Source organism: Agrobacterium sp. Ap1, assembly GCF_017313375.1.
GTDB lineage: Bacteria > Pseudomonadota > Alphaproteobacteria > Rhizobiales > Rhizobiaceae > Neorhizobium > Neorhizobium cellulosilyticum.
In genome coordinates this window covers 168,424-280,992 of sequence record NZ_JAFLMY010000003.1, presented here as the reverse complement: position 1 = coordinate 280,992, position 112,569 = coordinate 168,424, and the positions used below count along the sequence as shown (strand labels likewise).

Annotated in this window: 110 protein-coding genes, 2 tRNA genes and 3 pseudogenes (2 of these 115 cut by a window edge); 62 read left to right on the top strand and 53 right to left on the bottom strand. The window is 58.9% G+C overall.

The window, feature by feature from the left end:
- From JZX87_RS07590 to JZX87_RS07565, 6 genes are all read left to right on the top strand, one after another.
- Positions 1 to 468, top strand: partial view of a DUF1513 domain-containing protein gene (locus JZX87_RS07590; protein ID WP_286194215.1) — the 3' end only. 618 nt of this gene lie to the left of the window's left edge; only the last 468 of its 1,086 coding nucleotides appear in the window; its start codon lies beyond the left edge, outside the window; it ends in the stop codon at positions 466 to 468.
- A gap of 37 nt (positions 469 to 505) precedes the next feature.
- Positions 506 to 958, top strand: a complete 453-nt coding sequence (locus JZX87_RS07585; protein ID WP_206824959.1) for a TspO/MBR family protein — start codon at positions 506 to 508, stop codon at positions 956 to 958.
- A gap of 72 nt (positions 959 to 1,030) precedes the next feature.
- Positions 1,031 to 1,480, top strand: a complete 450-nt coding sequence (locus JZX87_RS07580) for a PaaI family thioesterase (protein WP_183684927.1) — start codon at positions 1,031 to 1,033, stop codon at positions 1,478 to 1,480.
- Positions 1,477 to 2,115, top strand: coding sequence for a 5'-methylthioadenosine/S-adenosylhomocysteine nucleosidase (locus JZX87_RS07575; protein ID WP_206824958.1), 639 nt, complete (start codon positions 1,477 to 1,479; stop codon positions 2,113 to 2,115). The genes JZX87_RS07580 and JZX87_RS07575 overlap by 4 nt, the downstream gene beginning before the upstream one ends.
- Positions 2,116 to 2,154: 39 nt before the next feature.
- The gene (gene guaA, locus JZX87_RS07570) at positions 2,155 to 3,732 is read left to right on the top strand and encodes a glutamine-hydrolyzing GMP synthase (protein ID WP_148146054.1); all 1,578 of its coding nucleotides are present in this window, start codon (positions 2,155 to 2,157) and stop codon (positions 3,730 to 3,732) included.
- Positions 3,733 to 4,022: 290 nt separating this feature from the next.
- A complete protein-coding gene (locus JZX87_RS07565; protein WP_206824957.1) occupies positions 4,023 to 4,616 on the top strand; it encodes a YqaA family protein in 594 nt (197 codons plus the stop codon).
- Between the two features lie 14 nt (positions 4,617 to 4,630).
- Here JZX87_RS07565 and JZX87_RS07560 read toward each other — a convergent pair whose 3' ends face one another.
- On the bottom strand, positions 4,631 to 5,185 hold the full coding sequence (locus JZX87_RS07560; RefSeq protein WP_206824956.1) for a methylated-DNA--[protein]-cysteine S-methyltransferase: 555 nt from the start codon (positions 5,183 to 5,185) through the stop codon (positions 4,631 to 4,633).
- Positions 5,186 to 5,385: 200 nt separating this feature from the next.
- Between JZX87_RS07560 and JZX87_RS07555 the strand changes: the two genes are divergently transcribed.
- A complete protein-coding gene (locus tag JZX87_RS07555) occupies positions 5,386 to 6,129 on the top strand; it encodes a 2'-5' RNA ligase family protein (protein WP_206824955.1) in 744 nt (247 codons plus the stop codon).
- A 10-nt stretch (positions 6,130 to 6,139) separates the two neighbouring features.
- On the opposite strand, the gene JZX87_RS07550 is transcribed toward JZX87_RS07555, so the two are convergent.
- On the bottom strand, positions 6,140 to 6,304 hold the full coding sequence (locus JZX87_RS07550; RefSeq protein ID WP_183684924.1) for a hypothetical protein: 165 nt from the start codon (positions 6,302 to 6,304) through the stop codon (positions 6,140 to 6,142).
- 206 nt (positions 6,305 to 6,510) lie between these two features.
- Here JZX87_RS07550 and JZX87_RS07545 point away from each other — a divergent pair, with 206 nt between their 5' ends.
- The 5 genes from JZX87_RS07545 (at position 6,511) to JZX87_RS07525 (ending at position 10,711) form a co-directional block, all read left to right on the top strand.
- Positions 6,511 to 6,864 carry an ArsC family reductase gene (locus JZX87_RS07545; RefSeq protein WP_206824954.1) on the top strand — a complete coding sequence of 118 codons (354 nt, stop codon included), beginning with the start codon at positions 6,511 to 6,513 and terminating at the stop codon, positions 6,862 to 6,864.
- Between the two features lie 2 nt (positions 6,865 to 6,866).
- A complete protein-coding gene (gene ybaK, locus JZX87_RS07540) occupies positions 6,867 to 7,340 on the top strand; it encodes a Cys-tRNA(Pro) deacylase (protein ID WP_206824953.1) in 474 nt (157 codons plus the stop codon).
- 79 nt (positions 7,341 to 7,419) lie between these two features.
- A complete protein-coding gene (locus JZX87_RS07535) occupies positions 7,420 to 8,673 on the top strand; it encodes an aminopeptidase (RefSeq protein WP_206824952.1) in 1,254 nt (417 codons plus the stop codon).
- Between the two features lie 198 nt (positions 8,674 to 8,871).
- A complete protein-coding gene (locus JZX87_RS07530; protein ID WP_206824951.1) occupies positions 8,872 to 9,804 on the top strand; it encodes a cyclase family protein in 933 nt (310 codons plus the stop codon).
- 151 nt (positions 9,805 to 9,955) lie between these two features.
- A complete protein-coding gene (locus JZX87_RS07525; RefSeq protein WP_206824950.1) occupies positions 9,956 to 10,711 on the top strand; it encodes an AAA family ATPase in 756 nt (251 codons plus the stop codon).
- Positions 10,712 to 10,754: 43 nt separating this feature from the next.
- Here the strand turns inward: JZX87_RS07525 and xseA are convergent, their stop codons facing one another.
- Positions 10,755 to 12,371 carry an exodeoxyribonuclease VII large subunit gene (xseA, locus tag JZX87_RS07520; protein ID WP_206824949.1) on the bottom strand — a complete coding sequence of 539 codons (1,617 nt, stop codon included), beginning with the start codon at positions 12,369 to 12,371 and terminating at the stop codon, positions 10,755 to 10,757.
- 159 nt (positions 12,372 to 12,530) lie between these two features.
- On the opposite strand from xseA, the gene JZX87_RS07515 reads away from it, so the two are divergent.
- Together JZX87_RS07515 and JZX87_RS07510 are read left to right on the top strand one after the other, a co-directional pair.
- On the top strand, positions 12,531 to 12,794 hold the full coding sequence (locus JZX87_RS07515; RefSeq protein ID WP_206824948.1) for a spike base protein, RCAP_Rcc01079 family: 264 nt from the start codon (positions 12,531 to 12,533) through the stop codon (positions 12,792 to 12,794).
- A 213-nt stretch (positions 12,795 to 13,007) separates the two neighbouring features.
- Positions 13,008 to 13,232: a hypothetical protein gene (locus JZX87_RS07510; protein WP_183823684.1), complete on the top strand. Its 225-nt coding sequence runs from the start codon at positions 13,008 to 13,010 to the stop codon at positions 13,230 to 13,232.
- Position 13,233: 1 nt separating this feature from the next.
- Here JZX87_RS07510 and JZX87_RS07505 read toward each other — a convergent pair whose 3' ends face one another.
- Positions 13,234 to 15,084 (bottom strand): hypothetical protein, encoded by a 1,851-nt coding sequence (locus JZX87_RS07505; protein ID WP_286194214.1) that lies wholly within the window; start codon positions 15,082 to 15,084, stop codon positions 13,234 to 13,236.
- A 125-nt stretch (positions 15,085 to 15,209) separates the two neighbouring features.
- Here JZX87_RS07505 and JZX87_RS07500 point away from each other — a divergent pair, with 125 nt between their 5' ends.
- Together JZX87_RS07500 and JZX87_RS07495 are read left to right on the top strand one after the other, a co-directional pair.
- The gene (locus JZX87_RS07500) at positions 15,210 to 16,268 is read left to right on the top strand and encodes a glycosyltransferase (RefSeq protein WP_404945341.1); all 1,059 of its coding nucleotides are present in this window, start codon (positions 15,210 to 15,212) and stop codon (positions 16,266 to 16,268) included.
- Positions 16,265 to 16,642 carry a GtrA family protein gene (locus JZX87_RS07495; protein ID WP_206824947.1) on the top strand — a complete coding sequence of 126 codons (378 nt, stop codon included), beginning with the start codon at positions 16,265 to 16,267 and terminating at the stop codon, positions 16,640 to 16,642. The genes JZX87_RS07500 and JZX87_RS07495 overlap by 4 nt, the downstream gene beginning before the upstream one ends.
- Before the next feature lie 3 nt (positions 16,643 to 16,645).
- Here the strand turns inward: JZX87_RS07495 and JZX87_RS07490 are convergent, their stop codons facing one another.
- Positions 16,646 to 17,632 (bottom strand): Gfo/Idh/MocA family protein, encoded by a 987-nt coding sequence (locus tag JZX87_RS07490; RefSeq protein ID WP_206824946.1) that lies wholly within the window; start codon positions 17,630 to 17,632, stop codon positions 16,646 to 16,648.
- A 191-nt stretch (positions 17,633 to 17,823) separates the two neighbouring features.
- Here JZX87_RS07490 and JZX87_RS07485 point away from each other — a divergent pair, with 191 nt between their 5' ends.
- From JZX87_RS07485 to JZX87_RS07470, 4 genes are all read left to right on the top strand, one after another.
- The gene (locus JZX87_RS07485) at positions 17,824 to 18,768 is read left to right on the top strand and encodes an aldo/keto reductase (protein WP_206824945.1); all 945 of its coding nucleotides are present in this window, start codon (positions 17,824 to 17,826) and stop codon (positions 18,766 to 18,768) included.
- 119 nt (positions 18,769 to 18,887) lie between these two features.
- The gene (locus tag JZX87_RS07480) at positions 18,888 to 19,847 is read left to right on the top strand and encodes an aldo/keto reductase (RefSeq protein WP_206824944.1); all 960 of its coding nucleotides are present in this window, start codon (positions 18,888 to 18,890) and stop codon (positions 19,845 to 19,847) included.
- A 59-nt stretch (positions 19,848 to 19,906) separates the two neighbouring features.
- A complete protein-coding gene (locus tag JZX87_RS07475; protein WP_206824943.1) occupies positions 19,907 to 20,902 on the top strand; it encodes an aldo/keto reductase in 996 nt (331 codons plus the stop codon).
- A gap of 67 nt (positions 20,903 to 20,969) precedes the next feature.
- Entirely contained in the window at positions 20,970 to 21,329 is a 360-nt protein-coding gene (locus JZX87_RS07470) for a nuclear transport factor 2 family protein (RefSeq protein WP_206824942.1), read from the top strand.
- 6 nt (positions 21,330 to 21,335) lie between these two features.
- On the opposite strand, the pseudogene JZX87_RS07465 reads toward JZX87_RS07470, so the two are convergent.
- The 7 genes and pseudogenes from JZX87_RS07465 to infC form a co-directional block, all read right to left on the bottom strand.
- A pseudogene (locus JZX87_RS07465) lies at positions 21,336 to 21,952 on the bottom strand (hypothetical protein).
- 225 nt (positions 21,953 to 22,177) lie between these two features.
- Entirely contained in the window at positions 22,178 to 24,613 is a 2,436-nt protein-coding gene (pheT, locus tag JZX87_RS07460; protein WP_206824940.1) for a phenylalanine--tRNA ligase subunit beta, read from the bottom strand.
- Between the two features lie 16 nt (positions 24,614 to 24,629).
- Positions 24,630 to 25,712, bottom strand: coding sequence for a phenylalanine--tRNA ligase subunit alpha (gene pheS / locus JZX87_RS07455; protein WP_206824938.1), 1,083 nt, complete (start codon positions 25,710 to 25,712; stop codon positions 24,630 to 24,632).
- 22 nt (positions 25,713 to 25,734) lie between these two features.
- The gene (locus tag JZX87_RS07450) at positions 25,735 to 26,559 is read right to left on the bottom strand and encodes a BUD32 family EKC/KEOPS complex subunit (RefSeq protein WP_206824936.1); all 825 of its coding nucleotides are present in this window, start codon (positions 26,557 to 26,559) and stop codon (positions 25,735 to 25,737) included.
- 120 nt (positions 26,560 to 26,679) lie between these two features.
- Positions 26,680 to 27,084 (bottom strand): 50S ribosomal protein L20, encoded by a 405-nt coding sequence (gene rplT, locus JZX87_RS07445; RefSeq protein ID WP_148146077.1) that lies wholly within the window; start codon positions 27,082 to 27,084, stop codon positions 26,680 to 26,682.
- A 40-nt stretch (positions 27,085 to 27,124) separates the two neighbouring features.
- Positions 27,125 to 27,328 (bottom strand): 50S ribosomal protein L35, encoded by a 204-nt coding sequence (gene rpmI / locus JZX87_RS07440; protein ID WP_112454548.1) that lies wholly within the window; start codon positions 27,326 to 27,328, stop codon positions 27,125 to 27,127.
- Between the two features lie 209 nt (positions 27,329 to 27,537).
- Complete coding sequence (gene infC, locus JZX87_RS07435; RefSeq protein ID WP_148146078.1) at positions 27,538 to 28,074, bottom strand: translation initiation factor IF-3; 537 nt, start codon at positions 28,072 to 28,074, stop codon at positions 27,538 to 27,540.
- 182 nt (positions 28,075 to 28,256) lie between these two features.
- Between infC and JZX87_RS07430 the strand changes: the two genes are divergently transcribed.
- From JZX87_RS07430 to JZX87_RS07420, 3 genes are all read left to right on the top strand, one after another.
- Positions 28,257 to 29,072, top strand: a complete 816-nt coding sequence (locus JZX87_RS07430) for an alpha/beta hydrolase (protein WP_206824933.1) — start codon at positions 28,257 to 28,259, stop codon at positions 29,070 to 29,072.
- Between the two features lie 120 nt (positions 29,073 to 29,192).
- On the top strand, positions 29,193 to 29,807 hold the full coding sequence (locus JZX87_RS07425) for a transglutaminase-like cysteine peptidase (RefSeq protein WP_206824932.1): 615 nt from the start codon (positions 29,193 to 29,195) through the stop codon (positions 29,805 to 29,807).
- Positions 29,808 to 29,948: 141 nt separating this feature from the next.
- The gene (locus tag JZX87_RS07420) at positions 29,949 to 31,517 is read left to right on the top strand and encodes a sensor histidine kinase (protein ID WP_206824931.1); all 1,569 of its coding nucleotides are present in this window, start codon (positions 29,949 to 29,951) and stop codon (positions 31,515 to 31,517) included.
- 6 nt (positions 31,518 to 31,523) lie between these two features.
- On the opposite strand, the gene mbfA is transcribed toward JZX87_RS07420, so the two are convergent.
- Positions 31,524 to 32,510, bottom strand: a complete 987-nt coding sequence (gene mbfA / locus JZX87_RS07415) for an iron exporter MbfA (protein ID WP_206824930.1) — start codon at positions 32,508 to 32,510, stop codon at positions 31,524 to 31,526.
- 251 nt (positions 32,511 to 32,761) lie between these two features.
- Here mbfA and JZX87_RS07410 point away from each other — a divergent pair, with 251 nt between their 5' ends.
- The 4 genes from JZX87_RS07410 to JZX87_RS07395 all read left to right on the top strand — a co-directional run bounded on the left by JZX87_RS07410 (position 32,762) and on the right by JZX87_RS07395 (position 35,991).
- On the top strand, positions 32,762 to 33,868 hold the full coding sequence (locus tag JZX87_RS07410; RefSeq protein ID WP_148146083.1) for a TRAP transporter substrate-binding protein: 1,107 nt from the start codon (positions 32,762 to 32,764) through the stop codon (positions 33,866 to 33,868).
- Between the two features lie 172 nt (positions 33,869 to 34,040).
- The gene (locus JZX87_RS07405; RefSeq protein ID WP_148146084.1) at positions 34,041 to 35,144 is read left to right on the top strand and encodes a TRAP transporter substrate-binding protein; all 1,104 of its coding nucleotides are present in this window, start codon (positions 34,041 to 34,043) and stop codon (positions 35,142 to 35,144) included.
- Between the two features lie 346 nt (positions 35,145 to 35,490).
- Complete coding sequence (rpsU, locus tag JZX87_RS07400) at positions 35,491 to 35,727, top strand: 30S ribosomal protein S21 (protein ID WP_148146085.1); 237 nt, start codon at positions 35,491 to 35,493, stop codon at positions 35,725 to 35,727.
- A gap of 45 nt (positions 35,728 to 35,772) precedes the next feature.
- The gene (locus JZX87_RS07395) at positions 35,773 to 35,991 is read left to right on the top strand and encodes a hypothetical protein (RefSeq protein WP_206824929.1); all 219 of its coding nucleotides are present in this window, start codon (positions 35,773 to 35,775) and stop codon (positions 35,989 to 35,991) included.
- A 45-nt stretch (positions 35,992 to 36,036) separates the two neighbouring features.
- On the opposite strand, the gene JZX87_RS07390 is transcribed toward JZX87_RS07395, so the two are convergent.
- Entirely contained in the window at positions 36,037 to 37,248 is a 1,212-nt protein-coding gene (locus JZX87_RS07390; protein ID WP_206824927.1) for an MFS transporter, read from the bottom strand.
- Between the two features lie 168 nt (positions 37,249 to 37,416).
- Positions 37,417 to 37,584 (bottom strand): hypothetical protein, encoded by a 168-nt coding sequence (locus JZX87_RS07385; protein ID WP_183684920.1) that lies wholly within the window; start codon positions 37,582 to 37,584, stop codon positions 37,417 to 37,419.
- A gap of 152 nt (positions 37,585 to 37,736) precedes the next feature.
- Here JZX87_RS07385 and JZX87_RS07380 point away from each other — a divergent pair, with 152 nt between their 5' ends.
- The 3 genes from JZX87_RS07380 (at position 37,737) to JZX87_RS07370 (ending at position 40,930) form a co-directional block, all read left to right on the top strand.
- A complete protein-coding gene (locus JZX87_RS07380; protein WP_206824925.1) occupies positions 37,737 to 38,354 on the top strand; it encodes a TetR/AcrR family transcriptional regulator in 618 nt (205 codons plus the stop codon).
- A 31-nt stretch (positions 38,355 to 38,385) separates the two neighbouring features.
- Positions 38,386 to 39,621, top strand: a complete 1,236-nt coding sequence (locus tag JZX87_RS07375; protein ID WP_206824923.1) for an MFS transporter — start codon at positions 38,386 to 38,388, stop codon at positions 39,619 to 39,621.
- Between the two features lie 136 nt (positions 39,622 to 39,757).
- Complete coding sequence (locus JZX87_RS07370; RefSeq protein ID WP_286194213.1) at positions 39,758 to 40,930, top strand: alpha/beta hydrolase family protein; 1,173 nt, start codon at positions 39,758 to 39,760, stop codon at positions 40,928 to 40,930.
- Here the strand turns inward: JZX87_RS07370 and JZX87_RS07365 are convergent.
- Together JZX87_RS07365 and JZX87_RS07360 are read right to left on the bottom strand one after the other, a co-directional pair.
- Complete coding sequence (locus tag JZX87_RS07365) at positions 40,857 to 41,378, bottom strand: GNAT family N-acetyltransferase (RefSeq protein ID WP_206824921.1); 522 nt, start codon at positions 41,376 to 41,378, stop codon at positions 40,857 to 40,859. The two genes, JZX87_RS07370 and JZX87_RS07365, sit on opposite strands and share 74 nt — an antisense overlap.
- Before the next feature lie 18 nt (positions 41,379 to 41,396).
- The gene (locus tag JZX87_RS07360) at positions 41,397 to 41,975 is read right to left on the bottom strand and encodes a helix-turn-helix domain-containing protein (RefSeq protein ID WP_206825119.1); all 579 of its coding nucleotides are present in this window, start codon (positions 41,973 to 41,975) and stop codon (positions 41,397 to 41,399) included.
- A 155-nt stretch (positions 41,976 to 42,130) separates the two neighbouring features.
- On the opposite strand from JZX87_RS07360, the gene JZX87_RS07355 reads away from it, so the two are divergent.
- Positions 42,131 to 43,411: an MFS transporter gene (locus tag JZX87_RS07355; protein WP_206824919.1), complete on the top strand. Its 1,281-nt coding sequence runs from the start codon at positions 42,131 to 42,133 to the stop codon at positions 43,409 to 43,411.
- A 63-nt stretch (positions 43,412 to 43,474) separates the two neighbouring features.
- Positions 43,475 to 45,298: a translation elongation factor 4 gene (lepA, locus tag JZX87_RS07350; protein WP_183823725.1), complete on the top strand. Its 1,824-nt coding sequence runs from the start codon at positions 43,475 to 43,477 to the stop codon at positions 45,296 to 45,298.
- Positions 45,299 to 45,364: 66 nt separating this feature from the next.
- On the opposite strand, the gene JZX87_RS07345 is transcribed toward lepA, so the two are convergent.
- Positions 45,365 to 45,928: a hypothetical protein gene (locus JZX87_RS07345; protein WP_206824917.1), complete on the bottom strand. Its 564-nt coding sequence runs from the start codon at positions 45,926 to 45,928 to the stop codon at positions 45,365 to 45,367.
- 343 nt (positions 45,929 to 46,271) lie between these two features.
- Here JZX87_RS07345 and JZX87_RS07340 point away from each other — a divergent pair, with 343 nt between their 5' ends.
- Positions 46,272 to 47,618, top strand: coding sequence for an NAD(P)/FAD-dependent oxidoreductase (locus JZX87_RS07340; RefSeq protein ID WP_206824915.1), 1,347 nt, complete (start codon positions 46,272 to 46,274; stop codon positions 47,616 to 47,618).
- Here JZX87_RS07340 and JZX87_RS07335 read toward each other — a convergent pair.
- Positions 47,615 to 48,493: a LysR family transcriptional regulator gene (locus tag JZX87_RS07335; protein WP_206824913.1), complete on the bottom strand. Its 879-nt coding sequence runs from the start codon at positions 48,491 to 48,493 to the stop codon at positions 47,615 to 47,617. The genes JZX87_RS07340 and JZX87_RS07335 overlap by 4 nt on opposite strands.
- A gap of 98 nt (positions 48,494 to 48,591) precedes the next feature.
- Here JZX87_RS07335 and JZX87_RS07330 point away from each other — a divergent pair, with 98 nt between their 5' ends.
- Together JZX87_RS07330 and JZX87_RS07325 are read left to right on the top strand one after the other, a co-directional pair.
- Positions 48,592 to 49,527 carry an AEC family transporter gene (locus JZX87_RS07330; protein WP_206824912.1) on the top strand — a complete coding sequence of 312 codons (936 nt, stop codon included), beginning with the start codon at positions 48,592 to 48,594 and terminating at the stop codon, positions 49,525 to 49,527.
- A 151-nt stretch (positions 49,528 to 49,678) separates the two neighbouring features.
- The gene (locus JZX87_RS07325) at positions 49,679 to 52,615 is read left to right on the top strand and encodes a hybrid sensor histidine kinase/response regulator (protein ID WP_206824911.1); all 2,937 of its coding nucleotides are present in this window, start codon (positions 49,679 to 49,681) and stop codon (positions 52,613 to 52,615) included.
- A gap of 91 nt (positions 52,616 to 52,706) precedes the next feature.
- Here JZX87_RS07325 and JZX87_RS07320 read toward each other — a convergent pair whose 3' ends face one another.
- Positions 52,707 to 52,946 carry a hypothetical protein gene (locus JZX87_RS07320; protein ID WP_206824906.1) on the bottom strand — a complete coding sequence of 80 codons (240 nt, stop codon included), beginning with the start codon at positions 52,944 to 52,946 and terminating at the stop codon, positions 52,707 to 52,709.
- A 248-nt stretch (positions 52,947 to 53,194) separates the two neighbouring features.
- On the opposite strand from JZX87_RS07320, the gene JZX87_RS07315 reads away from it, so the two are divergent.
- On the top strand, positions 53,195 to 54,967 hold the full coding sequence (locus JZX87_RS07315) for a methyl-accepting chemotaxis protein (RefSeq protein WP_206824905.1): 1,773 nt from the start codon (positions 53,195 to 53,197) through the stop codon (positions 54,965 to 54,967).
- Between the two features lie 108 nt (positions 54,968 to 55,075).
- Here the strand turns inward: JZX87_RS07315 and JZX87_RS07310 are convergent, their stop codons facing one another.
- Positions 55,076 to 55,375: a hypothetical protein gene (locus JZX87_RS07310; protein ID WP_206824902.1), complete on the bottom strand. Its 300-nt coding sequence runs from the start codon at positions 55,373 to 55,375 to the stop codon at positions 55,076 to 55,078.
- 148 nt (positions 55,376 to 55,523) lie between these two features.
- On the opposite strand from JZX87_RS07310, the pseudogene JZX87_RS07305 reads away from it, so the two are divergent.
- The 3 genes and pseudogenes from JZX87_RS07305 to JZX87_RS07295 form a co-directional block, all read left to right on the top strand.
- A pseudogene (locus tag JZX87_RS07305) lies at positions 55,524 to 56,354 on the top strand (NAD(P)-dependent oxidoreductase); the annotation flags it as partial.
- A 51-nt stretch (positions 56,355 to 56,405) separates the two neighbouring features.
- Positions 56,406 to 56,738 (top strand): Rdx family protein, encoded by a 333-nt coding sequence (locus JZX87_RS07300; protein ID WP_353654171.1) that lies wholly within the window; start codon positions 56,406 to 56,408, stop codon positions 56,736 to 56,738.
- 92 nt (positions 56,739 to 56,830) lie between these two features.
- Positions 56,831 to 56,917 (top strand) — tRNA-Leu (locus JZX87_RS07295).
- Between the two features lie 139 nt (positions 56,918 to 57,056).
- On the opposite strand, the gene JZX87_RS07290 is transcribed toward JZX87_RS07295, so the two are convergent.
- The 4 genes from JZX87_RS07290 to JZX87_RS07275 all read right to left on the bottom strand — a co-directional run bounded on the left by JZX87_RS07290 (position 57,057) and on the right by JZX87_RS07275 (position 60,219).
- The gene (locus JZX87_RS07290; protein ID WP_206824900.1) at positions 57,057 to 57,425 is read right to left on the bottom strand and encodes a hypothetical protein; all 369 of its coding nucleotides are present in this window, start codon (positions 57,423 to 57,425) and stop codon (positions 57,057 to 57,059) included.
- A 131-nt stretch (positions 57,426 to 57,556) separates the two neighbouring features.
- Positions 57,557 to 58,402, bottom strand: a complete 846-nt coding sequence (locus JZX87_RS07285; protein WP_206824893.1) for a C40 family peptidase — start codon at positions 58,400 to 58,402, stop codon at positions 57,557 to 57,559.
- 11 nt (positions 58,403 to 58,413) lie between these two features.
- Positions 58,414 to 58,764 carry a MarR family transcriptional regulator gene (locus JZX87_RS07280; protein WP_183992867.1) on the bottom strand — a complete coding sequence of 117 codons (351 nt, stop codon included), beginning with the start codon at positions 58,762 to 58,764 and terminating at the stop codon, positions 58,414 to 58,416.
- A gap of 54 nt (positions 58,765 to 58,818) precedes the next feature.
- Positions 58,819 to 60,219: a leucyl aminopeptidase family protein gene (locus JZX87_RS07275; RefSeq protein WP_206824890.1), complete on the bottom strand. Its 1,401-nt coding sequence runs from the start codon at positions 60,217 to 60,219 to the stop codon at positions 58,819 to 58,821.
- A gap of 131 nt (positions 60,220 to 60,350) precedes the next feature.
- Here JZX87_RS07275 and JZX87_RS07270 point away from each other — a divergent pair, with 131 nt between their 5' ends.
- Positions 60,351 to 61,196, top strand: a complete 846-nt coding sequence (locus tag JZX87_RS07270; RefSeq protein WP_183992869.1) for a tetratricopeptide repeat protein — start codon at positions 60,351 to 60,353, stop codon at positions 61,194 to 61,196.
- A 3-nt stretch (positions 61,197 to 61,199) separates the two neighbouring features.
- On the opposite strand, the gene JZX87_RS07265 is transcribed toward JZX87_RS07270, so the two are convergent.
- From JZX87_RS07265 to JZX87_RS07220, 10 genes are all read right to left on the bottom strand, one after another.
- Complete coding sequence (locus tag JZX87_RS07265; protein ID WP_206825117.1) at positions 61,200 to 61,628, bottom strand: GFA family protein; 429 nt, start codon at positions 61,626 to 61,628, stop codon at positions 61,200 to 61,202.
- 53 nt (positions 61,629 to 61,681) lie between these two features.
- The gene (locus tag JZX87_RS07260; RefSeq protein WP_183993146.1) at positions 61,682 to 62,620 is read right to left on the bottom strand and encodes a type II secretion system F family protein; all 939 of its coding nucleotides are present in this window, start codon (positions 62,618 to 62,620) and stop codon (positions 61,682 to 61,684) included.
- Between the two features lie 46 nt (positions 62,621 to 62,666).
- On the bottom strand, positions 62,667 to 63,680 hold the full coding sequence (locus JZX87_RS07255; protein WP_206824889.1) for a type II secretion system F family protein: 1,014 nt from the start codon (positions 63,678 to 63,680) through the stop codon (positions 62,667 to 62,669).
- Between the two features lie 21 nt (positions 63,681 to 63,701).
- Complete coding sequence (locus JZX87_RS07250; protein ID WP_206824888.1) at positions 63,702 to 65,195, bottom strand: TadA family conjugal transfer-associated ATPase; 1,494 nt, start codon at positions 65,193 to 65,195, stop codon at positions 63,702 to 63,704.
- Between the two features lie 33 nt (positions 65,196 to 65,228).
- Entirely contained in the window at positions 65,229 to 66,521 is a 1,293-nt protein-coding gene (locus JZX87_RS07245; protein ID WP_210349003.1) for a CpaE/TadZ family protein, read from the bottom strand.
- A 27-nt stretch (positions 66,522 to 66,548) separates the two neighbouring features.
- A complete protein-coding gene (locus JZX87_RS07240) occupies positions 66,549 to 67,235 on the bottom strand; it encodes a CpaD family pilus assembly protein (protein WP_148146111.1) in 687 nt (228 codons plus the stop codon).
- A 59-nt stretch (positions 67,236 to 67,294) separates the two neighbouring features.
- On the bottom strand, positions 67,295 to 68,776 hold the full coding sequence (locus JZX87_RS07235) for a type II and III secretion system protein family protein (RefSeq protein WP_183823754.1): 1,482 nt from the start codon (positions 68,774 to 68,776) through the stop codon (positions 67,295 to 67,297).
- 15 nt (positions 68,777 to 68,791) lie between these two features.
- The gene (gene cpaB, locus JZX87_RS07230) at positions 68,792 to 69,592 is read right to left on the bottom strand and encodes a Flp pilus assembly protein CpaB (RefSeq protein WP_206825115.1); all 801 of its coding nucleotides are present in this window, start codon (positions 69,590 to 69,592) and stop codon (positions 68,792 to 68,794) included.
- 119 nt (positions 69,593 to 69,711) lie between these two features.
- The gene (locus tag JZX87_RS07225; RefSeq protein WP_183823756.1) at positions 69,712 to 70,233 is read right to left on the bottom strand and encodes an A24 family peptidase; all 522 of its coding nucleotides are present in this window, start codon (positions 70,231 to 70,233) and stop codon (positions 69,712 to 69,714) included.
- Positions 70,234 to 70,331: 98 nt separating this feature from the next.
- A complete protein-coding gene (locus JZX87_RS07220; RefSeq protein ID WP_148146114.1) occupies positions 70,332 to 70,508 on the bottom strand; it encodes a Flp family type IVb pilin in 177 nt (58 codons plus the stop codon).
- 394 nt (positions 70,509 to 70,902) lie between these two features.
- Here JZX87_RS07220 and JZX87_RS07215 point away from each other — a divergent pair, with 394 nt between their 5' ends.
- From JZX87_RS07215 to JZX87_RS07185, 7 genes and pseudogenes are all read left to right on the top strand, one after another.
- Complete coding sequence (locus JZX87_RS07215) at positions 70,903 to 71,310, top strand: pilus assembly protein N-terminal domain-containing protein (protein ID WP_206824887.1); 408 nt, start codon at positions 70,903 to 70,905, stop codon at positions 71,308 to 71,310.
- 122 nt (positions 71,311 to 71,432) lie between these two features.
- Complete coding sequence (locus JZX87_RS07210; protein WP_206824886.1) at positions 71,433 to 72,029, top strand: TadE/TadG family type IV pilus assembly protein; 597 nt, start codon at positions 71,433 to 71,435, stop codon at positions 72,027 to 72,029.
- Entirely contained in the window at positions 72,029 to 72,619 is a 591-nt protein-coding gene (locus JZX87_RS07205; protein ID WP_206824884.1) for a TadE/TadG family type IV pilus assembly protein, read from the top strand. Before JZX87_RS07210 ends, JZX87_RS07205 begins: the two co-directional genes overlap by 1 nt.
- 140 nt (positions 72,620 to 72,759) lie before the next feature.
- The gene (locus tag JZX87_RS07200; protein WP_206824883.1) at positions 72,760 to 73,980 is read left to right on the top strand and encodes a phosphopentomutase; all 1,221 of its coding nucleotides are present in this window, start codon (positions 72,760 to 72,762) and stop codon (positions 73,978 to 73,980) included.
- Positions 73,977 to 74,958: pseudogene (locus JZX87_RS07195) on the top strand (adenosine deaminase). The gene JZX87_RS07200 and the pseudogene JZX87_RS07195 overlap by 4 nt, the downstream one beginning before the upstream one ends.
- A gap of 100 nt (positions 74,959 to 75,058) precedes the next feature.
- Positions 75,059 to 75,688: a uracil phosphoribosyltransferase gene (gene upp, locus JZX87_RS07190; protein WP_148146120.1), complete on the top strand. Its 630-nt coding sequence runs from the start codon at positions 75,059 to 75,061 to the stop codon at positions 75,686 to 75,688.
- 116 nt (positions 75,689 to 75,804) lie between these two features.
- Complete coding sequence (locus JZX87_RS07185; protein WP_206824881.1) at positions 75,805 to 76,338, top strand: TIGR02281 family clan AA aspartic protease; 534 nt, start codon at positions 75,805 to 75,807, stop codon at positions 76,336 to 76,338.
- An 8-nt stretch (positions 76,339 to 76,346) separates the two neighbouring features.
- Here the strand turns inward: JZX87_RS07185 and deoA are convergent, their stop codons facing one another.
- The 12 genes from deoA to JZX87_RS07125 all read right to left on the bottom strand — a co-directional run bounded on the left by deoA (position 76,347) and on the right by JZX87_RS07125 (position 87,567).
- A complete protein-coding gene (deoA, locus tag JZX87_RS07180; protein ID WP_206824873.1) occupies positions 76,347 to 77,657 on the bottom strand; it encodes a thymidine phosphorylase in 1,311 nt (436 codons plus the stop codon).
- A gap of 9 nt (positions 77,658 to 77,666) precedes the next feature.
- On the bottom strand, positions 77,667 to 78,437 hold the full coding sequence (gene deoC, locus JZX87_RS07175) for a deoxyribose-phosphate aldolase (protein WP_206824867.1): 771 nt from the start codon (positions 78,435 to 78,437) through the stop codon (positions 77,667 to 77,669).
- A 106-nt stretch (positions 78,438 to 78,543) separates the two neighbouring features.
- On the bottom strand, positions 78,544 to 79,341 hold the full coding sequence (locus JZX87_RS07170) for a purine-nucleoside phosphorylase (RefSeq protein WP_148146124.1): 798 nt from the start codon (positions 79,339 to 79,341) through the stop codon (positions 78,544 to 78,546).
- Positions 79,338 to 79,730 carry a cytidine deaminase gene (locus JZX87_RS07165; protein ID WP_148146125.1) on the bottom strand — a complete coding sequence of 131 codons (393 nt, stop codon included), beginning with the start codon at positions 79,728 to 79,730 and terminating at the stop codon, positions 79,338 to 79,340. Before JZX87_RS07165 ends, JZX87_RS07170 begins: the two co-directional genes overlap by 4 nt.
- 4 nt (positions 79,731 to 79,734) lie before the next feature.
- A complete protein-coding gene (locus JZX87_RS07160) occupies positions 79,735 to 80,706 on the bottom strand; it encodes an ABC transporter permease (RefSeq protein WP_206824866.1) in 972 nt (323 codons plus the stop codon).
- Between the two features lie 2 nt (positions 80,707 to 80,708).
- The gene (locus JZX87_RS07155; protein ID WP_206824865.1) at positions 80,709 to 81,812 is read right to left on the bottom strand and encodes an ABC transporter permease; all 1,104 of its coding nucleotides are present in this window, start codon (positions 81,810 to 81,812) and stop codon (positions 80,709 to 80,711) included.
- 79 nt (positions 81,813 to 81,891) lie between these two features.
- Complete coding sequence (locus tag JZX87_RS07150) at positions 81,892 to 83,418, bottom strand: ABC transporter ATP-binding protein (protein ID WP_206824864.1); 1,527 nt, start codon at positions 83,416 to 83,418, stop codon at positions 81,892 to 81,894.
- 75 nt (positions 83,419 to 83,493) lie between these two features.
- Positions 83,494 to 84,486 (bottom strand): BMP family lipoprotein, encoded by a 993-nt coding sequence (locus JZX87_RS07145; protein ID WP_206824862.1) that lies wholly within the window; start codon positions 84,484 to 84,486, stop codon positions 83,494 to 83,496.
- A 231-nt stretch (positions 84,487 to 84,717) separates the two neighbouring features.
- Entirely contained in the window at positions 84,718 to 85,377 is a 660-nt protein-coding gene (gene msrA / locus JZX87_RS07140) for a peptide-methionine (S)-S-oxide reductase MsrA (protein ID WP_148146293.1), read from the bottom strand.
- Positions 85,378 to 85,449: 72 nt separating this feature from the next.
- Positions 85,450 to 85,776, bottom strand: coding sequence for a hypothetical protein (locus tag JZX87_RS07135; protein ID WP_148146130.1), 327 nt, complete (start codon positions 85,774 to 85,776; stop codon positions 85,450 to 85,452).
- A 131-nt stretch (positions 85,777 to 85,907) separates the two neighbouring features.
- Positions 85,908 to 85,982: transfer RNA gene (locus JZX87_RS07130), tRNA-Thr, on the bottom strand.
- A 232-nt stretch (positions 85,983 to 86,214) separates the two neighbouring features.
- Positions 86,215 to 87,567 (bottom strand): MFS transporter, encoded by a 1,353-nt coding sequence (locus JZX87_RS07125; protein WP_206824861.1) that lies wholly within the window; start codon positions 87,565 to 87,567, stop codon positions 86,215 to 86,217.
- A gap of 317 nt (positions 87,568 to 87,884) precedes the next feature.
- Here JZX87_RS07125 and cyoA point away from each other — a divergent pair, with 317 nt between their 5' ends.
- The 7 genes from cyoA to JZX87_RS07090 all read left to right on the top strand — a co-directional run bounded on the left by cyoA (position 87,885) and on the right by JZX87_RS07090 (position 96,359).
- A complete protein-coding gene (gene cyoA, locus JZX87_RS07120) occupies positions 87,885 to 89,024 on the top strand; it encodes a ubiquinol oxidase subunit II (RefSeq protein WP_206824859.1) in 1,140 nt (379 codons plus the stop codon).
- 43 nt (positions 89,025 to 89,067) lie between these two features.
- Positions 89,068 to 91,071, top strand: a complete 2,004-nt coding sequence (gene cyoB, locus JZX87_RS07115; RefSeq protein ID WP_148146133.1) for a cytochrome o ubiquinol oxidase subunit I — start codon at positions 89,068 to 89,070, stop codon at positions 91,069 to 91,071.
- A 2-nt stretch (positions 91,072 to 91,073) separates the two neighbouring features.
- Positions 91,074 to 91,694, top strand: a complete 621-nt coding sequence (gene cyoC / locus JZX87_RS07110; RefSeq protein ID WP_183823783.1) for a cytochrome o ubiquinol oxidase subunit III — start codon at positions 91,074 to 91,076, stop codon at positions 91,692 to 91,694.
- Positions 91,691 to 92,092, top strand: coding sequence for a cytochrome o ubiquinol oxidase subunit IV (gene cyoD, locus JZX87_RS07105; protein WP_148146135.1), 402 nt, complete (start codon positions 91,691 to 91,693; stop codon positions 92,090 to 92,092). Before cyoC ends, cyoD begins: the two co-directional genes overlap by 4 nt.
- A 68-nt stretch (positions 92,093 to 92,160) precedes the next feature.
- A complete protein-coding gene (locus JZX87_RS07100; protein ID WP_206824856.1) occupies positions 92,161 to 92,880 on the top strand; it encodes an SURF1 family protein in 720 nt (239 codons plus the stop codon).
- Between the two features lie 268 nt (positions 92,881 to 93,148).
- On the top strand, positions 93,149 to 95,872 hold the full coding sequence (locus JZX87_RS07095) for an ABC transporter transmembrane domain-containing protein (RefSeq protein ID WP_206824854.1): 2,724 nt from the start codon (positions 93,149 to 93,151) through the stop codon (positions 95,870 to 95,872).
- A 31-nt stretch (positions 95,873 to 95,903) separates the two neighbouring features.
- A complete protein-coding gene (locus tag JZX87_RS07090; protein ID WP_148146138.1) occupies positions 95,904 to 96,359 on the top strand; it encodes a cyclic nucleotide-binding domain-containing protein in 456 nt (151 codons plus the stop codon).
- Between the two features lie 14 nt (positions 96,360 to 96,373).
- Here the strand turns inward: JZX87_RS07090 and JZX87_RS07085 are convergent, their stop codons facing one another.
- Both JZX87_RS07085 and JZX87_RS07080 read right to left on the bottom strand, forming a co-directional pair.
- Positions 96,374 to 96,856 (bottom strand): class I SAM-dependent methyltransferase, encoded by a 483-nt coding sequence (locus JZX87_RS07085; RefSeq protein WP_183992897.1) that lies wholly within the window; start codon positions 96,854 to 96,856, stop codon positions 96,374 to 96,376.
- A 15-nt stretch (positions 96,857 to 96,871) separates the two neighbouring features.
- Positions 96,872 to 98,212: a nucleotide sugar dehydrogenase gene (locus JZX87_RS07080; protein WP_206824846.1), complete on the bottom strand. Its 1,341-nt coding sequence runs from the start codon at positions 98,210 to 98,212 to the stop codon at positions 96,872 to 96,874.
- Positions 98,213 to 98,320: 108 nt separating this feature from the next.
- On the opposite strand from JZX87_RS07080, the gene JZX87_RS07075 reads away from it, so the two are divergent.
- Complete coding sequence (locus JZX87_RS07075; protein WP_206824844.1) at positions 98,321 to 99,409, top strand: glycosyltransferase family 4 protein; 1,089 nt, start codon at positions 98,321 to 98,323, stop codon at positions 99,407 to 99,409.
- A 4-nt stretch (positions 99,410 to 99,413) separates the two neighbouring features.
- Positions 99,414 to 100,154, top strand: coding sequence for a polysaccharide deacetylase family protein (locus tag JZX87_RS07070; protein ID WP_206824843.1), 741 nt, complete (start codon positions 99,414 to 99,416; stop codon positions 100,152 to 100,154).
- Between the two features lie 3 nt (positions 100,155 to 100,157).
- Here the strand turns inward: JZX87_RS07070 and JZX87_RS07065 are convergent, their stop codons facing one another.
- On the bottom strand, positions 100,158 to 101,105 hold the full coding sequence (locus JZX87_RS07065) for a glycosyltransferase family 32 protein (RefSeq protein WP_206824842.1): 948 nt from the start codon (positions 101,103 to 101,105) through the stop codon (positions 100,158 to 100,160).
- A gap of 179 nt (positions 101,106 to 101,284) precedes the next feature.
- On the opposite strand from JZX87_RS07065, the gene JZX87_RS07060 reads away from it, so the two are divergent.
- The 6 genes from JZX87_RS07060 (at position 101,285) to JZX87_RS07035 (ending at position 109,731) form a co-directional block, all read left to right on the top strand.
- Positions 101,285 to 103,168, top strand: coding sequence for an ABC transporter ATP-binding protein (locus JZX87_RS07060; RefSeq protein ID WP_206824840.1), 1,884 nt, complete (start codon positions 101,285 to 101,287; stop codon positions 103,166 to 103,168).
- The gene (locus JZX87_RS07055; RefSeq protein ID WP_206824838.1) at positions 103,165 to 105,069 is read left to right on the top strand and encodes an ABC transporter substrate-binding protein; all 1,905 of its coding nucleotides are present in this window, start codon (positions 103,165 to 103,167) and stop codon (positions 105,067 to 105,069) included. Before JZX87_RS07060 ends, JZX87_RS07055 begins: the two co-directional genes overlap by 4 nt.
- Entirely contained in the window at positions 105,066 to 106,064 is a 999-nt protein-coding gene (locus JZX87_RS07050; RefSeq protein WP_183992903.1) for an ABC transporter permease, read from the top strand. The genes JZX87_RS07055 and JZX87_RS07050 overlap by 4 nt, the downstream gene beginning before the upstream one ends.
- Positions 106,061 to 107,236 carry an ABC transporter permease gene (locus tag JZX87_RS07045; RefSeq protein WP_206824836.1) on the top strand — a complete coding sequence of 392 codons (1,176 nt, stop codon included), beginning with the start codon at positions 106,061 to 106,063 and terminating at the stop codon, positions 107,234 to 107,236. Before JZX87_RS07050 ends, JZX87_RS07045 begins: the two co-directional genes overlap by 4 nt.
- A 105-nt stretch (positions 107,237 to 107,341) precedes the next feature.
- The gene (locus JZX87_RS07040) at positions 107,342 to 108,592 is read left to right on the top strand and encodes a glycosyltransferase family 4 protein (RefSeq protein WP_210349012.1); all 1,251 of its coding nucleotides are present in this window, start codon (positions 107,342 to 107,344) and stop codon (positions 108,590 to 108,592) included.
- The gene (locus JZX87_RS07035) at positions 108,589 to 109,731 is read left to right on the top strand and encodes a glycosyltransferase family protein (RefSeq protein ID WP_206824834.1); all 1,143 of its coding nucleotides are present in this window, start codon (positions 108,589 to 108,591) and stop codon (positions 109,729 to 109,731) included. Before JZX87_RS07040 ends, JZX87_RS07035 begins: the two co-directional genes overlap by 4 nt.
- 2 nt (positions 109,732 to 109,733) lie before the next feature.
- On the opposite strand, the gene JZX87_RS07030 is transcribed toward JZX87_RS07035, so the two are convergent.
- The 3 genes from JZX87_RS07030 to JZX87_RS07020 form a co-directional block, all read right to left on the bottom strand.
- Complete coding sequence (locus JZX87_RS07030; protein WP_206825113.1) at positions 109,734 to 110,945, bottom strand: glycosyltransferase family protein; 1,212 nt, start codon at positions 110,943 to 110,945, stop codon at positions 109,734 to 109,736.
- A 215-nt stretch (positions 110,946 to 111,160) separates the two neighbouring features.
- Positions 111,161 to 112,168, bottom strand: coding sequence for an NAD-dependent epimerase/dehydratase family protein (locus JZX87_RS07025; RefSeq protein WP_206824832.1), 1,008 nt, complete (start codon positions 112,166 to 112,168; stop codon positions 111,161 to 111,163).
- Positions 112,169 to 112,229: 61 nt separating this feature from the next.
- Positions 112,230 to 112,569, bottom strand: the 3' portion of a protein-coding gene (locus JZX87_RS07020; RefSeq protein ID WP_246435986.1) for a response regulator. The gene runs 62 nt beyond the window's last position; the window shows 340 of its 402 coding nt (coding positions 63–402); the start codon falls outside the window, past its right edge; the stop codon is at positions 112,230 to 112,232.

Below are 112,569 nucleotides of genomic sequence, written 5' to 3'. Positions count from 1 at the left end.
ATGCTCGATGCCAAAAGCGGTGCGCTGATCCAGAAACACCCGATGCCCTCCTCGCTCAGCCAACTGTCCAGCCGGCATCTGGACATAGCCGACAATGGCCGCATCTGGTTTGCCTGCCAGTGGGAAGGCGCACGCAACGAAACACCGCCGCTTGCCGGCTGGTTCTCGAAGGGCGAGGATATTGCGCTTCTCTCTCTGCCGGACGAGACGACGGCGCGGCTTGCCAACTATGTCGGCGCAATCGCCGTCAATCGCCATGAAAACATCGTCGGCCTGACGTCTCCGATCGGTGGGGCATCGGTCATGCTCGATGCCAAAACCGGTCTTGTGCTGGCGGAAGAAGATGTTCGCGAGGCAGCCGGCGTGGCACCCGCTGCCCACGGCATTGCCGTGTCATCCTATGATGGCAATTTCAACGGCACACTTAGCGACGTCGCCTGGGACCAGCACATTATCCGGATAAAATGATCTTTACTCAGGTTGCAGCGACCCTAGATCACTCGCCATGGGTAAAATACTGACCTTTGCTTTCTTCATTGTCACCTGCGTTGCCATCGGTGCACTCAGCAGTTACGCCAACACACCGGGCGAGTGGTACCAGTCGCTGAACAAACCGTTCTTCAATCCACCCGACTGGGTTTTCGCACCGGTCTGGGCGGGTCTCTACGTGATGATCGGCGTTGCGCTGTCTACGACATGGTTCGATGAGAACAATACCGGCCGGCTGATCGTCTTCGCCATACAGGGTTTTCTCAACATCTTCTGGTCGCCAGCCTTTTTCGGCCTGCAAAGCCCGCTTCTCGGCCTCGTCATCATCGTGCCGATGCTGGCCTTCATCCTGCTGTTCATCGTGATGAGCTGGAGACCCAACCGGCAGGCCGCGTGGCTTTTCGTGCCTTACGCATTCTGGGTTGCATTTGCCGCAGTATTGAACCTTTCGATCGTTCTGTTGAATTGATAATAGTCATTTTGTCGCGCTTGCCGATCCGCCTGCAGCATGCCAGTTTCGCCGCGACACCAAGGGCAGACCATGAAGATTACCGATCCAGGCGACTTTCACGAACGCATACGGCGCAGTTTCGCCAAGCAGAACGCCATGGAGATGCTTGGCGCGGAACTGACGCGCATCCAGCAGGGCATGGTGGAGATCGAGCTTCCTTTCGATGAGAAGCTTACTCAGCAGCACGGTTTCCTGCATGGCGGGGTGATTTCCGCACCACTCGAGACTGCCTGTACCTATGCCGCCTATACGGTGATTGCGCCGGAAGTTTCGCTTCTGACGATCGAGTTCAAGGTCAACCTTCTTTCGCCCGGTCGCGGCGAGCGTTTCCTTTTCCGTGGCGAGGTCACCAAGCCCGGATCGACGATCATTGTGGCCGATGGCCGTGCCTATGCGATCGGCGACGGGCCGGCAAAACTGATCGCCTCCATGACCACGTCGATGATGGTCATCCGCGATCGTCAGGACGTGGTGGAATGAGTTTCGAACTGACACGGCTCGGCCGGCATGTGGTGCTATTCGTCATGGCCGTCGACGCCGAATATGGGCCGCACCTCAAGTCTCGCATCAAACCGCTGATGACCGGCGTCGGTCCGATCGAGGCCGCGATCGTGCTGTCGCACGCGCTGACGAAGCTGCAGGCGAAAAACGAAATGCCGGATCTGATCGTGTCGCTCGGTTCGGCCGGCTCCCGGACGCTGGAACAAACGGAAGTCTATCAGGCCTCCTCCGTTGCCTATCGCGACATGGACGCCTCGCCGCTCGGTTTCGAGAAAGGTCGCACGCCCTTTCTCGACCATCCGGCGATCATTCCGCTGCCACTTCGCATTCCAGGCGTGCCCGAGGCTGCGCTTTCCACCGGCGGCAACATCGTCTCTGGCGCTGCCTACGATCTGATCGCTGCAGACATGGTGGACATGGAAACCTTCGCCATCATGCGCTGCTGCCAGTTGTTCGGTATTCCGCTGATCGGTTTGCGCGGGATTTCCGACGGGAAGGCGGAGCTGAAGCATGTCGATAACTGGACTGAATATCTGCATGTCATCGACGAGAAGCTGGCTGGCGTCATCGACAGATTAGGAAACGCCCTAGAAAGCGGCAATTTGGCTTTCTGAGCAGTTGCAAAAATCGGGGTTCTTCATTAAAGGCTCGCCATGACCCAGATAGCTCATCCCGACAGCATCCTCATCATCGATTTCGGCAGCCAGGTGACGCAACTGATTGCGCGCCGCATCCGCGAAGCGGGTGTCTATTGCGAAATCCATCCCTTCCAGAACGCCGCCGAAGCTTTCGACAGGCTCGCGCCCAAGGGCGTCATCTTCTCCGGTGGCCCGGCTTCGGTGACCACCGAAGGCAGCCCGCGCGCACCCCAGGCCGTGTTTGACAGCGGCGTGCCGATCCTCGGCATCTGCTATGGCCAGCAGACGCTCTGCACCCAGCTCGGCGGCGTCGTCGAAGGTGGTCATGCCGCCGAATTCGGCCGCGCCGATGTGGAAGTCAAGAAATCGAGCCCGCTGTTCGACGGTTTCTGGGAAAAGGGCGGACGTTACCCGGTGTGGATGAGCCACGGCGACCGCGTGACACAGCTGCCCGACGGTTTCGAGGTTATCGCGACCTCCGAGAACGCCCCGTTCGCCATCGCTGCCGACGAGAGCCGCCACTACTACACGACCATGTTCCACCCGGAAGTGGTGCACACGCCGGATGGCGCAAAGCTTCTTTCCAACTTCGTGCATAAGATCGTCGGCCTGAAATCCGACTGGACCATGGCCGCTTACCGCGCCGAGATGATCCGCAAGATCAAGGACCAGGTCGGCAACGAACGCGTCATCTGCGGCCTGTCCGGCGGCGTGGACTCGTCCGTTGCAGCGATCCTCATACATGAGGCGATCGGTGATCAGCTGACCTGCATTTATGTCGATCACGGCCTAATGCGTCAGGGCGAGACCGAACAGGTTGTCGGCATGTTCCGCGACGCCTACAATATACCACTCGTGGCTGTTGACGCGTCCGACCTGTTTCTCGGTCAGCTCGAAGGCGTAACCGACCCGGAAGTGAAGCGCAAGACGATCGGCCGGCTGTTCATAGAAGTGTTCGAGGCGGAAGCCGCCAAGATCGCTGCCGATGGTAAGGGTGCTCCGAAGTTCCTGGCACAGGGCACGCTCTATCCGGACGTGATCGAAAGCGTCTCCTTCTCCGGCGGCCCTTCGGTTACGATCAAGAGCCACCACAATGTCGGCGGCCTGCCCGAACGCATGAACATGCAGCTCGTCGAGCCGCTGCGCGAACTCTTCAAGGACGAAGTCCGCGCGCTTGGCCGCGAACTCGGCCTGCCGGAGAGCTTCATTGGCCGCCACCCCTTCCCGGGTCCAGGCCTCGCGATCCGCTGCCCCGGTGGAATCACTCGCGAAAAGCTCGATATCCTGCGCAAGGCGGATGCGATCTATCTCGACGAAATCCGCAAGGCCGGTCTCTACGACACGATCTGGCAGGCTTTTGCCGTGCTGCTACCGGTCCAGACCGTTGGCGTCATGGGCGATTATCGTACCTATGATTTTGTCTGCGCACTGCGCGCTGTCACCTCGGTCGACGGCATGACGGCAGATTTCTATCCCTATGACATGAACTTCCTCGGCCGCGCGGCGACCCGCATCATCAACGAAGTCCGCGGCATCAACCGCGTGGTCTACGATGTGACGAGCAAGCCGCCCGGCACGATCGAGTGGGAATAACAGACTGACAAATCTATCGGCGCGCTTTCACCGTGAGGCGCGCCGATAGCGTATTTTACTGTGCCTGTTTCCGTCATGGGAAGGCATTTTCGGGAAATTTGGATACCGAGACAAGCGTGGCTTGTTCAAAATTCCAAAAGAGAAAGACCGTTCAGATAACTATCAGCTTCAAGGTCTAAGGTTGCGGTTCAACCGCATCTGTGGATGGATAGGGCAGACAGACAATAGCGCTCCCTCCACGGCATCTTTCATCACCTTCGAGTTTTCCCCCAAGCTCTGGATATCTTCCCATGCTCCAACGCCTTTACAACTGGACGATGGCGCTCAGCGCCCGCAAGTCTGCGGAAGTCTGGCTCGCCGTCATCGCCTTTGTCGAAAGCTCAATCTTTCTCGTGCCCGCCGACGTGCTTTTCCTGCCCATGGCGCTGGCGAGGCCCGAACGTGCCTGGCGTTATGCGCTGGTCGCGACGGTGTTTTCGGTTCTCGGCGGCATTGCAGGCTGGTGGATCGGCTCATTTGCCTTCGATGCGATCGCCGCTCCGATCCTGGAATTCTGGGGCAAGCTCGACACGTTCAACGAGCTTAAAGCCGGGATCACCTTCGAGACGATCTTGCTGATGCTGGTGACCTCCGGTTTCGCGCATCTGCCGCCTATCAAGGTGGTGACGATCCTTTCCGGTGCGGTGCATGTAAACATCTGGCTATTCATCATGTCGGCGCTCGTCACGCGCGGAGCACGCTTCTTCCTCCTGGCTTGGCTGTTGCGCCGCTACGGCGAAGGCATTCGGCACTTCATCGAGAAGCGTCTTGGCAAGATTGCGATGATCGGTGCTTCTGTGCTGATCGTCGCCTTCACGGGGTACAAGTTTCTGCTGGCGCACTGAGCGTCGGCAAAAGTTCAAAAGAGGGATTGCTGTGCCGGCTCCGGCGGCGTGAAACGCACACCCTCAAGCTCGAGCATACGCTGTTTCGAGGTCGATCCACCAGAGGCTGAAAAACCGCCGAGCTTGCCGCCGGCGGCCAGTACCCGGTGGCAAGGTATGATCAGCGCCACCGGATTTTTCGCCATGGCCTGGCCAACATCACGCGCAGCCTCCGGCCCAAGGCCGAGTTCCTTGGCGATCGTGCCATAGGTGCTCGTATGACCCCAGCCGATGCGGCGGGCTGCGGCATAGATATTCCTGAAGACCTCATCCTGGCCTTCAAGATCGAGGCGGATCTCGGAGAAATCAATCCGCTCGCCAGCGAAATACCGTTTCACCAGCGCGATCGTCTCTCCAATCTCCACGGGCGGTGGCGATTTTTGACCGTCACCGATCCGGCGCAGGAGAAGGTTCTCGGTCGACAACTCGCTGCTTGTCGGTAGCTGAAAACGGGTGATACCGGCAACATTCCACGCAATGCCGCAGAAGCCGCCAGCGGTTTCGAAGATCGCATATCGATGTCCGGACATGAGCTCACTCCGTTCGTGTGATTTCCCCTGTCAGAATCCTATGTCATGAACAGGCAATCAACCCGTTTCTTGCACCAGAAGATTTGCGATCGCCTAGATCGCTTGCCTATGTTCTCTTTTTGTTCTTTATTGTCAATTGAATTCTCTTATACTGCGTCATCCGCATGATCCCGCGTTGATGAATAATGGGAGGTGCAGAGTTGCCGTACCACCAGCCATGCCTGCCGCTGACAGGCAATGTTCCTGAGAAAAACCGATCCGGACAACCGCACTTCGCGCCTCGGCGGAGAAGTGAACTCTTTTTCGTACTGAAACCGCCGCCCTCCTTGGCCGAGGAGATATACAAGGCGGCTTGCGAGCATGCGCATGGTCGCACCAACTGCCAACCTCACCCGGCGCATTTGCTGCATGTGAGCCTGCTGTTGATGGACGAATTTGACAAGCCGCCCTACGATCTCATTCCCCGGATCGAAACTGCAATCGGATCGATCAGGGCATGCCCGCTTACAGTGACTTTGGACGCATGTGCTATCTACGGAGGCGGACGGCATCTGGCGCTGACAAGTGCGGCGAGGAATACCGATATTCAGGCATTCGTGCGGATGCTTCACGGCGCGCTCAGCCAGCATAACCTGCCACGGCAGGCATTTCGCACACCTTCACCTCACGTCACCATCATCTATGGCTACGGGCGCAGGCAAATTCTGAATATTGGGAAACCATTTACATGGCAGGCGCGCGAATTTGCGCTTGTCTACAGCCACAAGGGCGAAACACGCCATGAGCCATTTGGATGCTGGCGTTTTAACGCCGACGCTCCACCATATTCCAGGTCGGCAAGCCAGTTATCGCTTTTGGATGAACCAATCACCGGCGGCGACCGAAACCCCGCTCTCACAACAAAGGCCGCCATGCGAAATGACGGCCCGCGAGAAACGAGGTGATATTCGGCAATTAGCCGATGCGGTCGAAAGCCTTGGGATCGATACCGAGAATGGTCAGATCGCTGTTCTTCGGACGACGATGGTTTTCAACGGCAGCCGAAGCAGAAACTGCAGCGCCGAAAATTGCGAAGGCGCGGCTGATACGGCTACCACGGTTTTTGTTCTGGGCGTACATGACATCAACTCCTTTTCTGTCGGCTAATATATGCGCCCAAGACCTCATCTTCACAACGCATACGCGCACAGATCAGCCATGCGAACTTGGCATGCCACTATTTGATCTGCCTCATTGGCTTGCATTCTGCGATGTGGTGTTGTTATCGCTTCGCTGACCAGTCCGGCATCGCGTGATGCGGGCAAAGGGGACAAAAGGACGGCGAAATGGCGATCACCATCTACGGCATCAAGAACTGCGACACGATGAAGAAGGCGCGGACATGGCTGGACCAGAACGGTGTGAGCTATGCATTCCACGACTACAAGGCCTCGGGTATCGATCGCGACCATTTGCAAGCATGGGTCGATAAAGCCGGATGGGAAACTGTGCTGAACCGCGCCGGCACGACCTTCAAGAAACTCGATGAGGCCGATCGCCAGAATATCGATCAGGCAAAGGCGATCGAGTTGATGCTGGCGCAGCCGTTGATGATCAAGCGGCCGGTGCTGGAAGCGGATGGAAAGCTGCTGATCGGCTTCAAGCCCGAGATTTACGAAAACGCTTTCCCGGACGCCTGAGAATGTCGAAGACCACGCGCGCAACCCAGACCCTCGACAGGCTGAAAATCGCCTATACGACCGTCTCCTACGACTATGATCCCAATGCCGACCGGATCGGATTGCAGGCGGCGGAGGCGATCGGGGAAGAGCCGAAACGCGTGTTGAAGACACTGATGGCCGAACTTGATGGCAAGCCTATCTGTGTCGTGGTGCCGTCCGATCATGAAGTGTCGATGAAAAAGCTCGCCTCGGCCTTTGGCGGAAAATCCGCCCATATGATGAAGCCGGCCGATGCGGAACGCTTGACGGGTTACCATGTCGGCGGCATCAGCCCGCTTGGCCAGAAGAAGCTCGTACCGACGGCGATCGAAATCACCGCACTGGACGAGCCCTACATCTTCATCAACGGTGGGCAGCGCGGGCTGCAGATACGCCTAGTGCCCGCCGATGCGAAAGAGGCGTTGAAGGCGATCGCCGCTCCGCTGATTGCCTGACGACCGCATGTCCAAGACTTCAATTTTGCCCCAAAGCTCTCTAAGTCTAGCCTCACACGAATAATCGAGAGGCTGAGCCATGACCATCGTCCCGAACATCCAGACATCCATCGATCCGATCAAGCTTGAGAAGCTTGGCGAAGTCGCAGTGAGGGTGGGGCTTGGGTTGGAAAAGGGGCAGGACCTCGTCATCACCGCCCCGATCGCCGCGCTGCCGCTAGTTCGGTTCATCACCAAACACGCCTATATGGCAGGTGCGGGCATCGTTTCGGCCTTCTATTCCGACGAGGAAACGACGCTGGCTCGTTATCAGCACGCACCTGATGCCAGCTTCGACAAGGCCTCCGACTGGCTCTACGAGGGCATGGCCAAGGCTTATGAGAACGGTGCCGCGCGGCTTGCAATCGCCGGCGACAATCCGATGCTGCTTTCCGGGCAAGATCCGGCCAAAGTTGCCCGCGCCAACAAGGCCAATTCCATCGCCTACAAGCCGGCACTCGAAAAGATCGCCAATTTCGACATCAACTGGAACATCGTTTCCTATCCCAATCCCTCTTGGGCACGTCAGGTTTTTCCGGATCTGCCGGAAGATGCTGCCGTTGCCAAGCTGGCTGAAGCGATCTTCGCCGCCTCGCGCGTCAACGTCGCAGATCCGGTAGCAGCCTGGGCGGAGCATAATGCAAACCTTAGGAAGCGTTCGACCTGGCTGAATGGTGAGCGTTTTGCGGCGCTGCATTTCACCGGTCCCGGCACCGACCTGACCGTTGGCCTGGCAGATGGCCATGAATGGCATGGCGGCGCGTCCACGGCGAAGAACGGGATTACCTGCAACCCGAATATCCCGACCGAAGAAGTCTTCACCACGCCGCATGCGCTTAAGGTTGAGGGCCATGTATCGAGCACCAAGCCGCTCTCGCATCAAGGTACGCTGATCGACAATATCCGGGTGCGGTTCGAAGGCGGCCGCATTGTCGAGGCGAAAGCTTCGAAGGGCGAGGAAGTGTTGAACAAGGTGCTGGATACGGATAAAGGTGCACGCCGGCTCGGCGAAGTGGCACTGGTGCCGCATTCGTCGCCGATCTCGGCAAGCGGCATCCTTTTCTACAACACGCTGTTCGACGAAAATGCCTCGTGCCACATCGCGCTCGGCCAGTGCTACTCGAAATGTTTCCTCAACGGCGCTTCGTTGACGCCTGATGAGATCAACGCGCAGGGCGGCAATTCCTCGCTCATCCATATCGACTGGATGATCGGCTCCGACAAGGTCGATATCGACGGCATCAAGCCAGACGGTTCCAAGGTTCCGGTTATGCGCAAGGGTGAATGGGCCTAATCGGTCCCTTGCCAGTCAAAACAGCGGCGCAGCACATCTGTGCGGCGCCGTCATCATGTTGGGTAGGATTTTTTCGGCTCCCGTCGTCCCTTCGGCATAACATCTGTTGCCGGCTCACATTCTTTGCGGTGAAATCCCGGCGGGTGCTTTCTGCGACCCGCCAAAAGCTGGCTGATCTCTTTCACGAAGGAATACAGCATGCCGATTTTTCCGCATAAGACGATCCTCCCGATATTGCTTGCCGCCCTGTCCTTTTCACCCGCCTTGGCGCAGGAGCAAGGCTTATGGAAAGTTTATAATGACAGCCTGAAAGGCGCCAAATACGTCGACCTAACCCATACGATCACGCCGAGCATTCCGGTCTGGGCAGGTTTCGGCAAACCGAGCTTCGGCCAAGCTGCCGCCGGCACCGATCTTGAGGGTTATGCCAAGAAAGGCGAAACTTTTACCTTCGAAAAACACGGCTTTGCCGCTTCGACATACAATCTGACGACCGACCAGCTCGGCACACAGCTCGACCCTCCGGCACATTGGGCACCAGAATATGCGGCGATCGATGAGCTGCCTGCGACCTATGCCATACGGCCCCTGGTGGTCATCAACATCGAGGACAAGGTGAAGACGGATGCCGGTTATCATCTGCAGGTATCCGATATTAGCGATTTCGAGGCGAAACATGGCCGAATACCGGAAGGTTCTGTGGTCTTCGTCCGCTCTGGCTGGTCGAAGACATGGCCCGATCCGGCTCTTTCGACAGCTCGTCCATTCCCGGGCGTCGGGCTGGAGGCACTGAAATTCCTGCATAACGAGCGCAAGATCCTGTTTCACGGGCATGAACCGCTCGACACCGACACGACGCCCAACCTTGAAGGCGAATACTGGCTGATGCACAACGGATATGCCCAGGCGGAGGGCGTCGCCAATCTGGACAAGGTGCCGGAAACGGGCGCACTCGTCGCGATCGGGTATCCGAAATTCGGCGGCGGCGTGGGCGGCTATGCGCGCTACATCGCCATTTGCCCACCCGATTGGCCCCATGGCGTGACGATCGGTTCGATCCCCGAAGCGCCGCTGCAGAAGTTCGACAAGCCGCTGCATTTCGACGAACAGGCCGGCATGCGCGTGCGCTGATGTACCTGATCTCTAGCGCCGCGCTTCCTTCACCAGCGCGGCGCAAGCTTATTCGTCAAGCATCCGCAAATCATCACGACGGAAGCGGATAAGAACAGGCCAAGAAACATGGCTTTCCTCTGTGGTGTTCATATGAACCGGAGGGTTGTGAATGCCAGTGATTACATTTGCGAATACGAAAGGCGGCGCCGGCAAGACCACGATGGCGCTTGTTGTGGCCGGGGAGTTGGCAAAGCGAGGTTTTCGCGTTGCCATGCTGGACGCTGATCCGCAGCAGTGGGTTTCCCGCTGGATGGTGCGGATGGCGAAGATGCCGAAATTCTCGATCATCGCCGATATCGACGCCGACAATATCGAAAAGACGATCAAGGACCTGAAGAAGCGCAACGATTATGTGGTGGTGGACCTGCCCGGCGGCGTCACACCGCTGCTTGCCAAGGGCCTGGGGCTTTCCGACCACGTTTTCGTACCGGTCCAGGGTTGCGCGCTCGATGCCGCGGGCGGCGCGCAGGTGCTCGACATCCTGAAGAAGCTCAAAAGCGAATGCGACATCCATATCGCGCATTCGGTGGCGCTTACCCGTGTCAGTTCCATCATCACCACACGGGCGCTTCTTGCCGTGAAAGGCATGCTGGCGCAACAGGGCGTCCATGTGCTGGCAACTCCGCTGATCGAACGCGCTGCCTATCGTGACATGTTCGATGCCGGTACCCTGATCGATGCGCTCGATCCGGAAGCCGTCAGCAATCTTGCCAAGGCTCAGGACAATGCACGCTTGCTGGTCGACGAGATCGCGAAGTTTGCTCCCGTCCCCGTCAAGGTTCCGAAGACTGCCAAATCGACAGCGACTGCCAAGGCAAAGGCGGAGACACCCCGCAAGACAGCGGCTGCCAAGAAAGCCGCCTGATCCTATCTAGATCGGCTGGAACGTCCCCTTCCAGCCAATCAATTCAGAAGAGACTGCCCTGCTTCGGCGGCCCGGATGCGACATCGGGCTTCGGCGCTTTCTGCTTCGGCAGAACTGCAGCCGGAGCCGCTTGTCCGGGATCGCCCGAACCCGATGCTTCACCGGCAACCGCAAGGACACGGCCATCGGCAAACTCGATCGAAATCGCGCTGCCTTCCGCAACATTTGCGGCGCGCGTCAGGGCTCGATCCGCGCCATCCCGCACCACCGCATAACCGCGCTTGAGCACGTTCTTGTAGGAGAGTGACTGCAGCACGCGATCCTGCCCCGTCAGCACCGAGCGGCTGCGCGACAAGGTATGGGCAAGCGCCGTATCCGCCTGACGGATCAGGGCAGCCAGATGCTGACTCTCGCGCTGCAGATGGCCGGCCAGACGGGCAGGCAATGATTTCAACGAGGCGTCTATACGCGCCAGTCGCCCTTTTTCAGCGAGGATCTGCCGCTCCACGCAGCGATCTGCCCGCAAGAGCCGGTCGGCCAGAGCCTGCCGCTGCAGTGCCAGCCGGTTCGTCAGCAGGTCAAGCCGCAGCCCGGAAGAGGCACGCTCATACGTGCGGCGCTTGGCGATCGTCGTGCGTTCCAGCGAACGGCCCAAGCCGGCTGCCACCTCATCGAAACGCCGGCGGGGAAGCGCCAGCAACTGGTCGAGCGAGGGAAGTGCCCGCACAAGCGCGCGTAAGGATTGGCTGCGATGATCCATCTGCCGCGATGCGCTGCCGCGCAAACGCGCCGAAAGGTTTGCAAGCTGGGCATCAAGATCGGCCTTTACCGGCACCGCCATTTCGGCGGCCCCCGTCGGTGTCGGCGCGCGCACGTCAGCAGCATGATCGATCAGTGTCCAGTCGGTCTCATGGCCGACGGCTGAAATCAGCGGGATCGCACTCTCGGCTGCAGCCCGTACGACGATCTCGTCGTTGAAGCTCCAGAGGTCCTCAAGACTGCCACCGCCGCGGGCGACGATCAGCACATCCGGCCGCGGCATCGGATCACCGGGACGGACGGCATTGAAGCCACGGATGGCGGCTGCGACCTCCTCGCCCGAACCCTCACCCTGTACCTTGACCGGCCAGACGACGACATGGACGGGAAAACGGTCGGTAATGCGATGCAGGATGTCACGGATGACAGCGCCTGTCGGAGAGGTCACGACGCCAATGACACGCGGCAGATAGGGCAAGGGCCGCTTGCGTTCCTTGTCGAAAAGCCCTTCTGCTGCCAGCTTGCGGCGGCGTTCCTCCAGGAGCGCCATCAGCGCGCCGGCACCGGCGGGCTCCAGGTTTTCGATGACGATCTGGTATTTCGACGAGCCGGGGAAGGTCGTGACCTTGCCGGTGGCGATGACTTCCATGCCTTCTTCGGGGCGGAATTTCAGGCGGGAAAACGTGCCCTTCCAGACCACGGCGTCGATGCGCGACCTGTCATCCTTGAGGCTGAAATAGGCATGGCCGGACGAATGTGGCCCACGATAACCGGAGATCTCACCCCTGACGCGCACGTGATCGAAGGCGTTCTCGACGGTTCGCTTGATCGAACCGGAAAGCTCCGAGACCGAAAATTCAGTCAGATTGCTTTGTGCTTCGGGTGCGAACGTGCTGCTCATCTTTTTGTTCTAACCGATCGTCAGAAGGATTTCATCCGCCGGCATGCGGATTGATGTGGACGAGATGGAGAGCGGCACCGATCCTTTTTCCGTGCGTGCGTGCGTCCCCGGCCCGCGTGGCCGTGAGATAATCCGGGCAGTTCAACCGGAGAAACTGCGATGACCGATCCTTTTGCCAATACCCAGCCTTCTCTTTCAAGCCCCGCCTCCGCAGGAGGTGCCGTCACACCGAGCGAATCGACCACGTTTTCGGTTCCCAGCCGTGCGCTTTACGTCGGCAGTGGCGGCGATCTTGCGGTGCGGATGCTCTCCGGCGACGATCTCTCGTTCACCGGCGTATCGTCCGGCAGCTTCCTGCCGATCCGCGTGGTCCAGGTGCATTCCACGGGCACGACAGCGGGCGCAATCGTCGCATTGTTCTAATATGCGAACCAGACAATAATGGAACCCGACCAATGCTGCCGCGTTGCGTCCATATGGAGGAACGGACTTAGGTCGGAGGACAAGCGACCTAAGTCTTAACAGTGATCGGTCAATCGTAGCTAAAAAAATGACCCGCCGTTAGGCATGATGCGAAAGCATTCTTTAGAGGGTCGTAAGATATACGATCTCCGACACACAGGAAGGAGATCCGCCGTGTTATTTCTAACGGCAACAACCATTGGCCTCTTGGCCGGCATGACACGCAGTCTCGCGTCGATAATCGCGGCTGCATTGCTTATTCCCGTTGTCTTTTTTGTTGCTGCCCTCTTCGGCGCCACAAGCATGCTTGGCTTGCTTATCGCTATACTTGGTTTCAACTTCGGACTGATCAATCTGGTCGTCGCGGCTGCGTTCATCCAGTCATTCCGTCACGCCTGACTTATTTCGGATCAGCTTCGTTAACGACAAAAAGCTGGAATCTGCCATCCGATCGGACCGGCGAGAGATAGGTCGGCAACTCGCCTCGCGCCAATGATGCGTAGAGGCCATCACGGTAAAGCTCGATAAGATTTTCGGTTTGCGGATCGTTTCTGCAGAATGCAAGTGTGGTTACGCCCGCATTTTTGAGCAGTGCGAGTGCATCATCCGGCTTTGCCATGCCAATTTGAAGTTCGGCCAGCATGCCACCCTGGTTGCGATGATAGGGCGCGGCCAGAACCCGATGCTGCGTAAACCTCAAGATACCCGCACCACGATTTGAAGGCGCGGCAATCATTCCCGGCGGAAGACCGCGAAGCGCCGCCATATCTTGGGCATCGCCGCATGTATTGTCTTCATCGGCGTTCTCCATAGCCAGGACGTCCATGCTGGCAGAACCGATACCCTGTTTCAGGATGACGCCACCCAGCCCCCAGACGACAGGGACGGAGGCCAACGTCGCGACGACAAATCCAAGATTGATCGAAATACTCTTCGGATTGTCTCGCGCCTTTTTCTGAAGATCGGCAATCAGCAATGCGAGCGGCGGAATGCTCAGGAGATTTGCGAAAAGGCTGCCACGGATCTGGACCAGAGCAACCGCCCAGCTCGCAGAAACAAGCGCCAGAAACAGGAGATGCAGGCCACGATCGTCACCGCGCCAGATGCGTAAGGCACAGGCGAAGACAGCGAACAGTCCGACGACGTAAAAACCTGCAATGGTTTCCGGAAACTGCTGCATCTGTGCGGTTATGGATTGCGCCTCGGTGACGTGATCCAGCCAGAGCTCAACCAGTATGGGATCGAGATTGGCGAGCGGACTGCCAAGGCATTGCGGCGCGATGAGCAGAGCCAATGCGCCAATAATCGTGCCAAGGACGAAGGACGCGGCGAGCCTGATACCCATCCCGGCGCGCGCCGGAAGGCAGGCAAGGCTGAAAAGCCCAGCCCCTCCCAGCGCGGAGAGGGAAAAGAAGCCGAGTGAAAGGTTATCGCAGGTCACAGCGGCGTATGCGCTTGGTGGGATCGTCGCAAAAAAAGCAGCCGTGATAGCAAGTGCGAGAGAAAGGCCGAATGCGCGCGCAGCGGAAGCAAATACGGCCCCTTGCCAAATCCAGCGGGCAGCGACGCAGACACATACAATGGCAACAAAAGGCGTGGTTTCCGCTCCTATGGCAATTGCCAGAGCAGTAGCGATCCCGGCGACCGCGTGGCCCAACGTATTTCCACGGCGATCTGCCAGAAGTGCAGTGATCCCGATTGCCAGAACAAGCTGGACATTGTGATGGTCAAGCGCGCCCGGACGGAACTTCATGCAGGTAAAGACATAGAGTGCACCTAGGCCAAGCGCGATATGCATCACCCGTGGTCCATCGGTCGCTCCACCCATACGCCGACCAGCGAAACCGATGGCGAGCAGAAGCGGGCCAATGAGCAGAAGCGGCCAGACACTGGCCGCTACGCCTTCGGCCATCTCTACAGGCATGAACAGCGAAAACAGCTTGATAAGTCCGCCGATCGGAGCGTCGATGAAGCGGGACCAGTGCATCAAGGTGCCGCCGGAAAGGCCGAGACGGTACTGCATAAGGTCGAACCAGCCCTGGCCACCAAGCCAGTCGCGAACTTCAACCAATCGCATGACATCGTCGTTGTCGGGGCCGATCAGATCCTTTGCTTTCGGCAGGGAGATAAGTGCGACGGCGCCGGCAGTCATCAGCCAGTAAAGTGCGACTGCAGGAAAAAGCCGGGACAGAACGGAGGCTGAAGCAGGCACGGCATGCTGCCGGGACATCTCATCTGTCGTCGTGTTCATCATTCACACTTGTTTTGAGCAGTTAAAGTAAGTCCCGCAACCTAAACTTAACCTTCCCAAGAAATAGTAAAGCAGACAGGGCAGGCCGTATCTGCACTGGATTTTCCGCGTACAGAGTGAAAATCATGAGTGATACTTCTGCCGGTGATCATGCCAGCGCACATGCCGGCATTTTGGCGGGCTCCATTTCCGGTGATCTGTCGATTGCAGTCCTGATCCCCTGCTATAACGAGGCATCGACGATCAGCGATGTCGTGAATGGCTTTCGGGAGGTTCTCCCGACTGCGCGCGTTTACGTCTACGACAACAATTCCACCGATGGCACCGCGCTGAAAGCAATGTTGGCCGGCGCCGAGGTGATGCGCGAACGCCGCCAGGGCAAGGGCCATGTGGTGCGCCGCATGTTTGCCGATATCGAGGCCGACCTCTACATCATGGCGGATGGCGACGGCACCTATTCGCCGAAGGATGCCGAAGAACTGATCCGTATCCTGCTCACAGAACGCGCCGACATGGTCGTCGGCACCCGCCGCGGCGTGCATGCGGATGCCGGGCGCCAGGGCCATGCCGCCGGAAACCGGCTGTTCAACATTCTCTATCGCGCCATTTTCGGCCGCGACTTCACCGATATTTTCTCCGGCTACCGCGCTTTTTCCCGCCGCTTCGTCAAAAGCTTCCCCGCCGTTTCCGGCGGCTTCGAGATCGAAACGGAAATGTCGGTTCATGCATCTCGGCTGAAACTGCCGGTCACCGAGATCGAACTCGATTACGGGCGGCGTCCGGAAGGCTCGCATTCCAAGCTTTCGACCTATCGGGATGGCGGAAAGATCCTCTGGATGTTCGCAATGCTGATGAAGGAAACGCGGCCCTTCGCCTTTTTCGGCGCGATCAGCTCTGTCTTTATGGCAATGAGCCTGATCTTCATGACACCGGTCCTGATTTCCTATTTCGAAACGGGACTTGTCGAGCGCATGCCGACTTGGGTCTTCTCGCTGGTTCTGATGGTATTGTCGTCGCTGATGTTCACCGCAGGACTCATTCTCGATTCCGTTTCACGGGCGCGTGCCGAACAGTTGCGCATCCACTACATGAGCCTGCCGCTGCAGAGCCGGACCAACTCAACACCAATCAACGAAACCTTCGTCGAGACGTCGGCTCAACGGGGCGGCAAGAGCGCGGCATGAGGCGGATGGCCTGGTTTCTGTTTGCGGGTGGAATCGGCTTCCTGATCGATGTCGGCGTCAACCACCTGCTGTTGACCTATACGCCGATCGGGCCGTTCCTGTCGCGCATACCGGCGATCATGGCCGCCATGAGCTTTACATGGTTCGTCAACCGCAACTGCACCTTCGACCCCTCCCCCCACTCTCTCGCGGTGGAGGGAATTCGCTACTGGACTGTCGGCATCACGTCAGCGCTGATCAATTACGCAATCTATTCTGCCCTGATCGCCCGCGCGCCGATCCAGCCGGCGGTCGCGATTGTTTTTGCGTCCGCGGCTGCGACGGTCTACAGCTTCTTCGGTTATTCCCGCTTCGTGTTTCGCCACAAAAACTAGGTTTTATACCGTCTCCCAGCCATCGTGTTCGCCGGCGCGATAGATCGCGTCGATGAAGCGCTGGTTCTTTACCGAGCTTTCCAGTGTGACGATCTCCGAAGCTTCGCCAGCGACAGCCTTGGCAAAGGCTTCCGTCTGGCGGCGATATTGCCGGCTGTCGGGAAAACGGAAGACTTGCGAGACATTGTGCTTCTGGTTGTTCAGTTCGATCTCTTCCGCGCCATAACGATCCGCGTTGAAGGGCGACTTCACCTCGATGAACCCTTCCGTCCCGTGGAAGACCATGACCTGCCGGTTCGCCATCTGGGTGGCGATGTAGAAGCTCAATTCAAAACCGCCGAAATCCGCCTTGACGCTTGAATAGATGTCGGTGCCGAAATCCGGGTCACGGCGCACGACGGCCTGAACACGCCGGGGCTCTTCGCCGGTGGCAAAGCGGGTAACGATCGTCGGATAAACGCCAATATCCGGCAGCGCACCACCGCCGAGTTCGGGGATATTGCGCATATTGCCAGCATCGCGGTTGAAATAGCTGAAGGCGCCCTGGACGTGTTTCAACTCACCGATCGCGCCATCCTTCAACAGTTCCCGCACCTTGTGCCAGACCGGCGCATAGGTGACCATGAAGGCTTCCGATACAATAACCTTGTTGCGGTCGCGCGCTTCGATCAGAGCATCCAGTTCCGAGGCCTTTAACGCCAGGGGCTTTTCTACCAGAACATGCTTGCCGGCATTGGCGGCCTTGATCGACCATTGGACATGCTGGCTGGTCGGCAGCGGAATATAGACGGCATCAATCACGTCGGAGGCGAGCATCTCTTCGTAGGAACCGAAGGCATGCGGCACGCCGAAACGATCGGCCAGCGCCCTTGCCTTTGTCACATCACGGCTAGCGACCGCCGTGATCACCGCATTCTCGGCATCCTGTATCGCCGGCATAACGGCATCTCTTGCAATCTTGGCTGTCGACAAAATCCCGAAACGCAGCATGACACTCTCCCTTTGCACATGTTTTCGCCAGCTTAGGGTGGCGACGGGAGAGGTTCAATGCGCGCTTTTGGCTTTCTTGAAAAATGAACCCGAGGCGCAAAATAATGGATTGCAGCCTCACCGTTTGCGGGACTAACCTCCAACTCCCCACCGCTGACGATCTCAAAATCAAAAATAGCTGGAGATATCCCATGGAGTTGCGCAAACTCGGCCGGACCGGTCTTTCCATTTCCCCTGTCGTGTTTGGCGGCAACGTGTTCGGCTGGACCGCCGACGAGAAAACTTCGTTCGATCTGCTCGACCGCTTCTTCGAAGCAGGCTTCAACACGATCGATACGGCGGATGTCTATTCGAAATGGGTCGATGGTCATTCCGGCGGCGAAAGCGAGACGGTTATCGGCAAATGGCTGAAGCACGGCACGGTTGCCCGCGACAAGGCGATTGTCGTCACCAAGGTTGGCCATCCTTCGATGGATGACCGAAAACTCAAGGCAAGCTGGATCGTCGAGGCCGTCGACAATTCGCTGAAGCGCCTGCAGACCGACTATATCGACCTCTATCTCTCGCATTTCCCGGATGACGAGACGCCGCATGAAGAAACGCTCGGCGCCTATGCAAAGCTGAAGGAACAGGGCAAGATCCGCGCTATCGGCTGCTCCAACTACAGCGCCGAACAGCTGAAAGCCTCGCTCGATGCTGCCGCGAAAGATGGCCTGCCGCGCTACGACGTGCTGCAGCCGGAATATAATCTCTACACCCGCGACAAGTTCGAGGGTGCGCTTGCCGATCTCTGCATCGCGGAGGATATCGGCGTGATCAGCTATTATGCCCTTGCTGCCGGCTTCCTCACCGGCAAGTACCGCAAGCCGGAGGATGCGACGGGCAGCGCCCGCGGCTATCGCATTCCGGACTACCTGAACGACAAGGGCACAAAGGTGCTGGCAGCGCTCGATCAGGTCGCAGCCGAGACTGGCGAAAGCCTGGCTGCGATCGCGATCGCTTGGGTCACGGCACGCCCGGGCATCACCGCACCGATTGCCAGCGCCACCAGCCTCAGGCAGCTCGACGCGATTATCGCGGCCGGCAAGCTGACGCTGACCGATGCCCAGATGAAGCTGCTCAACGACGCTGCATGAGGAGGGCGGCTGACGTCATCGTGACCATGGGCCCAGTGCGAAGGTCACATCGCGTCCCTAGATCAAGAGAACCGGCACTCGCCGGTTCTCAAATCCTGAAATAGATACTGGAGATTATCATGGATCTGCGCGTACTTGGCCGGACAGGCCTTTCCATTTCGCCCGTCGTTTTCGGCGGTAACGTCTTCGGATGGACGGCAGACGAGAAAACCTCCTTCGACCTTCTCGACAAGTTCTTCGATGCCGGTTTCGACACGATCGATACCGCCGATTGTTATTCCGGCTGGGTTCCGAGCAATGCGGGCGGAGAATCAGAGACGATCATCGGCAAATGGCTGAAGCAATCCGGCCGCGCACGCGACAAGGCCGTCATCATCACCAAGGTCGGATCGACACCGCAGGGCAGCGCCATGGAAAAGGGCTTAGCCGGCGCGCGTATCATCTATGCGGTCGAAAGCTCGCTGAAGCGCCTGCAGACCGACTATATCGACCTTTACCTCTCGCATTGGCCGGACCCGCAGACGCCGCATGAAGAGACGCTCGCCGCCTTCGTCAAGCTGAAGCAGCAGGGCAAGATCCGCGCTGTCGGCTGCTCGAATTTCAACACCGAACAGCTCAAGGCTTCGTTCGAGGCTGCGGAAAAGGCCGGCCTGCCACGTTATGATGTGCTGGAGCCGGAATATAATCTCTATGATCGCTCAGGCTTCGACGGGCCGCTGGCCGACCTCTGCAATGCACAGGATATCGGCGTGATCACCTATTTCAGCCTGGCATCCGGCTTCCTCACCGGCAAATACAAGAGCAAGGCCGAAGCCGAGGCCAATAAAAACCGGGGTGGCATGGTGGCGCGGTATTTCGACAAGCGCGGCACGCGTATCCTCGCCGCACTGGACGAAGTGGCCGCAGAAACCCATTCGCAGCCAGCATCGGTGGCGCTTGCGTGGATCGCCCAGCGACCCGGCGTGACGGCGCCGATCGCCAGCGCCACCAGCGCCCGCCAGCTCGACACGCTGATTGCAGCGGGTAATCTCACGCTGACAAGCAACCAGATGGCACTGCTCAACGACGCAAGCGCCTGAGCCCATAACAGGCGGGCCATGCAAACGGCCCGCCTTTCCTTCCAGGATCGGAGAACTTCATGCAGACGCGCAAATTGGGAAAAGACCTTACCGTTTCGGCCATCGGCCTCGGCTGCATGGGCATGAGCCACGCCTATGGCGGTCAGGACGAGGCGACGTCGATCAGGACGCTGCAGCGCGCCGTCGAGATCGGAGTGACCTTTTTCGACACCGCCGAAGTCTACGGCCCCTTCGTCAATGAGGAGCTGGTCGGCAAGGCATTGAAGCCCTATCGGGATCAGGTCGTCATCGCCACCAAGTTCGGCTTCAGGATCGATTCGACAAAGAGCGATTCCGCCGCGATGTCCGGCCTCGACAGCCGGCCGGAGCATGTGCGCGAAGTGGCGGAAGCGTCGCTCAAACGCCTCGGCGTCGATGTCATCGACCTCTTCTATCAGCACCGTGTCGATCCGGACGTTCCTATCGAAGATACGGTCGGCGCGATGGCGGATCTGGTAAAAGAAGGCAAGGTGAAGACGCTTGGCCTTTCCGAGGCAAGCGCCGAGATCATCCGCCGGGCGCATGCCGTACATCCGATCTCCGCGCTCCAGAGCGAATATTCGCTCTGGACCCGTGATCCCGAGGGTGACATCCTCGATACCTGTCGCGAGCTCGGCATCGGTTTCGTACCCTTCAGCCCGCTCGGCCGCGGTTTTCTTACCGGCAAGATCCAGAGCACGGCCGATTTCGGCGAGGGTGACCTGCGCGCCAAGCTGCCGCGTTTCGAAGCCGACAACATGGCGGCCAATCTGGCGCTGGTGAAACTGGTGGAAGAGATGGCGACGCAGAAGGGTGTGACCGCCGCGCAACTGGCTCTGGCCTGGGTTCTCTCCAAGGGCGATTTCATCGTGCCGATCCCGGGGGCGCGCAAAATCCCCAACATGGAACAGAATGCCGCCGCCGCTGACGTGACGCTGAGCGCCGAAGAGGTGACCAAGCTCGACGACATGCTGTCGCCCGAAAAGATTGCCGGCGCGCGGTATGGCGCGGGTGCGGCATGGACGCCGAAACGCTGAACACTCACACCGCAACATTGCTCCCGCTTGCGGCTTTGCTATAGTCGCGGGCGGGAGGATTTCAACAATGTCGGAAGAACAGTCAGTCGAATCCGTTGTGCATCTTTATGTTGACGGCATGGCGCTTGCCCATGCGGGCGCGCTTAGAAAAGCCTTTCATCCGAATGCCTCGATCATCGGTAATTATCAAGGCAAGGTCGAGTGGATGTCGCTCAACGAGTTCATCGATGCCGTGGCGTCGGAAGGCCCGACGGTTGCCGGTTCACAGCCGCTCATCCAGATCGAGGCAATCGACGTGACCGGCGATGCCGCAACCGTCAAAGTGGTCGATGAATTCGCCGGAATGCGGTTTTCGGACTATCTGTCCCTCCTCAAGGTCGAGGGCCGCTGGGTGATCGTCAACAAGCTCTATCACCTGCATTCCTAGGCCTCTTCAGCGTTGCAGCTCCGGAAATCCCGCATACCATTCGGCATGGCTACCGTCGTGATTGGCCATGCCGGGTTTGGTCAACACCCCGCGCGGCGCGACATAGCTTGAAATCCGCCGTGCCGGTCGCTCATGCCACTGGATGTTGAACGCCCATAGTTTTGGAAAGAAACAGAGCGAGGCATAAGGCAGGTGGTCATGGATCCACCAGGCGAGCGCTGCCAGTCCCCCTCGCGATCATGATTATCGATCAGCCACGGCACGACCACACAGGCCGTCGCGCCCATGCAGTCGTGGGCGTCACGCATGTCCCATATATGGTCGGCAGCAGTCGTGGCATTGGTCGAGCAATTGAGCTTGTTCAGGTTGCCGAATTCGTTGACCGCGCGTGACCGATAACCGGAGCGGATATGCAGCCGGCCGAATGTCGCCTGTAGCGGCTCCAGCAGCTCCTCGCAAAGACGGCTTCCGGCTTCGATCGCCAAGTCGGGATCGTCGGGGATATTGGGAATGCGGTAGAAATCAGCGATTTCGGAATGGAGGAAATCGCGAAAGAAGAAGTTCTTCGACAGCCGCACACGGCCGAGGTCCTCCAGACCATTCATCGAATTCGGCTTGCGCATGCGGACCTCCAGACGAAAGAGTTACCCGTCGAATTCGGGACTGCCCTTCATCCGCCTGCCGGCACCTTCTCCCCGCATACGGGGAGAAGGACAAGAGACGCAATGTCTCCATCCCTCTCCAGCTTTAAGCTGGGCACGTCCCCTCTCCCCGTTCACAGGGAGAGGGTTAGGGTGAGGGGCAACTCACCCACGATCACACCGAACAGCCAATCTCGCCACCCGAAATCAGGCGCGCAGCACGCCGCCCGTCGTCTTCTCTACATTGGCGACGATCTTGCCGGTCAGGGCTTCGAAATCCTCGTCCGTCAGGGTCTTGTCGACCGGCTGGATGAGAACCTCGATTGCGATCGACTTCTTGCCTTCGCCAAGCGATGCGCCTTCGAAGACGTCGAAGACGTTGACGCCGGTGATCAGCTTGCGATCGGCGCTGGTTGCCGCCTTGACGATGGCACCGGCTTCCACCTGCGAGCCGACCACGAAGGCGAAGTCGCGTTTCACCACCTGGAACGGAGAAAGCTCGAGGCCCGGCTTGGTGCGGGTCGCCTTCTTCTTGGGTTCCGGCATGGCGTCGAGATAGATCTCGAAACCTGCCAGAGCACCGGAGACATCAAGCGCCGCCAGCGTCTTCGGATGGAATTCGCCGAAGGTACCGAGGATGACCTTGGGACCCATCTTGATTGTGCCCGAACGGCCCGGATGATACCAGGAAGGACCGCCCTGCTCGATCTGGACATTGCCCATCGGCAGGCCGCAGGCTTCGATCACGGCAAGCGCATCGGCCTTGGCGTCATAGACGTCGACCGGCTTGCCGCCGCCCTTCGTCGTATTCGACCACATGCGGCCGGCCCCGTTGATGGACGCGGTACCGCGGCGGATCCCGCCGGCGACGCGACGCTGGCCTTCCGGCGTGTCATTCTCATAGGTGCCCGAGACTTCGAAGATCGCCACGTCGCCAAAGCCCTTGTCCGCATTGCGCTGGGCGGCCGTCAAAAGGCCCGGCAGAAGCGAGGGGCGCATGTCGGACATATCGGCTGCGATCGGGTTGGCGAGCTTCAGCGCGGCGGAACCGCCGCCGAAGAGCTTTGCCTGATCTTCCGAAATAAAGGACCAGGTGACGGCTTCCAGCATGCCGCGCGAGGCGAGCGCACGCTTGGCGGTGCGGGTGCGGATCTGCAGCGTGGTCAGGATCTTGCCGTTGACCGTGCCGAGATTTTCCAGCGGCTCCGGCTTGATGTTGTCGACGCCATGGATGCGCATGACCTCTTCGACGAGATCGGCCTTGCCATCGACATCCGGACGCCAGGACGGAATTTTTACGCTGACACGCTCGCCGGAACCTTCGACGGTGAAGCCGAGACGGGTGAGGATTTCGCGGCTTTCGTCGGTCGAAACCTCAAGGCCGGTCAGGCGCTTCACTTCCGAGAAGGGGAAATCGACGGTCTTCGCCTCATAGCCCTTGTAGCCGACGATCTTTTCGTTTGCCGGCGTGCCGCCGCACAGGTCGAGAACCAGCTGCGTCGTGCGGTCGAGGCCGGGAACCATATATTCCGGATCGACACCGCGTTCGAAGCGGTAACGCGCATCGGTGATGATGCCGAGCGTACGGCCGGATTTCGCGATGTTGATCGGGTCCCACAGGGCGCTTTCGATCAGCACGTCGACGGTGTTCTCGTCACAGCCGGAATGTTCGCCACCCATGATGCCGCCGATCGATTCGACACCATTGTCATCGGCGATGACGACGTTGTTCGGGCCGAGCTTGTATTCACGGGTATCGAGCGCCAGCACCGTCTCGCCTTCCTTGGCGCGACGGACGGTCAGATCGCCCTTGACCTTTGCGGCGTCGAAGACGTGCATCGGGCGGCCCTGGTCGAAGGTCATGTAATTGGTGATGTCGACCAGCGCGTTGATCGGGCGAAGGCCGATTGCCTTCAAACGGGTCTGCATCCATGCTGGGCTCGGGCCGTTCTTGACGCCGCGCACGAGGCGCAGTCCAAAGCCCGGGCAAAGCTTTTCGTCATCGAGATCGATGGTCAGGCCAACGGTCGTTTCACCTTCGAGCTTCAGCGCGGGTGCTGCCGGAACCTTGAGCGTGCCGAGACCCGAGGCTGCGAGATCGCGGGCGATGCCGTAGATCGAGGTGCAATCCGGGCGGTTTGGCGTCAGGTTGATCTCGATCATCGGATCGTCGAGACCGGCATAGGCGGCGAAGGACGTGCCGACCGGCGCGTTTTCGGGCAAGTCGATGATGCCGTTATGCTCGTCCGACATGTTGAGTTCCTTCTCGGAACACATCATGCCGTGGCTTTCGACACCGCGGATTTTTCCGACGCCAAGCGTCACGTCGAGGCCCGGAACATAGTCGCCCGGACGCGCCAGCGCGCCGATAAGGCCGGCGCGGGCATTCGGTGCGCCGCAAACGATCTGCAGCGGCTTGCCGCCGTTGACGTCCGGACCGGCATCGACGGAGAGAACCCTCAGACGGTCAGCTTCAGGATGCTGTTCGGCCGTCAGGATTTTCGCGATGACGAAAGGCTTGTAGGCCGCCTTGTCATCGACATCCTCGACTTCGAGGCCGATCGCCGTCAGGCGCTCGCAGATCTGGTCGAGGGTGGCGTCGGTCTCAAGATGATCCTTGAGCCAGGAAAGCGTGAATTTCATGATCTTATCCCTTCCGTTACTGGCTCAGACCGCCGAACAGGGTCGGCATGTCGAGCGGGCGGAAGCCGTAATGGTTCATCCAGCGAACATCGGCGTTGAAGAAGTCACGCAGGTCCGGCATGCCGTATTTCAGCATGGCGATGCGGTCGAGGCCCATGCCCCAGGCAAAACCCTGGTATTCGTCGGGATCGAGCCCACCGGAACGCAGCACGTTCGGGTGGACCATGCCGCAGCCGAGGATTTCCATCCAGTCTGTTCCCTCGCCGAACTTGACGATCGGGCCGGAGCGGTCGCACTGGATATCGACTTCGAAGGACGGTTCCGTGAAGGGGAAGAAGGACGGGCGGAAACGCATCGTCACCGACGGCACTTCGAAGAAAGCCTTGCAGAATTCTTCCAAAACCCAGCGCATGTTGCCGACATTCGACTTCCTGTCGATGACGAGGCCTTCGACCTGATGGAACATCGGCGAATGGGTCGCGTCACTGTCCTGGCGATAGGTCTTGCCCGGAATAACGATGCGGATCGGCGGATCCTGCGCTTCCATGGTGCGGACCTGAACCGGCGAGGTATGGGTGCGCAGAACCTTGCGCTCGCCCTTTTCATCCGGCTGGAAGAAGAAGGTGTCGTGCATCTCGCGGGCCGGATGGCCTTCCGGGAAATTCAGCGCAGTGAAGTTATAATAATCGGTCTCGACATCCGGGCCTTCTGCAATCGAGAAACCCATGTCGGCGAAGACGGCGGTGATCTCGTCGATGATCTGGCTGATCGGATGGATACGGCCACGCTCGGCCGGCGAAGAGCGGACCGGCAGCGAGACGTCCAGCGTTTCGGCCTTCAGGCGCGCGTCGATCGCAGCGTCCTTCAGGACCGTCTTGCGCTCCGTGATTGCGTCGGTGATCTCGTTCTTCAGCGCGTTGATTGCCGCACCGCGGGTCTGGCGCTCTTCCGGCGTCATTGAGCCCAAGGTCTTCAGGAGTTCGGAAACCGAACCCTTCTTGCCCAGGGCCGAGACACGGACAGCCTCGATTGCCGCTTCGTCGCCCGCGCCGGCGATCTCGGCCAGAAGCGCGCTCTTCAATGTTTCGAGTTCGGTCATCTTTTCCTGCTTTGCGGCAAATTCAGCCGTTGAACATCGTTGTCAGATAGGTGGTAGCCAGGATGAATTGCCGCAAATCTCTACCCATGTGAAATCGGCCAATCAACCGGGCAAGCCATAAAAAGCGGCCCATGGAACGTGTGATTTCGCGCAGTTCGGCGATTGCCGCCCTCGGGGCAGCCGCAGCCCATGCCGCATAAGCGCGATCCTGCGTTTTCCGGCGCTCGGTCGCCCTTTCGCTCAGTTGCAGAAAGAGCAGCCACAAATCGCGCGCCTGCGCCGTTTCCATCGGCATGACGGCTTCCGGCTCTTCCTCGAAATCGATGAAACCGAGGCGGTCACCCCTGATGAACATGTCCCGCGGATAAGGCCGCCCATGACAAAGCCCGGCACCATGCAGCCGTCCGAGTTCACCGGCACAGAAAACGAGAAGCGCGTCATGCGCAGCCGGATCCGCATCACGCAGAGACCTCAACTGCTGCTGTACCGTTGGGGCAATATCGCTCAAAACGATGGCGCTGCCGGAAGAATAAATGACGGCGGCAGTCGGCACGCCCGCCTGTGAGTATTTCGCAATTCTGCGCAGGTCGCGCTGCACCATTCCCTCGGCCGTCTCGGCAGGGGACGGTCGCATGAAGGGAAGCCGAAACACGCGCGCAACAGCATTTTGAACCGCAACGATAGCGCGCCTGCCCTTGTCGCCGTGCCGCTTGATCCAGACCGTGCCACAACTGAGCGTCACCGCCTGTACCCGCCTTGCATCGGAAACCAGCGCAGCAAGCAAGGTTGCCGCGTCTTCCGACGGCAGCGACGGTCCGTTCTTTATGTCAACGACATCATTTGGCACCGCAGCGCTCCTGAATACCGTGATTGGTCCGTCTCATCGGAATGTGAAACGGCAGAAAACAAAAGACCCGCGCCAGCAGAGCCGCGCGGGTCTTTTACAAAAGTAGAGACGAACGCGGGCTTACTTGACCGCGGCTTCGAACTCGTTGGCGTTGCCAGTGTTCTTCAGATAGGCCAGAGCCTTCTTGGAAGCTTCAACCAGTGCGCCGAATGCTGCCGGCTCATGGATAGCCATGTCGGACAGAACCTTGCGGTCGACTTCGATGCCAGCCTTGTTCAGGCCGTCGATGAAGCGGCCGTAGGTCAGGCCGGATTCGCGAACAGCAGCGTTGATACGCTGAATCCACAGAGCGCGGAAGTTGCGCTTCTTGACGCGACGGTCGCGGGTTGCAAACTGACGCGAACGGTCAACAGCAGCCTTTGCGGCGCGAATGGTATTCTTGCGGCGGCCGTAGAAGCCCTTGGCTGCCTTGAGGGTCTTGGTGTGCTTGGCGCGGGAAGTTACGCCACGTTTTACGCGTGCCATGTCATGATCTCCTTAAACGTTTCCAAATAGCCTGAAAGTCTCAGAGACCGTTGGGCAGGTAGTTCTTGATGACCTTCTTGCCATCAGGCTCAGCGAGGACCATCGTGCCGCGTGCGTCGCGGATGAACTTGTTGGAACGCTTGATCATGCCGTGGCGCTTGCCGGCGGCAGCTGCAACAACCTTGCCAGTTGCGGTGACTTTGAACCGCTTCTTGGCAGACGATTTCGTCTTCATCTTGGGCATTTTGCTACTCCATTCTTGTATCGAAGCCGACTGAAGAGGTCTGCTTCAAGCATTTAGAACGGCCACGGCATGCCCTGCCGGACCGTTCGGACGCGCGCTTATAACCGCAGTCGGTCAAAAGCGCAATGGGGGAAATCCTCCAGTGCGACCGGCCAGAGACCGGCATTCCCGCCACCTTGCGGCTTCCTCGCGGCGGGTCGGCACGGCGCTTATTTCGGCGCCAGTACCATCATCATCTGACGACCTTCAAGCTTGGGCTCAGCCTCAACCTTGGCGATCTCCAGCGTATCTTCCTTGACCTGCAGCAGAAGCTTCATGCCGAGTTCCTGGTGAGCCATTTCGCGGCCACGGAACTTCAGCGTCACCTTTACCTTGTCGCCTTCTTCAAAGAAGCGGTTCATCGCCTTCATCTTCACGTCATAGTCATGCGTGTCGATGTTGGGGCGCATCTTGATTTCTTTGACTTCGACGATCTTCTGCTTCTTGCGCGCTTCGGCCGCCTTCTTCTGGTTCGCGTATTTCAGCTTGCCGAGGTCGAGGATCTTGCACACCGGCGGATCATTGTTCGGCGAGATTTCTACGAGGTCCAGTCCTGCTTCCTCGGCCATCTTGAGGGCCTGGTCGGTGGGTACTGCACCGAGATTCACGCCTTCGGCATCGATAAGCTGGACCTTGGGAACGCGAATTTCCCGATTGGAGCGCGGGCCTTCCTTGACGGGGGCATCGGCTTTGAATGGTCTGCGAATGGTCGTATTCTCCTAGATCGTTTTCGGGCACAGGCAACGACGAAATTCGCGCGCGGCCGGGAGCCGAGCGGAATGTCGTGATTACCGAGTGGATGTCAATAGCATGACGGCGCGAAAAAATCACCTCCTGACAACCGCTTTAGTTCTGATTTATAGCTCCCGTCATTCGCAGGAGTAAGACTATGAGCAAGATCACCGCCACCGGAACTGCCACCACTACTGTCGGAACGGGATCGGATGCCCGCGAGATCGCGATCATCTACCGCGCCGCCACGGCGACAACCGAAAAACCTGCGCTTGTCTGGCTGGGCGGCTATCGCTCCGATATGACAGGCACCAAGGCTGTCGTGCTCGATGCGCTGGCCGAGAGACTTGGCGCGGCCTGCATCCGTTTCGACTATTCCGGCCACGGCGCATCAGGTGGCGAGTTCCGCGACGGGACGATCTCGCGCTGGCTGGAAGAAACGATCGCGGTGATCGATGCAGCCGCACCAAAGAGCGTCATCCTTGTCGGTTCTTCGATGGGCGGATGGATTGCGCTGCGACTGATCCAGGAACTGAGAAAGCGTGCAGAGGGCCCGAAGATCGACGGAACGGTGCTGATCGCGCCGGCGCCGGATTTCACCAGTGAGCTGATCGAGCCCGAACTGACGGACAAGGAGCGACAGTCTCTGGCAGAGCGAGGCTATTTCGAGGAACATTCGCAATACAGCCCGGAACCGAACATCTACACCCGCACCCTGATAGAGGACGGGCAAAAGAACCGCGTGCTCTCCGGCATTATCGAAACCGGCGGCCCGGTGCATATCCTGCAGGGGATGGCGGACCCGGACGTGCCCTATCAGCATGCACTGAAACTGATGGAATTCCTGCCCGCCGACGATGTCACTCTGACGTTGATCCGAGACGGCGATCATCGCCTGTCACGGCCGCAGGATCTGCAAAAAATGGAAGCGGCGGTGAGCGCCCTAATAATCGATGATGAAAAACTGGGCTGAGACGGAAAAGCCGCAGTCTTAACCATATTCGCAAAGAGCTTCACCTTAACAAAAGCTGAACAATTGACTCCGACCCTTAAGACCTCTTAACTTTTTGTTAGGAATTTAAGGGACGGGTCAATGAATTTAGCCCTGAAGGTGCGGCATGTAGCCGTGATCCTCGCTTGCGTGCTTGCTTCTGCCGGCGCGGCAATACCAGCACCACAAGCCCCGATGGCTATGGTTACGGGTGCTGTGACGTCGCAGCCGATCGGACATTACGAATTCTGTCAGCGCCTGCCGGCAGAGTGCAATGTCAAAAGCCGGTCAGCGCCTGCCGCACGCATGGACGACCATGCTTGGAACGTCGTTCGCGACGTCAACCGCGCAATCAACACCCGCTATATTGCCCGTACCGATCTCGAAGCCTATGGCGTCGAGGAATATTGGACCTATCCGACCGTCTTTGCAGATTGTGAGGACTATGCCCTGCAGAAGCGCAAGGAACTGGCCCAGCTCGGTTTCGCACTTTCCGATCTCCTGATCACTGTCGTGCGCAAGCCTGATGGCGAAGGCCATGCCGTGTTGACCCTGCGCACCACCGATGGCGATTTCATCCTCGACAATCTCGACAACGATGTTCTTGCCTGGAACCAAACGCCCTACACGTTCCTCAAGCGCCAAGCGACGTTCAATACCGGGCGCTGGGTGACGATCGAAAACGGTCGCGACCTGCTTGTCGGTGCCTTGCGGTAACAAGAATCTCAGACATAAGTCATTAAGCATACAACCCGCCCTGCTTGCAGCGGCGGGTTGTTCTCTCTACTCTTTCGGGAATCAGAAGGTCGCGCCGCCGCCTGTCCGGCAGAGCGGATCTTTCTGCGATGGAGGCCTGTGGTGCGTAACGAAAGGTTGACAGGCTTGATGCGCCCCCATGGTTCCGCCCGACCCACCCTGCCGCTCTGGCTTGCCGGCGTGCTGACAGCCGTCGTGCTGGGTTTCGGCGCTCTTACCGTTTACGAAAACTACAACAACGCCCTTCGCGAAGGCGAAGCGCGCGCAGTTTCATCCGCGCATGTGGTCGCCGCCCATATGGAATGGATGATGGAGGCCAGCGATCTTGCGCTTCGCCGGATCGAGGCGGCGATCAGCGGGCGCCCGATCGACAGTTCCACTGAGCTGATCCTCGATCTGGAACGAGCCGTGGGCGAATTACCGGTCGGCTTCGAATATGCCATTCTCGATCAGGACGGCCAGACCCGTTTTTCCAGCGCGCCGGACAATACGCTGCCCAACCACGCCGAGCGCGCCTATTTCAAACGCCTGAAGGAAGGCGAAGCGCTCACATTCAGCCGACTGCTCGATAACGAACAGGCGGGAAAGCCGGCCTTCATCATTGCGAGGCGGATCGGCAGCGGCAGCGATTTCCTCGGCGTTGCCTCGATCACCATCCCGAACGACAATCTCGACCGGTTCTGGTCATCTATGAATCTTGGACCAAACTCAACGATCTCGGTCATTCGTGACGATGGCTGGCTGGTCGCACGACGCCCCTTGGCCCTCAAGCCGATCAACCTGAGCACGACCGAATGGTATCCACTGACCCGCGAGAAGGCGAGCGGCTTCCACCACAATCCGGTGTCGCAGATCGACGGCTTTGCGCGGATCGTCGCCTTCTGGAAGGTGCAGGACTGGCCGTTGATCGCGCTTGCGGCGATCGAACGGCAGGAAGTGCTCGATCAGTTCTGGCGCAATCTGTTCGGTGATGCGCTGTTTGTCGTGCCCATGATGGCGATCCTGGTGGGCGCCTCTTTCTGGATCTATGCACTGCTCTACCGCACGGCGGCACGCAATGAACAACTGGAGCAGGCGGCCGAGCGCAATCGTTTCCTGCTGCGCGAAATCCATCACCGAGTGAAGAACAATCTACAGGCCGTGCTGGCACTTGTGCGGCTGCAGCGTCTGCCGCAGGAAGTGCGGGACGACATGGCGCGGCGGATTAGTGCGATGATCGCCGTGCATGAGCAGATCTACAACACCGACCAGTTCGAAGAGATTGAAGTCGCGCCCTATGCGACGCGGCTGATTTCAGACATCGCGTCGGGCTATGACATGCCAGTGAAACTCGATCTCGATCTTGCGCCGATCGCGCTCGACCGGGACCTTGCCCTGCCGCTCGGCATGATCATCAACGAGGTGGTTTCCAACGCCTTCAAATATGCCTTTGCCGGTCGCAGTGAAGGTAAGCTCAGCGTACGCCTGTTTCAGGAGGCGGGCATGCTGAAGCTTGTCATTCGTGACGACGGGCCGGGGATCGCGGAGGATGCCCGCAAGACCGGCATGGGCACGAAGCTGATTTCAAGCTTCGTGCGCCAGCTGGGCGGGCAATCCGAAATCCACAACGACAGAGGCGCGGTGTTCACGCTGACCGTGCCGACGACGGAAGAGGCAGCGGAAGCTGCCTGAACCGACCTATCCAGCATTGCCGATGAAGATACCGGCAGCCAGAACGAGAGAACCACCGAACACGACCTGGAAAACGGCGCGCATGAACGGCGTCTCCATGTAGCGGTTCTGGATGAAGGCGATCGCCCAAAGTTCAAAGAAAACGACGATGGCGGCAACGATGGTTGCAGTCCAGAAATGCGGGATCAGATAGGGCAGCGCATGGCCAAGACCGCCGAGCGCCGTCATGATGCCGGAAGCCAGACCGCGCTTGACCGGCGATCCGCGGCCGGAAATCTTGCCGTCGTCATGCGCGGCCTCGGTAAAGCCCATCGAGATGCCGGCGCCGACAGAGGCCGAGAGGCCGATCAGGAAGGTTGACCAGGTGTCGCCGGTAGCAAAGGCAGCGGCAAAGATCGGCGCCAGCGTCGAGACCGATCCATCCATCAGGCCCGCAAGACCAGGCTGGACGTAAGTCAGGATGAACTGGCGGCGAGCGTTTTGGTCCTCATCGCTTTTCGCCTCTTCAGAAACATGCTTTTCCGTCAGCATGCGGGCGATATCCTCGTGGCTTTCCTCGGCCAGCGCCAGATCGCCAAGCAGTTGCCGAGTCGAAGCATCGGAGACACGCTTAGCTGCCTCACGATAGAAGCGAGCCGACTGCTGCTCCATCGCTTCTGCTTCCGCTCTCGCAGTTTCCAGCGGCAGGTTCTTGCGCAGCCAATCGGGCTTGCGTGCATAAAATCCCTGAACGTGTTCGCGGCGGATGAGCGGAATGCGCTCGCCGAAACGGGTGCGAAAAATCTCGATCAGCGAGTTCTTATGTGTCTGCTCGACCTCTGCCATGTCTTCGAACACTTTGGCCGAGGCAGGATATTGTTGCCTCAAGCCATCGGCATAGCCGAGATATATACTGGCATCCTCTTCTTCGGAGGCAATCGCCAGCGCGAGGATTTCTTCTTCAGACAATGATGAAAATGACCGGCGGGAGGACGGCAGAATGCGGGTAAACATCGAAAACTCCACTTAGAATAATTCTAAACTAAGCCCTTGGCCGAAAAAATGCAAGCCGACTTGCAGCTCGATCAATGAGCATGCTCGCGATGGTAAAACGACCGCTTTTCGCAATTTATGAAAAGCAATGCTGCAGTGCAGCGTAATATTTGAAAAATACTTCTTGCCGGGCATGAAACAAACGGCTTATGAGCGATTTGGCACGCATGGATATCAGGGCGCGCCAAAGCATCTGGGAGGCTTTCTTTTTCATGAACCGCAGACATTTCTTCCGTCAAGCCGCCACAGCCGGGGCTGGTGCCGTCGCCGCAACCGCGCTCGCTGCTCCTGCCATTGCCCAGGAGAGCCCGAAAATCACCTGGCGCATGACGTCTTCCTTTACCAAGAACACAGACATTCTCTGGGCTGCCAGCACCGATATCGCCGCCAGCGTAAAGGAAGCTTCGGACGGCAACTTCACCATCAACACTTTTGCGGCCGGTGAAATCGTGCCCGGCTTGCAGGCGGCCGATGCGGTTTCCAGCGGCACCGTCGAGATGGCGCATACCTGCTCTTACTATTACATCGGCAAGGATCCGACCTTCGCGCTCGGCACCGCCGTGCCCTTCGGTCTCAATGCCCGCCAGACCAATTCGTGGTTCTCGATCGGCGGCGGTAACGAGTTGCTTAACGAATTCCTCGCCGGCTACGGTCTCTATGCCCTTCCGGCCGGCAATACCGGCGCGCAGATGGGCGGCTGGTACCGCAAGGAGATCAACACGGTTGCGGACCTGAACGGCTTGAAGATGCGGATTGCTGGTCTCGCCGGCCAGGTGATGTCGAAGCTCGGCGTTACCCCGCAGCAGATTGCCGGCGGCGACGTTTATGCCGCACTCGAAAAGGGCACGATCGACGCTACCGAATTCGTCGGTCCCTATGACGACCAGAAGCTCGGCTTCGTCAAAGTCGCCAAATATTACTACTATCCGGCATGGTGGGAGGGAGGACCGGCTGTTCACGCCTTCTTCAATCTGGAAAAGTTCAACGCCCTGCCGAAAAGCTACCAGCGCATCCTGAAAGACGCCTGCGCCAACGCCAACCAGAACATGCTGGCCCGTTACGATGCGCATAATGCAAAGGCGCTGCGCCAGCTGGTTGCTGAAGGTGCGGTGCTGAAGCCGTTCACCCAGGAAATCCTCGAAGCCAGCTACAAGGCGGCACAGGAAGTCTATGCCGACCTCAACGCCAAGAACGCTGCCTTCAAGAAGATCTATGACAGCCAGCAGGCATTCAAGAAGGACGGCTATCTGTGGAACCAGATCGCCGAATACAGCTATGACGCCTTCATGATGACACAGCAGCGCAAGGGAACGCTGTAAGGTCTCCGACATGATCGAAACTCGAAGCCCGGCGCATGTCCGGGCTTCTTCGCATTTACGAAAAACAAGAAATCATCGGTTATGACGCGGCTCGGCTTGTTCTTGCCAAATCAATGCGCTTAACACGAGCCCTATAACCACAGACGCGCGCTGGCGCGGGAGGATGAATTCGATGGATCGCAGGCATTTCTTCAAGAAGGCAACGGCGGCAGGCATCGGCGCGGCAGCGGCGACGACACTGGCGGCACCGGCAATTGCCCAGGAACAGCCAAAGATCACCTGGCGCATGACGTCCTCCTTCCCGAAGAGCCTCGACATCATCTTCGGCGCCGGCAACGAGCTTGCCCAGATCGTTCGCGATGCAACCGACGGCAATTTCAACATCCAGACCTATGCAGCCGGCGAACTGGTGCCCGGCCTGCAGGCCGCCGATGCGGTCGCCAACGGCACGGTCGAGATGGCGCATACCTGCTCTTACTATTACATCGGCCAGGACCCGGCGTTTGCGCTGGGCACCGCCATTCCGTTCGGCCTCAACGCCCGCATGACCAACGCCTGGTTCGCCAATGGCGGCAATGATCTGATCAACGAGTTTCTTGCTCCCCGCGGTCTCTACGCCCTGCCCGCCGGCAATAGCGGCACGCAGATGGGCGGCTGGTTCCGCAAGGAAATCGTCACCATCGACGATCTCAAGGGCCTGAAGATGCGCATTGCCGGGCTTGCCGGCCAGGTGATGACGAAAGTCGGCGTGACGCCGCAGCAGATTGCCGGCGGCGACGTTTATGCCGCGCTCGAAAAGGGCACGATCGACGCTACCGAATTCGTCGGCCCCTATGACGACCAGAAGCTCGGCTTCGTCAAAGTTGCCAAATATTACTACTATCCGGCATGGTGGGAGGGCGGCCCTGCGATGCATGCCTTCTTCAACCTGGAGAAATTCAACGCGCTGCCGAAGAGCTACCAGGCCATCCTGAAAACCGCCTGCGCTTCGGCCAATACCAGCATGCTTGCCAATTACGACGCGCATAACGCCGTCGCCTTGCGCAAGCTCGTGGCCGAAGGCGCGGTTTTGAAGCCGTTCAGCAAGGAAATCATGGAAACCTGCTTCAAGGCGGCAATGGAAGTCTATGCCGACCTTTCTGCAAAAAGCCCTGCCTTCAAGAAGATCTATGACCATCAGCAGGTGTTCAAGAAGGATTCCTATCTCTGGGCGCAGGTGGCAGAATACAGCTATGATACGTTCATGATGATGCAGCAGCGAAACGGCGCTCTCTGAACTTTCAAGGACATGGATGCAAAAGCCCGGAGCATGCCTCCGGGCTTTTGCATTTGCGGCAGGCGCCAATTCGGCCGCGGAATTAATTCCTCGATTTCATTGATTTTTCCGCGCGGCAACCCATATGATGCATATCGAAATCTCAATCGGATGCACGATGAAGCGCGTTTTTTGTGCGCTCAGACACACGTGAATGCCGATGGATGCCATCAGCCTCTCCTGACCGCGGATGTACCGGCAGCGAGATTTGGTCTATGGTCCTGGAAAGGTCGGGCAAGCCCGGCCTTTTTTGTTTGGCCGCCGAGAATATCGGGTACGGCACTGTTTAGATCGGAAGGGATATAATTTGCAGGTTCTTGTCAGAGATAACAACGTCGATCAGGCTCTGCGCGTCTTGAAGAAGAAGATGCAGCGCGAAGGTGTGTTTCGCGAAATGAAGGCGCGCAGCTCGTACGAGAAGCCGTCGGAAAAGCGTGTGCGCGAAAAGGCCGAGGCGGTTCGTCGTTATCGCAAGCTGGCCCGCAAGAAGATGCAGCGCGAGGGATTGCTCCCTGCTCCCAAGAAGGTTGCGCGTACGCGCTAATTCCCGCTTCCACCATTTTCCCAAGACTTCAGGAAGGATGACTTCATGACCGCTATCAAGGAAGAAACGTCGACCACGACCAAGCTTTCAGCTCGGGAAAAGGCCGCCGTGACCAACGAGGCAGCACGTGCAATCATTGCCGCCGAGGCGTCTTCGAGGGAAGCGAAAACCGAGAGGTTGCGATTGCTCCGCCTGCAGCAGGAGGCGGTCGAGGCGAAAGCTCCGCCAGCCAAGCGCAAGGCGGGCAGCAAGAAAGACCACTGATCAGACTGCCAAGGGCCCGGAAACTCCGGGCCTTTGCTTTTGGTGTCACGCCGGCTGCAGCTTTTCCTCCTCGCGGCCCGGCAGGGGCGGAAAGGCAAGCGCGATAAGTACTGCGGCAAGCCCGACAAGAGCGGAACCGAAAAATAGCCAGTTGTAATTATTGAAGGCATCGAAGGCCCAGCCCCCGGCAAGAGGCCCGAAAGCCATGCCTATGCTTGACAGCATCGAAGCAGCACCCAGCACCGTACCGAGAATTTTTGCGCCGAAATAATCCTGCGCCAGCACGGCATAAAGCGGCATGACGCCGCCATAGGTACCGCCGAAAATGATCGCCAGCGCGTAGAAATGCGCGAGATCGGTCGCCATCGTATAGGCGGCAATCACCAGCGCCTGGATCAGAAGACCGATTATCAGCACCGGCTTGACGCCGAACCGGTCTGCCGCAAGACCGTAGACGATGCGCCCGCCCAGGCCTGCTGCCCCCTCGACACTATAGATAGACACGGCCGCCATCGGCGCGACGCCGCAATACATCGCGTAGCTGACCATGTGGAAAATCGGCCCGGAATGAGCGGTGCAGCAGGCAAAGAAGGTGAAGGCCAGCACCAGGAATTGCGGCGAGCGAAAGACTTTTGCAATCGGCTGCCCCGCTCCTTCCGCCTGCGGCGCGTCCTCAACCCTCGCCTCATCCGGCGGGTTGCGGACCAGAAGCACGGTCGGCAGGAGAATGATCCAGGCACCGATACCGATCACCAGCATGGCCGTGCGCCAGTCGCCGAATTCGTCGATCAGAAACCGGGCGAGCGGCGAAATCGTCATCGGCGCCATGCCCATGCCGGCGGAGACAAGCGATACGGCGAGACTGCGGTGGTCATCGAACCAGTGCATGGTAAGCGAGATCATCGGTGCCATGAAGGCACTGGCAGACAGGCCGACAAGACAGCCGTAGAGGATCTGGAAGGCGAAAAGGCTCTGCGCGCGGCTGGCGAGAACCAGGGCCAGTCCGGCAAGGACCGAGCCGATCAGCACGACGATGCGCGCGCCGAACCGGTCGCTGGCCGCGCCCCACATGAAACTGCCCAGTCCCATGACGATGAAATTGACTGTCATGGCGCTGGAGATCGCCGCATGCGACCAGCCGGTCTGGCGGGCGATCGGCTCCAGGAACACTGCGAGCGAAAACATCACGCCCACCGCCACGCAGCCCATCAGGCCGCCGGCAAACACGATGACCCACCGGTAATGGCTGCTTTTCATCCTGCCCTCCTGTCGAAGTCCTCCGGCGCATGAATGCGCCACGATACACCAAGGACGTGCGGGCGGTGAGATGCCGACAGGGAGGTTTGATTATTTTCGGGAATATGCCTCGCCCAAGAAAAGGCCCCGCACGCGGCGGGGCCTTCATTGTCATGCGCTGCGGTGACGTCAGCTGCCGCTATTGGTGCGGTTGCTGCCCACATTGTGGTTCATCGACGACGTCTTGCCGTCCGGGCTCTGCCCGTAATAGGTGCCGCCAAGATGGCCGCCCGAACTGGTGTTTTCGACCTGCCGTTTGGCACGCTTGATGGCCTGTTTTACGTCACTTTTGCTCATGTCTGTCCTCCAGCTTTTGGGTTGGTGACGATGAGCCAACCCCTCAAATGCAAAACCGTTCCGATATTTTATCGTCGATGATGAACAGGCCACTTGACTAGAAAGTGCTTCGCGCCTATTTGGAAACGATCATTTCCTAATTGGATTTTGCCATGAGCATCGACATCAGCCCCAATCCCGGCCGCAGCGCCGGCCGGCCGCGTGAATTCGATATCGACGATGCGCTCGACAAGGCGATCACCGTGTTCAGCGAACAGGGCTATCACGGCACATCCATCTCAGACCTGCGCGATGCGATGGGGCTGACGGCCGGAAGTTTGTACAAGGCATTCAAGGACAAGCATGCGATCTTCCTTGCCAGCTTCGACCGCTACAAGCAGGTGCGCAACGCGCTTCTCGACGAGGAGCTGGAGAAAGCCGAGAACGGGCGGGACGGCGTTTACCGCATGCTCGTGTTTTATGCCGAGGGCGCCCACGGCGACGGCGGTCGACGCGGCTGCCTGGCTGTCGGGACGGCCGTCGAACTGGCGATCTTCGACGACGAGGCGGCACGACGTGTCGAGCGTTCGATGGATCGTTTCGAGACTACGTTCGAGGCGCTGATCCGAAGGGGCCAGGAGGATGGCTCCATCAACCGCTCCATCGAACCCAATGCCACGGCGCGGCTGCTTCTGTCCGTCGTTCAGGGGCTTCGCGTTCTGGGCAAGACCAGCCCCAGCCGCGAGCAAACCTTTTCCGTAGTCGATGTGGCGATGAAGCTGCTCGACTGAAAAATACAAGAGACTGTTCAAGGATACCCCAATGACCAGCACGTCCGCGGCGATTGAAACGCCGGCACACCATGGCCGGATGACCGCCGGCCTCACATTCGTCATGGCCGCAGCCTGTGGCCTGATCGTCGCCAATCTCTATTACGCCCAGCCGCTTGCGGGCCCGATCGCCGCGGCAATCGGCCTTCCGCCGCATCTGACCGGCCTGATCGTGACGCTGACCCAGATCGGCTACGGCCTCGGCCTGCTGTTCATCGTACCGCTGGGCGATCTTCTCGAAAACCGCCGGCTGATCCTGATCATGATCGCAGCAACCGCGATCTCGCTCGTCGGCGCAGGCCTTTCGAGCGCCGCCCTACCCTTCCTGCTGGCATCGCTCGCAATCGGGCTCACTTCCTCTGCGGTACAGATGATCGTTCCCTTTGCCGCAAGCCTGACGCCGGAAGAACATCGCGGCCGGGTCGTCGGTAACGTCGTCAGCGGCCTGATGATAGGCATCATGATGGCGCGACCGATCGCAAGCTTCGTCACCGGCCTCACCAACTGGCATGTGATCTTCTTCGCCTCGGCTGCCGTCATGGTCGTGCTCGGCTTTATCCTGGCCGCCCGCCTGCCCAAGCGCACGCCGCACACGCAGCTTTCCTATGGCGGCCTGCTTGCCTCACTTGGCACCCTTTACGCCACCCAGCCGATATTGCGCCGCCGCGCCTTCTACCAGTTCTGCCAGTTTGCCGCCTTCAGCCTGTTCTGGACAGTCACGCCGCTGGTTCTGGCCAGTTCCGCCTTCAATCTCGGCCAGACGGGCATCGCACTCTTTGCACTTGTCGGCGTTGCCGGCGCTATCGCCTCGCCGATCGCCGGTCGCCTTGCCGACAAAAATCTAAGTCGCCCGGCGACCGCGCTCGGTATTATCTCGGTAGGCATCGCCTTCGTGATGACTCATCTGTTCTCTGATGGCACCACGGCAGCGCTCGTCGTTCTGGCGATAGCAGCGATTCTGCTCGATTTCGGTGTCGCCATGACGCTCGTCATCAGCCAGCGGGCGATCTACACGCTTGGTGCAGACCTGCGTTCGCGGCTCAACGGCCTGTTCATGGCGACGTTCTTCGTCGGCGGGGCACTCGGCTCGGCTATCGGTGCCTGGGCATTTGCCGAGGGCGGCTGGCTGCTCGCCTCGACGATCGGCGTTTCGCTTTCGGTCGTCGCCTTCGTTTATTTCCTGACCGAACGGAAGCCGCATCACCACAACCTGCATCCCAAGGACTGATGCCGCACGTTTCTGTGGCCCGCCTGTCGGCGGGCCGCAAAACATGCCGTGAAACGACCTCGATCATGTTCAAGGTCGAACGTCCGGCGATGATCGCTCATCGGTAACCCCGTTCTTCAACCAGCGAGGTTACCCAATGAGACTGAAATCTCTCCTCATCGCCCTTTCCCTGTGCACGGCAGCAACCGCTGCCATTGCCGCTGAACCCATCGGCGTTCGCAAGATCAGCGTCGTCACCCAGGACTATCCGCGGCCGCTTGCGGTCACCATCTGGTACCCGTCGAAAGGCGACGGGCAGGTGGACAAGCCGAACTACGACAGGATTTTCGATACGGGTTCCGCCGCCGCAAATGCGACGATCCGCGAAGGCCGCTTTCCGCTTGTGCTTCTCTCCCACGGTTCGGGTTCGCGTGCCGAAGGCATGGGCTGGATTGCCATAGAACTGGCCAAGGCCGGCTACATTGTCGCCGGACCGAACCATCCCGGCACGACAAGCGGCGATTCCACACCGGCTGCCACACCGAAGATCTGGGAGCGCACCCAGGATATTTCGGTCCTGATCGGCGCGCTGACGACAGATGCCCGCTGGCGGGCGTCCATAGATCAGAAACGTATCGGCATTCTCGGCTTCTCTCTCGGCGGGTCCACGGCAATGGAACTGGCCGGAGCCAAAGGCGATCTTTCGGCCTACACGCGCTATTGCGACGAAAACCCCGGCATGATGGATTGCAGCTGGTTTGCCGGCGGTCGCGGTTATGCAGGCGGCGAGCAGGTGGATGTGGCACCCTTCAAGCTTGCCGAGATCGACAGGATACGTTTCGAACAGCAGAACCGCGATGCAAGGATCACTTCCGTTATCGCGGTCGATCCAGGCCTTGCCACCACGTTCCAGAAGACAAGCCTTGCAGGCATCGACGTGCCGGTAACGCTGATTAATCTCGGCAGCCCCGGCCAGGTGCCGATGGCCGTACTTTCCGACCAGCTGGCGAAGGATATTCCCGGCGCGTCTTACCTGCAGGTGGAGGATGCCGACCACTTCAGCTTCCTGCCGGTCTGCAAGCCAGGCGCTTCGGATTTCCTCAAATCCGTCGGCGAAACCGACCCGATCTGCGAGGAAACAAAGCGTCCGCGGGCAGACATCCATGCGGAGCTTGGCCGGCTTATCGTCGAGGCTTTCGGCAGGACGCTGCAGCCGGCAATTGAGACAATGGAAGGCCGGGATCACCGGCCTTCCTTCATCCGATCCGCTTGTAGAAGATCGTCGTGTCGCAAAAGCCGCCCTGCGGCCATAGCGCATAATCGGGAATGACGCCGACGCGCTGCCAGCCGAAGCGCGGATAGATTTTTTCCGCTTCGCTGCCGGTCGCGGTGTCGAGAACCAGAAGCGAGCGGCCGCGGCGGGCTGCCTCTTCTTCCACCGCCGCCATCAGCCTGCGCGACAGGCCAAGTCCGCGGCCGGAGCGATGCACGAGCAGCTTCATCAGATCACCGCGATGCGGCTGGTTGGGTTTCGAAGCGAGCCCAACCTGGACCGTGCCGATCACCCGCCCGTCGATTTCAGCCACACCGAGAATGATGCCGCCCTTTTCCACCTCGGTGGCGATATCACTCCAATAGGCCTCTCCATCCTGCGGCTGAAACGGCAGCATGAAACCCAGCGAGGCGCCGCCATTGATGCAGTCGGATAGCACCTCGCAGAGGTCCGGAATGGCGGCACGCGCGCTTTTCGCATCGAAGATGCGGATCGTGGCAGTCATTGATGTTCCCTTTGTTATTTAGCGTCCGCGGTTCAGGATCACCGCGTAACGGGCAGGCTTGTCGGATGGATTGTAGAAGTCGAAGGCGTCGCCAATATCCATGAACAGGCAGTCGCCCGGCTGCAGCCGATGGGTGGCGTCGGGTAGCACCATCTCGAGCATGCCTTCGAACAGCCAGACATGCTGGGTCATGACCCGGCTTTCCTCCCGCGGCGGAAAACTGACCCTGGCGCCGGCCGGAAACTCGATCTCGACGATATCGACCGGGCTTGGCATGCCTGGAGGCGAAACCGAGCGACGCAGATATCCGGTCGTCGGGTCTCGCCACAGCCGCTGTTCCGCTCGCCTCGACAAGGGCGAAGACGACGGTTCTTCCGGTGCAAAGAAAGCCGAGAGCGTCAAGCCAAGCCCTTCGCACAGCCGCGCCAGAAGGGCCGCCGTCGGGCTTGCCTCGGCGCGCTCGATACGGGAGATCATCGCGCGGCTGACACCGGAGCGATCCGCCAGTTGATCGAGCGTCAGACCTGAGCTGGCGCGCAGGCTTTTCAGCCGCTCGCCGATTGCGATTTCCAGTTCACCATCCGAATTTTCCATTATCAGAGAATTTCACTCTCCTATCATGGAGTCAAGGATTTTGACGTTCCGTCGGAAAATTCGCCGCGGTGGCGTTTGTACGATAGCGAAACCACTGCGCGATAGGATAAGCAGGCCGGGTAGATGGCGCAAAGCATAGTGGCTTTTGGAGAATTTGCATGACGGCTCAGGCGCAGGTCAGAGTTTCGCCCCTCTCCATCGCGAGCATCATCCTATCGATGACGATTGCCGCCATCGGCAGTGGCATTATGGCCACTTACGTCCCCTTCGTGCTGACCCAGAGCGGCGAGACATGGGCAGCGCGGCTTGCCGTGCCCGCTCTCGCCTTTGGCGGCCTGCTCGGCTGCGTGCTTGCCGGACCGCTGATCCGTCGTGTCGGCCACGCGCGCCTCTTCGCCTGCTCGATGTCGATGGTCATTATCGGCGCGGTTCTGGTTGCAGCCGACCTGCCGGCCGCCTGGTGGATCCTCGCGCGAGCGATCTATGGCGCGGCTTCCAACGTCAATTTCATCATCGCCCAGAGCTGGCTCAACCACGCCGCCTCCAACGAATGGCGCGGAAGGGCGATGTCCTTCTTCTATATGGCCTTTGTGCTTGCGCTCGGCGGCGGCGCATGGCTGTTCGGGCAGGTGCCGGCGGACAGCAATCTTGCACCGCTCATCGTCGTTTTCGTCACCGCGCTCTCCATCCTGCCGATCGGGCTTACTCGCCTGCCGAACCCGCCTGCACCGGCGAGCGTCAGCGTGAATGTCAGGATGGCGTGGAAGATCTCGCCGGTCGGCCTTGTCGGCGTGCTCGCCTCGGGCGGGCTTTCGATGGTCGTGCAGGGCTTTACCCCGATCTACGCGACGCTCAACGGTGTGACGCAAGGCGAGGTGGCGCTGTTGATGCTGGTGATGCAGACCGGGCTTTTGTTCGTGCAATATCCTCTCGGCATCATTTCCGACCGGCTCGACCGCCGCGTCGTGTTGCTCTTCACTTGCGGGCTGATCGTTGTTGCGGGTTTTGCGGCGCTGATGGTGTCGTTTACCACTTTCGTGCTCCTGATGATCGTCTTCCTCGTTTTCGGCGGGGCGGTGGAAACCGTATATTCGGTTGCCAATGCGCATGCGAATGACCGCGCCGATCCGGGCGATTTCGTGCCGCTCTCCTCCACCCTTCTGGTTGCATGGTCGACGGCTGCCACGATCGTGCCGCTGGGCATCACCTTCCTTGCTCCGGTCCTTGGCCAGCAGACATTCATCTATGCGATCATACTCGTGGCGACCGCCTATGGCCTCTATATCGTCTTCCGCCTGAAGGAACGCGGACCGGCACCGGAAGACGAACGCGAAAGCCACGAGATGCGAAGCGCGCAGATGCCGAACGCCGCGACCATGACGGAACCGGGGGCTGCAGAGGCTCAGGCGGAAGCCAAGGCGCAGGCCCTGGAGGGCTGATAGTCAACAAACGGTTATCTTCCCCCTTTGCGGCGGGGATTGTCACTGATATATGCGCGAACCATGAGCACCAATTCCCGCACGCCGCTTGACCATATCCGCAACTTCTCGATCGTGGCCCATATCGACCACGGCAAGTCGACCCTGGCCGACCGTCTGATCCAGACGACCGGCGGCCTTGCCGAACGCGACATGTCGGAACAGGTTCTCGACTCGATGGATATCGAGCGCGAACGCGGCATCACCATCAAGGCCCAGACCGTCCGCCTGCATTACAAGGCGAACAATGGCGAGACCTATATCCTCAATCTGATCGACACGCCCGGCCATGTCGACTTCGCCTATGAAGTCTCGCGTTCGCTCAGCGCCTGCGAAGGTTCGCTGCTCGTCGTCGACGCCTCCCAGGGCGTCGAAGCGCAGACGCTGGCCAACGTCTATCAAGCGATCGACAACAATCACGAGATCGTCACCGTCCTCAACAAGATCGACCTTCCCGCGGCCGAACCGGATCGGATCAAGGAACAGATCGAGGAAGTGATCGGCATCGATGCCTCCCAAGCCGTGCTGATCTCGGCCAAGACCGGCCTCGGCATTCCCGACGTTCTCGAAGCAATCGTCCACCAGCTGCCGCCGCCGAAAAGCGAAGCCGGCGACAAGGGCCCGCTGAAGGCCCTGCTGGTCGACAGCTGGTATGACACCTATCTCGGCGTCATGGTTCTGGTGCGTATCCTCGACGGCGTACTCTCCAAGGGCCAGACCATCCGGATGATGGGCACGGACGCAAAATACCAGGTCGAACGCGTCGGCGTGCTGACGCCGAAGATGCTGGCCGTCGACTCACTCGGTCCGGGCGAAATCGGTTTCTTCACCGGCTCGATCAAGGAAGTTGCCGATACCCGCGTCGGCGATACCATTACCGAAGACAAGAAGCCGACGGCGAAGGCACTGCCGGGCTTCAAGCCGGCCCAGCCGGTGGTGTTCTGCGGTCTCTTCCCGGTCGATGCCGCTGATTTCGAAGACCTGCGCGCGGCGATGGGCAAGCTTCGCCTCAACGATGCGTCGTTCTCGTTCGAAATGGAATCGTCTGCCGCTCTCGGTTTCGGTTTCCGCTGCGGCTTCCTCGGCCTGCTGCATCTGGAAATCATCCAGGAGCGCCTCGAGCGCGAGTTCGACCTCGACCTGATCGCAACCGCTCCTTCGGTCGTCTATCATCTTCACATGACGGATGGCTCGATGAAGGAGCTGCACAATCCGGCCGACATGCCGGATGTGGTCAAGATCGCGTCGATCGAGGAGCCGTGGATCAAGGCAACGATCCTGACACCGGACGATTATCTAGGCGGCATCCTGAAGCTTTGCCAGGACCGCCGCGGCATCCAGACCGAACTGACCTATGTCGGCAAGCGCGCCATGCTGAGCTATGAGCTTCCGCTCAATGAAGTGGTGTTCGACTTCTACGACCGCTTGAAGTCTATATCCAAGGGTTATGCGTCGTTCGATTACCATCTGCACGGCTATCGCGAAGGCAATCTCGTGAAGATGTCGATCATGGTCAATGGCGAGCCAGTCGATGCGCTTTCCATGCTCGTTCACCGTTCGGCGGCGGAAAAGCGCGGCCGCGACATGTGCGAGAAGCTCAAGGATCTGATCCCGCGGCACATGTTCAAGATTCCGATCCAGGCAGCAATCGGCGGCAACGTGATTGCCCGCGAGACGATCTCGGCGATGCGCAAAGACGTGACGGCCAAGTGTTACGGTGGCGACGCCACCCGTAAGCGTAAACTTCTGGACAAACAGAAGGAAGGCAAGAAGCGGATGCGCCAGTTCGGCAAGGTCGATATCCCGCAGGAAGCGTTTATCGCAGCGCTGAAGATGAAGGACGACTGATCACATCTCGACTTTCAAAAAATGCCGCCCCCGAGGGCGGCATTTTTTATTGGGAGCACGGCAACTTCACTCAGCTGCCGCCCTGATTGCCGCGCTCGCACGCGCCTTGCGGGCGATGCTTTCGGCAAACAATGGGGTTTCGCGATGATTATGGTCGCCGCCGGCCGCCTGTCGCGCAGCTGCGGCCTGCTCGAATGTCTGACCGTGCTTTGCAATGAAATCCATGAACATATCAGTCGGATGGCAGGTGACGCGGTTGGTGTAGCGGGTGCGGTTGCCGTCAATCGCTTCAGCGATCAGTTCCCAGATGACATTGACCTGCGTGCGCTCACCCAATGGCGTGAAGACGTCCGAAATCGAATTCATCCGGCAATAGGAGGGCGTTGCCTCGTCCGCGACATAGTGCTGGACGACCAGACCAGTGCCGATCATCTCGACATTGATCGACATCCGGCGTCCGTCATCGGTGAAGGTCGCTCCCGCAGCAATGTGGTCGGGCGGGCAGCAGCGCTGGTACTCAGCCTCCGGCAGATTGAAGAGCCAGTCGGCGATATCGACCTCATCGAGAGGAATGTCGATATCGTGGGAATAAGCGGATTGGGAAAGGATCTTGTCGGCCAGAATTTTCATCGTGGTTTCCTTCAATCTGTCTGTCTCCGCAGGCTCACTGCAATCCGCATGTCGAGCGGAAGAAGAAGACCGACCGGAGAGGTTTGGATGAGCAAAATTCCTGTTCTGCTCGTGAAGAAAGCTCTCACCTGCTCGCCCGGACCTCAATCATACATGGGGCTCTCGATGCTATCCTTGAGTTTATCCGCCATGCTCTGCGGTATGACGGATGATCGTTTTTGATCGCGCCGTGCGGAATTGCCGCCACTGGGGGTCAAATTCAGCAGAAATGCCTTCTTGATCGCCCCAATCCGACTGGCTAGGAGTCGACACACTCAACCTCCGCCATTCAGGACCGCATCCCGTGCCCAACTTCCCCTTTTCCGAAAGCGATCCGATCCAGTTTCATGGCCCCCTCCCGAAACGTTCGGATGTGGTGATCATCGGCGGCGGCGTGATCGGGGTCACGACGGCGCTTTATCTGGCGGAAAAGGGTGTTTCAATCACGCTTGTCGAAAAGGGGCGGATCGCGGCGGAACAGTCGTCGCGGAACTGGGGCTGGATCCGCCAGCAGGGGCGCGATGCGGACGAGCTGCCGATCGTCATAGAAGCCTGCCGGGTGTGGAAGCAGCTTGCGGAAGAATGCGGCGAGGATATTGGTCTCGCGCAGACCGGCGTAACCTACCTTGCCAATTCGGCCAAGCAGATGGCCGAGTTCGACGACTTCATCAAGATCGCCGCCCGGCACGATGTCGATACGCGACTGTTGAGTTCGGCCGAAACGGCGACGCTCATCCCCAGCATGGCGCGCAAGTTCCATGGGGCGATGACGACCCCTTCGGACATGCGGGCGGAACCCTGGCTTGCCGTGCCGGCCCTTGCGCGGCTTGCGGCACGCAAGGGCGCCACGATCGTCGAAAACTGCGCCGCCCGCAGCCTCGACATTTCCGCTGGCCGGATCAGCGGCGTGTGGACCGAGACCGGATTGATCGAAACCTCCAGCGTATTGGTCGCCGGCGGCGCATGGTCGTCACTGCTGCTGCGCCTGCATGGCGTGTCCATCCCGCAGCTCAGCGTTCGCTCCACGGTCGCAGCCACCGAACCGATGCCTGAGGTTCACGCGGGAGCTGCGGTCGATAGTGACGTCGCCTTCCGTCGTCGGCAGGATGGCGGTTATACGCTGGCGCCCGGTAGCGGCAGCGCGCTCTATGTCGGGCCGGACGCTTTCCGCCACGCGGTGAAATATCTGCCCGCACTGCTCGATAACCCTTTCGGCCTTCGCTATCTGCCAGCTGCACCCTCACGCTTTCCCGATGCATGGTCGACGCGCAGAACATGGACGGCCGACGAAACCAGCCCGTTCGAGCGGATGCGCATCCTCAACCCCGCTCCCTCGCAAAAGGGGTTGCGTTCGGTGCAACGCGAGTTCGCCCGACTTTTCCCCGATCTTGGCCCGGTGCGCCTGAAAACCGCATGGGCGGGAATGATCGATGCGATGCCGGATGTCGTGCCGGTGGTCGATCGCGTCGAGGCGATCGGCGGCCTGTTCGTCGCAACCGGCATGAGCGGCCATGGCTTCGGTATCGGGCCCGGCATCGGCCGCGTTGTTGCCGATCTCATAAAGGGCCATGCCGTTGGACATGATCTAAGCCGGTTCCGGCTGTCGCGCTTCTCCGATGGTAGCGCGATCAAGCTGGGGCCGGCGCTTTAGAAGGACAATTGCTTCACAAGCTCGAAAAGTCTTGCGACGGCCGGGTTTTTCGATGCCGTGGGAGCGCAGAGCACGACGTCAAATTCAGGCGGATCGATCAGCGGGCGGGAGACGATGGTTTCGCCGAGATCGCTGCAGAGCGATTGCGGGATCAGAGCAACGCCCAAGCCTTCCCCCACCAGCCTTATGATCGTGTGCTGCAGGCGTGGCTCCAGCGCGAAATGCGGAACAATACCGCCTGCTGCGCAATAGGCTCCGATTGCCGAACGCAATGTCGGCACCACCGATGCTGGAGCGGCGATCAGCCTTTCCGACGCCAAGGCCTGAGCCCCCACCTTTTCAGCTGAGGCCAGCGGGTGATCAGCGTGGACGATCAGGCGAAGCCGATCACGCGCAAGGAGCCGGGTCCGAAGATGCGGCGCCGTCGGATTTCCAAGAGTGACTGCGGCATCCAGCCGCGCTTCCAACAGAAGCTCATCAATATCGCTCGGCAACCTTTCTTCGAGAACGAGACGCACATCCGGTGCAGCATCGGATAGCAGGCGCACAAGTTTCGGCACGATGCCCTGCGCCGCATACATGGTGAAACCCAGTTTCAACTCCCCCTTGGCACCGTTCGCGACAAGCTGTACGTCGCGGCACGCCGCCTCGAACCCGGCCAGTACTGATCGGCAATCATTGAGGAAATGCTTGCCCGCCGTCGTCAGCACGACATTGCGGGAATTACGTTCGAACAGCCGGACGCCGAGCGCCTTTTCAATCGCCGCAATCTGCCGGCTGAAGGGCGGCTGGCTCATGTTCATACGGGCTGCTGCCTGGCCGAAATGAAGGGTCTCCGCCAGTGCAACGAAATAGCGCATATGGCGCGTATCCATTTGATACCTCCAGAGTATCAATTTGACACTTCAATGACATTGGATTATATCGATCAATAGCGTTAGGCAAGGGGCAGCAATAATTCGAGCCTGCCGACATGCTGACCAACCTTTTGATCGTCCTACCCATATTTGCACTTATTCTTGCCGGCTGGATTGCTCGGAAAAGCGGTGCACTCGGGCCAAATGCGACGCGCGAGGTCAACCGATTGGTCGTCTATCTTGCCCTTCCTGCATTGTTGTTCGACATCATGGCGAATGCAAAAATCGAGCAGATCTGGGAACCCGGTTTCATCCTCGCTTTCAGCGCCGGCTGTGCGGTCATCTTTGTCGGTACGCTGTTCTGGCGAGTGGCCAAGGGCCGGCATCTCGCAGATGCTGCAGTCGATGCGCTGAATGCAAGTTACGCCAATACAGGTTTTGTTGGCTTTCCGCTGGTCCTGTCGCTTGTTGGCGATAGCGGCATGGCACCAACACTGATCGCAACCATCCTCACGGTCTGCGTCCTGTTTGCCGTCGCCATCATTCTAATCGAGGGCGGGCTTCAGTCAGAGACCCGCCGCCGCGACATCGCATTCAAGACGTTTGCCTCGCTCTGCAAGAACCCGCTGCTTGTCGCGCCCGTGCTCGGCGCCATCTTCATGCTATCCGGCTGGGCGCTACCGCAGCCGGTACATTCATTCATGAAGCTGCTTTCGGGTGCGGCCTCGCCTTGCGCACTGATCGCGCTCGGTCTCTTCCTCGCCGGTCCGCAGGCGGCGACGGCAGCAAACAGGCTTTCCACCACCGGCATTCTGGTCGCCCTGAAACTGATCGCCCATCCGCTAGTCACTTGGGTGGTTGCCGGGCCGCTGCTCGGCCTGCCTGCGGGCTCGGTGCATGTCGCGGTTCTGCTCGCTACCTTGCCGACCGGTACCGGTCCATTCATGCTGGCGGAATTCTACAACAGGGAGGCAAGCCTGACCGGACGCGTCGTGCTGATATCGACCATCCTCTCGATCCTGACCATCTCGGCCTATCTGTTGATCGCCTGAGGCCTATGAAGACAGCAAGTCTCGCCACCGATATTTTCAGTGACCGTACAGTCCATCGATCAGCGTGTAATTGCGCTTGAAACCTCTTGGAAAACGGGTCTGCTGCTCCATATAATCGGCGCTTGTCCTACTCCCACGTTTCGGTGAATTCATGAACTATCAGGTCGTATCCGCCCATTGGCCGATTGGCGGAGGCGAAGCGGGGGAACTTGTCCGCGCATTCGACTGGTCGCAGACCTCGCTTGGACCGATTTCCGAATGGCCGCAGCATCTGCGAATAAAGGTCAATTCGATTGTCAATTCGCCCATCCCGCAAGTGCTTATGTGGGGCGATGACCATGTGATGATCTACAACGACGGTTACATCGAAATCGCCGGCAGTTATCATCCCCGCGCGCTCGGCGGCACCGTTCCCGGCATCTGGCCGGAGATCTGGGACTGGAACAGAAAAATTCTCGAAGCCGGCTTTCGCGGAGAAGTGCAATCCTTCCGCGACCAGGCGATGACATTGCATCGCCATGGCGTTCCGGAAGACGTGATTTTCGACCTGTTCTACACGCCGATCTATGCCGAAAGCGGCAAAGTCGACGGCGTTTTGTGCACGGTGCTTGAAAATACCGACAGGGTGAAGGCGGTCAAGGCGCTGGCGGAAAGCCGCGAGGAACTTTCCCAGCTGACCAACGCCCTGCCGATCCTCGTCGGCTTCATCGATCGCGACAGCACCTATCGTTTCGCCAATGAAGGCTACCGGGAATGGTTCGGCCTACCCGCCGCCGACGTGATCGGCAAACATGTCGCCGACATTGTCGGGCAGGATTACTATAAGACCCGCATCCCGTTCATAAACAAAGCCTTTTCAGGCGAGGCGATCATCAATGACACGGTGATCCGCCGACCCGACGGTGAAAGACGGACGGCGGAAGTGCGTTATGTGCCGCGCCGCACGCCGAAGGGCGAGGTTGACGGCATCTATGTGCTGATCGTCGATGTCGAGGCCCGCAAGCGCTCGGAAACCGCGCTTCGCCGCAGCAACAACCGCTTCCGGGCTGCCGTCAACGCCATCCATGGCGTATTGTGGACGAACACGGCGGATGGACGCATGCTCGGCGAACAATCCGGCTGGGCGTCCCTGACCGGTCAATCCTCGGAGGAATATCAAGGCTATGGCTGGTCGAATGCCGTGCATCCAGATGACCGTGCCGGATCCGTAGCCAGCTGGCAGGCCGCGGTTGCCGCCAAGTCCACCTATATCTGGGAGCACCGGGTTCTGCGCCATGATGGCGTCTACCGCACCTTCTCGATCCGCAGTGTGCCGATCATCGGTGCGGATGGCGAGATCGAGGAATGGGTCGGAGTCCATACCGACATCACCGAACAACGTGCGGCCGAAGCCAGCCTGCAGGAACATGCGAGCAATCTGGAGCGGCAGGTTCGCCACCGCATGCGCGCAGAGGAACAGCTCAAGCAGCTCAACGAAGGCCTGGAGGCGCGAGTCGAGGCGGAGATCGCCGAGCGTCGGTTGGCGGAACGGGCGCTGCAGCAGGCGCAGAAGATGGAATCGATCGGCCAGCTGACCGGCGGCGTGGCGCATGACTTCAACAACCTGCTTCAGGTCGTGGCAGGCAATCTACAGCTTCTCGCCAAGGACATCGTCGGCAACGAAAATGCCGAGCGGCGTGTTTCAAATGCGCTGGCCGGCGTCCACCGCGGCGCAAAGCTCGCCAGCCAGTTGCTCGCCTTCGGCCGACGTCAGGCACTGGAGCCGCGGGTCATCAATATCGGCCGCTTCATTGCAGGCATGGACGATCTTCTACGCCGGTCGCTGGGCGAGGCAGTCGAGGTTGAGGTCATCACCAGCGGCGGGCTGTGGAACACCTATGCGGACCCCACGCAGGTGGAAAACGCGCTGCTCAACCTTGCGATCAATGCCCGTGATGCGATGGAGGGATCTGGTAAGCTGACGATCGAAGTCGGCAATGCCTTCCTCGACCAGGATTACGCCCGCGCCCATGCGGAAGTTGCAGCCGGGCAATATGTCCTGCTCGCCGTTACCGATACCGGTTCAGGCATGACGCCCGAAGTTCTGGAAAAGGTGTTCGAGCCGTTCTTCTCGACCAAGCCGGAAGGCAAGGGAACCGGGCTTGGCCTGTCCATGGTCTATGGTTTCGTCAAGCAGTCAGGCGGCCATGTGAAAATCTATAGCGAGGTCGGCCAAGGCACGACCGTCAAGGTCTATCTTCCCCGCTCTGTTGCCGACGAGGATCGCGAAGTGGTCGTTCCTGCCGGCCCTGTCGTCGGCGGAACCGAAACAGTGCTTGTCGTCGAGGATGACGAGGAGGTCCGCACCACCGTTATAGAGACGCTGACCGATCTCGGTTATCGGGTCCTGTCCGCCAAGGATGCTCAGGCGGGCCTCAACGTGGTCGAGAGCGGCATTCCAATCGACGTGATCTTCACCGACGTCGTCATGCCCGGCCCGCTGAAGAGTAGGGAAATGGCGCGCCGTGCCAAGGAGCGTTTACCCAATCTCGCGGTCCTGTTCACCTCGGGTTACACGGAAAACTCGATCGTGCATGGCGGCATTCTCGATGTTGGTGTCGAGCTTCTATCGAAACCCTATACTCGCGAGGCACTGGCGCGCCGTATCCGCCATGTGATCGCCAACCAGAAGCAGGTGGAACAATCGGCATCTCCAAGAACCGATGTCTCGGAACCTGGCGCCTACCGTTCAGTACCGGCACTGAGGATATTGCTTGTCGAAGACGATTTTCTGATCCGATCCAATACTGCCGAAATACTTATGGAGTTTGGTCACGAAGTGATCGAGGCTTCTAACGGACACGAGGCGCTTCAGGAGCTCGCGAGTTCCGAGATCGATCTGCTGCTGACGGATATCGGCCTGCCGGATACAAGCGGCGGAGAACTTGTAAAACAGGCGATAGAGCTCAAGCAGAGCCTCGCCGTAATTTTTGCGACCGGCGAGAATCAAAAGCCCGATGGAGCCCCAGCTCGGGCTGGTCTGCTGCGCAAACCCTATAATGAGCATGATATTGCAAAGGTGATCGAAAGCGTCATGACCGGGCAATAACTTCCCGAGCCCTCGGCTTGTCTGAAACGGACGACCCGATCGTCCAATCCCGTTGGATTCCACAGAATGATACGATCTCACCGGGAAAGGCCTAATGGCCGGGGCGCGGGAGATCAGACGAGGTAATCCATACGCGACCGTCGAATGCTACTTCACCGTGATCAAGCTTGTGGCTTGCAATCTTTTCGATGAGGCAGAGTTTCGAACGGACATTGCCGATGCGGCTGTCATTCACGACACAAACAGCGTGGAATGCTGTGCCCTCCTGCATCAAAAGCAGCGTGTGGTGGGCATTGTCCAGGATCTTTCCGGGCAGCGTCTGGAGCGTCATGCTCTTTCTCCTTGCCGATCATTTAAACCAACCGCCAATCGAGACGATTGCCGGAAGCCTCCCTCAACAAGGTTAATGAATAGTTAAAGTTTGCATCAGAAAGACACCCATTGCGTGCAATCCATTAAAGGGAGAAAACCCCTCGTAGCATTAATAACCTACTGTATTATCAGTAAGTTAACCCGAATATTATATATCGATTACAATTTATGCAGTAACGCAACCTCCTATGTTGAGGATAGTCAACTATGTTTTCTTTCCAATCCAGTTCAGACCGGGTTCTTGATGCGCTCGATCTATCGATGGCGATCATCGAATTTGATCTTGAAGGTCGCATCATCAAGGCCAACAAGAATTTCTGCGATCTGATGGGCTATCAGCCACAGGAAATCATCGGCAAACATCACAGCCTTTTTGTCGAAGCGAACTACGTAAAGTCTAAGGACTACACGGCCTTCTGGAGCGCGTTACGCAATGGCCAGTTCTTCTCGAATGATTTCAAGCGGATTGCCAAAGGTGGAAGGGAAGTCTTCATCCGAGGCAACTATAATCCGGTCAAGAATAGCAGCGGAAAAGTCATTAAAGTCATCAAATTCGCCAATGACATTACCGATTCGAAACTGCATGCCCTCGACAGCGCGGCTAAAATCAACGCCATATCCCGCGCGCAGGCAACGATCGAATTCAACACAGATGGCACGATCATAGGCGCCAATGAGAATTTCCTGTCGACTCTCGGCTATGGCCTCAGCGAGATCGTCGGTCGGCATCACCGCATGTTTGTCGATGAGGCCTATGCTGCGTCGGCGGACTATGCCCGGTTCTGGGAGCGGCTGCTTTCGGGCGAGTTCGTTGCAGGCGAATTCACCCGTATCGGCAAGGGTGGCCGCAATGTCTTTATCCAGGCATCCTACAACCCCGTATTCGATGATACAGGGCGCGTCATAAAGGTTGTAAAATTTGCAACAGACGTGACCCAACGAGTGGAAAACGTCGAACGGCTGGCCTCCTGCCTGACAAATATGGCGGATGGCGACCTCTCGCAAACGATCGATACACCTTTCATTGCCTCGCTGGAAAAGCTGCGCGTCGACTTCAACATTGCATCTGCAAAGCTGCGTGAAGCCATGGCAACGGTTGCTGACAACGCCCGAGCCATCGCTTCCAGCTCCAACGAAGTCCGTGTCGCGGCGGACGATCTAGCGCAACGAACGGAACGTCAAGCGGCTTCCGTTGAGGAAACGGCTGCTGCTCTTGAAGAAATTACCACGACGGTCAAGGATTCCAGCAAGCGTGCAGAAGAGTCCGGCGCACTCGTCAACCGTGCCAAAGCCGATGCAGAACGCTCCGGCGAGATCGTTCGCGAGGCCATCAAGGCGATGGACTCGATCGATAACTCATCCCGCGAAATCTCCAACATCATCGGCGTTATCGACGAGATCGCCTTTCAGACCAATCTTCTCGCGCTCAACGCCGGCGTAGAGGCCGCGCGTGCAGGTGAAGCCGGCAAGGGTTTTGCAGTTGTCGCGCAGGAGGTGCGTGAGTTGGCACAGCGTTCGGCTGGCGCTGCCAAGGAGATCAAGGCACTCATCACGACATCCGGCAACCATGTGGCAAGCGGCGTCGAGCTCGTTAGCAAGGCCGGTACAGCACTGCAGGAAATTGGCGGACAGGTGCATCAGATCAATTCTGACATTCTCGCCATCATTGATGCTTCCCGCGAACAATCGCTCGCACTCGGCAACATCAACCATGCGATCAACGAGGTTGACCAGGGCACACAACAGAATGCCGCAATGGTAGAACAACAGACTGCCGCAAGTCGCAGTCTCGCTCATGAATCACAAGCACTGTTTTCGCTGCTCGAACAGTTCCGCTTCGGTCAGGCATCCGCACATTCTGCGCCGTCAGCGCCAGTCAAATCCATACGATCCACGGCAAAACCGATCCGCACCCCTACCCATTTCCGCACGGCGGGATCTGCTGCTCTGGCGGTGGAACCCGGCTGGGAAGATTTCTGAGCCACGCGTCATGCGGTAACAGGCCGCTCAGCTGATTTAAGACGAAAAGCCGCCCTCTCGATGAGAGGGCGGCTTTTTCTTATCTGATCAACAGCCTGCAAACGGTTATCAGCCGCCGTTATTCGCAGGAGCCGAAGGAGCCGGTGTTGCCGGAGCAGGCGTTGCTGGCGCAGGCGTTGCCGGGGCTGGCGTTGCAGGGGCCGGAGCGGCCGGCGCTGCGGGCTGGGTCGTCGAGGACGTCGTCGTCGCATCGGTGGGCGCACTACCCATTTGCGACCAGACGAATGCACCCACGACGATCACGGCGAGCACTGCTACCCAGCCCATCCAGGATGAGCTGCCACGGGCCGCCGGGGGCGGTGTGCGCAGATCGGGACGGTTGTCATTCGGATTGGGATCATAAGCCATTTCGTTTCCTCCTATTCCAGCCAATAAAATGCGCGTTACCGGAATTTGTTCCGTAGCGGGGCATTTCGCGCCGAACTGCATGAAAATGGCATTTGCCGAAAAGACCGATTAGGAAGGTTGTGCTGGCGAAAAAGACGGGAGACTTCGCATGACAAAACCTCGTATCGGCATTATCGGTCTCGGTCGCATGGGACGCGCCATGGCGGCCCGGCTTGCCTCCTGCGGGTTTGAGATTACGGGCTGGAGTCGCAGCGGCGTTCCGGATGATTTTCCCGAAACGGCGACCGCAACCGCCGATATTGCCGGGCTTGTCGAAACCTCCGACATCATCATCCTTGCGCTTCTGGACGATGCAGCGGTGCATGCAATGGCCGAAAGGCTTGAGGCGCTGGATCTTTCCGGCAAGCTGATCGTCGATACCAGCACGGTGAGCCCGCTGACACTGCGCAGCCACGGGGCGGCAATGGAACTCAAGGGCGGGCGCCTGCTGGACGCGCCGATATCGGGCGGACCGGAGACGCTGATTGCCGGAAAGGCCGGTTTCTACATCGGCGGCAGCGAGGACGACTATCGCCGCTTCCTACCGGTGGTGGAGGTGCTGTCCGACCGTATCCACCATGTCGGTTCGCTCGGCCATGGCGCGGCCTCGAAGCTGATCAACAACATGATGCTGACAGGCCTGTGGGAAAGCCTCAAGGAAGCGTTGCAGCTCGGCGCACGCGCTGGCCTTGCCCGTGACAAGATGATAGAGGTCCTGTCCGGAAGCCCGGCTGCCAGCCCCGCCATGAAGGGCCGCCTGCCGGTGGTGCTGGGCGAAACGGACTATGTCGGCTTTCCGGTGTCCGGCGTGGTCAAGGATGTCAGCGTGGTGAGCGATTACGCAGCGCATCTCGACGTGGCCATCCCGGCGATGAAGGCGGCGCTCTCAAGTTTCGAAAGCGCAGCCAGAGCCGGCTTCGCCGAAGCCGACCTCGCGACGATGGTCAAGCTTGCGCTGGACGAGGCCACGGCGGGACACTCCCACGGCCCGGTGGTCACCCCGCATCGAAAGCCTCACATCACCATTCTCTATTGCACCCAGTGCAACTGGCTGCTGCGGGCCGGCTGGATGGCACAGGAGCTGTTGCAGACTTTCGGTGATTCGCTTGGAGAGGTCGGCCTCATTCCCGGCACCGGTGGCGCGTTCGAAATAAGGCTGGATGGCGTTCTCATTTGGGAGCGCAAACGCGACGGCGGCTTTCCCGGCCCGAAGGAACTGAAACAACGTGTTCGCGACGTGATCGAACCGGAACGCGATCTCGGTCACCTGGACCGCCACGGTGTGGAAAAAGAGCCAAAAACCGATGTTCCGACCGTGGGTTAGCCGACCGGCCGAAAAGTTTTTTGCCTACTGACACAGAAACTTCAAAAACCCGGTTGACTTCATCGGCTGGCCCTCGTACATGGCTCTCCGTCGCCCAGATGGCGGAATTGGTAGACGCGCCAGCTTCAGGTGCTGGTATCCGAAAGGATGTGGAGGTTCGAGTCCTCTTCTGGGCACCATTCCCATTGTTTATGCTTAGTAATTGGCCCGCTTGCGGGCCTTTACTGTTTTCGGGATTCGGGTCGCAGACCACCCGTTCAGGCCTGCCGGATCAGGTCATTTCCACAGTGAAACTACCGGCGATCTGCGGGCGAAAAATCATTCGGGAAGATGGCGTGGATTGAGGCCCGGGACCCATTGGGTGTTGGGCATATGCGTGCCGGTATAGGTGACGCCACTCGGGGTTTCGCAGCGATAGACCTGGACCGGCAGATCATCGAGAATGCTGCCGCGGAACCGGCGGCGCGGCTCCGATGTGTAACCGACGCCGGTCGTGCAGCGATAGCCTTCCGGAGCATGTTTGGCGACGCGCGGCTCTTCCGGAACGACACCGGGAAGATCCTTGAAATAGGTATTCATCGAAGGACCGAACGCATCGCCTTCGGCGGCAAAGACCACGGAGGGCACTGCCGCGAGGATGAGCACGACCAGCATCGTTGCGGGCAATATCCATGCACCTTTGAGCATCTTGCTGAACTCCATACCTCGGACTGCTGTTCCATCTACAGATAGGTGTAGCCGGTCATGGATGCCATGACCGGCAGGCCAACATTCTCGTGATGACGAAGCCGGGATCATGAAGGTGTTGCCTGTTCGCGTCAGGCGATCCGGCGATAGCCGGTCGGCTGCTCGTAAAGCCAGCCGATACGTTTCACCGCCGCTTCGAAATTCTCGCGCGCCACGGTCATCGTGTGACCGTTCGCATGCAACAGCGTTTCTTCGTCTTCCATGATGCCGACATGGCCTTTCCAGAAGACGAGATCGCCGCGACGGAGCGCATCACGGGCAATCGCATGGCCGAAAGAGGCCTGCATGTCGGAGTCACGCGGTGCGCTTTTGCCGACCATCATCAGGGCCAGCTGGACGAGGCCGGAACAATCGATGCCGAAACCCGAGCGTCCACCCCAGAGGTAGGGCGTCTCGATGAACTTCGTTGCGACAGACACATAGTCGTCCGCCATTGCCTCGCCGACCGGCAGGCAATGGGCGGCGATAACAGCTCCACCGCCGGCCAGAAGGAAATAGCGCGTGCCGCGCGTTTCCGCATCGCCGATGACGGTGACGAGGCTCCCCATTGAAAATGCCTTGATCGGCGGCTTGCGCAGCTCCGCTTCCGGGTAAAGGAAGGTCCGCGCAGCCGTGATCCGGTGCGTCGGCTCAATCAACGGGCCAATCATCTCTTCCGGCAGATAGCCGACATAACCGTCAGCATCAGCCTGCACCCAGGCGAAACCATTTGCACGATCGAAGACCCGGACACTCTCTCCAAAGAGAAGTTCCGTATCTATACCGCGGCCAATATCCGGGAACGGCCGCAAGGCCGCTACGTGGCCGATAACGGACGCGGGCTCGCCCTTCACGAAGCGGGTTGCCTCGACCTGTCCCTTCAGCGCTTCCGCTGCGAGATCCGGGCGGAAGGCATTTAGGCGTCTGTCCAATTCCATTGTCTTGTCCTTCATGAGGCGGGACGTCTTGCTTCCCGGATGATCAGGTCGCCGAGTTTTTCCAGATAAAGCGCGCCGCCGACGGTTCGTTTTATCACGACATTGCGCCGATCGCGATCATCCCTGACGCGATCGACGAGACCGAGTTCGCCCATCCTATCAAGTGCACGGGTAATCACGGGCTTGGTAACGCCGAGCGTTTCGGCAAGTCCCCGCACCGTATGCGGCGGCGGGATCAGATAGATCTGCAGCAGGATCGCTATCTGTCGCAATGTCAGGTCTGCCGCTTCGCCTCTCACCTCTTCCAGCGAAACGCGGCGCCACAGCCCCAAGGCCTCCGTTGCGGTCAATTCGATCGGCATCCGATACCTCCAACGGACGCCGATCGTAACGTCAAACCGTTACCGGTCTGTTTTTCACTTCCCGGCTTGCGCCATGTCGCGGATGACGCGATAGAGCGCCCGGATGGCGAAGGCTTCCCCACCCACCGGGGCATGCGGTTTTTCGGACGGGTTCCATCCGTAAATGTCGAAATGGATCCAGCTTGGCGATGCCGTGACGAAGCGCTTGAGGAACAAGGCCGCATTGATCGAACCTGCCATGCCGCCAGAGGGCGAATTGGTGATGTCGGCCGCACGAGTGCGCAGATCCTTGTCGTAGCCCATCCAGAGCGGCATGCGCCAGACCGGATCAGCAGCCTCTTTCGCCGCCAGTGACAGCTTGCCCGCCAAGTCCTCGTCATCGGTAAAGAACGGCGCAAGTTCCGGTCCAAGCGCCACACGGGCGGCGCCTGTGAGCGTCGCCATGTCGATCAAGAGATCCGGTGGGGTTTCGTCGGCGTAGGCGAGCGCATCGGCAAGCACCAAGCGGCCTTCGGCATCGGTATTGTCGATCTGGACGGTGATGCCCTTGCGGCTCTTGTAGATATCGCCCGGACGGAAAGCATTCGAGGAGATCGAGTTTTCGACAGCCGGAACCAGGACTGTCAGGTCGACGGGCAGACCTGCATCCATGATCATCAAAGCAAGCCCCATGACATTGGCGGCACCGCCCATGTCCTTCTTCATAAGGGCCATTCCGGTCGCGGTCTTGATATCCAGGCCGCCGGTATCGAAGCAAACCCCCTTGCCGACGAGCGTGACACGCGGATTTCCCTTTGTGCCCCAGCGCATCTCCAGCAGGCGTGGGGCAACCGCGCTCGCCCGGCCGACCGTGTGGATCAGCGGAAAGTTCTTCTCCAGGAGATCGTCACCAACGATCGAGGTGACAAGCGCACCGTAATGTTCGCCAAGCGCCCGGAACGTCGCCTCAAGATTATCCGGGCCCATGTCATTGGTCGGCGTGTTGATGAGATCGCGCGCGAGCAGAACACCGGCAAGCTGCCTTTCGATATCCACGGCATCGGCATCACCGGAAACCGCAAGCCGTGCATCCCTTGGTTTTTCGGATTTGTATTTGGCGAATGAATAGCTGCCGAGACCAAAGCCAAGAGCCAGGTGATCCGCAGCGATACCTTGCACGTCGATCGACCAGTCGCCAGGGGGAAGGAGCTTTGCAAGCCTGCCGGTCAGGAAAGGCGATTCGGCCCGATCGCTGCCGAGACCAAAAAGCACTCGGGATATCGATCCTCCTTCACCGGGGACGACGAGAACAGAGCCCGCGTCGGCCTTAAAACCTGATGCTTTTACCCAGTCAGCGGCATCGGGCGGAAGCGTTCCGCCTTCCAGATCGGCTGGCGTAACCGCAGTCACGGGCTTGGTGACAGCGCCTGCAGGTGCGAAAAACGAGGGGCGATGGATATGCTGGAAAGGCGTCATGGCAGCTTTGATAACCTTCGGGAATCATTGGTCTTAACAATTCGTTAGGGTTAACAGTTTATTGCTGGATGGGAAATGCGCCACTCTTCATTGCCCTGGAAGACGGCAGGGCAACGACCGACGAGACCATGATGACTGCATCGAAGACATTCTCCCCGCGTTCATCCATTTCACGCTCGTCCGTGGCTCATGCCGCGATCCTCATCTGCCTGGCAATGGCCGTGAGCGGTTGCAACACCACGAAACGCGACACGATTACCACCGGTTCTATCCCGAAGACGTCTTCGGCACCGCTAGACAATATGGATGCTGCGCAACTGGCCGAAACCGAGCGGGCTATCGGCGGCGCCTATGTCAAGGACCCGAAAAACCGCGATATCGGGCTACGTTATGCCACAGTGCTGGGCATGACTGGCAAACATGCCCAGGCGCTTGCCGTAATGCAGCAGGTAGCAATTGCCAATCCCAGTGACCGACAGGTACTTGCAGCCTATGGCAAGGCCCAGGCGGCAGCCGGCCAGCTCGAACAGGCGCTCGGTACGATTGGCAGAGCCCAGACACCGGATCATCCTGACTGGCGACTGATGTCGGCTGAAGGCGCCGTGCTCGACCAGCTCGGACGCTCGGAGGAAGCCCGGCAGAAATATCGCTCGGCATTGCAGACCCAACCGAACGAACCAAGCATCATGTCCAATCTCGGCATGTCCTATGTTCTATCGGGCGACCTGAAGACCGCGGAAACCTATATGCGCAACGCTGCCCAGCAGCCAGCTGCCGACAGCCGCGTGCGGCAGAACCTCGCGCTGGTAGTCGGATTGCAGGGACGCTTCTCGGAAGCGGAAACCATCGCCCGCAAGGAACTTTCGCAGCAACAGGCGAATACCAACGTCACTTATCTGCGCTCGATGCTCTCCCAGCAGAATTCCTGGGCAAAGCTTGCCGACAAGGACAAGCCGGCTAAATCGGCCGTAAACTGATCCCTATTCGGGAATGAACTTCAGCACGCCGGCGCGACCGGACTTACCGGGAACAGTGCCATCCGAAGGATGCGACACGCCATCGTTTACCGTCACGGACAGAAAATCGAACGGGCTGATACCTTCCAGGCAGGCAACGTTGACGCCATACTGCTGCGGATTCGATCGCCGCTGATGATGGGTATAGATACCGCAGACCGAACAGAAATAGTGCTTCGCGGTCTTCGTGTTGAATTGATAGAGCGTCAGTGCCGCTTCGCCTGACACGATCTGAATATCGTCGAGATTTGCCGAAACCGCGATCGCTCCACGCATTCTGCAGTAGGAGCAGGTGCAACGTCGAGCGCTGCGCAAGCCATTGGCCAATCGCACGTGAAATCTTACCGTCCCACAGTGGCAGGCACCATCAATCTCATCGAGATCGTCGTTCAGCATAACGTATCCTCCGGCAGAAAGGATTTATCCATAAGGGAACGCGATAGCGATTAGAATCTGCTGGAGACCTGGATACCTGCAGGGCCAAGAATAACCGCAACGAGGACCGGCAGAAAGAACAGGATCATCGGAACTGTGAGCTTGGGCGGCAGGGCTGCAGCCTTCTTTTCCGCCTCATTCATGCGTTCGTCGCGGCTCTCCTGAGCGAGAACGCGCAGCGCCTGCGACACCGGCGTGCCGTATCGATCCGCCTGAATCAAAGCCTGTACGACCGAACGAACTATATCGAGCTGCGTGCGGTTCCCGAGATTTTCGAGTGCGGTCCTGCGGTCCTGCAGGAAGGAAAGTTCCGCCGTCGTCAGCGCCAGTTCTTCGGCAAGTTCAGGCGAAGACGTGCCGATTTCTTCCGCCGCGCGACGCATGGCGGCTTCGATCGAGTTGCCGGATTCGACGCAGATGAGCATCAGATCAAGCGCGTCGGGCCAGGCACGCTTGATCGACTTCTGACGCTTTCCGACCTTGTTGGAAACGAAGATGTTCGGTGCGTAGAACCCGACATAGGCGAAGCCGACAACCGCGAGAATCCGGATCCCTATCGGTTTGGAGGCCAGGTTACCAAGTGCGAATACCCAGACTGCCGCGAGGATCAAAAACAGGAAGGGCAGAAGAAAACGCGCCACGAGGAACATGTTCAGAGCGTTCTGTGATCTCAATCCCGCTGCGCGCAGCTTGTTCAGCGTGCCTTCGTCGACCAGTGCTTCGCGCAGGTTGAAGCGTTCGACGATCTGGCGGACCGACTGATTGTTCTGGGTTCGCAGACTTGCTTTGCCATCCGCATTCATCCGAGCCCGTTCGCGGGCACGCATCTGTTCCCGTTCGGTGGATACTGCCTTCATGCGCTTATCGAGATCGCCGCGCTCCATGAAGGGCGCAGCCAGAGAATAGAGCGTTGCAAAAACGGCAAGCGCTACCAGAACTGCGAAGATCATGGTTGGCTCGGTGATAGCTGCAGCAAGATCCTTCACCGTCCGCTCCTCAGATTTCGAAGTTGATCATGTTGCGCATCACAAGGATGCCGATCGACATCCACACTCCCGATACAAGCATGATGATATGCCCGCGCGGATCGGTGAAGAGGATCATCATGTATTGCGGCGAGGTGAGATAGACGAGCGTCGCGACGATGAACGGAAGTGCGCCGATGATGACGGCAGAGGCCTTGGCCTCCATCGAAAGTGCACTGACCTTGGCTTTCATCTTCCGGCGTTCGCGTAACACCTTTCCAAGATTGCCGAGCGCCTCGGAAAGATTGCCGCCGGCCTGACTCTGGATCGCGATGACGATAGAGAAGAAACTGACTTCGGAAAGCGGCATGGTCTGCAGCATGCGCGCACAGGCATCGGGAATGCTCAGGCCTACCTTCTGCGATTCCACAACGCGCTGGAATTCCCGCTTTACAGGCTCCCTGCCATCCGCAGCAATCAGCCGGATCGCGTCATTGAGCGGCAGGCCGGACTTGATCGAGCGAACCATCACGTCCAGGGCGTTGGGGAACTCCTCAAGAAACTTGTTGCGCCGCCGCTTGATGAGGAAACCGATGACCCAGCGCGGGAAGCCGAATGCAAAAACGAAACCGGCGCCAAGCGAGGCCAGCAAGGGCATGCCAATGATCAGCGCAACCAGGGACGCCAGGATACCAAGGCCAGCAGACATGGCATAAAAACGCCCCATCGTCACCGCGATGCCCGTCTGGGCAAGCCGCGATTTCAGGCTGTTGTCGCCAATATACTTGTTCTTTTCCTGCTGCTTCTTTTCCAGATCCTTCAGAGAATCCTGCAGGGATTTGCGGCGCTTGGACAGTTCCTGAACGCGATCACGCGCGGCCTTGGCCTTGCCCAGATCGCTTTCGGCGGCCTTCACTCGCGTCAATCGGGCACCGGCCTTCTTTTCGGTCTCCAGGCGTGAGAACAACAGCGCATAGGCCACCAAGGCCGCCGATATGGCAGCCAGAAGAACGATCAACAGCATGGTCAAATCAAGCCCGAACATGCGAACTGCCTCTCAACCGTCTCAATCCTTGGAGGTTTCCATGGCGTCGAGTGCTGCCGTGAGGCGGCGCTCTTCACCGAAATAGCGAACACGGTCCCAAAAATGCGGCTTGACGATGCCGGTGGAAACATGGCGGCCAATAATCCGCCCGTTCGCGTCCTCGCCATCCATCTCGTAACGCATCAGATCCTGCGTGATGATAACGTCGCCTTCCATGCCGATCACTTCGGTGACCTGGGTAATCCGGCGCGAGCCGTCACGAAGACGTGCCGCCTGAATGATGATGTCGACCGATCCGCTGATGATCTCGCGTACAGTTTTGGCGGGCAGCGTGTAACCGCCCATGGCGATCATCGATTCCATACGGCTCAGGCATTCGCGCGGCGTATTGGAGTGGATCGTCCCCATGGAACCGTCATGGCCGGTGTTCATCGCCTGCAAGAGGTCGAAGACTTCCGGTCCACGTACTTCGCCGACGATGATACGTTCGGGGCGCATACGCAGGCAGTTCTTGACCAGATCGCGCATGGTGATCTCGCCTTCGCCTTCGATATTTGGCGGGCGGGTTTCAAGGCGCACAACATGCGGCTGCTGGAGTTGCAGTTCGGCAGTATCCTCGCAGGTGATAACGCGTTCATCCAGATCGATATAACGCGTCAGGCAGTTCAGAAGGGTGGTTTTGCCCGACCCGGTACCGCCGGAAATGACGACGTTGCAGCGGACACGACCGATGATCTGGAGCAGAACAGCGCCTTCCGGCGTGATCGCACCGAATTTGACCAACTGGTCGAGTGTCAGCTTGTCCTTCTTGAACTTACGGATGGTGAGAGCCGGGCCATCGAGCGAAAGCGGCGGAGCGATCACGTTGACACGCGAACCATCAGGCAGACGCGCGTCGCAGATCGGCGAACTTTCGTCAACGCGTCGGCCCACCTGGCTGACGATACGCTGGCAGATGGACAGAAGCTGAGCGTTGTCGCGGAAACGGATTTCCGATTCGATCGTCTTGCCGGCCACTTCGATGAAGGTTTGCCCGGCACCGTTGACCATAATGTCGGCGATGTCATCGCGGGCGAGCAGCGGCTCCAGCGGACCATAGCCCAAAACGTCGTTGCAGATATCGTCAAGCAGTTCTTCCTGCTCGGAGATCGACATCGCAAAATTCTTGATCGTGATGATATCGTTGACGATATCGCGGATTTCCTCGCGCGCGCTCTCGTTATCGAGCTTTGCGAGCTGCGACAGGTCGATGGTGTCGATAAGCGCCGAGAAAACCTGGCTTTTGGTATCGTAATACTGGTCGTTGCGGGCCGGCCGCTTGCGTGCGGGCGCGGCCGGAGCGAGCGGGGGCGGCGCCACGGGCTGACGCATCGCCGCGTTGTCAGCAGAAGCAGGCGACCTGATTGGGGCTTCCGAGGCCGTCGATGCGGCTGGCGCGGGCGTAAATTGAGGCGCAGGCGGCGATGCGACAGCGCCTCCCTTTCCAAACCCGTCGTTTCCGCGTTTTCCAAACATGCTTCTTAAAACCTAACTCTTTCGTGATGCCGCTTATTTTCGTCCCAGCATGCCAAGAATCTTGCCGAGACCAGCCTTCTTTGCCTTCTTGACCGCGATGCGCCCCGTGACGACGTGAGCGATCTGCGAGAAGGTTTCGGCAACCGGAGACTTGGCGTCGATTTCCGAGATCATACGGCCGCTATTGGCAGCATTGCCGAAAAGGGCTGAATCAAACGGCAGAATGGCGATCGGCTCCATTTCCAGCGCCTCGGTGAAATCGGACGGGCTGATCTCGGGACGCTTCGGCATTCCCACCTGGTTGAGAACCAGATGCGGTGCGCGGTCATTTGGCCTCAACTGCTTCAGCGCATCCAGAATGTTCTTCGTGTTGCGAAGATTGGCGAGATCCGGCGCGGCGCAGATGACAACTTCGTCCGCATCGGCAAGAACCGACGTCGTCCACTCGTTCCATGCGTGGGGTACATCAAGAACAGCGATCGGCGCGCTGCGCTGCAGGATTTCGATGACGGGCTGGAAAGCGCGGCCTTCGAAGTCGTAAGCCCGATCGAGAAGCGACGGCGCAGCAAGAAGCGACAGATGATCCGAACATTTCGTCAGAAGACGGTCCAGAAACACCTCATCCAGGCGCTCCGGCGCAAAAACCGCTTCGGAAATTCCCTGCATCGGATCCTGGTCGAAATCGATGTTGGCCGTACCAAAGGGCAGGTCGAGATCGGCTAGAATGGTCTCGGTCGAAAACAGGCTCGATATTCCGAAGGCGCAGTTGTGGGCGATCGTCGAGGCACCGACCCCACCCTTTGCGCCAATAAATGCGATCGATTTGCCCAAAGGCTCTGCATCCGGATCAACGAAGATGGCGGAGATCGCTGCCATCATGTCGACCATCGGAACGGGCGCCACCAGATATTCGGAAATTCCGTTGCGGACCAGTTCGCGATAAAGCGCGATATCGTTGTAACGGCCAATGACGATGACGCGGGTCGAAGGATCGCAGACTTCTGCCAGAGGAGCAAGTTCGGCAAGAAGATTGCGCGGCTCTGCCGCCGTCTCCAGCACGATCAGGTTCGGGGTCGGCGAAGACGTGTACATATTGGCGGCCGCCGTTGTGCCGCCGCTCGTCACACGCAGGTTGACCTTTGCCATGCGCCGGTCACGCGACATCTTGTCGATCATATGCTGGACGCCTTCGCTTTCGCAGAAGGCATGAATGGAGATCCGCGGCAACGGCCGCACGGATTCGAGATCGAGCGCCGAGGAATGTTCCTCGGCATCATGAGCCTGCGACGGCTGTCCATTTACGTCGTATTGAACGGTGCTTATCATCGGATTAGGCCCAACCGTTACGCTTCATCATTCGTCCATATCCTTGAGCTCGGTGAACGATTCGCGATAGCGCTCCATCACCTGACCGCGCTGCGTTCCGTCCGGCGGCGTCATGCGGCGCGGGCCGAGAAGGTCGTTCGGATTGGCGATCTGGGCCGCAAGGTTATTCTGGTTGGCGCAACCGAAATTATAGTAGTTCTTGTTGCTTTGAATATTCAGCGTCATGTCGGCCGGCCAGGTACCGCACTGCTCCGTCTTGGCGGCAATCGCCACATAGGTCAGGCGCATGGGAGCGGATTCTCCGAATTCCGAGGGGAAATGCGCCTGCAGAATATTCTGGGCCGGAACGCCCATCTTTACCATCAGCTTGCGGGTGGAGGAGGCGGCAGACGCGACCGCACCTTCATTGGCCGATCCGCGCGGCGTGATGATCTGGATAATGCCGGACGAGGACCGGCGGTATTCCGCGATGAAACCGGCGATGACTTCCGACTGGCCTTTCGTGAGACCGGTATCACCAGCGGCGACCGGGATATCAATCTTTCTTTCCGCTTCGCCGACCACGATCGGGTGGCGCGTGCGGTAATCGTCCGGCAGGGAACCGGTGGTCATGCTGTCCTTGCCCGCGCAGGAAGACAGCAGCGCTGCGGCGCCGAGGACGAGCGCTGCCGAAAGGCGGCCCGTCGAATATCGCGTTGTCTTTCTCGGATCCATGAATGGATGCCTTTCTTGCGAGCGGCTGCCGCCGAAGTTTGGGAGCTGAGCTTGCTTCGTCATTTGTAGATGAACCCGACATTGCCCTGATAAGGCGCAGGCGGCGGGGACGCCTCCTTACGGCCATAGATCTTGTTGACCCGTCCCAAGAAGACGCTTTCGGCATCACTGGCGGGCTGGAAATTGTCATCCGGGCGAGAGAGTTCGTTGCGATTGACCGGACGGACCAGATAAGGCGTCGCGATGATGACCAGTTCGGTCTCGTTGCGCTCATAGGTCTTTGCCCGGAAAAGCGCGCCGACAAGCGGAACCTTCGAGGCGACCGGGGTACCCTTCATGCTCTGAGAGATATCATCGCGGATCAGACCAGCCAGGGCGAGCGAGCCGCCGGACGGAAGTTCAACCGTCGTTTCCGCATCGCGCTTGCGATATTCGGCTGCCGACGTCGTGAGCACAGGCTCCGAAACCCGTGTCTGGATACGCAGGCTGATACGGCCGGACGACAGAACCGTCGGGGTAAATGCAAGCGAGATGCCGTACTGATAAGGGGTTACAGTGGTCACGCCATCGACGCCGGTGGTGGAGTACAGACGTTCTCCACCCGAATTGAATGTTGCGGCCTGCCCCGAGATCGCCGTCAGTGTCGGTTCTGCAAGCGTGCGGATCGCATCGGCCTGCTCCAGGGCGCTCAACGCCGTTTCAATGCCAAGCTTGCCGATCTGCCCGGCAATCGTGCCATTCAGGCCTTGGGTGCCGGCTTCGACGGTCAGGACATCAAGGGCGTTGCGGGAAGGCGTGGTACGCGTGAATGTGTTGTCGAAACCAAGCTGCTTCAAAACCTCGCGACGGATTTCTGCCACGGTGATTTTCAGCGTGACCTGGTCCTCGCCTTCAATCGAAAGGAGGTTCACAACCGTCGAGGTTTGTCGACCTTCGGCATAGATTGCGGAGTCCCCGCCGTTGTTGCCACTTGTCGCCGTGATTTCGCGCGTGGTCGCCTCACCGCCCTTCAGGAAGGCATTGGCGAGTTGCGCGGCCTTGGCAGAATCCTGCGGCGTGCGCACCGAGCCGGAAAGCACGATGTTGTCGGATACGATTTCGACCTTGATGTTCGAATCCGGCAAGAAACGGCGGAGGTTTGCCTCGAGGCCGGAAATATCGCGCTCGATCTCCACGTCGAGGGTGACAATTTCCTCGCCGCCCGGACCGAAGACGAAGATATTCGTCTGACCGACCGTCTTGCCAAAAAGATAGATGCGCCGCGACGTGCGGGTGACGGCATCGGCCATGGAGGGATCGGCCACGAGAATGTCGTGGGCATCGGATGGAAGGTCGATCACCAGTGCCTTGTTCAGGCCGATCGTCAGCCGCCGCTTGATCCCAACACCGCCCTGCGCAATGCGGATCACTCCGCTATCGGCTGCAGAAGCGCTTGGAACAGTCAGGAAGGATGGTGCAAAGCTGCCCGGAATGCCGGAAAAGGCCAGGCAGAAAGCCAGGCCGGTCGAAACGGTTGCGCGGGTCTTGCGTTTCAAAATCATAACCAATCGCTCCGTTCAATTCGCCTGCGTCGAGCCGGTGATGATCGACCCCGATTTGATGACCTGAATATCCGCCTTGCCACCGCCATGCAGAAGGTAGTCCGCGGCCTGCGTGTCCGCCTCCTGTGCGTCAGCCACCGACCTCAAGGCGAGCGTCAGTCGCTCAGCCATCTGCTGTGCAACGGCAATGACCTTTGCCTGATCGGGTGTGAGTTCGAGGGTCGCGGTGGTGCCGACAACGGATTTGCTGCCGTCGGGCGCTTCCTGGATGTTCTGGTCGATGGCCAGGACGCGAACGTTGTTAAGGACGTTCTCGGTGACATAACCGCCACCGGTATCCTTGTTTTGACGGACCATGATGACATCGACGCGGTCGTTCGGCAGAACGAAACCACCAGCGCCCGTTGCAACCGATATTTCCGTTGCGACCGCACGCTTGCCGGAGGGCAAAAGCGAAGACATGATGCGGCTGGAAGAGTCTGCAACCTTCTCGGCTCTCAAAGGCTCGCCCTTGAAGATCGGAAGGCGGACGACAGAGCCTTCCAGCTCCTTGACGGCATCAGGGCGCGCTTCGCTGGTGATGAAGCCCTCCGCAACACCGCTGCGCGGCCAGTTCAACCATTCGACAGACTTCTCGTTCAGACGACTGCCTACCGGCAAGTTATCGGCTGAAACCAGAACATTGATCGTCGGCTCCTTCACCACCGTTTCCACCAGCTGGGGCGCCTGTGTGCCAGACATGTTCATTGCCAGCAGACCGGCCAGGCCTGCAGCCACGACGGCCACCGTCAAAATGATGATGCGAGCGGGCTTCATTGCCATGTCCCAGAAGAATCCTTGATCTTTGCGACAGGATGGGCGGCAATGGTGTAATTATGGTTAATGAGAAGCTTAGAATGCTGGTTAACGCAATGTTGCGATAGATCTAAGCGGGGTCAGAAGGCCTTGAGTGCCAGTATTGCAATTGGCGATGTTCCAAATGCCATCAGGCCCCCCATCGCAATGGCAATGCCATAAGGGATCTTGTTGGTACCAACGATCGATACGGGCAGCGGGATGCCGATCGACATTACAAGATCGGCTTTGACCCGTAGAAACAGGAAAAGCAGGGTCACAGCGCCGCCAGAATAGGCCACCAGAACGAGAAAGGCGATAAGCGACTGGTCAAAGCCGAACCAGAGGCTGGCCGCGGTCAAAAGCTTGGCATCGCCGCCACCCATGATATTGGCGGCGAACAAAGCAAAGCAAACTGCAAAAACAATGAGAGCGGCCACGAGGCTAAGGCCCAGATCGACCATCGTCACGCCCACGAGCGGCGCAAGAACGAGAAAAGCAGCAACCAAAGCCAACGACAGCCGGTTGGATATCTTCATCGTGAGAAAATCGCTCATCGCCGCAGCAGCCAAGGCTGCAGGAAAGGCAGCTAGTACAAGAACGGCGACGATGTCATTCAGCATAGAGTTTTTCCCGAGATCGCTGGAAACGGCTTAAAGCCGCCCTACACGGGACGGCTTTAACCAATGTCTTCGGTGCCAAACGACGGCGGCAAGGAATATTAGCCGTTCGGCTTCGAAACCTTGTTGGAGATGTTGATGAAGGCAGCGTTGAGCGTATTGCCCAGCGTGGAAGCGCCAGCGATGATAGCAACGGAAATGAGAGCAGCAATCAGGCCATATTCGATGGCAGTTGCGCCGGACTCATCTTTACGAAAACGAGCGAAAATCTTGGTCATTGGACTCTCCTACTCCACACAATTGTTGTTCAGCACTTACCGACAACTGTTTTTCCGTTGCTCGGTTGACGTGGAAACTACAGCCGGACGATTGCCAACCGCTTAAAGAGGAACGTTACCCGATCGTTAATCGAGGCAGTTCGGAGCACTTTGGTAAATAGAACCTGACAGAAATTCAGAGCATTTTTGAGTAACAAGAAGACTCTGACCCAACAATTGAAGTACATATAATTCAGGTAGTTAATTGATCCGGCCTGGCCAAGCACAGCAATTTTGCCCGCATATGGCGATGATCAGGGTGCAACGGAGCCGGCCTTACCCCGCAGCTTAAGGCTTCATTCACCAATCAAGGTCATCTTCTATTCACATCGAAATCCGCCCGGGGACCTTAAATATGGCGCTGCGTCTTGTACTGGCCGCCTTCACGCTTGCTTCAAGCCTTTTAAGCGCAGACATATCCACTGCCGATGACAAACAGGACGTGTTGCGCGTATTCATGAATCAGGCGCGCGTGCTCAAGCTTGACCGCCCGGTCGCTAAGGTCATCGTTGGTAATTCGGAAGTTGCAGATGCGACGGTGGCGGATGCAACAACGATTGTTCTTACTGGGCGCAGCTTCGGCACGACCAATCTCGTGCTGCTTGACCAGGATGGCAATGCGATTGCCGACGAGCGGGTTCTCGTTTCCATCGACGAAGGCAATACGGTACGGGTATTCAAACAGACCGAACGGACCGTGCTTTCCTGTACACCGAACTGCGAGCAGCATGCCGAGTTCGACACAACCGCGAAGGCACCCTGACCATCTCGACTGCACCAATTTGCATCAGTTGCGAAACGGATTTTCAATAATCGTTGATTATGGTCCGTAATCACTTTCGCCGCTCAAGCGGTCAGGAAGAGACGCATCAGGATCGCTCGCCAATGACCGGCTCGACTTCGCCGAAAGCACCACAATCCGGCTTGAAGAGGCTCTTTCGCTCGAAAGACGGTGCCGCGGCGATTGAGTTCGCACTGCTTGCTATTCCCTATTTTCTCATTGTCTTTGCCATCGTAGAGACATTCGTGGCCTACACGGCCGAGCAACTGGTCGCCAATGCCGTCGACACGATGGGCCGCAAGCTGCGGACCGGCAATATCACAGTCACGAGCAGTACCGCTTCCACCTACATGAACGAGACCCAATTCCGCCGCGCCTTTTGCGGTGAAATCTCGATCCTGATCCAGTGCAGCGAAGCCGAGATCGCCAAAGCCAACAAGCTGTTTATCGACGCAAAGCCCTATACGAATTTCTCCGACATGCCGACGACGATCCCGATGGCAAACGGAGATCTCAATACGGCAGGCCTTGGCTTTGCTCCGGGCGGATCTGGCACCAAGAACATGCTGCGTGCCTACTACAAGTGGGACGTCACGACCGATTTGCTTCGCCCGTATATTTCCAACATCCGCCCGACCAGTGGATCCAATTACTTCCTGATCGTGGAAACCTCTGCTTTCAGGAATGAGGATTATCCGTGATGCGGGCGAAATTGCAAAAAATTCTCTCGCGACTACCGCTGACGGAGCAGATGCGGCGCTTCGCGGCAGATGTGCGGGGTATAGGAGGAGTGGAATTCGCTCTGATCGCGCCACTTCTGCTTTTCCTTTACATCACCTCTTTCGAATTGACGATTGGTCTCAGCGTATCGAAGCGGGTAACCCGCACGGCCAGCACGGTCGCAGATCTCGTAACGCAACAGGCGAAGGTTACAACAAGCGACCTGCAGCAGATGACGAGCGTCGCAAACGCCATTTTCACGCCTTACCAGCCTCAAAATCTGAAAATGAAGATTACCGGCGTCACAATAGATGCTTCGAGCAATCCAACTGTGGCCTGGTCCTGGGCGCAAGACGGCAGCCGGCCCTATTCCAATGGCTCCGCGGTCAACGTGCCAACCGACATGCGTTCGGCCAGCACGTTTCTGGTTCGGGCCGAGGTTTCGGTCACACACCAACTGCTGATGTTTATGCCCGGGCTGATGCCGAGCAGCCTGCAAACCATCACGCTGAACCGCGAGTTTTATTATCGCCAGCGTGTGGGAACCAGCATCACCTGTGACGGGTGCTGAGACTTCGAGGCCGATAAGCTCTTCGACGCTTCCCAACCGACCAGCCGAGGTCTTTGCCAACCGCATCCACGAACTATATGTTACGCGATTCAGTTCGACCACGAGGTCGGACAAGACGGCATTCAGATCACTGGTGACAGATGGCGCGAGCCTTTCTCTTCGTACTTGATTCCTTCGGCGTCGGCGGCGCGCGAGACGCAGCCGATTACGGCGACCTGGGATCCAACACGCTCGGCCATATCGCAGAATTCTGCGCCGCCGGAGCGGCCGACCGGGCGGGCCTACGAGAGGGACCGCTCAAGCTTCCCAACATGACCTCGCTCGGGCTGATGGATATCGCCAAGATGGCGAGCGGCAATTATCCAGTCGGCATGCCGCTTCCAGAGCGGCTGTTCGGGCTTTATGGCGCGGCGAGCGAGTTGTCGAACGGCAAGGATACGCCGTCCGGGCATTGGGAGATCGCCGGTACCCCCGTCATGTTCAACTGGGGTTATTTCCCGACCGAAGGCGATGCTTTTTCGCCGGAACTGGTGGAGGCGATCTGCCGCGATGGCGAAATCCCCGGCATTCTCGGCAATTGCCACGCTTCGGGAACCGAAATCATCGAAAGGCTTGGCGAGGAGCATGTCAGGACGGGCAAGCCGATCTGTTACACATCGAGCGACAGCGTCTTCCAGATCGCCGCACATGAGACGCATTTCGGGCTGGAGCGGCTGATCGCGCTTTGCCAGGTGGTGCGCGGCCTGCTTGACCCGCTCAATATCGGCCGCGTGATTGCGCGCCCCTTCACCGGCGAGACGGCTGAGACTTTCGAGAGGACCGGCAACCGGCGCGATTTCTCCGTGCTTCCGCCGGAGCCGACATTGCTCGACCGGCTGGTGGAAGCCGGCCGCAGCGTTCACGCCGTCGGCAAGGTGGGCGATATCTTCGCGCATCAGGGCGTGTCCCGCGTGATCAAGGCGAACGGCAATGCGGCGCTGACTTCAGCGACGCTTGCCGCGATGGACGAGGCGGCGGATGGCGATCTGGTCTTCACCAATTTCGTCGATTTCGACATGATCTACGGCCATCGTCGCGACGTGCCCGGTTATGCCGCAGCGCTCGAGGCTTTCGACCTGACCCTGCCGGATTTTCACCGGAGGCTGAAACCGGGTGATCTGGTGATATTGACTGCCGACCATGGCTGCGATCCGACCTGGCGCGGCACGGACCATACCCGCGAGCGCGTGCCGATCATGGCCTTTGGTCCCGGTATCCGCACCCGCTCGATCGGGGTCCGGTCCTCCTATGCCGATATCGGCGAGACGATCGCCGCACATCTCGGCATTCCCGCAGGCCGGCATGGATGGAGTTTCCTGTGACGCAACATCTTCTGAAGGCCGAGATCCACTGCCATATCGAGGGGGCAGCCCCCCCCGAGCGTGACGGAAAAGCAGGCACGCAAATACGGTGTCGACACCAGCGCATTCCTGCAGGACGGTGCCTATCAATGGCGCGACTTTTCCGAATTCCTGGTCGCCTATGACGCGGTGGCTGCCCTTTTCCGCACGGAAGAAGACTATGCGCTTCTGACTGAAGCCTATCTTTCCGAACTCGCCGCAATCAACACGATCTATAGCGAGATCATCGTGTCGCCGGATCATGGCGACCGGATCGGGCTTGGCGCGGATGCCTATCTCGCCGGTATCTGCGACGGAATTCTTGCTGCGAAGGAAAAGACCGGCATCGAGGCGCGGATCATCGTCACCGGCGAGCGGCATTTTGGACCCGAGCGGGTCATTTCGGCAGCCGAATATGCTGCGCGGGCGAAAAACCCTCTGGTCACCGGTTTCAACATGGCAGGCGAGGAACGCATGGGACGCGTGGCTGACTACGCCCGCGCCTTCGACATCGCCCGCGATGCAGGGCTGGGTCTCACCATCCATGCAGGCGAAGTGTGCGGGCCATTCAGCGTGACGGATGCGCTGGATTTGGTGAAGCCGGCGCGTATCGGCCATGGTGTCAGGGCGATCGAGGACGAGGCGCTGGTGGCACGGCTGGCCGAACTCGGCACGGTGCTGGAAGTCTGCCCCGGTTCGAATATCGCGCTTGGCGTCTTTGCCGATTTCGACAGCCATCCCCTGAAACGGCTCAAGGCAGCCGGAGTGAAGGTCTGCATCAATTCCGACGACCCGCCCTTCTTCGACACGTCGCTTGCCCGCGAATACGAAATTGCCGCGCAGGTGATGGGCATGAGCGATGCGGAGATCAACAAGATGACACGAACGGCGCTTGAAGCCGCATTCACCGATGCAGAGACGAAAGCAGGATTGCTGCAGCGTTTCGACGCGCAAACCTGAGGTACAGGCTGGGGATCATGCATGGAGCATGATCTCGCCCCTTGCAGAACAAGACGTTTTTCGAAAAAGAAGAGACAAGCAACGAAAAGGATAAAAGGTCATGGACGGCGTCACAGTCATCAATCATCCGCTGGTGCAGCACAAGCTGACGATCATGCGCAAGAAGGAGACGTCGACCGCCGGTTTCCGCAGACTGCTGCGCGAGATCTCGATGCTTCTCTGCTACGAAGTAACCCGCGATCTCGAGCTGACGATGGAAACGATCGAGACGCCGATCACCGAGATGCAGTCGCCGATCGTGGAAGGCAAGAAGCTGGTCTTCGTTTCGATCCTGCGTGCGGGCAACGGCCTTCTGGAAGGCATGCTCGAACTGGTTCCTTCGGCCCGCGTCTCTCACATCGGTCTTTACCGCGACCACGATACGCTGCAGCCGGTGGAATATTACTTCAAGGCTCCGGATGGTCTCGACGAGCGCCTGCTGATCGTCGTCGACCCGATGCTAGCGACCGGCAATTCGGCAATCGCCGCAATCCAGAAGCTCAAGGAGCGCGGTGCGACGAACATCCGTTTCCTCTGCCTGCTGGCTGCACCGGAAGGCATCAAGAATTTCCAGGAAGCCCATCCGGACGTGAAGATCTACACGGCATCGATCGACAGCCATCTGAACGAGAAGGGCTATATCGTGCCGGGTCTCGGCGATGCTGGCGACCGCATGTACGGCACGAAATAAGGTTTTCAGGATTTCCTAACCAATGATGAAGAAGACGGCCGGCCCGAAAGGGTCAGGCCGCCTTTTCGTAACCATTGCGGCCTAGCATGTTTTGCCTGAACGTAAGGGATCGACCCATGCTTATTCGCACCGCCATGTTCGCAGCCGTCGCCATCGTCGTGGCGACGCAGATCCCTGCCCTGCTCGAACACACAGGCCCGGCACAGCAGGAGCCGGCGGTGCAGGCGCCCGCCCCAAGATCACAGATCGCGGCAACTCCTCAGGCCGCATCGCTTACTCCGGGGACGATGGTTCTCAACGCTGATGGACGCGGGCATTTCATCGGTACATTCAAGCTGAACGGCAAGTCCGTTACCGGCCTGGTGGATACCGGCGCTTCAGTGGTGGCGATCAACGAACGCACGGCGCGGATGCTGGGTTATGGCGCAAACAGCCTCGACTTCCGTTACCCGATGCAGACGGCGAACGGGCAGACGCAGGCCGCGCATATCGTTCTCGACCGTGTGGAGATCGGCAATGTGCGGGTGCGCGATGTCGATGCCATGGTGCTGCGCGACGAAGCGCTGAGCGACACGCTGGTCGGCATGAGTTTTCTGACGAAGCTGAAATCCTACCAGGTCAAAGGCGGCAGCCTGACACTTGCCAACTGAGCCGGAGATCAACCGATCCGCTCGATGATGGCCGGCGAAGGCTCCGGCGGGCTCGCCGCGATTGTGTAGCTCGCAAGCAAAGCCTCGCCTGCGCGTTTCGCCTGTTCCCGGGATGCCGCGTGAACGCGTGCGATCGGCTGCCCCTTTTCGACGGTGGAACCCAGCGGCAGGATGTGATCGAAGCCGACGCTGTGATCGATCGTGTCGGTGGTCTTCCGGCGGCCTCCGCCCATATCCACGACCGCAAGCCCGAGGGTCCGACCATCGCAGGCGGCAAGATAACCGGCAGCCGGGGCCAGGATATCCAGAATGACAGGCGCTTTCGGCAGATAGGCTTCCGGGCGCTCGCAGAAATCGGCAGGACCGCCGAGCGCATGAACCATGCGAGCGAAAATTTCCATGGCACGGCCTGACGAAAGAGCCGAGCGCGCCATGCCCCTGCCCTCTTCAACGGTCGATGCGAGGCCCGCCCGAACCAGCATTTCAGCGACTTCAGCCAGCACGACCGTCTCAAGCCGCGTTCCCGCCTTCCGGGCGGCGAGAAAATCGACGCAGTTCATCACTTCCAGCGCATTGCCTGCGGCATCGGCCAACGGCTCGTTCATATCGGTGATGAGTGCAACGGTCGGAACGCCTGCGCCGTTTGCGACATCGACCAGCGAACGGGCCAGAATACGGGCCTCGCCGATATCCTGCATGAAGGCGCCCGAGCCGACCTTCACGTCCATCAGCAGGGACTGCAGGCCGGCGGCTAGCTTTTTCGACAGGATCGAGGCAGTGATGAGCGGCACGGATTCGACCGTCGCGGTGACGTCACGGATGGCATAAAGCCGCCGGTCGGCGGGCGCCAAATCCGATGTCTGGCCGACGATCGCACACCCGACTTCCTGCATGACCCTTGCAAAACGCGCCTGATCCGGCGCGATGTCGTAACCCGGAATGGATTGCAGCTTGTCGAGCGTGCCACCGGTATGGCCAAGGCCGCGACCCGAAATCATCGGGACCGCGAGACCGCAGGCAGCCGCTATGGGGGCGAGCATCAGCGAGACATTGTCGCCGACGCCGCCGGTCGAATGCTTGTCGGCGATAGGTCGATCGACGCTGTCCCATTTCAGGACGGAGCCGCTGTCGCGCATGGCAAGCGTCAGACCTACCGTCTCATTTCGGGACATTCCCCGAAAGAAGACAGCCATGGTAAAGGCCGCTGCCTGCGCCTCCGACACTGATCTATCGGTTACGCCGGCCACAAAGGCCGCGATCTCCTCTCTCGAAAGACCGTGGCCGTCGCGTTTACGGCGGATGATTTCCTGCGGCAGCATGCCAGTGCGTCAATAGCCAGCGGCGGCGCGCGGCGCGGTGCTTCCGCTCAAGACCGCCAGAATGTCATCGAGCAGGCTCGAAGCGCCGAAGCGGAAAGTGGAGGGCATGACCCAGTTCGGTCCCAGAATGCTTTCCGCAAGTCTCAGATAAAGATCGGCATCGGAGACCGTTGAAATGCCGCCTGCCGGCTTGAAGCCGACATTGGCTTTGGATTCGCGGATCGCCCGCAGCATGATATCTGCTGCTTCCAGTGTCGCATTGACCTGCACCTTGCCGGTCGAGGTCTTGATGAAATCGGCACCGGCGGCAATCGCCAGTTCGGAGGCGCGCCTGACAAGCGCCATGTCGCGGATTTCGCCGGTTTCGAGAATAACCTTGAGCGTGGATTGTAGGCAGGCGGCACGGACGGCCTCGACCATCGTCGTGACAGCCTCCTCATCGCCTGCGATGAAGGCCTTGTAGGGAATGACGAGATCGATCTCGTCGGCACCGTCTTCGACGGCCTTCTTCGTTTCCTCGACCACTTCGGCAACGGCAAGATCACCGGAAGGGAAGTTGACGACGGTTGCGATTCTGACCGGATGGCCGGACCCGAGAATGCTACGGGCATGGGCGATGAAGCGCGGCCAGATGCAGATCGCAGCACTGTTGCCGTAAGGCGTTTGCGCGCGAAGGCACAGGTTTTCGATCGCGGCATTGTCGCAATCGTCACGCAGGTTCGTCAGGTCGAGAAGAGACAGGGCAAATGCCGCAGCCTCGCGCGGGCTCTGCAGTTCCATGGTGTCCTCCGGTGTGGATTGAAGTGCAAGTTTTAGCGTTGAACCGATTTGATTCAACCCGCATAGGTCGCGAAATGTGGTATCTTGCCGCTAGGGCATTGATAAGTCAGGCATCGCGGCTGAGCATTTCATGCAGGACCGCGGCGAGCCGGGCACCACCGACAGGGGCCATGTCCTTGGTTTCCTCGTGGCTGAGCTCGGCACCGGTCATGCCCGCCCCGTAATTGGTGACGACCGAGGCGGCGGCCACCTTCAAGCCAAAGTAGCGGGCGAGGATGACTTCCGGCACGGTCGACATGCCGACGGCATCGGCGCCGAGCGTGCGTGCCATGCGAATTTCGGCCGGCGTTTCGAAGCTCGGGCCAGAGAACCACATGTAGACGCCCTGATACAGCGTCACACCGGCAAGGATCGCGGCATTGCGCATCTTGAGCGCCAGATCGGCATCATAGGCACTGGTCATGCCGACGAAGCGTTGATCGCCATGTTCGCCGATCAGCGGGTTCATGCCGGAATAGTTGATATGGTCGGTGATCTGCATGACCGAACCGGGCGGCATGTCTTCACGCACGGACCCTGCCGAGTTGGTAAGGATCAGCGACTGCACGCCAAGGCCCTTTAGCACCTGCAGGGGGAACCGCATGGCCTTGGGATCGCCATGCTCGTAATAATGGGCGCGGCCGGACAGCATGATGACCGGCTGGCTGCCGAGATAACCCGCCACCAGTTCGCCCGCATGGCCAGTAACACCGCTTACCGGGAAACCTTCAAGTTCCCTGTAGGAAATGCGGACCTGCTCGGTCACGCCTTCCACCAGCGAGCCCAAGCCGGAACCCAGCACAATCGCCACGCGCGGCACGAGGCCATCCAGTCGCTCGACCAGTAGATCGGTTACCGTCGTCATCCGATGACATCCGTTTCGAAAGCATAAGGCAGAAGTTCGGCCATGGTGACGGTCTTCGCCACGCCTGCCTCATCGCAGAGATAGATCCGCGTATCGGCCGAAGCGAATTCCGAGATCTTCTGGCGGCAGCCGCCGCAGGGAGTGCAGAGCGGCAGCTTTTCGGCAATCACCGCCAGTTCGACGATCTTCTTTCCGCCGCCCATGACCATGGCGCCGATCGCCGTCGGCTCGGCGCACCAGCCTTGAGGGAAGGAGAGGTTCTCGATATTGGCGCCGAGATAGACTTTTCCGTCATCCGCCTTCAACGCAACACCGACCGGGAACTTGGAATAGGGCGCATGAGCCTTGGTCATCGCCTCGCGGGCGGCTTCGAACAGTTCGTGTGACATGTCTTCAGCGCTCCTTTGTATAGGCAACACCGCCGGCCTTGGGCGGACGGGCGACGCCGATGAAGCCGGCAAGCAGGACGCAGGTGAGGATATAGGGCAGCGCCTGGAAGATCTGCACCGGAACCTCGCCGATCATCGGCAGCGACTTGCCCTGCATGAAATTGGCGAAGGCATCGAGGAAACCGAAGAGCAGGCAGGCGAACATGACCGGCACCGGCTTCCACTTGGCGAAGATCAGCGCGGCGAGCGCGATGTAACCCTTGCCGGCCGACATGTTGTTGATGAAGGCGGCGGATTGGGCGATCGACAGATAGGTGCCGGCGAAGCCTGCGAGAAAACCGGTGACGATCAGCGCGCGATAGCGCAGCCAGACGACCGATACGCCTGCCGTATCGACCGCGCCGGGATTTTCGCCGACGGCGCGAAGGCGCAGGCCGAAACGGGTGCGATAGAGCACCCACCAGGAGAGCGGTACCATCAGGAAAGCGATATAGGTGAGGATGTTGTTGCCGGAAATGACATTGGCGTAAAGCGGACCGATGATCGGCACGTCGCGCATCATGTCGGCACCCGGCAGGATGATGCCGGAGAAGCGCCCTTCCGCCGGCACCTGGCCGGTGCGGCCGCCCTGGTTGAACCAGGCGGTGCCGAGCACGATCGTCAGGCCTGCCGCGATGAAGTTCAGCGCCACGCCGGAGACGATCTGGTTGCCGCGGTTGGTGATCGAGGCAAAGCCGTGCAGCAGCGAAAAGATGATCGAAACCAGAATGCCTGCGCCGAGACCTGCCCAGGCATTGCCGGTCCAATAGGCGACGCAGGCGGCGGCGAAGGCGGATGCCAGCATCTTGCCTTCAAGGCCGATGTCGAAAATACCGGCGCGCTCGGAGAACAGACCTGCCAGTGCGGTGAAGAGCAGCGGGATGGACAGGCGGATGGCCGAGCCCAGAATGCTGACGAAAGTATCGAAATATTCCATGGCTACTTCCCCCTCGCCGTCTGGTAGAGCCGCACCATGGCCGGGCGCAGCATGTATTCCAGCGCACCGGCAAAGAAGATGACCAGACCCTGGATGACCACGATCATGTCGCGGGTGATATTTGGCATTTCGAAGGAGAGATCCGCACCGCCCTGATAGAGGATGCCGAAGAGGATGGCTGCGAGAATGATGCCGACCGGATGGCTGCGTCCCATCAGCGAAACGGCAATGCCGACAAAACCTGCCCCGGCGACAAACTCTACCTGAAGACGGGCCGAGGCGCCCATGACCGCATTGAGCGACATCATGCCGGCAAGGCCGCCGGAGATGAGCATGGCGATGATGACGGTGCGGACGTAAGGAATGCCGGCATAGACCGCGGCTGTCGGGCTGATGCCGAGCGTGCGCATCTCATAACCGAGCTTGGTGCGCCAGATGAGCAGCCAAACGAGGTAACACATCACCAGCGCGATGATGAAGGAGACGTTGAAAGGCGCCGGACCGAGTTTCAGACCGAACAGCGCCATCAGCCAGTCGAGCTTGGGCAGCTGCCCGCCAGGCAGGAAGGTGCGGGTTTCCGGCGCCATCTTGCCCGGCACGATGAAGACGTTGACCAGAAGATAGACCATCAGCGCCGCGCCGATGAAATTGAACATGATGGTGGTGATGACGATGTGACTGCCGCGCTTGGCCTGCAGCCAGGCGGGAATGAAAGCCCAGGCGGCACCGAAGAGCGCCGCGCCGACAACCGCAAAAGGCATGGTCACGTACCACGGCACGTAATGATCGAGCGAGAGCGCAACCAGAGCAGCCCCGAGACCGCCAACATAGGCCTGACCTTCGGAGCCGATGTTGAACAGGCCGGCATGGAAGGCGACGGCGACCGAAAGGCCGGTGAAGATGAAGCTCGTGGCATAAAACAGGGTGAAGCCAATCGCATCACCGCGACCGAGCGCACCCTGAATGAGGAAATTCAGCGCCTCGAACGGGTTTTCGCCGATCGCCCAGACGACGAGGCCGGAGAAGAAGAAGGCGAGAATGAGGTTCAACAGCGGAATGACGCCATAATTGATCCAGGCGGGCAATGGAACAGACGCCGTGCTCATGCGCCCCTCCCCGTTTGCCCGGTTCCGATCCGTGCCTCGTACATCCCATACTCCGAAATTCTATTAGAAACAGAGACCGTCACGCTGCGATCCCCGCCATCATCAGACCAAGTGTCTGCTCATCCGCATCCGACGTTTTTTCGCCGACGACCTTGCCGGCGAACATGACGAGGATGCGATCCGACAGCGAACGGATCTCATCAAGTTCGACGGAGACCAGAAGCACCGCTTTGCCGGCATCGCGCATCTCGATGATGCGCCGGTGAATGAATTCGATCGCGCCGATATCGACGCCGCGAGTCGGCTGGCCGATCAGCAGCATTTTCGGATCGCGCTCGATCTCGCGGGCAACGACGATCTTCTGCTGGTTGCCGCCGGAGAAATTGGCAGTCTTCAGCCGCGGGTTCGGCGGGCGGATATCGTATTTTTCGATCTGCTCCTCGGCGCTCTTTCGAATTGCGTCGAGATCCAGCATCGCGCCGCGGCCGTAACGCGGATCGTGGTGATAGCCGAGGATGGAGTTTTCGTATTCCTCGAATTTCAGCACCAGCCCCATATGGTGGCGATCTTCGGGAATGTGCGCGAGGCCGAGCTGGCGCAGCAGGGCGGGATCGGCAGCGCCTACCGGCTTGCCGTCGATCAGGATTTCTCCCGAGACAGGCTTGCGGATGCCGGCAAGCGCTTCGAGCAGCTCAGACTGCCCGTTGCCAGCAACACCGGCGATGCCGACGATTTCTCCGGCGCGGACATCGAAGGAGACGTCGTCGACCATGGTGACGCCACGGCTGTCCTTCACCGTCAGGTTCTTCACCGACAGAAGCACCGGGCCGGGATTGGCGTCGCCCTTTTCGACACGCAGCAGGACGCGGCGGCCGACCATCAGCTCGGCGAGTTCGGCGACCGTCGTCTCGGCCGTCTTGCGGGTGGCGACCATCTCGCCGCGGCGCATGACCGAAACCGTATCGGTGATCGCCATGATCTCGCGCAGCTTGTGGGTGATGAGAATGATCGTCTTGCCCTGATCGCGCAGGACCTGGAGGATGCGGAAGAGGTGATCGGCTTCGGCCGGGGTCAGAACACCCGTCGGCTCATCGAGAATGAGGATTTCGGCACCGCGATAGAGCGCTTTCAGGATTTCGACACGCTGCTGGCTGCCGACCGGCAGTTCCTCGATCACCGCATCCGGATCGACCTCCAGGCCGTAATCCTTTTCCAGCCGCTTCAGCTCCTTGCGCGCGCCTGCCACACCCTTGGCAAGCAACTGCCCGCCTTCGGCGCCGAGCATGACGTTTTCCAGCACGGTGAAATTCTCCACCAGCATGAAATGCTGGTGGACCATGCCGATGCCCGCCGCAATCGCGGCCTGGCTGTCACGGATCGCGACCGGCTTGCCCTGAATGCGGATCTCACCCTCGTCGGCATGGTAGAAACCATAAAGGATCGACATCAGCGTCGACTTGCCGGCACCGTTTTCGCCGATAATGCCGTGGATGGATCCCTTGCCGACGGAAAGGTTGATGTTCTTGTTCGCATGGACTGCGCCGAATTTCTTGTCGATGCCGACAAGTTCGATCGCGGGCTCATTCGCTGAAGACTGAAGGCTCAATGGTCCGACCTTGCTCTTGATATGCAAAAAGGGCGCATGGCGGCAGTTCCACCATGCGCCCCTTCGATCCTTGACTTACATCGGGCAGGAATTGTCCGTCATGTAGTCATGCACCTTGACGGTGCCGGCAATGATATCGGCCTTTGCCTTATCGAGCGCGGACTGCATTTCCGGCGTGATCAGAGCCTTGTTGTTGTCGTCCATGGCTGCAACAACGCCGCCATCCTTGATGCCGTTGGACTGGACACCGGCGGTGAACTTGTCGGCTGCAGTATCCTTGTAGGCGTTATAGACCGCCAGATCGACGCGCTTGACCATCGAGGTCAGAACCGAACCCGGATGTACATGGTTCTGGTTCGAATCGACGCCGATCGAGAGCTTCTTGTTGTCGGTAGCGGTCTGCATGACGCCCAGACCCGATGCACCGGCTGCCGCGTAAATGACGTCGGCGCCCTGGTCGATCTGGTTCTTGGTGAGCTCGCCTGCGCGAACCGGGTCGTTCCAGGCAGCGCCGGTCGTGCCGACCATGTTCTGGAAGACCTGCATATCGGCCTTCACGGACTTGGCGCCCTGAACATAACCACAGCCGAACTTGCGGATCAGCGGGATATCCATGCCACCGACGAAGCCGACCTTGCCGGTCTTGGAGGCCATGCCAGCGAGAAGGCCGACGAGATAGGAGCCTTCCGCTTCGTTATAGACAACGGAACGAACGTTCGGCAGATCGACGACCGAGTCGACGATGACGAATTTGGTGTCGGGAAATTCAGCAGCAACCTTTTCCATGGCCGAAGTCCAGGCGAAGGAAACCGCGATAACGGGGTTATAGCCACGGCTTGCGAAGTTGCGAATAGCCTGCTCGCCCTGCGTGTCGCTTGTCGGCTCGAAATCGCGATAATCGGTGCCGGTTTCCTTCTTGTACATTTCGGCACCGGCATAGGCGGCCTCGTTGAAGGATTTATCGAATTTACCACCGGTGCCATAGACCAGCGCCGGCTTGATCTCGGCGGCCAGCGCTGTCGTCGACATCGCAGCTACGGCGAGAAGGCTCAAAAAGGTTTTCTTCATGGTGCAGCCTTGCTTTTTTTAATGTTAGGTCCTCCCGCGGGTCCGACCAGCGAACGCCATGCGGTTACCGCCCCCTCTTTGAAGGCTTGGCTATACCTACTCTTGCATGTGCGCCAGAAAAATTCACCAGATTTTTTTCATCCGGTAAAAACGCCTATCCCTTTGGCAGCCTGCATGAATTTGCCGCGGACCTGCACAAATCCGCGGCGCTCAAATCATATTATCGCAGCTTCAAGCCGCCTGGCCGACCGGGCAGGACACACCGGTGCCCTTGAGACCGCAATAACCGGCCGGGTTCTTGGCCAGATACTGCTGGTGATAGTCTTCGGCATAATAAAATGTCGGCACGGGAGCGAGTTCCGTGGTGATTGGCGTATCACGACCGGCCTTGTTCAGCGCATCCTGGAAAACATCCAGCGCCTCACGCGCCTGCTCGGCCTGGTTTTCGCTCGTCGTGTAGATTGCGGAACGATAGGTCGTGCCGATGTCGTTGCCCTGACGCATGCCCTGGGTGGGATCATGCTCCTCGAAGAACAGCTTCAGCAGCTGGCGATAGGAGACGATTTTCGGATCGAAGACGATCTTGACGATCTCTGCATGGCCGGTGAGCCCGGTCGTCGTTTCATGATAGGTCGGGTTCGGCGTGATACCGCCGGCATAGCCGACCGCGGTCACGTAGACACCCGGCACCTTCCAGAACAGGCGCTCGGCACCCCAGAAGCAGCCCATGCCGAAATAGGCAACTTCCAGGCCTTGCGGATAAGGGCCCTTGAGGGCGTGGCCGTTGACGAAATGGATCTCGGATGTCGGGATCTCTTGCGGCCTACCGGGCAGAGCCGTCTGCTCTGATGGCATTACAGTCTTCTTGCTGAAGATCTCGTTCAGGAACATTTCTGCCTCCATCTTTGGCGACATTGTTGTCTACTTTTCCTGGACTGCATCTCCCCGGCACCGCCTGCCGGTTCAGGCCGCGAAACGTCCTGCGAAAGACGTTCTCTTGTAGCCCACCATCCAGAAAAGCAGCGCAAGGACCAGGAACATGACACCGGCAGGCTGCGCCAGAACCGGCGCCACATAGGGTCGCCATATATCTGCGCTCATATAGTCATCAGCCGACAGTTCTGCCAGTGTCAGACTTTCAGGATCGAGATTAAGCCAAGCATTGCCGAGGCTAGTCAGAACCACATCCGACGACGAAACGGACTGGATCGCATCGATAGTGCCGACGAGGACGGCAGCAGCAAGCGCTGCGAAACTCAAAAAATGGAAAAACGCCCGAAGGAGCCTCATCGCGCAGATCTCTTACCTCAAACACCGGCGTCCTGAATCAAACGATAGCGCCATCGCCTGCATATGGCAACGACGGCCAAATTATCCGACACGGTGTCCGTGCGTTAAGTACTTGTCATTCGGGAGGAAAATGGTGCTGCTAGAGAGATTTGAACTCTCGGCCTCTCCCTTACCAAGGGAGTGCTCTACCCCTGAGCTATAGCAGCATCTGAGCGGCGCGGCTCAAGCCGCGTCTTTGGTGAGCGGCCTATTGCCATAGGTTCGTGGTGAGTGCAAGCGGCAAATCAACTATTTTGTTGAGAACCATGACCGCGTTGCCGCCTAACCAAGGCGGAAGCCCCGGCTGCGCCGCGAAAGAGAAACGGATCGCAGCATTATCGATTTTCCGATGAAATTCATGGATGGCGGGGTGACATGGCCACCCCGCCATCCATTCCTCTAGGTTTTCGTCACACCATCGACGCTGTCGAGCGTACGGCTGAGGAGCAGTGCGAGAATAGTACAGATCGCACCGGAGATCAGATAACCGCCGATGAAGATGATGCCGAAATTGCTGGCGAGCCCGAGAGCGACCAGCGGCGCGAAACCCGCACCGATCAGCCATGCAAGGTCCGACGTGAGCGCCGAGCCGGTATACCTGTAACCGGCGCTGAAGCGCGAGGAAACCGAGCCGGACGCCTGGCCGAAGGACAGGCCAAGGATGGCGAAGCCGAGAATGATGAAGGCCGACTGTCCGGTCACGCCTGCATCAAGCAGGAAGGGCGCCGTGAAGCTGAAGATCGCGATGATGAAGGCACCGATCAGCAACTGGCGCCGACGGCCGATGCGATCGGCCAGAAAGCCCGAAAGCATGATGGTGGCGAAACCGCAGAGCGCGCCCAGCACCTGAACGAACAGGAAGGTGCCTGCGGATTGGCCGCCATACAATGTCACCCAGCTCAGCGGGAAGATCGTCACCAAATGGAACATTGCGAAGCTGGCAAGCGGCGCAAAGGCACCGATCACGATATCGAAACCGTGAAGCCTCAAAACCTCGGTTATCGGCTTGGCTTCCAGTTCGTGATTGTCCATGGCGGCGCCGAATTCATGCGAGGCGACGATGCGCAACCTTGCGAACAGGGCCACGACGTTGATCGCAAAGGCTACGAAGAATGGGAAGCGCCAGCCCCAATCAAGGAAGTCGGCATCCGAAAGATTGACGACGAAATAGCCGAAAAGGATGCTGGCCAGAGCAAAGCCAACCGGCGCTCCGAGCTGCGGGATCATTGCGTAAAAACCACGGCGGTTTTGCGGAGCGCTTATCGCAAGCAGGGAAGCCAGCCCGTCCCACGCTCCTCCAAGCGCAAAACCCTGGCCGAGCCGGAAAAGCGCCAGAAGCGCCACGGACCACATGCCGATCGTCTCGTATCCCGGCAGAAAAGCGATCGATGCGGTCGAGCCACCCAGAATGAGTAGCGCCGTCGTCAGCTTCGTGCCGCGGCCGAAGGTGCGATCAATCCACATGAAGACGAGAGAACCGACCGGCCTTGCCAGGAAGGCGAGCGAGAAAATGGCGAATGAATAGAGAGTGGCAGTGACGGGGTCCGGGGCAAATGGGAAGACCAGACGGGGGAAAACGAGCACGCAGCCCAGACCGAACACGAAAAAGTCAAAAAACTCGGATGTGCGACCTATCACGACCCCGATGGCGATGTTACCCGCCGAAATCGGCTTGTCGTCGTGAATATGCCTTGCATCGCGCTCCAGTGCTGATGACGACGGACCAGTCGCCAGAATTGTTGCCTCTGCCATGACTAACGTTCCTCCTTCGCGTCATTGCAACAATGAGTATGTTGGCCGGACTTGCTGTCAATCAAGATTTCAACTGTGAATTTGTGAAATTTCGAAAATTAGCAAATTTTGCCACAATCGTCAGGTTTCGCGCGATAAGGTATGTCTTCTGTCAACTTTATAGACTAGATTGCGCGCCGCAGGGCCGCCCTCCATCGAAATGGAGCAGGTGGTGATTTGCAGTGCGAAAAATTGTAGCACTGCGACGAAACACCTCATGGAGATCGGGGCAATGCTCCGATAGGCGAACTAGATAAAAAGCAAATTTGAGCAGATCAATGTCCCCAATCGTAAGGCGTCTTTGCCAGCTTTCCATCCTTCTTATCCTCCCATTCATGGCAGGCTGTGACCTTGTGGTCATGTCTCCGTCGGGGGATATCGCGCAGCAGCAGGCAGACCTCATCGTCGTGTCGACGGTGCTGATGCTTCTGATCATCGTGCCGGTGTTATTTTTGACCTTGTACTTCGCGTGGCACTATCGCCATTCGAACACGAAGGCCAAATATGACCCCGAATGGCATCACTCGACCCGCCTTGAAGTGGTGATCTGGTCCGCACCGCTGGCGATCATCATCGCATTGGGCGCAATCACCTGGATCAGCACCCACAAGCTCGACCCGTTCCGTCCGCTCGATCGCATCGATGCGGAACGTACCATTCCGGAAGGCACCAAGCCTCTCGAAGTGGAAGTGGTTGCGCTGGACTGGAAGTGGCTGTTCTTCTATCCGGAATACGGCGTCGCTACCGTCAACGAGATGGCAGCGCCGGTCGACCGGCCGATCACCTTCAAGATCACCTCTTCGTCAGTGATGAACTCCTTCTACATTCCGGCACTGGCAGGCATGATCTACGCCATGCCGGGCATGGAAACGAAGCTGCATGCGGTGATCAACAAGGAAGGCGTATTCGATGGCCTGTCGTCGAACTACAGCGGACCGGGCTTCTCGCACATGCGCTTCAAGTTCCACAGCCTCAACGAGCAGGGTTTCGACGGCTGGATCGCCCAGGTCAAGCAGAATGGCACTGCGCTCAACCGCGACGCCTACCTGAAGCTTGAAAAGCCGAGCGAAAAAGAGCCTGTCCGCTATTACGCAACTGTCGAAGACGGCCTCTACAGAGCAATCCTCAACGTCTGCGCCACGCCCGGCAAGATGTGCATGGACGAGATGATGCATATCGACATGATGGGCGGCGCCGGCCTGGAAAGCCACGAGAATCGTGATCGCCTGAAGTATGAAGGCGGCCCGATCGACATCAACCTTCGCGGTCATGGCGAAGAGCATTCCGCAGTCGAGCCCGCCGCGGGCTCTCAGTCCACCAAGAACATGCCCGCTGAGGGCATGTCGCACGGCAACCATTCCATGCAGGGCACGGATATGGCCAAGGGCGACGCCTCCGAGGCGCCAAAAACAAACTAACCTGGCGCCTAGCGTCGCAAGACTTTAATGAACGGGTTGTCCCATGTTTTCCAATCCTGACCTCCTGAAGTTTATCTTCGGCCGGTTGACTCTCGAATCCATCCCCTACCACGAGCCAATCCTGGTAGCGACCTTCGCTGCTGTCGCGCTGGGCGGCATCGCCCTCTGCGCGTTCATCACCTACATGAAGTGGTGGGGTCCGCTGTGGAACGACTGGATCACCAGTATCGATCACAAGAAGATCGGTATCATGTACATCATCCTGGCGATCGTCATGTTGCTGCGCGGCTTCTCCGACGCCATCATGATGCGTATCCAGCAGGCTATCGCGTTTAACGGATCGGAAGGCTATCTGCCGCCGCACCACTACGACCAGGTCTTCACGGCTCATGGCGTGATCATGATTTTCTTCGTCGCGATGCCTTTCGTGACGGGTTTCATGAACTATGTCGTGCCGTTGCAGATCGGCGCACGCGACGTATCGTTCCCGTTCCTCAACAATTTCTCGTTCTGGATGACGACCGCAGGTGCGATCATCGTGATGATCTCGCTGTTCGTCGGTGAGTTCGCGCGTACCGGCTGGCTTGCCTATCCGCCGCTTTCGGGCGTGGAATACAGTCCCGGTGTCGGTGTTGACTATTATATCTGGGGTCTGCAGGTAGCCGGTGTCGGTACGACCTTGTCAGGCATCAATCTGATCGCCACGATCGTCAAGATGCGCGCACCCGGCATGTCCTTCATGAAGATGCCCGTCTTCACCTGGACCTCGCTCTGCACCAACATCCTGATCGTCGCCACCTTCCCGATCCTGACCGCTACCCTCGTTCTTCTGTCGCTCGACCGTTATGTCGGTACGAACTTCTTCACGAACGATCTCGGCGGCAACCCGATGATGTATATCAACCTCATCTGGATCTGGGGCCATCCGGAAGTCTACATCCTGATCCTGCCGGCCTTCGGTATCTTCTCCGAAGTCGTTGCCACCTTCTCCGGCAAGCGTCTGTTCGGTTATGCCTCGATGGTTTACGCCACCTGCGCGATCATGATCCTGTCCTACCTCGTGTGGCTGCACCACTTCTTCACGATGGGTTCGGGCGCTTCAGTCAACGCCTTCTTCGGCATCACCACGATGATCATCTCGATCCCGACCGGTGCGAAGATCTTCAACTGGCTGTTCACGATCTATCGTGGCCGCGTCCGTTACGAAGTTCCGATGCTCTGGACGATCGGCTTCATGGTGACTTTCGTCATCGGCGGCATGACCGGCGTCATGCTCGCAGTCCCACCGGCAGACTTCGTACTGCACAACTCGCTGTTCCTGATCGCTCACTTCCATAACGTGATCATCGGCGGCGTGCTGTTCGGCCTGATGGCTGGTGTGACCTATTGGTATCCGAAGGCCTTCGGCTACAAGCTCGATCCCTTCTGGGGCAAGATGAGCTTCTGGTTCTGGTTCATCGGCTTCTACTTCGCCTTCATGCCGCTCTACGTTCTCGGCCTGATGGGCATTACCCGCCGCATGTCTCAGTTCGACGATCCGTCGCTGCAGATCTGGTTCGTCATCGCCGCTATCGGTGCAGGCATGATCGCCATTGGCATCCTGTCCTTCATCATCCAGCTCGTCGTCAGCTACATCAAGCGCGAGGAACTGAAGGACGAAACGGGCGATCCGTGGCATGGCCGTACTCTGGAATGGTCGACGTCTTCGCCGCCGCCAGAATACAACTTTGCCTTCACTCCGGTCGTGCATGACCACGATAGCTGGTACGACATGAAGAACCGCGGCTACGCACGTCCGCTGCAGGGCTTCAAGCCGATCCACATGCCGAAGAACACCGGCACGGGTGCAATTCTGGCAGCCCTCAACATTGCCCTGGCATTCGGCCTGATCTGGTACATGTGGTGGCTTGTCGTCGTATCGTTCGTCGCCATCATCGCAGTCGCGATCGGCCATACCTTCAACTACAAGCGCGACTTCTACATTCCGGCGGAAACCGTTTCCGCTGAAGAAGCCAAGCGTACCGAACTGCTGGCGAAGCAGGTGTGACAATGAGCAACATTCAGAGCCAATCTGCGGAAAAGCCGCAATTCTACCTCGAGGAAGATCACCATCCGGAAGGCAGCACGAACCTCGGGTTCTGGCTGTATCTGATGAGCGACTGCCTCATCTTCGCGACGCTATTCGCGACCTATGCCGTGCTCGGCCGCAATTATGCGGCCGGCCCAGCGCCTGCCGACCTGTTCGACCTGAAGCTCGTGGCAATCAACACCGCCATGCTCCTGTTCTCGTCGATCACCTACGGTTTCGCGATGCTGCAGATGGAACGCGGTGCCAAGCAGGAAACCCTGTTCTGGCTCGCCGTTACTGGTCTCTTCGGCCTCGCCTTCCTGGGTATCGAACTCTATGAGTTCCATCACATGATCCACGAAGGCGCGACGCCGCAGCGTTCGGCCTTCCTGTCGGCCTTCTTCACCCTGGTCGGCACGCACGGTCTGCACGTCACCTTCGGCATCATCTGGCTGGTCACACTGATGGTTCAGGTTTCCAAGCACGGCCTGATCGCTGAAAACCGCCGCCGCCTGATGTGCCTATCGATGTTCTGGCACTTCCTCGACGTCGTCTGGATCGGCGTATTCTCTGTCGTCTATCTCATGGGAGTCGTCGGATGACCACCAACTCCACCTCGCACGAAGATGCACACGAAGCCCATCACGCCCACAGCCATGGCCACGAAGCCGGACATGGAAGCTTCAAGAGCTATGTGACGGGCTTTATCCTGTCGGTTATCCTGACAGCCATTCCGTTCTGGCTCGTCATGGGTGACGTGCTCGACAGCAAGGTTGCCACCGTTGCGGCAATCATGATCATCGGCGCGATCCAGATCGTCGTCCACATGATCTACTTCCTGCACATGAACACCAAGTCGGAAGGCGGCTGGACGATGATGGCGTTGATCTTCACGGTCATCATCGTTGCAATCGCTCTGGTCGGCTCGCTTTGGGTCATGCATCATCTCAATACGAACATGATGGTCATGTCGCCCGAGATGATGAAGAACCTGCCTTGAGGTGATCAGGGAGCCCATGCGGGCTCCCTAACCTCAGAGACTACCGACCGGCATACACAGTTCATGAAATGGAAACGCCCGTGAAATCTTACCTAGGCTTTCGGGCGTTTCTGCTTTTTGCGGCTATCGTCTTCACCGCTCTCGGTATCTGGCAGGTCCAGCGGCTTTTCTGGAAGCTTGATCTGATTGCCCGAGTTGATGCGCGCGTCCACGCAGCAGCGGCTGCTCCTCCAGCCGCAAACGAATGGCCGACCATCAAGTCCACCGATGCCGAATATCGGCATGTGGTTCTGAATGGCACCTTCGACAACTTACGCGAGACGCTGGTACAAGCCGTGACCGAGAGAGGCCCGGGCTTCTGGGTTCTCACGCCGCTTGCCACGGCGGATGGCGGCACGGTCCTGATCAATCGCGGTTTCGTGCCGCCGGATCGCCGCGACCCAACCTCTCGTGCGGAAGGGCAACTCCAAGGAGAGGTCACCGTTACCGGATTGCTCCGGCTCAGCGAGCCGGGAGGGGCATTCCTCCGGAGTAACAATCCCGCGGCGGGCAGTTGGTATTCCAGAGATGTGCAGGCGATCGGAGAGAACAAGCAGCTTGTGAAGCTCGTTCCTTATTTCGTCGATGCAGATGCGACTGCCAATCCTGGCGGATATCCTGTGGGTGGTTTGACAGTCATCCAGTTCCGAAACAGCCATCTCGTTTACGCGCTGACATGGTTCGCGCTGGCCATCATGTCCTTTGCCGCCATGATCATGATCCCGCGCTTCCTGCGCAAGGAGACCTGACGGGCGGTGAGGCACTTGCTGGAAGGCACCGTCGCAACACTGTAAGAATAATTTCCAACTCATCTTGAACCGCCGACCTGCCGATACGAGATGCCAACTTGTCGCAGTGGGCGCTGTTGGCGTCCATCTCGCTTGCGGTTTCAGTTTCATTCCGGCAGCGAGAACGCGTTGATGAGCACTCGTTAAAACCCGGAAGACAGGCTATACAATGCCGGATGCAGCTTATCCCATACCCGAGTTGATAACGCTGTTGCTTTGGTGAAGGCATATGCAGAAGACGCTGCTACGTTATATCTGGACACATACGAGGCCACAGCAGGTCTTCATCCTGCTGATTGTCGCCTTGTCGATGATCCCGTATTTCCTTGCCTTCGACCTTCCCAAACAGATCATCAACGGCCCGATCCAGGGCCAGGGTTTCGAAGATCTCAGCACCACCCAGAATTTTCTGGATTTCTCGATCAGCATTCCGTTCGTTGATTACACATTCGGCTTCGACGGTTTTCCACTCGACCGCATGCAGACGCTGGTCGCGCTCAGCAGCGTCTTCCTGCTTCTGGTGATCATCAACGGCGCATTCAAATACTACATCAACACCTACAAGGGCCGGCTCGGCGAGCGCCTGCTGCGCCGCATCCGCTTCGAGCTTGTCGATCGAGTTCTGCGTTTTCCGCCCCGCCACGCGAAGAGCCTGAACGGCGCCGAGATCGCCAGCATGATCAAGGACGAAGTGGAGCCGTTCGGCGGTTTCACCGGGGATGCCTTCGTCCAGCCGGCACTGCTGGGCGGCCAGGCTCTCGCCGCATTGTTCTTCATCATCCTGCAGAACTTCTGGCTCGGCATGGTCGCGGCGTTCATGGTCGCGATCCAGGTGATCATCATTCCGAAGATGCGCCGCCGGCTGATCGAACTCGGTCGGCAGCGGCAGATCACGGCACGACGGCTGGCTGGCAAGGTTAATGAAGTGGTCGAGGGCCTCGGCACGATCCACGCCTATGACACATCGAATTTCGAGCGCGCGGACGTGGCAAGCCGGCTGGGTGAAATCTACCGCATCCGCTACGATCTCTACCAGTGGAAGTTCCTGGTCAAATTCCTCAACAACTTCCTGTCGCAGGTCACGCCGTTCCTTTTCTATCTCATCGGCGGCTACCTGACGCTGCGCGGCACCCTCGACGTCGGTCAGCTTGTCGCCGTCATCAATGCCTACAAGGACTTGCCGGGACCTTTGAAGGAGCTGATTGACTGGGACCAGGCGCGCCAGGACGTGCAGGTAAAATACGAGCAGGTCTTCGAGAACTTCGAAGTCGAGGATCTCATCAACCCGGCCATTCACACTCTCACTCCGGCCTCGACACAGCAGAAGCTCGAAACACTTCACGCTGTTTCAGTGTCGCTCAACGACGACAGCGGCGCCAAGGTTGTCGACCACGTCACGTTGAAGATCGATCGTGGCGAAACGGTTGCGATGGTGGATCATACAGGCCGTGGCGCAGAAGCGATGGCTGAAGCTTTCGGTCGGCTCTCATGGCCTTCGAGCGGCCGAATCTGCCTCGGGGATCAGGATATCCGGGAACTTCCGGAATCCGTAACCGGACGCCATATCTCCTATGTCTCTACGGATAGCTACTTCTTCCATGGCAGCCTGAAGGACAATCTTCTTTACGGCCTCAAACATGCTCCGGTCAAAAGACACGAGTATGAAGGCAAGGAGATGCGGCAACGACTTTGGGAGATCCGCGAAGCCAGAAAAGCGGGAAATCCACACCTCGACATCCGTGCCGGCTGGGTGGACTACAGTTACGCGGCGCTCGGCAACGGCGCCAAGGAGGACTTGCAGAAATCGCTTCTCGCAGCACTCGATGCCGTACAGCTGACTGACGACGTGCTTGAACTTGCGCTTCATTCCACAATCAATCCGGACGAGGATCCGGAATTTGCAACGCGCGTGGTAGAGATGCGCAGGGCCTTGCGTGCCCGTATGAACGAACTGGGCATGGAATCCCTCGTCATCCCGTTCGAGCCGGACGGCTACAACTCCCAGGCAACAGTCGCCGAAAACCTGCTGTTCGGCGCGACGTTGGCGCCTCTCACGCCGGACAATGAATTGCTATCCAGCGAGCATTTTTATACCGCGCTCAACAAGGTCGGGCTGCAGCGGCCATTCGTCGAAATGGGGCGGACAGTCGCCCGGAACCTCGTTGAAATATTCGGTGGGCTACCGGCAGACCACCCGTTCTTCCGTCAGGTCACAACGCTGTCTGCAGAAGATATCAGCTACTACCAGAGCCTGCTGCAGCGAAAAAATGAACCCAAGCCGGTCAATTTCCGACTATCCAGTGCAGACAAGGCCTTCATCCGCCTGACGCTGGAATATATCGAGCCACGATACCGCCTTGGCATTTTGACAACCGAGCTTCAGAACAAGATCGTCGGTTCACGCGAACTGTTTTACACCGAGCTACCAGCTCATCTGCGGGAACTTATCGAACGCTACGATCCCGATAAATACGTTTCCGTTGCGACGCTGCGTGAGAATATTGTTTTTGGAAAGCTGAGCAACAGTAACGCGGATGGCGTCGTCGAGCTTCGCACGTTGGCAGGCGCTGTTTCACGCGAGCTCGGCTTTGCCAACCAGCTTCTAAAAGCCGGTCTCGATTACGACATTGGCGCTGGCGGACGACGTTTGACACCAATCCAGCGACGAAAACTTAATCTTGCCCGCGCATTAATTCGGCGATCTGACTATTACGTGTTCAATAAACCGCTTCCTGGGCTCGAAAGACACACCCAGGAGGAAATTGTGCAGAACGTACTTGCATTTCTGGGTCAACAGGAGAATGATCCAGCTGTAATCTGGGTCTTGTCAAATATTTCTTTGTCACGTTTGTTTGACAAGGTCGTCATGTTTGACGGAGGCGCAATCCTCGAAGAGGGCTCGTACGAGACGCTCGAACAGGAGAGCGGAACCTTCAAGGCTCTGGTGGCTTAGCCATCTGTCCGACAGGAAAGGCGGAAGAGCGATGTTGCTATGTGATGAAGTCCAGCTGCTGCGGAAACTCCCGTATTTTGCGGAAGTAGATACCTGCAAGCTCAAACTACTCGCGTTCGCATCCGAACGCGTGACGTTCAAGGCTGGTCAACGCCTCTTCACCCAGGGCGACGCGGGAGATTCCGCCTATTTCATTCTCAGCGGCAGCGTCGAGTTTCTTGTCAGCACGCCGGACGGCCCGGTGAAGGTCAGCGAACGCGGCCCCAACTCGATCGTCGGCGACATCTCGCTGCTCTGTGATGGGCCGCGCAGCTCGACGGTTCAGGCTGCCGGCGTGGTCGAAGCCTTGAAGATCAACAAGGACTACCTGTTCCGGATCATGGACGATTGCCCAGGCATGACCATGAAGATGACGCGCGCAATCGCCGAGCGGCTGCGCCTGACATCGTCGGAACTTGATCAGGTTCGCGCCTTGCAGAAGGCCTGAGCGGCCTCATACTCTCACAGCCTGCGATACATAAAATACCTGCCTTCATTGACCGAAGGCAGGCGAGGGAGTGCGTCGAGCTGCGGGTGTTCGAGCGGCAGGCCGCTGACGGCGTAACCACCCGGCTGAAGCATGGCGGCAACCATCTGCGGCAGCCATGACAGCGTGATGGCATCCTTGTCCGGATAACCCGTACCAATATCCGCGTGGACCAGCGCTGCGCCGGTTCCGGCAAATTCCTGCCCCGTCTCGTTGATCTCGCCGGTGACAAAATCATCTTCATGCGGCGCCGTTGTGCGATGTGCATTCATCGCGCGATCGAATGCGATGACCCGCCGCTCGGGAAAAAGCTCGCGCAGATGGCTGTAGGTCCTGCCATTTCCCAATCCGACTTCAAGAACATCCCCTTGCGCCGGAAGACCGAGGTCACGGGCAACATGGTTAAGAATATCGCGTTGGGCGGACATGCGATTGATGAATGTGTCGAGGCGGCTCATGGTCTTTCCAGTGTCTCAGGCTTTGACGATGACGTCAGAGGAAATTCCCTTGCGGGCGAAGATGTTGCGGGTATCGACGATCAATGGGGCAAGGCGGGATATAGCGTCGTAATCGACATTGTCATGGTCGGTAGCGATGACCACGGCATCGAAGGATTTGAGCGCGCCCTCATCCCACTCTATCGACCGACGGCCCTTCAGCTCGGCATATTCGCGGGTCGACGGGATTTCCGATACATAAGGGTCAAAATAGGCTACCGACCCGCCACGGCGCTCGATCAGTTCCATCAGCCGCAAGGACGGGCTTTCACGAATGTCGGGCACGTTCTTCTTGTAGGCTAGACCGATCAGAAGCACTTTCGAGCGGCTGAGCGCCTTGCCGCTGCGGATATCCAGCGCTTCCGCCAAACGGGTGACGATGTGGTGCGGCATGGCGGTATTGATCTCGCCGGCCAGTTCGATGAAGCGCGTCGGCGTCTCGAATTCGCGGGATTTCCAGGTCAGATAGAACGGGTCGATCGGGATACAGTGACCGCCGAGACCGGGGCCTGGATAAAAGGGCATGTAGCCGAAAGGCTTGGACTTTGCCGCATCGATAACCTCCCACACATCGATGCCCATAGCGTCGTAGACGAGCTTCAATTCGTTGACGAGCGCGATGTTGACGGCGCGAAAGATGTTTTCGGTGAGCTTTACCGCCTCGGCGGTGGCCGTGGTGGAGACCGGCACGATGGTCTCGACGGTCGCGCTATAGAAAGCCTGCATCAGTCCTGCCGCAGCTTCACCATCACCTGCAACCACTTTCGGGATGCTGGCGGTGTGGAACTGGCGGTTGCCGGGATCTTCGCGCTCGGGCGAATAACCGAGGAAGAAATCATTGCCCGACTTCAGGCCCGTCCTTTCGAGGATCGGCTTCACCACCTCGTCGGTCGTGCCGGGATAGGTGGTAGATTCGAGCACGATAAGCTGGCCCGGGCGCAGGGTTTTGGCAATCGCCTCTGCCGTCTTCGCCACATAGGAGAGGTCAGGATCGCGATGCGCCGTCAGCGGCGTCGGCACGCAGATGGCGATGATATCGCATTCGGCCAGGCGGCTGAAATCGCAGGTTGCCGCGAAACGCCCGGCCTCGCATTCAGCCTTCAAAACCTCTGTCGGAACCGCTTCGATATAGCTTTCGCGGCGATCGATGAACTCGATCTTGGACGGGTCGATGTCGAAGCCAGTGGCCGAGTAACCTGCCCGTGCAAAGGCCATCGCCAGAGGCAAACCGACATAGCCAAGCCCCACGACGCCAGCCTTGGCCGTGCGTGCGGTGATCTTCGCATGAAGCGTCGAGGAAAGGGCGGTATCAGTCATGACGGGAGAAATCCTAGCGGTGAGGCGGTGGCTGACAGTTGTGAGAGATGCGCCGACGTGTCAAGAGTGGTCACGGGGAGATGATCAAACCCGTATGATGCCAGGCCTATGAAAATCCTGTTCTATTCGCCGCTGAAATCACCCAATCATCCCGTTCCGTCCGGAGACCGGTTGATGGCGCGGCTTATCGTCCGGGCACTGACCAGCCTCGGGCACGAAGTTTCCATCGCGTCTGAAATGCGCAGTTTCATGCGCTCGGCCGATATGCGGGATGTTTTCGAGGCGAACAGGGCAGAGGCTGCGGAAGAGATCGAACGGATTGCCACCGAGTATTCCGGCACGTCTACGCCGGACCTCTGGTTCACCTATCACCCCTATTACAAGGCGCCCGACCTTTTAGGCCCGGCGCTGGCGCGACATTTCGGCATTCCGCTGATCAATGCGGAAGCTTCCTATTCGTCGCGCCGGAATATCGGCGTGTGGGAGACGTCGCAGGAGATGCTGCTTGAGAGCATCAAGAGTGCTGCGGTCAATATCTGTTTCACCCGCCGAGACCGGGACGGGCTGAAAGCCGCTGCTCCAGAGGCCCGGCTGGAACTGATCGCGCCCTTCATAGACAGTGCGCCTTATCTGAAGCGCGCGCCATCCCCCGAACCCGGGCGGCTCATTACCGTGGCGATGATGCGGCCGGGCGACAAATTTTCCAGCTACCTGGCACTGGCCGAGAGCTTGCGCCTGATCCGGCATCTGCCATGGACGCTTTCGGTCGCCGGAGATGGCGAGTGCCAACAGGAGGTGGAGCGCGCTTTTGCGGCATTCGCCCCCAACCGGATAGAATGGCTGGGAGCCTTGCCGGAAGACAGTATCGCAGAACTTCTGTCGCGTGGTTCGATGTTCGTCTGGCCGGGGCATGGAGAGGCCTACGGGCTTGCCTATCTCGAAGCCCAGGCCGCGGGCCTTCCCGTCGTCGCCGAGGCGATTGCCGGTGTTCCCGAAGTCGTCGAACACGGCAGGACCGGCCTACTGACGGCACAAAGTGACAGAACTGCCTTTGCGGAAGCAATCAGCGATCTTCTCCGTGACGACCGATCAAGAGAGCGACTTGCCAGCGAAGCAAGGATTTTCGCGGGCGAGGAACGATCGATTAGCGGTGCAGCGGAAAACCTGCGCCGGATACTCGATACCTATGTGAGATAACAGGATGAGCAGACAACACTTCATCGATACGCTCGACGCATATGCCAAGGATGGCAGGACGGTGCAGCTGTGGCTGCGCGATGACGACGCCATCGCGCCGACTGCGGCGCTGTCGCTTCTGCTCGACCTGTCGGCGCGCTGGAATGCGCCGATGACGATCGCTGCAATTCCTGCCAATGCGACAACCGCATTGGCTCGATTGCTGATCGAACTGCCACTGATATCGGTTGCCGTACACGGTTGGGATCATACAAATCACGCACCGGCATCGGAGAAAAAGCAGGAACTCGGGCTGCATCGCGGCGAGGAAGCGGTGCTTGCGCGGCTGGCGGAAGGGCTGGAGCGGATTGCCGGCCTGTTCGGTGATCGCGCCGTGCCGCTGCTCGTGCCGCCGTGGAATCGTATTGCGCCGGCGCTCCTCGGCCATCTGCCTTCGCTTGGATACGTGGCGCTCTCGGTCTTCGGGCCGGAACGGGAGGAGACCCCGGTTAAGCTGGTGAATACCCATGTCGATATCATCGACTGGAAAGGCACGCGCGGCGGACGTCCGATGGATATTCTCTACGCCGAAGCCTCAGCGCACCTCGGCACTGGCAACACGCAATCGACAAACCTCGGCGTGCTTACCCACCATCTCGTCCATGACGATGCCGCCTGGGATTTTCTCGATGACTTTTTCGCCCTCACAGCCGGGCACCCTGCCTGCCAATGGGTTCCGGTCAGCGCGTTGATGCACGCGCGCTGAAAGCTACCAGGGCTTCCAGGGGATAAGCAGACCGTCGGCATCGGCAGCCATCGCCCGAACATCCGGAAGCGATGCTCCATTCGACGCCGGAGGAGCAACGAACCCCGCGCCTGCGAGGTTGACCGGACCGGATCTGGCGACGACGGTGAAGATCAGCGGGCCAGTCGACCACCATGCGGGGGCGTCGCCGAGTTCCTCGATCACCGAGGGCAGTGCATCGCACAATCGTGAGAAGACCGGATTGCCTGCTGGCGTCGCGAGAAAGGAGTTGGCGAAAAGCGTGCTGCCCGCACCGGTATTGCGCGGGATGTCTTCGGCGAAGACAGAGAGGCCGGTTAGCGGCAGGAAATCATGAAAGCTCCCGCGATTGCCGCCCGGATACCAGTCGCAATCGAGATAGATGCCTCCGATATCACGCAGGATCATGTAGCGGGCCACATCCACCGCGCCCGGAAAATCGCCGATACTCAGCATATGCCGAAGCGACGTGTGTCGATCATAACCATTTTCGGCAAGATCGGCTTCGCGCCACAGTTTATGCTGATACCCATTTGCCGCGGCATGCGCTGCCCAGGCGCCAACGGTCGGAGGAACAGGTCTTGAGCCGAGCCATATCTGGTGGATGCATCGCGGCACCGGGACGCGCGACAGCTCGGCCATTGCCGCCTTGTCCTGCGCCGAGAACACGCCGTATCGTGCAAGCTTTTCGGGCGGAGGGACGAGATGGAACTGATAACCGATCCGGGCGACAGCATCGCGTTCGGCTTTTGCCAGCTTCAACAGCGCCGATTGCAGCCGACGCGGCAGACCGAGTGACGTCCGCGCATCGGTTTTGCCGATATCCTGCGCCCGGACTTCCTGCAGCAGACCACGCGCCGCCTCGAAATTACCTGAGCGGATCAGTGCCTTGGCTTCGCCAAGCATCCTTTTATAGTCTGGTTCGTTAATCATCCGCAGCTATCCGGCAGTCTTCATATGGCATGGACTATCATCATAGCTCTGCGCTACGTTCAATTCCGTTACAGCGTCAACCTGATCAGGTGCCAAACGATGCATTCCGACAAATCTGATTTTGCCGTTATACGGAAATGCGGGGGGCTGCTAAGTGGCACCGTAGGAAAAACTGCCCGATGACGACATTCGTGCTCGACCTGCTGCGGATAGAAAATCTGAGCGTGAGCTTCCCGGTGTTCGGCAGCAGAATTCAAGCCGTCAACAATCTGAGCATGCGGATCAAGCCCGGCAAGGTGACGGCGCTGGTGGGAGAATCTGGATCGGGAAAGTCGGTCATCGGCCGCACGATCGTCGGGATCGAAAGCCCTCTGGCATCGATCTCGGGACGCGTGCTGTTCAATGACCCGGAGACTTCGGAAGAGCCAGTGGATCTGCTTCAGCTGCCGCAGGACGGACGGCAGATCCGCAGCATTCGCGGCAACCGGATCGGGATGATCTTCCAGGAACCGATGACCTCGCTGTCGCCGTTGCACACGATCGGCAACCAGATCGACGAGGCATTGCGGATCCATGATGCTTCGTCACCTGCCGAACAGCGCGAGCGGGTCTATGACACGCTGTCTCTCGTCGGATTCAAGGACCCTGCAAAAGTCCACGCGATGTATCCGTTCGAGCTTTCGGGCGGGATGCGCCAGCGCGCGATGATTGCCATGGCGCTTGTCTGTCGCCCTGCCCTCCTGATCGCCGACGAACCGACGACGGCGCTCGATGTGACGATCCAGGCGCAAATCCTCAAGCTTCTGCGCGATCTGCAGTCCCGCTTCAACATGGCGATGCTGCTGATCACCCATGATCTCGGCATCGTCACCAATCTTGCGGACGAAGTGGTTGTCGCCTATCGCGGCGAGATCATGGAGGCCGGCACGGTCGACGACATCTTCCGCCGACCCGTTCATCCCTATCCGAAGGGGCTGATCTCGGCGATCCCGACTTTCGAGATGAAGCGCGACCAGCGTCTGAAGCCGCTGCGCGAAATCGCGGTCGATACGGCCAGCCTGATGGAGACCGGTTATCTCAATTCCGGCGGCTCGCGGACGATCCTCTCGGTCAACCATATCAGCAAGACCTTCAAAGCGAAGAAGCGCAAGCTCGGTAGCCACGAAAGCAATGTGACACTCGCGGTCGATGACGTCAGTTTCGATATCCGGCGCGGCGAGAGCCTCGGTCTCGTGGGTGAAAGCGGCTGCGGCAAGACCACGCTGAGCAAGATACTCATGCGCGGCCTGACCGCAGATACCGGCGCTGTCGTATTCGAAAGCGAGAAAGGCCCGATCGATGTCCTTTCCGCTCAAGGTGAAGAACTGGACATGCTGCGCCAGCGAATCCAGATGGTTTTTCAGGATCCGATCTCGTCGCTTTCGCCACGCATGACGGTCAGGGAGATTATCGGCGAGGGTCTGGAGATCCATGGTCGCGGTTCGCGCGCCACGCGGCTGGATGCGGTTCGACGGCTGCTGCGCACGATCGGCCTCGACGACAATGCGCTCAGCCGGTACCCGCACAGTTTCTCCGGCGGCCAGCGACAGCGCATCGGTATCGCCCGCGCCCTTGCGCTCGGCCCGGAACTTTTGATCTGCGACGAGCCCGTCTCGGCGCTCGACGTGTCGATCCAGGCGCAGATCCTCAATCTCCTGAAGGATCTCAAGCGCGACCTAGGGCTGACCTACCTGTTCATCTCGCATAACCTTGCGGTAGTGAACTACATGGCGGACCGTGTTGCCGTCATGTATGCGGGACGGATTGTTGAAATCGGTCCTTGCGAGATCATCATGCGCAACCCGACGCATCCCTATACACGACGGCTGATAGCGGCCGTGCCGATCCCCGACCTCGACCGTCCGCTCGATCTCGATTCTCTCGACATTCCGAGAAAGCCGACGCAAGACTGGCACCCCGCCTTCATTCAGGACGAGGGAGAACGGCTGACCCAGATCGACCTAGGCGGCGGGCATTTCGTCCTGGCAAAACCTCAGGTGAACATCAGGGAGCTGCAGCCATGATGAAACGCCGAACCCTGCTCGGTATGATGGCGACCGCGCTTGTTCCCTTCAACGCGAAGGCTGCCTTCACCGGATCGGACTATCTCGCCGACGACATCAAGGCCGGCAAATTGCCGGACGTTGCGGAGCGCTTGCCGCGCAATCCGCGTGTCGTCAATATCGGCGCAAAAAACCTGAAGCCCGGACGTTACGGCGGCGTTGTGCGCATGCTGATCGGCGGTCAGCGCGACATCCGCCTCATGCCGATCAACAGCTATTCACGGCTGGTCGGTTACGACGAGCAACTGAACCTCCAGGCCGATATTCTGGAAAGCTTCACATCGGAAGACGACCGCGTCTTCACCTTGACACTGCGGGAAGGGCACAAGTGGTCGGACGGTTCACCGCTGACGACGGAGGATTTCCGTTACAGCTGGGAAGACGTGATGAACAACAAGGAGCTTCATCGCGGCGGTATTCCAGTGGATCTCAGGGTGAACGGCAAGGGCCCGACTTTCGAGATCCTGGACGAGCGCACGGTAAGATACAGCTGGAATGAGCCCAATCCCGATTTCCTGGCACAGCTGGCGAAACCTTCGCCGCTCGTGATCTACATGCCGTCGGCTTATCTGAGGCAATTCCACCCGCGCTACCAGAGCGCGGGCAAGATTGCCGCGATGCTGAAGACATACAAGGCGCAGGATTGGACCGACCTGCACCAGCGAATGTCGCGTACGGTGCGGCCGGAAAACCCCGAACTGCCGACACTCGACCCCTGGTACAACAGCACCAAGCCACCTGCCGGGCAGTTCGTCTTTCTGCGCAACCCATTCTTCCATCGTGTCGACGAGAACGGTTTGCAGCTGCCTTACATCGATAAAATGGTACTGAATGTCAGTGCGCCGGATCTGATCGCCGCAAAAGCAGGCTCGGGTGACAGCGACCTGCAATTCGCCAATGTTGATTTCTCCGACTACACGTTCCTGAAAGCCGCCGAAAAACGCCTGCCGATGAAAGTGGATCTGTGGAAGCGCACGCAGGGTTCCCGCGTGGCGCTGGTTCCCAATCTCAATTGCAAAGACGATGTCTGGCGCGGCCTGTTCCAGGACGTTCGGGTCAGGCGGGCGCTATCTCTGGCGATTGATCGGGAGGAGATCAACAAGGCGGTATTCTTCGGCCTGGCGCATGCGGCCGGGAATTCGGTGCTGCCCGACAGCCCATTGTTCAAGCCAGAATATGAACAGGCCTGGGCGAACCACGATATCGACATGGCCAACCGGCTGCTGGACGAGGCAGGCCTCGCGAACCGCACCGAGGATGGCTTAAGGCTTCTGCCCGATGGGCGCCCGGCAAAAATCATCGTCGAAAGTGCGGGAGAAAGCACGTTTGAGAGCGACGTCTTGGAACTGATCACCGATCACTGGTCGAAGATCGGCATTGCGATCTACACCCGCGTGTCGCAACGCGAGATTTTTCGCAAGCGGGTGATCGGCGGCGAGACGCTGATGTGCGTGTGGATGGGTCTCGACAACGGCGTGCCGACGGCCGAGATGTCGCCCAACGAACTGGCGCCGACATTCGACGACCAGATGCAGTGGCCGGTCTGGGGGCTTCATTATCTCTCCGGCGGTCGTGATGGACATCCACCGGATCTTGCCGAGGCCAGGCAGCTTCTCGACCTGCTGAAAGACTGGAAAACAGCCGGAACGCACGAGGAGCGGGAAGCAATCTGGCATTCGATGCTGACCATCTACACACAGGGCGTCTTCACCATCGGCATCGTCAACCAGGCTCTGCAGCCGCTCGTCTATTCTTCGAAACTGCGCAACATTCCCGAGAAGGCCCTGTTCGGCTACGATCCGACATCCTTCCTTGGCGTCTATATGCCTGACACCTTCTGGTATGAGGAGGATCACGCATGATCCGCTACATTCTCTGGCGGATCATGGTGATGATCCCTACCCTGATTCTGATTTCCATGCTCGTCTTCACCATCATCGAGCTGCCGCCGGGCGACTATTTCGAAAGCTATGTCGCCGAGATGCGGGCAATCGGCGAACCGGCCGACATGCAGGAAATCGAGGAATTAAGGGCGCGCTACGGTTTCGACCAGCCGCTACCGATCCGTTACCTGCACTGGGTGGGCGGCATGATGGTGGGCGATTTCGGCTATTCCTTCGAATACCGCCTGCCCGTTTCGGACGTCGTCGGCGACCGTCTGTGGCTGACCATTCTCGTATCCGTCGTGACGATCATCCTCACCTGGCTGCTCGCATTCCCGATCGGCATCTATTCCGCCACGCATCAGTATAGCTGGGGCGATTACGGGCTGACGCTTCTCGGCCTTATCGGCCTTGCCGTGCCTAATTTCGTGCTGGCGCTTATTCTCATGTATTTTGCCAATGTCTGGTTCGGCACATCGATCGGCCATCTGATGGACCAGAAATACCTGAACCAGCCGATGAGCTGGGACAAGGCGACCTCGATCCTTGAACATCTATGGATCCCAGTGATCATCATCGGCACGGCCGGGACCGCCGGCATGGTGCGCCGGCTGCGCGCCAACCTGCTCGACGAGCTGCGCAAGCAATATGTGATGACGGCGCGGGCGAAGGGGCTTCACCCGTTCAAGGTTCTGACGAAGTATCCGCTGCGCATGTCGCTCAATTTCTTCATCTCGGACATCGGCTCGATCCTGCCACAGATCATTTCCGGAGCGGAAATCACCGCCGTCGTGCTGTCACTCGAGACGACAGGGCCTATGCTGATCAAGGCACTGCAGACGCAGGACATGTATCTGGCGGGTTCCTTCCTGATGTTCCTTGCCATATTGACCGTGGTTGGGGTGTTGATCTCTGACATCGCGCTTGCACTCTTCGACCCGCGCATTCGCCTTTATGGAGGCCGGACGCGATGAGCATGCAACTGCCACCCGACGGCCAGCCACTGCCGCATTACGTCAATGAAGCTGCTTTCGATCCATACGCTTTCGACAAAACGGGCGAAGGTGCACCGCTTGCCAAACGTGCCTCCCAGCTTCGCCTGATGTGGTGGCGCTTCAAGCGCCACAAGCTGGCGCTGTTCTCAGGCATATTCTTGCTGTTCTGCTATCTGTCGATCATCATCGCCGAATTTCTGGCGCCGTATAATCTCCACACGCGCAACATGGATCACATCTATGCGCCGCCGCAGTCGGTGCATCTGTTCCATGACGGGGCGTTCGTCGGGCCATTCGTCTACGGCCAGAAGATGACGCTGGACATGGAGAACCTGAGGCGCGTCTACACCGACGATCCCAACCAGGTGCAGCGGCTCCGCTTCTTCTGCAAGGGCGATCCCTACAAATTCTGGGGCCTCATTTCCGCAGAGCGACATCTCGTCTGCCCGGCTGAAGGCGGCCAGATGTTCCTGTTCGGCACCGACCGGCTCGGACGGGACGTCATGTCCCGGGTCATCTATGGCGCACGGATTTCGCTGACGATCGGTCTTCTCGGCATCACTACCAGCTTCGTGCTGGGCATCCTGATCGGCGGGCTTGCAGGCTATTGGGGCGGCAAGTTCGATCTTGTGGTGCAGCGCATCATCGAAGTACTGCAGTCGATCCCGAGCATTCCGCTATGGCTGGCGCTTGCCGCGATCATGCCGGTGGATTGGAGCCCGTTCGTCATCTATCTCGGCATTACCTTCATCCTGGGGCTTCTGGACTGGACAGGGCTTGCGCGTGCGGTGCGATCCAAGCTGCTGGCGCTTCGGGAGGAAGACTATGTGATGGCGGCGCAATTGATGGGGGCCAATCACTGGCGTGTCATAGGTCGGCATCTCATTCCCGGTTTCATGTCGCACCTGATCGCCAGCGCGACGCTGACCATTCCCGGCATGATCCTCGGCGAGACGACACTGAGCTTTCTCGGTCTCGGCCTCAGGCCACCGGTCACGAGCTGGGGCGTGCTTCTGACCGAAGCGCGGACGGTCAATGTCGTGGCGCTTTATCCCTGGCTGCTCATCCCGGTGATCCCGGTCATCCTGGTCATCCTCGCCTTCAATTTCTTAGGCGATGGCCTGCGTGACGCGGCGGACCCCTATCACTGACTTGCGCGCATAAAAGCGGGCGGATACTGGTTTTGCCGGCCGAACCCTGGATGAGGGATCGACCGGCAAAGACCGCAAGGAACGACGTTGAACATACCGAAAAAGATGGTCGTGCTGCTTAAAGGCTATCCGCGCCTTTCAGAGACCTTTATCGCGCAGGAACTGCGCGGCCTGGAACTTGCCGGCTTCAAGCTGGAACTGATGTCGATGCGCCGACCGACCGACAAGAAGCGGCATCCGGTACATGACGAGATCGAGGCGCCCGTCCACTATCTGCCGGAATATCTGCACGAAGAGCCTCTGCGGGTCGTCAAGGCCTTTTTCTACTGGTTCGGCAAGCCATCCTTCCGGGCGGCTGCCAAAGCATTTCTGAAAGACCTGCCGCGCGACATAAGCCGCAACCGTTTTCGCCGCTTCGGCCAGGCGCTGGTACTTGCCCGCGAATGGCCTAAAGGGGCGGACTGGCTGCATGTGCATTTCATCCACACACCGGCTTCGGTCGCCCGTTATGCATCGCAGTTGCTTGGCATACCCTTCACCGTTTCCGCCCATGCCAAGGATATCTGGACGAGCCCAGACTGGGAGCTTTCCGACAAGCTCGATGATGCAAGCTGGACGGTGACCTGCACCCGCGGCGGCGCCGATCACCTGCGCACACTCTCAGAGAACGCCGGCAAGGTGCATCTCAGCTATCATGGCCTGAACCTCAGCCGTTTTCCCTCGCCGGATCGCTCAGTTGCGACGCGCGATGGCTCCAATCCGAATGATCCCATTACGATACTGGCTGTCGGCCGTGCCGTGCCGAAAAAGGGCTTTGATATCCTGCTCAAGGCGCTAGCCCTGCTTCCAGCCGACCTTCACTGGCGGCTCGATCACGTCGGCGGCGGTGATGAGCTGAAGGTGCTGAAGCCGCTTGCGGAAGAAATCGGGCTTGCCGGCCGCGTCAGCTGGCACGGGGCGATGTCGCAGCAGGAAGTGCTGCAGCGTTACGGCGAGGCCGACATATTCGCCCTGCCCTGCCGTATCGGCAAGGATGGCGATCGCGACGGATTGCCGAATGTTCTGGTCGAGGCGGCCAGCCAGCGGATCCTCTGCATCTCGACAACGATTTCCGGCATTCCGGAACTGTTCGTCGATCAGGAGAACGGCCTGTTGGTCGAACCGGAAGACCCATTGGCGCTCGCCAAAGCGCTCGAAATCGCCATCCGCAACCCATCGGAACGGGACCGCATGGCCAGGAATGCGGAAGCGAAAGTTCGTGGTCATTTCGACCACAAGACCAGCATATCGGATCTGGAGAGATTGTTCTCAGCCGCCTATTCGACGCTCGCCAACAAGGAGCCCTCGCAGCCATGACATCACCGCGCGTGCTCTTCTATGTTCAGCATCTGCTGGGGATCGGCCATATCGCCCGGGCAAGCCTCGTTGCGTCGGCTCTTGCCGAGGATGGCTTTGAGGTGACGATGGTAACCGGTGGACTGCCCGTACCCGGCTTTCCGGGACCGGGCATCAACCATGTTCGACTGATGCCGGAGGTCACGTCTCGCGAAGGATTTTCAGGCCTGCAGGACATAGATGGAGCAACGCTCGGGCTTGACGGAGAGCGCCAGCGCATGGAGCAGTTGCTGGCGGTTCTTGGCGACACGAAGCCGGATATTGTCATCACCGAAGCCTTTCCGTTCGGCCGCCGGCAGATGCGTTTCGAGCTTTTGCCGTTTCTCGATGCGATCATGACGATGCGCCCGAGGCCGCTGCTCTTTGCCTCGATCCGCGATATCCTGCAAGTGAACAAGAAGCCTGGGCGTGACGAAGAAACGGTGGCGCTGGTCAGGCAACATTTCCATCGCGTGCTCGTGCATGGCGATAGAAACCTGACACGGATCGAAGACACGTTTCCGCTTGCAGGCGAGATCGCGGACAAGGTGCTCTATACCGGTCTCGTTGCACCTGCAGCCCCTGTTCCCTCGCTCGAAAAATACCGGGTGGTGGTTTCCGCCGGTGGTGGAGCAGTGGGACAGAAACTGCTGAGTGCCGCCGTTGCTGCTCGCGACCTGATCTCCGCGCCCGGCCGCTGGTGCGTGATTACCGGACCGAACCTCGATGCGGCAAGCTTCGACAGTCTTGCCTCGAAGGGCGGCGGCGAGATGGATGTGTTTCGCTTCAGGAGCGATTTCCGGCAGTTGCTTGGCAGTGCCGAGCTTTCGATCTCACAGGCGGGCTATAATACCGTCTGCGACGTGCTGAGAGCTGGCTGCGGGTCGCTGCTTGTGCCTTTTGCGGCTGGCGGCGAGACGGAACAGACGGCGCGCGCAGTAAAGCTGCGGGAACTCGGGCTGGCGGAATTCATCGAGGAAGCGGCAATCACACCAGACTTGGTGGCAAGCGGAATCGGCAAGGCCCTTGCGCAACGTGGCAAGGCCTATCTGGACCTGAACATGGATGGAGCACGTGAAACGGCGCGGCTGCTACGCCGCGAAATCAACCGCGAGAGCTGATTTCAGCTCTCGACGGCGGTAAGATAATCGGGACGCTTTCCCTGCAGGTATTCCTGGACGATGGCAGAAAGATTGGGCAGACCTTCAAGGCGATAATCCGGCGCCGTTGCAGATGGCGGGTCCCGCAGCAGCAGTTCCTTGATCGCCGCAGAGAGCCGCATCCCATCCGAAGAATGATCGGGATGCAGCATGGCAACCAGTCCAAGTTCCGTGGCACGCATTGCGCGGATCAACTGCTCCTGCCTCGGCACCATGCGGGGAATAATCAGCGCCGGCTTATCGAAGGACAGAATTTCGCAATAGGTGTTATAACCGCCCATGGCAACGATCGCACGCGCATTGGCGATCAGGTCTTCCATGCGGTTATCGAATTCGATGACCTCAAGACAGTTATGCGAAGCGGCCGCCTGTTTCAGCGCTTCGCGCTGCTCGCCGGGCATGTAAGGGCCAAGCACGATCAGGGCTTTTTCTGTCAGATCCGGATCGGCCTGATAGGCATTTATCACGTCGCGAACGAGTTCATACCCGTCACCGCCGCCGCCTGTGGTCACCAGAATATAATCGCCATCCCGCTTCGGCAGAGCCGTCGCGCGGCTTTTCCATGCCTTTCGCTGTAGGAAGCCGACGAAGGTCATCTTGCGACGTAATGATGGCGGAACATCGAGCCCGGTGAGAGGATCGTGGAAATCCGGAGGGCCGTAGACCCAGACGTGATCGTAGAGCTGATCGATCTTCGCCATCACATCGTTGCGCCGCCATTCGGCATCCAGAAGATGCGGTGCATCCATGACGTCACGAAGGCCAAGCACGAGAAGCGTGCCGCGGCTCTTGAGATAAACGAGCGTGTCTTCCACTTCGCGCCGAAGACCGAGCGGCTCCTTGTCGACGATGAAGATATCCGGTTGAAAGGATTCCGCCGTCTGGCGAATGATCGCCTGACGCATTTCCAGCGTTTCCTCCAGATTGATGTGCTCGTCCATCGACGTGTAGTCGCCGTTGCGCAGCTTGATCACGCTCGGGATCTTCACGTAGTCGACGCGCGAGCGATAATCGAAGGCACCGGCAATCGTTGCGCCGGAAATGATCAGGACATGCGCGCCCTGAAAGGTTTCAACCAGGTGATTGGCGATCGTCATGCAGCGGCGAATATGGCCTAGCCCAAACGTATCGTGGCTATACATGAGAATGCGGGCATCTCTGAAACCCTGTGACATGCCCTTGACCTTAGGTAACATCTGAATTGTCTTTCCCGGCAACATAAAGTCTTTCAAAAGCGAAGCCAAGTCAGGCCGAGGCCGCAGCTAAGGGGATCTCACGGACCCTGTCTTGAACGATATGCGCTTCGAACTTGGGAGTTATCGCTTGAGGCACAAGCCCTATCCTGAAGACGTGATGCGTCGTTATCCCTCAGGCCTGCTATCGCCCACGCTCAATCGATTTCGGACCGATGCTCCATATACCAGCGGACGAAAACATCGACACCTTCATCCAATCCGGTTTCCGGCTTACGCCCGGTCAGCGCCAGCAGAAGGTCCGGGCTGGCGAATGTGCGCGGCACATCGCCTTTCTGCATCGGCAGCATCTTGCGCCTTGCCGGCTTGCCCATTGTCTTTTCGATGACCTCGATAAAATCGAGAAGCCCGACCGGCTGACCGCCGCCAAGATTGACTGTACGGAACGGTCCTTGCTCCGAAAGCGTATCGATATCAGCAACACGGTTCGATTCGGATGGAGCAACCCTGGACAAATCAATGATCGAATCAACGAGGTCATCGATATAGGTGAAGTCACGGCTCATCTTGCCTTCGCCGTAGATCTCGATTTCCTGGTCATCGAGCATGGCTTTGACGAATTTGAACAGCGCCATGTCCGGCCGACCCCAGGGGCCATAAACGGTGAAGAAACGGAAAGCCGTTGTCGGGACCTTGTAGAGATGAGCATAGCTGTGCGCCATCACTTCCATGGCCTTCTTGCTTGCAGCGTAGAAGGTCAACGGTTCGTCAGCCTTGTCGCTTTCCCGGAAAGGAATGCCGGGATTTGCGCCGTAGACGGAAGATGTCGATGCAAGCATCAGATGTCCGACACCGATCTCTCTGGCGATTTCCAGAATATTCCACGAGCCGATGAGGTTTGAGTCGAGATAGGCCTTTGGATTTTCGAGGCTGTAACGAACACCTGCCTGGGCTGCCAGATGAACGATAACGTCCGGATTGAAGGCCTTGACCGCTTCTTCAAGCGAAGCTCTGTCTTCCAGCATGCCCTGTACGAAGCGGAAGGAAGGAAACTGTGCCAGCCCGGCATTGCGGGCCTCCTTCAGGCGCAGGCTGTAATAGGCCGTCATCCCGTCAAAGCCGACAACCTCGTGACCATCCTGCAAAAGCTTGCGCGCCAGATGAAACCCGATGAAGCCCGCCGTGCCGGTAATGAAATAACGCATGTCCGCTTCCGCTGTTGATGGGGATCACATACCCAACCAAACGGGTCGAAGCAACGAGTCGCTAATGGAAAAGCCTGAGGCGCGCCGGTGGAACGCCGGGTTTGCCATTTTTGCGATCGACGGCAAACTGGATGAGATCCATCGAAGCCTGGTCCGTGAGAGGCTTGGCCATGACGCCGACAACACCGTTTACACCAGAAGCGACTACGCCTGGGTTTCCGGTGATCATGATGACGACAATACCGTATTCGGCCAAGACCTTGGCGATCTCCGGTCCCGTCTCGCCATCGGCAAGCCGCACGTCGACGAAAGCGATATCCGTGTCACGCGTGTAGTTGAGCGCCACCTTCATATCAGGCGCGATGCCAACCACATCATGTCCACTACGCTGAACTGCCTCC

What these genes read in the sequence shown, in the direction of transcription:
- JZX87_RS07355 (WP_206824919.1), top strand. Translation starts at nt 42,131, where the DNA reads ATGACGGCTCAGGCGCAGGTCAGAGTTTCGCCCCTCTCCATCGCGAGC.
- JZX87_RS07260 (WP_183993146.1), bottom strand. Translation starts at nt 62,620, where the DNA reads ATGATCTTCGCAGTTCTGGTAGCGCTTGCCGTTTTTGCAACGCTCTAT.
- JZX87_RS07375 (WP_206824923.1), top strand. Translation starts at nt 38,386, where the DNA reads ATGACCAGCACGTCCGCGGCGATTGAAACGCCGGCACACCATGGCCGG.
- JZX87_RS07210 (WP_206824886.1), top strand. Translation starts at nt 71,433, where the DNA reads ATGACCGGCTCGACTTCGCCGAAAGCACCACAATCCGGCTTGAAGAGG.
- JZX87_RS07425 (WP_206824932.1), top strand. Translation starts at nt 29,193, where the DNA reads ATGAATTTAGCCCTGAAGGTGCGGCATGTAGCCGTGATCCTCGCTTGC.
- JZX87_RS07580 (WP_183684927.1), top strand. Translation starts at nt 1,031, where the DNA reads ATGAAGATTACCGATCCAGGCGACTTTCACGAACGCATACGGCGCAGT.
- JZX87_RS07215 (WP_206824887.1), top strand. Translation starts at nt 70,903, where the DNA reads ATGGCGCTGCGTCTTGTACTGGCCGCCTTCACGCTTGCTTCAAGCCTT.
- JZX87_RS07280 (WP_183992867.1), bottom strand. Translation starts at nt 58,764, where the DNA reads ATGCCGATCGAATTGACCGCAACGGAGGCCTTGGGGCTGTGGCGCCGC.
- JZX87_RS07060 (WP_206824840.1), top strand. Translation starts at nt 101,285, where the DNA reads ATGACGACATTCGTGCTCGACCTGCTGCGGATAGAAAATCTGAGCGTG.
- JZX87_RS07370 (WP_286194213.1), top strand. Translation starts at nt 39,758, where the DNA reads ATGAGACTGAAATCTCTCCTCATCGCCCTTTCCCTGTGCACGGCAGCA.
- JZX87_RS07490 (WP_206824946.1), bottom strand. Translation starts at nt 17,632, where the DNA reads ATGCTGCGTTTCGGGATTTTGTCGACAGCCAAGATTGCAAGAGATGCC.
- msrA (WP_148146293.1), bottom strand. Translation starts at nt 85,377, where the DNA reads ATGTTCCTGAACGAGATCTTCAGCAAGAAGACTGTAATGCCATCAGAG.
- JZX87_RS07380 (WP_206824925.1), top strand. Translation starts at nt 37,737, where the DNA reads ATGAGCATCGACATCAGCCCCAATCCCGGCCGCAGCGCCGGCCGGCCG.
- JZX87_RS07315 (WP_206824905.1), top strand. Translation starts at nt 53,195, where the DNA reads ATGTTTTCTTTCCAATCCAGTTCAGACCGGGTTCTTGATGCGCTCGAT.
- JZX87_RS07160 (WP_206824866.1), bottom strand. Translation starts at nt 80,706, where the DNA reads ATGGAATATTTCGATACTTTCGTCAGCATTCTGGGCTCGGCCATCCGC.
- JZX87_RS07405 (WP_148146084.1), top strand. Translation starts at nt 34,041, where the DNA reads ATGGATCGCAGGCATTTCTTCAAGAAGGCAACGGCGGCAGGCATCGGC.
- JZX87_RS07530 (WP_206824951.1), top strand. Translation starts at nt 8,872, where the DNA reads ATGCCGATTTTTCCGCATAAGACGATCCTCCCGATATTGCTTGCCGCC.
- JZX87_RS07050 (WP_183992903.1), top strand. Translation starts at nt 105,066, where the DNA reads ATGATCCGCTACATTCTCTGGCGGATCATGGTGATGATCCCTACCCTG.
- JZX87_RS07065 (WP_206824842.1), bottom strand. Translation starts at nt 101,105, where the DNA reads ATGATTAACGAACCAGACTATAAAAGGATGCTTGGCGAAGCCAAGGCA.
- JZX87_RS07310 (WP_206824902.1), bottom strand. Translation starts at nt 55,375, where the DNA reads ATGGCTTATGATCCCAATCCGAATGACAACCGTCCCGATCTGCGCACA.
- JZX87_RS07480 (WP_206824944.1), top strand. Translation starts at nt 18,888, where the DNA reads ATGGATCTGCGCGTACTTGGCCGGACAGGCCTTTCCATTTCGCCCGTC.
- JZX87_RS07385 (WP_183684920.1), bottom strand. Translation starts at nt 37,584, where the DNA reads ATGAGCAAAAGTGACGTAAAACAGGCCATCAAGCGTGCCAAACGGCAG.
- JZX87_RS07485 (WP_206824945.1), top strand. Translation starts at nt 17,824, where the DNA reads ATGGAGTTGCGCAAACTCGGCCGGACCGGTCTTTCCATTTCCCCTGTC.
- JZX87_RS07080 (WP_206824846.1), bottom strand. Translation starts at nt 98,212, where the DNA reads ATGACTGATACCGCCCTTTCCTCGACGCTTCATGCGAAGATCACCGCA.
- cyoB (WP_148146133.1), top strand. Translation starts at nt 89,068, where the DNA reads ATGTTTTCCAATCCTGACCTCCTGAAGTTTATCTTCGGCCGGTTGACT.
- JZX87_RS07515 (WP_206824948.1), top strand. Translation starts at nt 12,531, where the DNA reads ATGACCGATCCTTTTGCCAATACCCAGCCTTCTCTTTCAAGCCCCGCC.
- JZX87_RS07285 (WP_206824893.1), bottom strand. Translation starts at nt 58,402, where the DNA reads ATGGAATTGGACAGACGCCTAAATGCCTTCCGCCCGGATCTCGCAGCG.
- ybaK (WP_206824953.1), top strand. Translation starts at nt 6,867, where the DNA reads ATGTCGAAGACCACGCGCGCAACCCAGACCCTCGACAGGCTGAAAATC.
- pheT (WP_206824940.1), bottom strand. Translation starts at nt 24,613, where the DNA reads ATGAAATTCACGCTTTCCTGGCTCAAGGATCATCTTGAGACCGACGCC.
- cyoA (WP_206824859.1), top strand. Translation starts at nt 87,885, where the DNA reads ATGTCCCCAATCGTAAGGCGTCTTTGCCAGCTTTCCATCCTTCTTATC.
- JZX87_RS07430 (WP_206824933.1), top strand. Translation starts at nt 28,257, where the DNA reads ATGAGCAAGATCACCGCCACCGGAACTGCCACCACTACTGTCGGAACG.
- JZX87_RS07345 (WP_206824917.1), bottom strand. Translation starts at nt 45,928, where the DNA reads ATGAAAATTCTGGCCGACAAGATCCTTTCCCAATCCGCTTATTCCCAC.
- JZX87_RS07585 (WP_206824959.1), top strand. Translation starts at nt 506, where the DNA reads ATGGGTAAAATACTGACCTTTGCTTTCTTCATTGTCACCTGCGTTGCC.
- upp (WP_148146120.1), top strand. Translation starts at nt 75,059, where the DNA reads ATGGACGGCGTCACAGTCATCAATCATCCGCTGGTGCAGCACAAGCTG.
- JZX87_RS07395 (WP_206824929.1), top strand. Translation starts at nt 35,773, where the DNA reads ATGACCGCTATCAAGGAAGAAACGTCGACCACGACCAAGCTTTCAGCT.
- JZX87_RS07335 (WP_206824913.1), bottom strand. Translation starts at nt 48,493, where the DNA reads ATGGATACGCGCCATATGCGCTATTTCGTTGCACTGGCGGAGACCCTT.
- JZX87_RS07320 (WP_206824906.1), bottom strand. Translation starts at nt 52,946, where the DNA reads ATGACGCTCCAGACGCTGCCCGGAAAGATCCTGGACAATGCCCACCAC.
- JZX87_RS07545 (WP_206824954.1), top strand. Translation starts at nt 6,511, where the DNA reads ATGGCGATCACCATCTACGGCATCAAGAACTGCGACACGATGAAGAAG.
- JZX87_RS07035 (WP_206824834.1), top strand. Translation starts at nt 108,589, where the DNA reads ATGACATCACCGCGCGTGCTCTTCTATGTTCAGCATCTGCTGGGGATC.
- JZX87_RS07125 (WP_206824861.1), bottom strand. Translation starts at nt 87,567, where the DNA reads ATGGCAGAGGCAACAATTCTGGCGACTGGTCCGTCGTCATCAGCACTG.
- JZX87_RS07070 (WP_206824843.1), top strand. Translation starts at nt 99,414, where the DNA reads ATGAGCAGACAACACTTCATCGATACGCTCGACGCATATGCCAAGGAT.
- JZX87_RS07505 (WP_286194214.1), bottom strand. Translation starts at nt 15,084, where the DNA reads ATGAACACGACGACAGATGAGATGTCCCGGCAGCATGCCGTGCCTGCT.
- pheS (WP_206824938.1), bottom strand. Translation starts at nt 25,712, where the DNA reads ATGACCGAACTCGAAACATTGAAGAGCGCGCTTCTGGCCGAGATCGCC.
- JZX87_RS07095 (WP_206824854.1), top strand. Translation starts at nt 93,149, where the DNA reads ATGCAGAAGACGCTGCTACGTTATATCTGGACACATACGAGGCCACAG.
- JZX87_RS07290 (WP_206824900.1), bottom strand. Translation starts at nt 57,425, where the DNA reads ATGCTCAAAGGTGCATGGATATTGCCCGCAACGATGCTGGTCGTGCTC.
- JZX87_RS07135 (WP_148146130.1), bottom strand. Translation starts at nt 85,776, where the DNA reads ATGAGGCTCCTTCGGGCGTTTTTCCATTTTTTGAGTTTCGCAGCGCTT.
- xseA (WP_206824949.1), bottom strand. Translation starts at nt 12,371, where the DNA reads ATGAGCAGCACGTTCGCACCCGAAGCACAAAGCAATCTGACTGAATTT.
- cyoC (WP_183823783.1), top strand. Translation starts at nt 91,074, where the DNA reads ATGAGCAACATTCAGAGCCAATCTGCGGAAAAGCCGCAATTCTACCTC.
- JZX87_RS07240 (WP_148146111.1), bottom strand. Translation starts at nt 67,235, where the DNA reads ATGGATCCGAGAAAGACAACGCGATATTCGACGGGCCGCCTTTCGGCA.
- JZX87_RS07575 (WP_206824958.1), top strand. Translation starts at nt 1,477, where the DNA reads ATGAGTTTCGAACTGACACGGCTCGGCCGGCATGTGGTGCTATTCGTC.
- rpmI (WP_112454548.1), bottom strand. Translation starts at nt 27,328, where the DNA reads ATGCCCAAGATGAAGACGAAATCGTCTGCCAAGAAGCGGTTCAAAGTC.
- JZX87_RS07055 (WP_206824838.1), top strand. Translation starts at nt 103,165, where the DNA reads ATGATGAAACGCCGAACCCTGCTCGGTATGATGGCGACCGCGCTTGTT.
- JZX87_RS07525 (WP_206824950.1), top strand. Translation starts at nt 9,956, where the DNA reads ATGCCAGTGATTACATTTGCGAATACGAAAGGCGGCGCCGGCAAGACC.
- JZX87_RS07155 (WP_206824865.1), bottom strand. Translation starts at nt 81,812, where the DNA reads ATGAGCACGGCGTCTGTTCCATTGCCCGCCTGGATCAATTATGGCGTC.
- JZX87_RS07100 (WP_206824856.1), top strand. Translation starts at nt 92,161, where the DNA reads ATGGAAACGCCCGTGAAATCTTACCTAGGCTTTCGGGCGTTTCTGCTT.
- JZX87_RS07275 (WP_206824890.1), bottom strand. Translation starts at nt 60,219, where the DNA reads ATGACGCCTTTCCAGCATATCCATCGCCCCTCGTTTTTCGCACCTGCA.
- JZX87_RS07325 (WP_206824911.1), top strand. Translation starts at nt 49,679, where the DNA reads ATGAACTATCAGGTCGTATCCGCCCATTGGCCGATTGGCGGAGGCGAA.
- lepA (WP_183823725.1), top strand. Translation starts at nt 43,475, where the DNA reads ATGAGCACCAATTCCCGCACGCCGCTTGACCATATCCGCAACTTCTCG.
- JZX87_RS07535 (WP_206824952.1), top strand. Translation starts at nt 7,420, where the DNA reads ATGACCATCGTCCCGAACATCCAGACATCCATCGATCCGATCAAGCTT.
- JZX87_RS07090 (WP_148146138.1), top strand. Translation starts at nt 95,904, where the DNA reads ATGTTGCTATGTGATGAAGTCCAGCTGCTGCGGAAACTCCCGTATTTT.
- rplT (WP_148146077.1), bottom strand. Translation starts at nt 27,084, where the DNA reads ATGGCACGCGTAAAACGTGGCGTAACTTCCCGCGCCAAGCACACCAAG.
- JZX87_RS07045 (WP_206824836.1), top strand. Translation starts at nt 106,061, where the DNA reads ATGAGCATGCAACTGCCACCCGACGGCCAGCCACTGCCGCATTACGTC.
- JZX87_RS07220 (WP_148146114.1), bottom strand. Translation starts at nt 70,508, where the DNA reads ATGACCAAGATTTTCGCTCGTTTTCGTAAAGATGAGTCCGGCGCAACT.
- deoA (WP_206824873.1), bottom strand. Translation starts at nt 77,657, where the DNA reads ATGCTGCCGCAGGAAATCATCCGCCGTAAACGCGACGGCCACGGTCTT.
- JZX87_RS07250 (WP_206824888.1), bottom strand. Translation starts at nt 65,195, where the DNA reads ATGTTTGGAAAACGCGGAAACGACGGGTTTGGAAAGGGAGGCGCTGTC.
- JZX87_RS07365 (WP_206824921.1), bottom strand. Translation starts at nt 41,378, where the DNA reads ATGACTGCCACGATCCGCATCTTCGATGCGAAAAGCGCGCGTGCCGCC.
- JZX87_RS07075 (WP_206824844.1), top strand. Translation starts at nt 98,321, where the DNA reads ATGAAAATCCTGTTCTATTCGCCGCTGAAATCACCCAATCATCCCGTT.
- JZX87_RS07235 (WP_183823754.1), bottom strand. Translation starts at nt 68,776, where the DNA reads ATGATTTTGAAACGCAAGACCCGCGCAACCGTTTCGACCGGCCTGGCT.
- JZX87_RS07495 (WP_206824947.1), top strand. Translation starts at nt 16,265, where the DNA reads ATGAGGCGGATGGCCTGGTTTCTGTTTGCGGGTGGAATCGGCTTCCTG.
- JZX87_RS07040 (WP_210349012.1), top strand. Translation starts at nt 107,342, where the DNA reads ATGGTCGTGCTGCTTAAAGGCTATCCGCGCCTTTCAGAGACCTTTATC.
- cpaB (WP_206825115.1), bottom strand. Translation starts at nt 69,592, where the DNA reads ATGAAGCCCGCTCGCATCATCATTTTGACGGTGGCCGTCGTGGCTGCA.
- JZX87_RS07565 (WP_206824957.1), top strand. Translation starts at nt 4,023, where the DNA reads ATGCTCCAACGCCTTTACAACTGGACGATGGCGCTCAGCGCCCGCAAG.
- JZX87_RS07025 (WP_206824832.1), bottom strand. Translation starts at nt 112,168, where the DNA reads ATGCGTTATTTCATTACCGGCACGGCGGGCTTCATCGGGTTTCATCTG.
- JZX87_RS07550 (WP_183684924.1), bottom strand. Translation starts at nt 6,304, where the DNA reads ATGTACGCCCAGAACAAAAACCGTGGTAGCCGTATCAGCCGCGCCTTC.
- cyoD (WP_148146135.1), top strand. Translation starts at nt 91,691, where the DNA reads ATGACCACCAACTCCACCTCGCACGAAGATGCACACGAAGCCCATCAC.
- JZX87_RS07205 (WP_206824884.1), top strand. Translation starts at nt 72,029, where the DNA reads ATGCGGGCGAAATTGCAAAAAATTCTCTCGCGACTACCGCTGACGGAG.
- JZX87_RS07245 (WP_210349003.1), bottom strand. Translation starts at nt 66,521, where the DNA reads ATGATAAGCACCGTTCAATACGACGTAAATGGACAGCCGTCGCAGGCT.
- JZX87_RS07330 (WP_206824912.1), top strand. Translation starts at nt 48,592, where the DNA reads ATGCTGACCAACCTTTTGATCGTCCTACCCATATTTGCACTTATTCTT.
- JZX87_RS07410 (WP_148146083.1), top strand. Translation starts at nt 32,762, where the DNA reads ATGAACCGCAGACATTTCTTCCGTCAAGCCGCCACAGCCGGGGCTGGT.
- JZX87_RS07185 (WP_206824881.1), top strand. Translation starts at nt 75,805, where the DNA reads ATGCTTATTCGCACCGCCATGTTCGCAGCCGTCGCCATCGTCGTGGCG.
- JZX87_RS07390 (WP_206824927.1), bottom strand. Translation starts at nt 37,248, where the DNA reads ATGAAAAGCAGCCATTACCGGTGGGTCATCGTGTTTGCCGGCGGCCTG.
- deoC (WP_206824867.1), bottom strand. Translation starts at nt 78,437, where the DNA reads ATGGAACTGCAGAGCCCGCGCGAGGCTGCGGCATTTGCCCTGTCTCTT.
- JZX87_RS07225 (WP_183823756.1), bottom strand. Translation starts at nt 70,233, where the DNA reads ATGCTGAATGACATCGTCGCCGTTCTTGTACTAGCTGCCTTTCCTGCA.
- JZX87_RS07170 (WP_148146124.1), bottom strand. Translation starts at nt 79,341, where the DNA reads ATGACGACGGTAACCGATCTACTGGTCGAGCGACTGGATGGCCTCGTG.
- JZX87_RS07500 (WP_404945341.1), top strand. Translation starts at nt 15,210, where the DNA reads ATGAGTGATACTTCTGCCGGTGATCATGCCAGCGCACATGCCGGCATT.
- JZX87_RS07145 (WP_206824862.1), bottom strand. Translation starts at nt 84,486, where the DNA reads ATGAAGAAAACCTTTTTGAGCCTTCTCGCCGTAGCTGCGATGTCGACG.
- JZX87_RS07270 (WP_183992869.1), top strand. Translation starts at nt 60,351, where the DNA reads ATGACTGCATCGAAGACATTCTCCCCGCGTTCATCCATTTCACGCTCG.
- JZX87_RS07560 (WP_206824956.1), bottom strand. Translation starts at nt 5,185, where the DNA reads ATGTCCGGACATCGATATGCGATCTTCGAAACCGCTGGCGGCTTCTGC.
- JZX87_RS07470 (WP_206824942.1), top strand. Translation starts at nt 20,970, where the DNA reads ATGTCGGAAGAACAGTCAGTCGAATCCGTTGTGCATCTTTATGTTGAC.
- JZX87_RS07165 (WP_148146125.1), bottom strand. Translation starts at nt 79,730, where the DNA reads ATGTCACACGAACTGTTCGAAGCCGCCCGCGAGGCGATGACCAAGGCT.
- JZX87_RS07085 (WP_183992897.1), bottom strand. Translation starts at nt 96,856, where the DNA reads ATGAGCCGCCTCGACACATTCATCAATCGCATGTCCGCCCAACGCGAT.
- JZX87_RS07255 (WP_206824889.1), bottom strand. Translation starts at nt 63,680, where the DNA reads ATGTTCGGGCTTGATTTGACCATGCTGTTGATCGTTCTTCTGGCTGCC.
- JZX87_RS07030 (WP_206825113.1), bottom strand. Translation starts at nt 110,945, where the DNA reads ATGTCACAGGGTTTCAGAGATGCCCGCATTCTCATGTATAGCCACGAT.
- JZX87_RS07200 (WP_206824883.1), top strand. Translation starts at nt 72,760, where the DNA reads ATGGCGCGAGCCTTTCTCTTCGTACTTGATTCCTTCGGCGTCGGCGGC.
- guaA (WP_148146054.1), top strand. Translation starts at nt 2,155, where the DNA reads ATGACCCAGATAGCTCATCCCGACAGCATCCTCATCATCGATTTCGGC.
- JZX87_RS07475 (WP_206824943.1), top strand. Translation starts at nt 19,907, where the DNA reads ATGCAGACGCGCAAATTGGGAAAAGACCTTACCGTTTCGGCCATCGGC.
- mbfA (WP_206824930.1), bottom strand. Translation starts at nt 32,510, where the DNA reads ATGTTTACCCGCATTCTGCCGTCCTCCCGCCGGTCATTTTCATCATTG.